The following is a 115,343-nucleotide window of genomic DNA, read 5'->3' as shown; positions in this document are numbered from 1 at the left end:
TCTCCGTTATCGGGCCATTCTCCCTTATTCCCCAATGTCCAGAACGCCGGCCACAGTCCTGAACGCGTATCAATCCTCGCTTTCATTTCAAAACGTCCGTACTGCCAGCTCTTCTTGCCTCGGGTAATGATACTGGCGGAAGTGTACTCGGCATACTCCTGGTTTTCTTTCCAGTTCGTGCTGCCTGCGACGTAATTCGGGTTTTTCTTCCTCTCTTTTTTTGCTTCAATGATCAGAAAACCACCTTTGCAATAAGCATTTTCGCCCTGAAACCATTGCGCTTCATGATTTCGGACAAAACCCTTTTCCGGCTGCCATACGGTAGGGTCAACGGCACCGTCTTTGTCAAATTCGTCGGCCCAGACCAACTTCCATTGTGCTTGCACTGTTGGTATAATATTTAGAGTCAGTAATAATGTAAATAGCCATTGTCTTGTTGAAAAGGAGATCATTATGATGGGTTTTGATAGGTTATTTGCGTGATTTTGTCCGGGTTACAAAGTAAATTATTAATATGCACAATGAAGCTAATGGCCGGGAGCTGATGTTAAATGCAGGAAATATGAATAAAATTTTTGAAACGGCGAAAAAATCAGGATTGGACGGTTTCATGCTCGCATTGATCGGAATGATCGTTTTGGCGTGGCTGTGGCCGTATCCGGGAATGAAAGAAAGTCCCGTTCCATTAGGTACGATTTCAACTTACGCGGTTTCCGTGATATTCTTTTTTTACGGATTGAGGCTCAGTCCTGAAAAGTTACGCGCGGGTCTCGTCAATTGGAAGCTGCACGTCATGGTGCATTTGTCGACATTCGTGTTATTCCCATTGATCGCACTGGCTTTCAGACCATTGTTCGTGTCCGATGAAAGTCAGACGTTGTGGCTGGCGATCTTTTTTCTTACGGCATTGCCTTCCACGGTGTCGTCTTCGGTTGTGATGGTTTCTATCGCGAAAGGAAACATTCCGGCCGCGATTTTCAATGCCAGCATTTCAAGTCTGATAGGGGTTTTCATTACGCCACTCTGGATGGGAGTGGTAATGGATGGAGGATCCGGTCATTTTGATCTGCTTTCGGTAGTCGGAAAGTTAGCATTGCAAGTATTACTTCCGGTATTTGCCGGTATTGTAATGAACAGGCGGTGGGGACATTTCGCCGAAAAGCATAAAAAATACATCCGCTATTTTGATCAGTCTTCCATTTTGCTGATCGTTTATACATCGTTTTGCGAATCTTTCGGCGAGCATTTGTTTAGTTCTTTGGGAATAAAAGAAATTGTATTTTTAGGGATAGGAATGCTGGCAATGTTTTTCGCTATTTACTTTTTGCTGACTTTCATCAGTGGCTTATTAAAATTTGATCGGGAAGATAGGGTGACAGCTGTATTTTGTGGTTCAAAAAAATCATTGGTACAAGGCGCGGTAATGTCAAAAGTGCTGTTTTCAGGGGCTCAGGCAGGGGTAATGTTGTTGCCCATCATGTTGTATCACGCATTACAGCTCATTGCCGCGAGTATCATTGCGCAACGTATGGCGCGGGAGGTGGAAGAGGAAGTTGCTTTAATTGAAAAATAATATGCGGTTGATATCGTGGTTGGTCAAGTTATTGGTTTTGATTTTTTTGTTGGCTGGGATCCAGTCATTATGGACTAATGTTCGTTCCGGCAACCTGATGCCCAGCTGGCTTAACGGGGAGGACAAAACCGAAACCATGCATACCATCGTTTTGCAGGAGATCACCGCTATGGGTAAGCTGGAACTGGTTAAATACAATTTCAAGGACGTGGTGGAGGAAGAGATCGTGAAAATGTGGCTTCCCAATGCCAAAGCGGTGCTTATCGTTCAGGGGGAGGCGATTGGATGTGTGGATTTAACCAAAATCGTGATTGCCGACATCAGTTCAGACGATGAAACATTGGTAGTACACATGCCTGACCCGGAGCTTTGTGTTTTTAAAATAGATCACAGTAAATCAAAGGTTTATAATACCGAATACGCTTTTAATGAAGAAGGTAAGCTGGTTCAGGAAGCGTACAAACAGGCTGAAAAGCAGATCCAGAAATCAGCATTGGATATGGGTATATTAGATCAAACCCGGGAAAATGCAAAGAAGATCCTGACACCGGTACTCGAAAAGGCATCCGGCAAAAAGGTGTTGCTGAAATTTCCAATGAATACCAAGATAGAAAAATTACGCTAACCTTAAATACTGTAAACTAACCCTTTCCGATGAGTAAAAAAGGATTCCTTACCCCAGAAGAACTTCAATCCAAAATAGGAGAGGGCCTGATAGAAACCATCGTGGTCGCTTTCACAGATCATTACGGGCGGTTGATGGGGAAACGGGTGGACGCTGATTATTTTATGGAATCGGTGCTAAAATCCGGTACCCATGGATGCAATTATTTGCTAACTACCGACATGGCCATGGAGCCGGTGCCCGGTTACGAATATGCCAACTGGGAGCTGGGTTACGGGGATTTCCATCTGGTACCAGACTTAAACACATTACGTACCGCCGACTGGCTGGAAAAAACTGCGCTCGTCATTTGCGACCTGCACAATGAGAAATCGCATAAACTGGAATCCATAGCGCCGAGGTCTATTCTTAAAAAGCAACTTGCTGTACTGGAAACTGGCGGAATGCAGTGCTTTGCAGCTTCCGAATTGGAATACTACTTGTTGGAAAACAGCTACAAGCAAGCATTTCAGCAGGGTTACCAGAATCTGACGCCCGCCGGGTATTACCTGGAAGACTATCACATTATGCAGGGAACGCGGAATGAAAAGTACACATCTGTAGTCCGCAGACATCTTAAAAATTCAGGCATACCGGTTGAAACTTCCAAAGGAGAGTGGGGCCTGGGGCAGCATGAATTGAATGTAAAATATTCGGAAGTGCTTCCAATGGCAGATAATCACATTGTTTACAAGCAATGTATGAAGGAAGTAGCCGACGCGATGGGGCTATCGGTAACATTCATGGCAAAATTCGCAACCGATCAGGCAGGTTCCAGCAGCCACATTCACATGAGTTTGTGGAAAGACGGCGAGAATGCTTTTGCGGGTGATCAGCAGTTTGGGCCGGTGAAAGGATCAGATCTTTTTCGCTGGTTTCTGGGAGGCTGGATCAAGCACGTTCCTGATGTCATGCCCTTTTACGCACCGACCGTGAATTCATACAAACGTTTCGTGGATGGTTCCTGGGCGCCTACGCGGCTGGCTTGGAGCTATGATAACCGTACGGCAGGTTTTCGGGTAGTAGGCAGTGGCGCGAGCCTAAGAATTGAATGCAGAATTCCGGGCGCCGACTGCAATCCTTACCTGGCATTTGCCGCGTCACTAGCGTCCGGTTTGGATGGTATTAAGAATAAAATTGAACCGCCGGAATGCTTTATCGGGGATATTTATGCCGCAGCACATTTGCCGAGAGTACCGTATACATTAGCTGAGGCAACTGCATTGTTTGAACATAGTGAATTTGCAAAAAATACATTCGGCAGCGAAGTAGTAGCACATTACACCCATTTTTTCAAAACCGAACAAAGAGCGTACGATACCACGGTGACGGATTGGGAGCGGAAACGGTATTTTGAACAGATATGAATGAGAAATTGGGGATATGTTAGAAACAGGAGGCCCCGCCGGGGCCGGAAAATTCCCAAAACATCCTGTGCTACAAACAGGTAGCTCCTCCGGAGCAAGGTAGTTGCCGCAGAGCGGCTCCCTGTTTGTAGAAATGGAGAATTGATTTATTCGTATTTGGCCCCGGAGGGGCCGCCTGTCTATTGCAATGCAGGATGTTACATAGCCCGACACCTGTTTATTAATGCGTTTTAAATAAATAATTTTGAAACGTTTAGGCTCGTTGTTTTAACCTAATTTCAATGTCACACACTAATCAGAAAATATGGCAGACACCTATTCGCAAATTTACCTTCAATTTGTTTTTTCGGTCAAAAACAGACAGAGTCTAATTCCAAAAGAACGTAAGGAAGAATTGCACAAATACATCACAGGCCTGGTTCAAAACCGGAAAGCGAAGATGCTGGCTGTCCATTGTATGCCAGATCATGTACACATTTTCGTCGGCTTTAAACCTGCGTACTCAATTTCAGAATTCATTAAACAAATTAAGGTTGAAAGCAATGAATTTATCAATGCAAAACAATGGACAAAGTATAAATTTGGATGGCAGGAAGGGTATGGCGTTTTTTCCTATTCCCATTCAGATATAGATTCAGTAGTCAAATACATTTTGAATCAGGAAGAGCATCACCGAAAGAGGAAGTTTCGAGAAGAATACATTGATTTTTTAGAGAAATTCGAGATTGAAATCGACGATAAATATTTGTTTGATTTTGTGGATGAACGTTAGGAGGCTCCTCCGGAGCCCAAAAATCGGGCAATGGATTGCTAGAAACAGGTTGCTCCTCCGGAGCAAAATGCTAGCCGCAGAGCGGCTCCCTGTTTCTAGGAATGTAGGGTTGATCTTTGCAAGTTTGGCCCCGGCGGGGCCACCTGTTTGTACAATGCGTATTAATTTGACAATGGGTGCGGAGCCGTCAGGTTTTACGATTTGTTTAATTTTTATTTCCAATAACACCGAAACTCAATTACTATAATTCATATAAACCGTTAATAAACAACCCAATGCGTTTAGAAAATAAAGTTGCCCTCATCACTGGTGGTAGCGGGGGAATTGGCCGCGAGACTGCACTTTTGTTTGCAAAAGAAGGAGCCAAAATCGTGGTGACTGATGTAAATGATGCCGCAGGCCAGGAAACAGCGGATGAAATCGTAAAAAATGGCGGAGAAGCATTTTTCCTGCATTCTGACGTTTCCAAAGCCGCTGATAATGAGGCGGCCGTGGCATTTGCAGAAGAGAAGTTCGGGAAGCTGAACATCATTTTCAACAATGCGGGCATTATGCACAGCGATGATGACAATGCCATGACCACCGAGGAGGCGATTTGGGACCTGACGATGAATATCAATGCGAAAGGGGTATTTCTGGGGTGCAAATATGGCATACCGGCATTGCAGCGTGCAGGCGGAGGCTCCATTATCAATACGGCTTCATTCGTAGCGATCCTGGGTGCGGCTACTCCGCAGGTAGCATATACCGCCAGCAAAGGTGCAGTACTCGCTCTTACACGTGAGCTCGCGATCATTCACGCACGTGAGAACATCCGTGTGAACGCATTATGCCCGGGCCCATTGCGCACGGAATTGCTGATGAAATTCTTGAATACCGAAGAAAAGAAACAACGCCGCCTCGTTCACATTCCAATGGGCAGGTTCGGTGAGGCAAAAGAAATGGCTTATGCAGCATTGTTTCTCGCTTCCGATGAGTCCTCATTCGTTACCGGAACGGACTTCTTGGTTGACGGAGGTATCACTTCCGCGTACGTAACACCACTTTAATTTAGAGCAGGAGGAAACCTTGTTTCTTCTCCCAAAAACTATGTCGACTCAAAAAACGATCAGTCCGATTGACGGTTCGGTGTACGTGGAACGTACGCTGGCTGATGCCGCAGCGGTTGAAACAGCATTAAATAAGGCAGTTTCTGCGCAAAAGGAATGGCGAAAAACTTCGCTGGCCGAGCGTGAGGCAGTATGTCGGAAAGCACTCGAATATTTTTTAACCAATGCCGATGAAATTGGCCTGGAACTGACCTGGCAAATGGGACGCCCGGTGCGCTACACGGCCAACGAAATTCGAAAGGGTTTTCAGGAACGTGCCAATTATATGATTTCCGTTGCCAGTAAGGCCTTGGCGGATGTTGAAGTGGCTGAAATTCCCGGTTTTAAAAGATTTATCCGCCGCGATCCTTTGGGAATAGTGTTCGTGGTAGCTCCCTGGAACTATCCTTATCTGACTTCCGTAAACTCGGTTATTCCGGCAATTATGTCGGGTAATGCGGTCATATTGAAACATGCCCAGCAAACGCCATTGTGTGCGGAACGGTATGCAGCGGCCTTTGAATACGCCGGTTTGCCGGAAGGGGTTTTTCAGTATCTGCATTTGAGTCACGACCAGGTAGCAGAGGTTATTGGTGACCAACGCATTGATTATGTAGCTTTTACCGGTTCAGTGGAAGGTGGTCACGCGGTGCAGAAGGCTATTAATGCAAGATTTATCATTGGTGGACTGGAACTTGGAGGGAAAGATCCTGCCTATGTCCGTGCGGATGCTAACCTGGCTGACGCTGTTGAAAATCTGGTGGATGGATCGTTCTTTAACTCCGGACAATCGTGCTGCGGAATTGAACGCATTTATGTGCATCAGGATGTATATGAGGAGTTTGTGAATGCATTTGCGGAGCTCACAAAAACTTACACATTAGGCGATCCCACCGATAGCGAAACGACATTAGGGCCTATGGTGAGGACATCAGCCGCCGCATTTGCCCAAAGGCAAATTGATGAAGCGATAGCACAAGGAGCGACTGCGCTCATTGATACTAAACTTTTTCCTTCTCACCAGGCGGGTACTCCCTATCTGGCCCCGCAGGTTTTGATCAATGTCAATCATTCGATGGAGGTGATGATGGAGGAAACTTTTGCGCCGGTAGTGGGTATCATGCCTGTAAGCGGTGACGAGGAGGCCATTCAATTGATGAATGACAGCCAGTACGGTCTTACAGCGTCCATTTGGACCACTGATATCGATGCTGCTTTGCTAATCGGTGAGCAGGTGGAAACGGGAACATGGTTTATGAACCGCTGTGATTACCTGGATCCTGCGCTGGCATGGACGGGTGTTAAGAACTCCGGGCGAGGCTGTACATTGTCAACAGTTGGATACGAAGCATTGACAAGGCCAAAATCATTTCACTTAAAAATCAACGCTTAATTCTGCATGAAAGTCGGACTGCTGGAATGTGACCATGTGAGAAGCGAATTATTGAATATTGCCGGAGACTATCGTGAGATGTTTCCGGCATTGTTTTCTGCCGTCGCGCCGGAGTGGGAATTTACCTTTTACGATGTTTGCAATGGACATTTTCCCTCATCTGTCAACGAATGTGATGTGTATATTTGTACGGGTTCAAAGTCCTCGGTATATGATGAGGATGACTGGATTTTCAGGTTGAAGGATTTTTTAAAACAAATTTACCAATCGAAAAAAGTCTATCTGGGTGTATGTTTTGGCCATCAGATGCTGGCAGAAGCACTGGGCGGAAAAGTGGAAAAATCGGATGTGGGCTGGTGTGTAGGTGTGCATACTTTTCAAATGTTACAACATCGTAAGTGGATGGTACCAGCATTGCCCGCTGTTAATCTGTTGATGATGTGCCAGGATCAGGTTATGAAGCTGCCTCCCGACAGTACATTGCTCGCATCGACTCCTGATTGCCCTGTTGCAATGTTCTCAGTTGGAGAGCGAATGGTCGGTGTACAGGCGCATCCCGAGTTTCCCAAAAAGTATGATCAGGCATTGATGGAGCTTCGGGTCGAACGCATAGGAGCTACCAAAGTGGCGCTAGGCATTGCGAGTCTTGAATTACCGACGCATGAAATTGTGATGGCAGAATGGTTGAAGAATTTTGCTGAGTCAATAGCGTAGAGATTCTATTCTTAATTTTATCTTTACCCTGATTTATTAACGAATGCATTCCATGACCGATAACAGCACTATTTTGCGGCGCCAGATACTCAGCTCTCATCAGACGGGCCAGAAAATTCGTCGTATCGCTTTTGAAATTTACGAACAGAATTTCGAGGAAACCGGTATCATTATCGCCGGCATTGCGGGAGAAGGTTATGCTTTTGCCCAAAGATTGGCCAGTGAACTGTTAGACATTTCGCCATTAGACGTTCAATTGGTGGAGCTGCGTTTTGATAAGAATGTACATTTCCAAAGCCCCATTCTGTTCGATAAAGAGGTTAATGTAGAAAATCAGGTCATTATCGTTGCCGATGATGTACTGAATACTGGCCGGACATTAGCATTTGCATTGGAGCCATTCCTGAAAGTGCGTATGAAAAAAGTTCAGGTAGCGGTGGTCGTGGATCGCAGCCATCACCTGTTTCCTGTCCACGCCGACTACGTAGGATATTCGCTCAGCACCACGCTGACGGAACACGTTCAGGTGGTACTCAGCAGGCCGGACGAAGAAGGGGTTTATTTGAAATAGTAAGTATGTTAGATACTTAGAGCAACGAACTGAAACGACTATGAGACTACAAGTCATACATGACAGCAAAGGAAAAACGACGGGAGTTTACATTCCGATTAATGAATGGAATGATTTAAAAAAGCAATACAAGGATTTGGAAGTTCTCGAATATGAGGACCCTTCCAAGGAGCAAATATTGTCTGAAATTAAAGAGGCACTTGTTCAATTGAAGATGGTTGAACAGGGAACGCTTAAAGCCCGGCCGGCCAAAGACCTCTTGAATGAGTTATAATATACTCTCCATTCCACTTTTTGACAAGCAATCTAAAAGACTTGCAAAGAAGTATCCTTCCCTGAAGAAAGACCTTGCCGATTTGATTTCACATCTGGAAATCAAACCTGATGAAGGCACACCATTGGGTAACAATTTTTACAAAATCCGCTGGGCGGTTTCGTCAAAAGGCAAAGGAAAATCAGGTGGGGTAAGAATCATTACTTATGTGAAAATCCTTCAAAATACTGTGTTCCTTTCGAGTATCTACGACAAATCGGAAAAGGAAAATATCACTGAGCGGGAGCTCGATGATATTTTCCGTCTAGTTTCGTAACATTAATCCACAGCCGTAATCTCAATAATAACACTAGTCCGCCTCGCACTAACAGCCGGATTGAAACCTGCTGTCATCAGAAATTCTCCGGAATAGGTCTGGTCTTCTTTGATTGGGGTTTTGGTTTCAGGGTAGAGATTCAGTTCCTTCACTTTGTATTGCTTGGCAGGATTCAGGCCTTGTAACCTGAAAGGAATGTCGGAACCTGCGCCATTCCGGTTTCCGGTGAGGTAAGAAAACAGGATCGCGCGGTCTTTGTTTTTGGTTGAGAACATTAATGAAGCAAAATCATTTTGCTTGGGATCCACCAGCCGGTAAAGGTCTCCATGCCATACCACATCTTTAATCGCATTGTAAGTGGAAACCGACTGCTGACTGAATTTGAGGTCTTTTTCATTCAAATGACTTACTACAATATCATATCCCAGTTTCCCCATCATAGCCACGTCCGTACGGAATTTGAGCGGCTGCTTTCCCCAGTCGGTAACGTGGGCGCTGTGTGTAATGGCCGGGTAGAAGTACGAGTACTCCCATTGCATGAATACCCTTTCCAATGGATCGGTGTTGTCGCTGGGCCAGAATTCGGTAAAATATTTCAATGCTTCATAATCCACACGACCGCCGCCGCCGGAGCAAAGCATCATCGGAACCTTCGGATATTTGGCCCGGAGCTTTTCCAAAACTTTATATAAGCCTTTCACATAATCCACATAAAGCTGCGATTGCTTCTGTTTGCTCTTTTCCAAATAGGCAGAATGCGCATTGAATGTGATCGCATTGCAGTCCCATTTGATATATGCGATCTCAGGATTTTCGGTAAAAAGTTTGTCCAGGATTCCGTAAACGAAGTTTTGCACTTCTGGATTAGAGAGATCCAGAGGCAGCTGGTTGCGCATATAATGCTCCGGTCGCTGCGGTTGTTTGATCACCCAGTCGGGATGCTTTTCGTACAATTCACTTTTAGGATTCACCATTTCAGGTTCCACCCAAATACCAAATTTGATCCCGGCATTCTTAGCTTCCTTCACCAGGTATCCAATGCCGTGCGGTAGTTTTTTGACGTTTTCCTGCCAATCGCCGAGCCCTGCGCCGTCGTTATTGCGGGGGTATTTGTTAGCAAACCAGCCATCGTCGAGCAGAAACAGGTCTACGCCTAGTTTTTTACCGTCTTTAAACAATCCCGCAAGCTTTTCTTCATTGAAATCAAAATAAGTGGCTTCCCAGTTGTTGAGCAAGGTAAGTCGCGACCCTTCTCCGTCCAGAATCCTGTATTTTCTGGCCCAGTTGTGCAGGTTGCGGCTGGCGTCGCCTTTGCCGTTTTCGGAGAATGTGTAAATGAATGACGGTGTCTTAAATTCTTGATTGGAACTGAGCGGATACTCGGATGCATAATTATTGATCCCGGCAATGAGACGCAGATTATGGTAAGAATCAACTTCGAAATCCATGCGGAAGTTACCGGACCATGCCAAAGTTCCCAACATTACTTTTCCTTCCGTTTCAGTAGCAGGTTTGTCAAATGACAACATGAAACTGGGCGGCTGGAAAAGATTGGCCCGTGTTCCTAATTTGGAATCCAAAACCCTGATCCCGGCAGTCAAATGCTCTTCTTCGGGATTCATTTCCTTAGCCCAGGTACCATTGTAATGGGTTAGGTAAAAATCTTTGGCAACAAAATAGAGATTAGCAGAAGCATATTTTTGCAACATGATCTGTCCTTTTTCCGAGCTTTTGATCTCACTCCATTGTTCCACTACATTTTCCTGGAAAAAAGTCCTGTAATTCAGCGTCACTTGAACCGCATAGATTGGATCTTTCAACAGGATGCTCGTCAATGTAGTATTTTCATTTTCTTTGACGGTTTTATGACTTACATAAATCAGGTCCAGCGATGGGTTACCGTCCGAATGAGTTATTTGCAGAGCTGGTTCGGACACATTCCAGGAGCCGGAAGGGGTATAGGCAGAGTTATAAATACCTGCATTGCCATCTCTCTGGCGGCTTTGAGAAGGAACCAATGCATAGTCCGACGCCTTACCAAGCTTTTTTCCAAAGTAAATAATACCGGGATGGTTATCCTTATCGGTTTGAATGACCAATGCATTTTCCCTCGTTTCAATGGGAATGGTGACTCCGTTTTGCGCGTATGCATTCAGGGAGGAAAGCAGCAGGAGAAATAATGGAGCGAGGGCAAATCGACGTTGGGAAATCATTATAAATGAGTTGATAGGACGTATTTAAAAACCAAAAGGATCAACAATTGCAATGTTACTTGACAATTTTGATCCTTTCAGGAAATAAGCGAAATCAGGAGAAAACCCTTCTCAGTTTGATATTTTCGACCGGACGAATGATCAGCGGTACTTTCTCGATTTTAACAGAACTGCTGTCCAATCCAAACCATTTGTCTTCCGGTGTCGTGAAGTCTTTGACGAAGAAATATGTTTTCATCACTAGTTGCTCCACAAACGGTAGATCATTTTCGAATGAAAGAAAGCGTTCCAGTACCACAAAACGGAAGTCCCCGGTAATGTTCTGGCGGCTCAGCGACTCGTAGCGACTGGTAATGTCCACTTCTTTGTTCATCACCATATCTTCCACCACCTTCCTGAAAAACATGTTGATCCGCTGATCCACCCGGAATCCTAGCCGGAAATTGATCTTGATCACGTTATCATTGTTATCATCGTCGGAAAGCACTTTATACTCCATTGTGTACGGGTCATCGGTAATGTCCACGTGGATAAACCAGTACACATCGGCACGTTTGGGCCGTTTTTGAAATATAGAATAAATGACTTTGGTCTCGATCTCAGTAGCACGCGATGCATTGGTCATGAACACCAGGTGAGTCGTATATTTTGGGATACTGATGTCCCGGCTGAGCTCATGCAATGCAGGTAGGTATTTTTCAAGTTTCGTATATTCGGTGAGACGTAGTTTGATGTAAAAGGCTTTCAACCAAACGGTCATTAACCCTGCTACCACCACGCCGATGAGGATGGTGAACCAGCCACCATGGGTGAATTTCAGCAAATTTGCACCCAGGAATAGTCCTTCAATCGACAGATACAGGAACATGAATGCAATGACAATCCACAAGTTAACCCTTTTGATATACAGGTAATATGACATCAAAATGGTCGTCATGATCATGGTTAACGTAATGGCCAAACCATAGGCGGCCTCCATATTGGCGGACTCTTTAAAATAAAGAACCACGGCTATACAACCTAACAATAACAACCAGTTGATACTGGGGACATATAGCTGTCCTTTTTGATCGCTTGGGTAGATGAGCCTTACTTTTGGCCAGAAATTGAGTCGTATGGCTTCTGATATGAGTGTAAATGAGCCCGAAATAAGTGCTTGGCTGGCAATAATGGCAGCCGAAGTTGCAATGATGATACCGGGAAGCAGCCACCATTCAGGCATGATCTCATAAAAAGGTTTGCGTCCACCGAGCAGATTTCCCACTTCCGATAAAAGCCAGGCACCTTGTCCAAAATAGTTGAGAACCAGACAGCTTTTGACAAAAATCCAGCTAATTCGGATATTTCCCCTCCCGCAATGTCCAAGATCCGTATACAAAGCCTCAGCGCCCGTCGTACATAAGAAAACAGCACCCAGCATCCAAAACCCTCCCGGATGTTCAGTAAGCAACTGATACCCATATACGGGACTAAGAGCCTTGAAAATGGCTGGATGCAGCATAATTTGGGAAAGCCCCAACACACCAAGCATTGTAAACCAGGTGACCATCAGAGGGCCGAAGGCTCTTCCAACAATTTTTGTCCCGAAACCCTGGATTAGGAAGATTGCAGTAAGAATCCCGATTACAATTGGAATGGTTTGTATATTGGGATAAAGCAATTTAAGACCTTCAACTGCCGAAGAAACGGAAATGGGAGGGGTGATAATGCCATCCGCCAGTAATGTGCTTCCCCCGAGAATAGCCGGAACAGTTAACCATTTTGCATGCTTTCTAACCAGCGCGTACAGGGCGAAAATACCTCCTTCACCACGGTTGTCAGCACGCAATATCAGGATCACGTATTTAACGGTCGTCTGTAACGTAAGTGTCCAGAAAATGCAGGACAATGCACCGTAAATAATTTCTTCTGTAATTTTTTCAGACCCAATAACGGCCTGCATTACATACAATGGCGAGGTGCCAATGTCTCCGTAAATGATACCGAATGCAACCAGTATGCCTGCGGCTGTTACCTTATCTAGATTATGCTTGGATTCCATTCACTTTTTGTCGAAAAAACGGCGAAAGTTAGGAAACCGCAGCAAAGAAGTTACCGCCACTGACAAATTTAATTTGTCAGCCAGCAAATTAGCGGTTGAAAGTGTTGAAAAGCAGGTAGCCATTCAGACAAATAATCGTCAAAGTGATCACCCAGCTTAACGCAGTTACCATTTTTGAATTCGCAAAACTGCCCATGATGCCCTTGTTTGAAGTAAAGAGTACAAGCGGGACTACTGCAAAGCTTAGTTGGAGCGATAATATAACCTGACTGAAAACCAGCAAATCAGCAGTGCCCTTTTCTCCATAAAAATAAGAGACAATCAAGGCAGGCACGATGGCAATTCCTCTGGTAATGAGGCGGCGCAGCCAGGGTTTCAGGCGAATGTTCAAAAATCCTTCCATGACGATCTGCCCGGCGAGCGTACCGGTCAGTGTGGAGCTTTGGCCGGAAGCGAGTAATGCGAGCGCGAAAAATATACCGGCAAGACTCACGCCTAAAATTGGGTCGAGCAAATGGTAGGCATCGGTAATGTCGGCAACTTCAAAGCGACCATTGGCATGGAAAGCGGTAGCTGCCAGTACCAGGATCGATCCATTAATGAAGAAAGCGAGTGCAAGCGATACGGTTGAATCTATGGTAGCAAACTTAATGGCCGTCTTTTTACCTTCTTCATCCCGTTTAAATGCACGGGTTTGCACGATACTGGAATGCAGGTACAAATTATGGGGCATCACCGTCGCACCCAGGATCCCGATCGCAATGTAGAGCATGCCTGGATTGGTGACGATTTCTTTCTTTGGCAGTAACCCACCCAGCATTCCAGAAACCGACGGTTGAGAAACAATCATTTCATATACAAAACTAAAGAGAATGATGGTCATCAGACCGGCTACGATACTTTCAATGATGCGAAAACCTTTTTGCTGAAAATAAAGTACAACGAGAACATCCAAAGCAGTTAACACAACCCCAACCGGCAGCGGCAGGCCAAATAACAGATTGAGCGCAATTGCCGAACCAATCACTTCGGCCAGGTCGGTGGCTGCAATGGCGATTTCAGAGAGTATCCAAAGAACAAAAGATACGGGACGTGAATAATAATCACGGCAGGCTTGTGCAAGATCACGGCCGGAAGCAATGCCGAGTTTGAGTGAAAGATGCTGCAAAAGCATCGCAAACAGGTTGGAAATCAGGATTACTGAAAGTAATGCGTATCCAAATCGTGAGCCTCCTTCAATGTCAGTAGCCCAGTTACCCGGATCGATATAACCTACTGATACCATCAGGCCGGGACCTGCGAAAGCCATCATTTTTTTCCAAAATCCTGCTCCCTCGGGCACAGGGATGGATGAATGCACTTCTGATAGGGAGGCCAGACGGTCGGTATCGTCTGATATCTTATTTCGCAATGATCTATTTTCTTTTAAATTGTCTATCATTTTTGTGAGCGTTCGAAATAAACAATTTCGTTTACCGAAAACAAAGATAAATAAATTCTTAAATATATTTTTAGGTTAGTCTAAATTTTTTATTTTATGATTTGTAAAGCGTACTTTTGCAATAATCAGACCAGGCAACCGATGCCGACTTGCAATGCAGAACTCCTTCACAGAAGAAAATTATCTTAAAATTATTCATTCGCTTTCCGGACGCGACGGTGCAGAGGTGAGTACCAATGCGCTTGCCGAGAGTACAGCGACCCGTGCTGCTTCCGTTACAGATATGTTACGTAAGCTGGCGGAAAAAGGATTAATCAATTACAAAAAATACCAGGGCGTCACGCTGACCGAGTTGGGTGAGAAAGTGGCGATCAAGGTAATCCGTAAACACAGGCTCTGGGAGGTGTTTTTAGTCGAAAAACTGGGTTTCGGATGGGACGAGGTGCACGACATCGCCGAGGAACTGGAACATATACCTTCGGAGATCCTTGTCGAAAGGCTCGACATTTTCCTGGAACACCCCAGGTTTGATCCGCACGGTGACCCTATTCCCGATTCAAAAGGAAACCTTACCGAGCCAGATTATCGTATCTTAACGGATGCGCAGGTCGGGGAGAAAGTGCTGATGATGGGTGTACTCGATCATGCGCCTTCATTTTTGCAACATCTGGACAGGTCTGGAATTACGTTAGGCGCTGTTTTGGAAATCAAAGAAATTAATGAATATGATAAATCTGCTTCTGTACAAATAAACGGCGGTCCGACGTTGTTTATCAGTCTCGAGGTATCTAAAAATTTATTGGTACAGCGCCGATGAGACAAACCCAGCCATGAGACTTAAAATTCTGGATCGCTATCTGATCAAAAATTTCCTGATAACCTATGTTTTCGTGGCATTCGTGATCGTACTGATCATTTGCATGATCGATTACACGGAAAAAGTAGATGACTTTCTGGATAAAAAGGCGCCTCTCAATGAAATCCTCGTTGATTATTACCTTAATCTCATCCCTTACTGGATCAATTACATCAGTCCCCTGATGGTATTCATTGCGACCGTATTTTTCACGTCACGCATTGCTGCCCGGACCGAAATTGTGGCGATGCTGAGTAGTGGGATCAGTTTTGGGCGCATGCTGCTACCCTATATGGTCGGCGCGGTGATCCTTGGTGCGGTTACATTTATCCAGGTAGGATGGGTACTGCCCAAAGCGAACAAGATCCGTAACAATTTTGAAAAAACTTACGTCAGGCAGGAGTTCTATTTCAGCGGACATAATGTGCATATAACCATCGCCCCGGACGTGTATGCCTATCTCGAAAGCTATAACACTGCCACCAAAACGGGGAATAAGTTTACAATGGAAACCATCAAAGGCACTCAGCTGGTTCAGAAATTCTACGCTGATAAAATTGTTTGGCAGCCGAAAAGGGGCAAATGGAATCTCCAAAATTACCAAATCAGAACGTTGGATAGTCTGGGCGAAAAACTGAGTAGCGGTATGGAAATTGACACGACGATCAACCTATCGCCCAAAGATTTTGAAAGCGATTACAACCTGTTCGAAACTTTCACCTTACCAGAGCTGAATGCATACATTGATTTGCTTAAAAGTCGGGGTGCGGATGGTCTGGAAGTATACCTCATCGAAAAATACATTCGTTTTACACAGCCTTTCGCCATTCTGATCCTCACGGCGATCGGAGTGATCGTGTCGGCCCGTAAAAGCAGGAGAGGGGTTGGGTGGCAGATCGCGCTCGGTTTCATGCTGGCCTTTATCTACATTCTATTTTTTCTCTTATCAAAAGGCGTCGCTGAGGCGGGTACGATCAATACTTTGTTTGCGGTATGGTTACCCAACATTGTTTTTTCACTGATCGGAGTGGTTTTATACAAAACATTACCGCGCTGATATGCTTTCACCTGCCAATCTGCGGTCATACCTGCATCTGCATTTCCTGGTCATGATCTGGGGTTTTACGGCTATTGTGGGGCTGATGGTCACTATTTCCCCCGTCGCATTGGTTTTTTACCGTACGCTTTTTGCAGCAGCAGGTTTGGGTCTCATTATTTTTTTCAAACAAAAACCATTTAAAACCGACAGCACGGACCTGTTCAGAATGCTGGCGGTAGGATTTGTGTTATCAGCGCACTGGATGCTTTTTTTCGCATCGGCACGGGTATCAACGGCCTCCGTTTGCCTCGCAGGTATGGCCACTACCTCACTCTGGACGAGCCTGATCGAACCTCTTGTCAGTAAAAAACCAATCCGGCCGCTGGAAGTTGGGCTGGGAATTCTGGCTTTTGCAGGTTTATATGTGGTATTCAGATTCGAATTTGACCATGCGTTGGGGCTCGCGCTGGCGCTAGCTTCGGCCTTGCTGGCAGCTGTTTTTACAGTAGCCAATAGCAAACTAGTCCAGCGGATTAGTGCCTACACCATTACCTTTTACGAAATGATCGGTGCGACCGTCTTTTCCTTTGTGTTTTTAGGAATTTCAGAATGGCAGGGCTGGACGGGCGGCGAACCTTTTATTCCCGCAGGTAAGGATTGGATCTGGATTTTGTTTCTCGCCCTGGTATGTACGGTTTATGCCAGCACGATGGCCACACAGCTCATGAAGCAGTTTTCCGCCTATCTTATCAATCTGACTATCAACCTCGAACCGGTATATGGTATAGCTCTGGCCTTTTTCTTTTTTGGCGAAAAAGAGCGGATGACACAGGAGTTTTACCTCGGTACATTACTGATTTTGCTTGCGGTTTTGCTTTACCCGCTGCTCATGAATACGGCTTTCGGAAAACACGACCGGAAAGTAATTGAAATGAAGAAATAGGCCTTATTGAGCAGGGCCGGATAAGGAAAAGGAGCATATTAACTTATTACTGCTATTTTTGTCGCTTCAATCAAAAGGATAAATATGAATCCAGCCCGTTTACTTTTAGTAATACCATGTTACAATGAGGAAGCGATATTGTATCTGACCTATTCTAAATTAAACACCTACTTCAACGGCATCAAACAACAAGGACTCATTGCTCAGGATAGCAGGATTTGTTTTGTGAACGACGGAAGCAGGGACCGGACCTGGAATATCATTGAAGATCTTTGCCACGAGGATCCTAATGTGATCGGGGTAGGCTTGTCCAGAAACTTCGGACACCAGAGCGCCATCATGGCCGGGCTTGAAAAACACATTGATCACTTCGATTGCTTTATTACCATTGATGCTGATTTACAAGACGATATCAACGCGATCACGTCCATGATAGAGAAACATCGGGACGGTGCAATGGTGGTGTATGGCGTGAGGGGCGACAGAAGTTCCGATTCCTGGTTTAAACGCTCGACTGCAGAAGGTTTTTATGTTTTAATGCAAAAAATGGGCGTTCCGGTTGTTTTCAACCATGCTGATTTCAGGCTGATGGATCGCCGTGTATTGCAGGAATTGGGTAATTATAAGGAAATTAATTTGTTTCTGAGGGGTGTCGTACCGCTGATCGGCTTCCGGAATGACAAGGTTTTCTACAACCGGCTGGAACGCGAGGCCGGGGAAACCAAATACCCGCTGAGCAAAATGGTGCTCTTCGCCTGGAACGGGATCACGTCCTTTTCCACATTTCCAATGCGGCTGGTGCTCTATTTCGGCGTGTTCAATTTTTTGATCGCCATGGCCATCGTCGTGTACATTCTGTTTTCATATTTGGTAGGCTATACCGTTCCCGGCTGGACGTCCACCATGTTGCCGATCACCTTTTTCAGCGGTTCCAATATGATGGCGCTGGGCCTGATCGGGGAATACATTGGTAAGATTTATGAAGAAGTCAAAGGCCGCCCACGTTACATTATTGAAAAAACTGTCAATGAATAGATTTTATAGGAAATACAGAAGTGTCGGCAACTACATCAACATGCTGTTGATGTTCGTCGTGCTTATACCGATGTTGGCGCTATCATACTATAATCACCCGTCGCCCGCAGATGACTACTGCTACATCGACACTGTTTTTAAATACGGATGGTTTGGGGCGATGAAACTTTATTACACCGGGTGGACAGGCCGCTATTTTGGTATTTTCCTGAATCACAGCAATCCGCTATTGTTTCATTCCATTGCAGGTTTTAAAGTGCTGCCCGTTCTGCTGATCGGGGCTACTATTTTTTCATTTTACAGCCTTTTCCGTCACCTTACGCCTACGCTTTCACGCATTGCTCACATAGGTTTTGCAGGAGTTGTTTTCTTTCTTTTTGTCGTTAAAATGGCAGGGACTTCGGAAGCATTTTATTGGATGGCGGGGTTTGTAACCTTTACCGTACCAAGCATATTGACCCTTTTCTGGATCGTGCTGGTGCTGCGATGGTATCGTCAGGACACGCAATCATCTAAAATTCTCGAAGGTATTCTAGCTGCTTTTCTGGTATTCGCATCAATTGGTTGCAGCGAGCCTAACTTGCTGACCATGGTACTTTTGATTGGCGCCTGGTGGGTTTACAGACTGTTATACCACCGGAAGGTTGATGGTTTTATGGTTTCCATGCTGGTCGTGGCGCTTCTTTCATGTTATATGTTTTTTGCTGCACCGGGAAATGATGCGAGGATCGGTACCAATCCATTGGGAGGAAATATTCCGTTTTCGATCATTTCATCGTTCAAAATGCTGGCCAAACTTAGTTATGACTGGTTGTTCAGAACACCGCTGTTGTTCTTTTCAGTAGCCTGGCTGGTCGTACTTTCCCGTGTTTCGGAAGGCTCGCGGATTTACTTTTCGATCCCGGTATGGTATGCATTGCTGATGGTGGTAGGTATATTGGCGGCCCAACTTTTCCCGAATTATTATGGAGTAGGGATCGACCCGTCACCACGGGTGATCAATTGCGTTTACTTCTTTTTCCTGATCGGGTGGTTCTATTTAATCGGAGTTGTTTTTCATTATTTCAAACAAAGAAAGATCGACTACTTCCATTTTACAGTAGTTCGTTATGGCGTACTTTATGCCATTCTGGCGATTTCAATTGCGCTGTCCTTTTATCGCAGCGCTAACGTTAATATGCTGTACAGAGATTGGTTAAAAGGAAAAGCAGCTGCATTTGACAAAGAAATGTATGCCCGTTACGCCATGCTGGAAAACGCAAAAGGAGACATTGTTGACCTGCCCCTGATACAGTCAAAACCGCTTTCCATTTTCGTGGACGATGACATTAAAACGGACTCAACGTCCTGGTGGAACAGATGTATGGCGGGTTATTATGGAAAAAAGGTGATCACTGTGAAAAGTACCGAAAGTGAACAAAAACAGTAATCTTCTTCGTATCGTTTCGATGCTGGTACCCGTCTTGCTTTGGGTATTTGTCATTTTATACTATTCCGTCAACCTTCCCTGGTACGACGATTTCGATCCTTTTCCGGATTTCCTGCACAAATGGATCACAGACGCGTCGCTATCTGACCGCCTCAACCTGCTGTTCCAGCCCAACAATGAGCATCGGATGGTGGTCGGGAAGCTGGTAACATTGATCTACTACTGGATTACCGGTCATCTTAATTTCACATTTCTGCACATTGCCGGGGCTTGCTTTACATTAGGTACGCTCGCTATTTTCTGGCGATCATTCAAAGAGAGCAAGCTTAGCTGGTGGTATTTTCTGCCGGTGCCTTTTTTGCTGTTTCAATTGCAGTATCATTTGGTCTTTCTTTGGGCAATTTGTAGTCTGCAACATCAGCCGGTGGTTTTCTTCGTATGCCTGTCGATGTTTTTATTATCAAAAAATCGTTTTGGATGGGCAGTGCTGGCGGCCGTTTGCGCTACTTATGCCATGAGTAACGGCATATTTGTGTGGCCTGCCGGCGTGGTCGTATTACTGCTTAGCTTTCGTTATAAGCATCTCGCGGTGTGGTGCGTGGCCGGAACATTGGCGGTGGGCTTCTATTTCTACGGATTATCGGCGCAGGGGAATGAATCCAGTCTGGCGTTTTTTGCCAAATATCCCCATTTATCGGTCTTGGGCTTTTTCGCTTTTCTGGGCGGATTATTTGACTTTTTTCCAGAGAAAACCATCGTCGTGCGTTCAGCATTGCCAGTACTGATGGGTTTTCTGGTGATGATATGGATTGTAATCTGGCTTCTCAGGCAGTTAACGCCCTGGCTAACCCAGACATTCGGTTGGCCACGCAAAGCGATCGGCTTATCGGCATCAACTATTGAAGCTTACATTGAAACCAAGGCATTCCAGAAGTTTTTATTGGGAATACTAACATTCTTGTTGGTTAATGCATTGATCATCGGGTTGTTGAGGCCCAGGTTTGGCTTTTTTGTGATGATCGTCAGCAATTACAAAATGTACCCCGCATTGTTCCTGACCATAGCCTACCTGACATTTATCGCTTCAACAAATCGTCAGGGTTTACAGAAAAAGGCATTTCAGCTCACCTTGGTAGTAAGTATAGCAATCTGGTGTATTTCCATTTACAGTTATTTGCCTGTGATCTCAGAAAGACATAAGTATTTGACTGTGAACGGCTACAATCAAGAGTATAATGGATTTGGGTTAGGACATGTGCCGTTCTCAAAAAGTGCGGGTTATGTTGATGATTTGATGAAGGACATGGTCAGTTTAGGAGTTTTCCAGTATCCCACGCAGGTTTCAGAACTAGCGACCCAGGTAGCCTCCATTCAGGGGAATGCTCCTTTTCAGAAAGAAATAGCCATTACTGACCGGGAAAAAGCATTCTATCTGGATGATTCTGTAAGTCCAATGTCCTATAATAGGTCAAGTGGGCAGTATGCTTTTGTCAGAAATAGCGGGCACCTTTATTTTTTCAAAATGGAGCCGCATAAGTACGCTGGCAGGAACGTTTTTCGGCAGTATGACAAAGGCTCGGATGTCGAAATTCCATTCACTTCACTGCTGCCAGGCACGTACGATCTGGGAGTAATCCGCGTTCAGAATGGACAAACAAGCGGCGGTATTCTTAGAAAAATTACAATACCTTAAATAAATGAATATTTCGATAATGCACTGAAAGGTGTATTTTTGCCGCCATAGGTCCAATTGAAAACAGTATCATATTGAAAACCCCTCAGATATCCATTGTTGCGCCGCTTTACAACGAGTCCGAGTCTTTCCCTCTGCTGGTGAAACGCATCAATGCATTGATGGATTCGAGTCCGCTGGCAATAGAAGTAGTGCTCATCGACGATGGTAGTAAGGATGATACTGCACTCAAAATCAGGCAACTGGCATTGACGGACGAGCGGTACCACGGTATATTTTTATCCAGAAACCACGGCCATCAGCTGGCATTAACGGCCGGTATTTCTGCTGCACGCGGCACCGAGGCTCTTTTTGTAATTGACGGAGACCTGCAAGACCCCCCCGAACTGCTTCCTGAATTCTATAAGTTGCTACAAGACGGCAACGATGTGATATATGCAGTCCGTAAAAAGCGGAAAGAAGGAATTATCAAGAAAGCTGGCTACCATTTATTCTATCGGATACTGCGTTCGATCTCATATGTAGAGATACCACTGGATAGCGGCGACTTTGCGATGATCAGCCGCAGGGTAGTGAATGTCCTTAATAAAATGCCGGAAGAAAGCCGCTATTTGCGGGGAATGCGTTCCTGGATCGGATTTAAGCAGGTTGGCTTCGAATATGAGAGAGACGCCCGGGCTGCCGGCGAATCCAAGTATTCATTCAAGCAGTTGTTTCAACTGGCATATAACGGTATTTTCAATTTTAGTGAATTTCCGGTGAAGTTTATGAGCCGGATTGGGATTACAGCTATCCTGATCTCGCTCGTGTATTTTTTGACTGTTGTCATCAAGAAAATGTTCTTCGCGCACGTGATTGAAGGTTTTACTTCTTTACTTTTTGTGATCATATTGTTTAGCGGTGTGCAGCTGCTGGCCCTCGGAATTATTGGCGAATATGTTCTGCGCATATTTTTCCAATCCAAAAACCGTCCTTTATTTATCATCAAGGAAGAAATAGTCGACCGCGAGTACATTTGAGCTAATGCTGTTTAACACGATCCAATTCATCATATTCTTTATTGTCGTTACGCTGGCTTATTTCAGTCTGTCGTGGCGCGGCCGCTGGATGCTTTTGCTAGTTACCAGCTGCTATTTTTACATGGTGTTCAAGCCTGTTTTTATACTGATACTCTTTGGAACTATCATTATAGATTATTATGCAGGCATCTGGATTGAGAAATCGAAGGACGCAAAGCAGAAAAAACTGCTCTTGGTTATCAGTTTAATTTCGAACATTGGTATCCTCGCTTTTTTTAAATATTACGACTTTTTGCAGGATTCGGTCAACCATGTCCTCGCCTTGATGGACTTTCGGTTTGCTATACCGCCGCTGACGAGAATTTTACCTGGTCCGATCGCAGAAATGATCACTGAGGCTGGTAAGGTCATATTGCCTATCGGGTTATCATTTCACACATTCCAGGCCATGAGCTACACCATTGAAGTGTATCGTGGGAACCAAGCTGCTGAAAAGCATTTCGGGATTTACGCTTTGTACGTGATGTTTTATCCCCAGTTAGTAGCTGGTCCGATCGAGCGGCCACAGAATATGCTGTTCCAGTTTCATTCGTATTTCAAATACGACTTTGAGCAGGTGAAGCAAGGATTAATGCAAATGGCTTTTGGACTTTTTAAGAAAATGGTCATCGCCGACAGACTTTCGATCATGGTCGATTACGCTTACGATCCCGCTTCGGACCACAATGGATTGACATTATTAACAGCTACCATATTTTATTCTTTCCAAATTTATTGCGATTTCTCCGGCTATTCCGACATGGCCATTGGAGCGGCCCGGGTCATGGGTTTTACTTTAATGGACAACTTCCGGTCACCGTATGAAGCCAGGTCCATCCCTGAATTTTGGGGACGATGGCACATCTCGCTTTCCACGTGGTTCAGGGATTATTTATACATTCCACTTGGGGGAAATCGAAAGGGTGAGCTAATGAAATATCGTAATCAGCTGATCGTCTTTATGGTAAGCGGGTTGTGGCATGGTACGAGTTGGAGTTTTGTCATTTGGGGCAGCCTCCATGGCATCTACCAGGTACTGGCGTCGGTTCGCGATAAATGGATAAAAAAAGCGAATATTCATGTACCGGACAATCTCTTTTTTAGATCAATTAATATCTTTCTGACCTTCATGTTAGTGACGCTTGCGTGGGTTTTCTTTCGGAATTCCATTGGTCGGTCGGTCATTATTTTGAAGGGCATCGCAAACCTGTCTTTATCAGACGAGATCATGACACCTTTAAATAGTGTGGAAATGTGGTTTTGCGTTTTCCTGATTGTTTTCCTGCTGATCAAGGAGCATTACTACGAAAAAATACCAACCCGGAACACTACATTATTCTTCATTCTGTTTCCGATCATCTCTTTTCTTACCTATTTCCTGGGCGTTCTCACTGAAAATCAGTTCATATACTTCCAGTTTTAAAAGGAAAGAGAAAGGGGCAAACATTTGCTATTAAATATTTGTTACCCTTGTTTAAAGGGTAATTTCATCCCTAGCTATCCAGATTAAAGTTTTCAATAAAATGTACGAAGTAACTTCTGACAACCGGTTAAAAAGTCTAATAGTAGTGGGTGACCGGGTATTGATCCGTCCCAAAAGCCCGAGTGACAGAACCAATAGTGGCTTGTATCTTCCGCCAACGGTTACGGAAAGAGAGCAGGTTCAAAGCGGATATGTGATCAAGGTAGGTCCGGGCTATCCCATTCCTGTGGCAGCAGAGGACGAGCCTTGGAAAGAGACCGAAGAAAAAGTAAAATACATGCCTTTGCAGTCCAAAGAGGGTGATTTAGCGATTTATTTGCAACGCAATGCCATCGATCTTGAATATGACGGTCAGAAATATGTGATCGTTCCGCAAGCCTCCATTCTCATGCTGGAACGTTCAGAAGATTTATTCGACTGATCTGAAATTAGGCCAGCCTATCATAAAAGTGTGAGCGGCGTGGTCATCGGAGCCAAAGTGCCGTATCTTTGGGCATGATAACTCCGGAAAACCACCCCGTTAATCTCGACGGGCTAGGCATTGCAGCACTGAATGCAATGCAAAATGAAGCAAATGATGCGATTCAGCAAAATAGTGAGGTAGTACTGCTTTCCCCCACAGGCTCAGGGAAAACACTGGCTTTCCTGCTACCGATTGCAGGTATTTTAAAGACTGACGTACAACTGGTACAATGTCTGATCGTGGTTCCTACCCGGGAGCTGGCCCTTCAGATCGAGCAGGTTTGGCGGAAAATGTCAACCGGCTTTAAAGTGACTTGCTGCTATGGCGGGCACGATATGCCCACGGAAATTCGCAGCCTGGTAGAGCCTCCTGCATTGATTATCGGTACACCGGGCCGCGTTCTGGATCACATTCAGCGACAATCTTTCACCGGAAAACAAATATCCACACTGGTACTCGACGAGTTTGACAAGTCTCTGGAAATGGGTTTTCAGGAAGAAATGACTGACATTATCCGCAATCTCCGTGGCCTTAAAAAACGAATTCTTGTTTCGGCTACTAACGCTAAAATCCCTTCATTCGCAGGACTGAAAGCGCCGGTAGTCATTGATTATGTGAATGAGAATAAGGAAAAAAGTGGCCTGACATTGGTTCAGGTAATATCGGAGAAAAAAGATAAGATTCCGGTACTGGTTAAGTTGTTAGGCGTCTTGGGAGCTGAATCGACCTTGATATTCTGTAATCAAAGAGATTCTGTGGAACGAATCAGCGCGATACTGAAAGAAGAAGGTATTGATTGCGCATTTTTTCATGGCAAGCTGGAACAGGAAGATCGTGAAAGAACATTGATCCGTTTTCGAAATGGATCCGTACAGTACCTGGCCGCAACGGACCTGGCCGCACGTGGACTCGACATCCCGGACGTGAAGCACGTGGTTCACTTTGAATTACCGATGAAGGCGGACGAGTTTACGCATCGTAATGGCCGCACAGCCCGTATGATGGCCGAGGGTACCGCCTACATGCTCACGCACCAGGACGAGCAACTTCCCGATTACATTCCAGGCAGACTCAAAGTACTTACGCTTCCTGCAAAATCATCGCTACCGCCGGTTTCTGAGTGGGTGACGGTGTATATCAGCGGAGGTAAGAAAAATAAGCTCAATAAAATGGATATTGTTGGGTTTCTGCTTCAAAAAGGGCAGATTGAAAAACAGGACCTGGGACTTATTGAGGTTAAAGACAACATTTCATTTGCGGCCGTCAAAAGAGATAAAGTAAAGGACATGCTGGCACTGATTGCCACAGAAAAGATGAAGGGAAAGAAATATAAAATAGAAGTAGCCAGATAGAATTCGCTCCGCAGGCCTTGCGGAGCCTTTCAATGCATATAGTCAAAAGACTTTTAAGGAAATGAGCAAGGCAAAATAAAAGTATGGACATAAAAAAAAGCATGCAGTACAGCATGCTTTCGAAATGTCTTTTATGCCTAAACTTAGATAACGCGAACGTTAACTGCATTCAGACCTTTTTTTCCATTTTCTACGTCGTAAGACACTTTGTCATTTTCACGGATGTCGTCTTGAAGACCTGAAACGTGAACGAAAATGTCCTTCTCACCAGTTGATGGTTGGATGAATCCAAATCCTTTGGAGTCATTGAAAAACTTTACTGTACCTTCTGCCATTAGTATTGATCTTATATTTTTTTAAAAACCAAATGTATATAGAAAAAATATAAAAACAAGAATAAAATTAAAAATCACTTAGAATTATTCTAGTTAATTAATTAAACTTTGTGGCATGCCCTTGATTGAAACCCTATCCAATATTTCCCCTTACTGGCTCCCAAACGGGCATTTTCAGAGTATTTACCCCGCACTTTTTCGCCGGGTAAGGGGTGTAAAATATTTCCGGGAAAGAATTGTAACCGATGATGAAGATTTTCTGGACCTCGACTGGTCTTACGGAAATAGCGCCGGATCGGGGCGGTTGGTTATACTCTCGCATGGCCTCGAAGGCAACAGTACGCGACAGTACATTCTGGGAATGGTGAAGCTTTTAAATGAAAAAGGATTTGACTGTCTGGCTTGGAACTTTCGCGGCTGCGGTGGGGAAATGAACAAGACGGCGCGGTTTTACCATAGCGGCGCCACAGAAGATCTTGATCTCGTTGTTAAACACGCCATTGGAAAAAATAAATACGACAGCATTCATCTGCTTGGTTTTAGTCTGGGGGGCAATCTTACACTCAAATACCTGGGCGAATCAGGAAGTAATCTGGATCCGAGTATCCGAAATGCATTGGTGTTTAGTGTTCCTATGGATCTTAAAGCTTGCAGTCTCGCCATTATTCAGCCTGAAAATGCAGTTTATATGCACCGTTTTTTAAGATCGCTGAGACCGAAGGTGAATGAGAAGGCGGTACATTTCCCGGATCGTATTAATGTAGCAGATCAAAAGCATGTGCGAACACTCTACGACTTCGACCATATTTTTACCGCACCGCTGCATGGGTTCAATAGTGCGGACCATTACTACGAGCAATGCAGCTCCAAATTCTTCATCAAGGATATTGCCATCCCGACAATGGTCATTAATGCAAAAAATGATCCGATCGTACCTTACGAGAGCTTGCCACTGAGCGAGTTGGCAGCACACGAGCTTGTTTGTCTGATCGCGACGCGGGACGGAGGACACTGCGGGTTTAGACCTGCGAAGCTTAATCATAACATTTACTGGTCGGAGCAAAGAGCTGTGGAGCTATTTTCAAAACAATAAAACTCATCCAGAGAATATTTTGTTAGCGTCATAGCTAACGGATTCGTAATTTTGCACCGTAATTGAAGAAACACCGGACCCTTAGAGATATAAATTACGTCAACTCGATTATTATTAAGTTATTTCCCGCTTCATGTCCACATTAACTCTCAATCCACCACCGTACATTATCATTGATTTCGACAGTACTTTTACGAAAGTGGAAGGACTGGACGAACTCGCTGCGATTGCCTTGAAAGGTCATCCGGAAAAAGATCTGATCGTTCAAAAGATATCGGACCTTACCAATAAGGGAATGAATGGCGAAATGTCATTTGCGGATGGTCTGCGTCAGCGAATTGCTTTGTTGAAAGCTAATCGTACCCACATTGATGATCTGGTTTCTTTTTTAAGGACCAAAATTTCGGATTCGTTTCAGCGGAACAAACAGTTTTTGACTGAAAATGCAGACCAGATTTTTATCGTTTCAAGTGGTTTTAAAGAGTTTATTGTTCCGATAGTGACAGAAATGGGGATCCACGCTGACCATGTGTATGCTAACGAATTCAGTTTTGACGAAGACGGTAACATTATCGGTGTTGACGAAGAAAACCAACTTTCAACCGATGGAGGGAAGATCAAGGTTCTTACTACCCTCAATCTGGCAGGTGAAGTTTATGCAATTGGAGATGGTTATACGGATTATGAACTGAAAGCTTCGGGGTTGGCCAATCGTTTTTATGCATTTACCGAAAATATAGAACGGCCGCGCGTGATGGCAGTTGCAGACCATATTGCGACTTCTTTTGATGACTTTTTGTATGATAACAAATTGAGCAGAAGCCAGTCTTATCCAAAAAGCCGTATCAAAGTGTTGTTGCTGGAAAATGTACACCCCGCAGCTTTGCGTGCCTTTGAAGAACAGGGCTTTAATGTGGAGTTTGTAAAAGGTGCATTGGACGAAGATGAGCTTTGCGAAAGGATTAAGGACGTATCCATTATAGGTATCCGTTCCAAAACAAATATTACCAAACGTGTGCTTGAAAATGCGAATCGTTTGATGGCTATCGGCGCTTTTTGCATTGGCACCAATCAAATTGACCTCGATGAAGCTGCTAAACGTGGTATTGCGGTTTTCAATGCCCCGTACAGTAACACCCGTTCTGTTGTGGAACTGGCTGTTGGTGAGATGATCCTGCTGATCCGTAATATCGTAGGTAAAAGCAATCAGCTGCACCAGGGAATCTGGGACAAATCTGCCAATGGTAGTTTCGAGGTTCGTGGCAAAAAATTGGGAATGGTAGGTTACGGAAGTATTGGTACGCAGCTTTCTGTGGTTGCCGAGGCGCTGGGTATGGAGGTGTATTTTTATGATGCCGTAGAAAAATTGTCAATCGGGAATGCTAGAAAAGTAAATTCACTGGAAGAGTTGCTGGCACTATCTGATGTGATCAGTATGCACGTGGATGGCCGGAAAGAAAATACCAATTTGATCGGAAAGCGCGAGTTTGACTTGATGAAGGACGGAGTGATATTCCTGAACTTGTCACGCGGGCACGTGGTGGACATTCAGGCATTGGCTGACGCAGTGAAGAGTGGAAAAGTAGCAGGCGCTGGTGTAGACGTGTTCCCGAAAGAGCCAAAAACCAATGACGAATTGTTTGAAAGCGAATTGCTGGGATTGCCTAATGTGATCCTGACACCGCACATTGGAGGAAGTACCGAAGAGGCGCAGGAAAATATCGGGCATTTTGTTCCTGCCAAGTTGCTGGAATATATGAACAACGGAAGTTCTTACGGAAGCGTGAATTTCCCGGAAGTGCAATTGCCGAAACTGAAAGATTCTCACCGCTTGCTGCATATCCATGCCAATGTACCGGGTGTGCTTGCGAAGCTGAACCATATTTTTGGGAAGAACAACATTAACATTACTGGCCAGTATCTCAAAACCAATGAGCATATCGGTTATGTAATCGTCGATATCGCAAAGGATTACACGGAGGAATTCATTCAGGAAGTAAAAGAGCTGGAAGGAACCATCCGGTTCAGAATGCTTTACTAAGCTTTGTTGAAATCAAAAAGTGAACCGGAAAAGGTTCACTTTTTTTGTCACCTATCATTCGATCACTATGTCATTCACATTTTTTACGCCAGGCCCCGCGCAGCTATATCCAACATTTGAAAAGCATTTACAAACTTTTGTAACTGACCAGCTCGGGTCGATCTCGCACAGAAGTCAGCAATATCGCGATATCCATAAATTCACTGTGGATCAGCTTCGGATACTTTTGAATGTTCCGGCTAGCCATGCTATTTTGTTTTTAGGTTCGGCTTCCGAGATTTGGGAGCGGATTTTGTTCAGTTGTGTGGAACTGGAAAGTTATCACCTGGTGAATGGATCGTTTTCAAAAAAGTTTTACGATTACTCCAACTCGCTGAATAAATATGCTCATTTGTTTGAAAAACCAATGGGTGAGAGTTTTGTAGCGTCAGAAGTCGTGGTACCTGAATATGCGGAACTGATCTGCACCACGCACAACGAAACGAGCTCGGGCGTTCAGATGCCGGTTTCGGAGATACATAAAATCAAACAAAAAAACCCGTCTAAGTTTATTGCCGTGGATATGGTTTCTTCTGCTCCATATCCGGAGCTTGATTACAGCCTGATCGATACTGCATTCTTTTCAGTTCAGAAAGCATTTGGATTACCGGCTGGACTTGGTGTTTGGATCGTGAGCGAAAAATGCCTTCAAAAAGCAGAGTATATCAAAAACCAGTATTCGATCGGGGCGCATAATGATCTGCCCACGCTTTGGAAAAACGCATTGAACAATGAAACACCTGCTACCCCTAATGTAATGGGGATTTATTTGTTGGGTAAAATCGCTGAAGATTTTAACAAGATCGGCGTGCAGAACATTAGAAAAGAAACCGAGCAGAAAGCGGCTCTGATCTATAAATTCATCGAAAAAACCACGGGATTTACACCATTTGTGAAGGATAAGGCCAATCGCTCTCAAACGGTGGTAGTCGCCAATACAGAGCTTGTTTCCACTGACATTATCAAGGCCGTAAAATCCCAGGGAATGGTAATCGGCAGCGGGTACGGGAAGTATAAATTGAACCAACTGCGCATCGCCAACTTCCCGGCAACTTCATTAGAAGATGTTGAGAAGCTAATTCATGTTTTGGGGAGAATATAATTTTTTGGTTTAAGAAAGTGACCAGCGAGGATGTCCGAACGTATCAATGTTCTGACATCCTCATTTTTTATGAAAAGAAACGACGTTTTATGGAAGTCCATTTTAGAAGATACTTTTGATGATTTTCTAAGATTCTTCTGCCCCGAAGCTGATCAAATATTCGATTTTTCAAGAAAGTTTGAATACCTGGACAAAGAACTGGATCAGCTATTCCAGCCGCAAGACGGTAGGTACGCTACCAAATTTGTTGATAAGTTAGTAAAGGTATTTACCCTGACTGGTGCCGAAGAATGGGTGCTCGTACATATCGAGGTACAAGGTTATCATGATCGCTTTTTCGAGGATAGAATGTTCACTTACTATTATCGGATTTGGGACAAATACAGAAAGCGGATCACAGCATTTGTTATCCTGACCGACGATAACGCGACATTCAGACCGACTTGTTTTGAGCAATCTTTTCTAGGTACGACATTGCGCTATCAATTCAATTCATTCAAAATCCTGGATCAATCGGAGTATGAGCTGGAAAAAAGTGATAACCCATTTGCACAGGTTATCCTGACAGTAAAAGCGGCATTGAAACGCAAGGCTTTGAAAGAGGAGGATCTGTTAAAGCTGAAACTTCAACTGGCAAGGCGTCTGCTTTCCAGGGATATACCCAAGCATAAGATTGACAAACTGCTAAATTTTTTAAAATTTTATGTTAGATTTGATAGGAAAGAATCGTCCAAAATATATGATTCAGAAATCGTCACACTTACATATAAGAGAAATCAGATCATGGGAATTGAAGAAGCAATAGCTGTAATGGCCGCGGAAGAATGCCTGGATGCAGGTCATCGAAATAGTAATATTACTGTCATTAGAAATCTTCTGACAGGCACAAGTTTTGACGATAAGAAAATAGCTCGTCTTGTAGGAGTCAGCACTGATTTTGTTGATGATGTCAGGAACAAAAAAGTAGATATTATCACGGATGTAGGCTCAGAATTCAAAATCTTCCGTTTTTTGGAATAGCTAATCGAATCTGGTTATCAAAAGACCAAAGGCATTCATTCGGATGCCTTTGGTCTTTTGATAAGCTAGGACTGATGATAAAATGGTACCAGAGAAACGCTAATTTCTTAAATAGTATTTTAAGAATAAATATTTAGCTTTATGCTTTGATATCAAAAACACAAACGCGGTGATCAATTTTGAGTCCTTAACCGGGGAGAAAACGGACCAGCAACTATGGCGGCGGATTCGTGCGGGAGACGAGCAGGCGTTCACCAACATTTTTGAACGATACCACCGGACCTTATACAACTACGGAAGCAAGCTGTCCACCAATTCCGCTATCGTAGAGGACGCGGTGCAGGACGTGTTTATTGATGTTTGGAGGCTAAGAAATAATCTCACCGAAAACGTCACCTCTGTAAAATTCTATCTTTACCGTGCCCTGAGAAGAAGGATCCACCTGGCTCAGGACAAATTTCCGGTCACCGAAGAAATCACACTACTGGGCGATCAGGAAATACCATCTAATCTTGTCAATTCCGAAACGATTCTGATAGACGATGAATCGTCGTCGATGCGTGCGCGAAGGATTCAGGAAATGCTTTCTCAACTTCCCGATCGCCAGATGGAAGCGCTGACTTTACGTTATTTCGACGATTTCAGCATGGAAGAAATTGCCGACATTATGGGCGTCAGCGAGAAATCTGTACGCAACTTCATTTACAAGGCCCTCACTTCCCTCCGTCAGAATCGCCAGACTCTGCTTATTTCTATGCTGATTCTCTGCCTGTTAGTTATTTTTTAGAATTTTTCTCCAAAAAAGTTTCATTTATAAGGGGTCATTCTCCGATTTCGTCGCTCTTTACTTTTGAAGACGATAAAAAGCATCCCGTTCACATGAAGCATGATCCCTATTCTCTGACAGAGCTAATCAGAAATGATGAGTTTATCGCATGGGTCATGCATCCGGATGCATTGAGCGACAGACGCTGGCAGCTTTTTTTGGAAAGGCACCCGGCTAAGAGACAAACTGTAGAGTCGGCCAGGGAGTACGTGATATTGTTGGCCAAGGATACCGGAAGGGACCAACCTACTAAAAACCAGAGCGATCGCATGTGGAGTGCGGTCGAGAGCCGGATGCATGAATCTGTACCTCCGGCGACGGAAAATGTGATGCCGCTTGTTCAGGCGAGAACGGTTTCGGGATGGAGATGGGTGAGGGTAGCAGCTTCGGCAGCCCTGATATTGAGCATTGGATCCGTGAGTTACTGGTTTTATTATAAGAATACGCAGGGTAGAGATCGTGTTTCAGCAGCGCAGGAAACATTACCGGTTGCAGGGGCCATTCAAAAGAACAATGATACGGACAAGCCGATGATGATACTCCTGAATGACGGAAGTTCGGTGGTTTTGCAGCCGGGTGGTCATTTGAGCTATTCAGAGGGTTCTAATACAAAGAGAAGAGAGGTAACCTTGACAGGAAAGGCATTTTTTGAAATTGTAAAAAACAAAGAGAGGCCGTTCCTGGTATATAGCTACGGGTTGGCGACCAAAGTACTCGGTACCAGCTTTATGATCGATGCTTCGGAGGAAAACAAAGATATTAAGGTAGAAGTGAGGACGGGTACTGTCGCGGTGTTCTCGATTAATAATCTGGACAAAGCAAAAGCAAGCGAAGAACTGGATAAGCCGGAGTTGCAGGGCGTAACATTAACCCACGACGAAATGATTGCTTTTTCACGCGAGAATGGAAAAATCGTCAAGCTTGCAGAACCGGTTAAAGTGCCTCAGTCCGATAAAGACATTTCGAAACAGCGATTTGTATTCGATGAAACACCGGTATCGGAAGTTTTCAGGATACTGGAATATGTTTACAACGTGAATATTATCTACGACAAAGATAAAATGGGCAGTTGTCCATTGAACGCAACCCTGGTAGGACAACCATTCCGGGAGAAACTTGAAGTGATCTGTAATGCGCTGGATGCCCAATATGACATTGTGGATAACCAGGTGACTATCCTTGGAAAAGGATGTAAATAGTTGAATCCTAAATAAGAAAAGTATTTAACCCAAACTGCTGCCTATGACGTAGAGCTATCCTGTATGCTATAAAAAAAGACCAGCCATGTTCCAGCATGACTGATCTCCGATTCCCCCAAAGTAACTGACATTACTGCACATTCATTTGACAATGAATGAACGGGGAAGATTTCGTTGAATAATCTCCTTAAACAACAAATTCATTCAAAAATATGAAAAAAGTTCGACGACTTGAAGACTTTCTCATTACGCTCATGCGAATAACATTAATTCAATGCATCCTGGCTGGCCTGTTTGTGGGCATTTCATGGGCACATGATAGTAGGGCTCAATCTGCATTGAGCCAGAAAGTAACGGTTGACATTCAAAATGAAGAAATTAAGACGATCCTTTCGCAGCTGGAAAAACAGACCAATGTAAAGTTTGTTTTTAGCTCAAAACTGATACAATCGGGCAGAAGAGCATCCATTAAGGCACAGAACAATGCACTGGCTGACGTATTGGATGCTTTGCTGAAACCCATGGAGCTGCATTTCAAGGTGAAAAATGACCTGATCGTCATCAAACCTGATCACGCGCCAGCGAAAGAAATCGTTGAAGCAACTGAAAAACCGGTTGTGAGCGAGTCCGTTTCGACGTTTGAAAAAACCATTGCAGGTACCGTTAAAGACGATACTGGCGTGGGGCTGCCTGGTGTGAGCGTTGTATTAAAAGGAACGCAAACAGGTACATTGACGGACGAAAAAGGAAAATATTCTATTACCGCTCCAAATGGCGAAACCTACCTGATCTTCTCATTTGTAGGGTTTTTGTCGCAAGAAGTATTGGTAACAAGCGCCCAAAGCTCCTTTGATATAACACTTAAAGTAGACGACAAAGCATTAGAAGAAGTGGTAGTAGTAGGTTACGGCACGCAGAAAAAGGAATCGCTGACCGGCGCTATCTCTACCGTAACCAGCAAAGACCTGGAACGCGTACACGGAGGATCAACAGTGAGTTCAGGGCTCGCAGGGAAAATCCCCGGCGTTACATTCCGTATGCCCGACGGTCGTCCGGGCGCAAGTGCTACTGTACAGATCAGGAATATGGGAAATCCACTGTTTGTAATCGATGGTATCCAGCAGGATGCCGGACAGTTTAACAATATTTCACCAAATGACGTTGAGAGTATCACAGTCCTAAAAGACGCTTCTGCGGCCATTTATGGGGTTAGAGCGGCTAATGGTGTAGTCGTAGTTACTACCAAAAGAGGCAAAAACGGTACCAAAAATACGGTGAACCTGGATGCTTATACTGGGTGGCAAAATTGGTCAAGGTTCCCGAATGTGGTCAATGATTCATACCAATGGATGCATGGAAAGGCGGAGGCGGAAATGAACCAGTATGGTAAAACATCTATTACCCAGGCTGAGCTCGACAAATACAAAACCGGTACGGAAATGGGTTACCAGAGCTTCAACTGGAAAGATTTTATCGTTAAAAAGAACTCGCCGCTGAATTCTGTCAATCTCAACATGACGGGTGGTTCGGATAAAATAACCTACTATATTTCCGGGACACATCTGAGCCAGAATTCAGTGCTGGGTCGGGAATTTACATTCAAGAGAAATAACCTTCAGAGTAATGTGGATGCTAAAATCACCGATGGCTTAAAAATCGGGATTCAGATCAACGGCCGGATCGAAACACGTGATCAGCCTGGTATTCCCGGTGGAGATGATTACTGGCTGCCACGCTTCGCGATCCTGCGTAATCGCCCTTTTGAGCGTCCCTATGCGAATGATAACCCATTGTATCTCAATGATATCAAGCATAATGAAACGAACTGGGCTTACAATAACAAGAAACTAGGCGGTTACCAGACGGATATCTGGCGGGTTTTGCAAACCAATATGAATGCAGAATACAAGATTCCGGGCCTGAAAGGTTTGGTGGCCAGGGGAATGTACTCCTACTACATTGCCGATCGCGTTTTGAACGGACATGAGTATACCTATCAGGCATATACCTTCAATCCGACCGACGATACCTATAAAGTGACCGGTGGAAGTACCAATCCATGGAGAGAGCGTCGCACGCAGAAAATCATGCGGAATGTTTACCAGGGGCAGTTGAATTATAATAATACTTTCGGCAAACATACAGTCGGCGCGACATTCGTGGCGGAACGGCAGGAAGAAAGAGACCAGGAACAGTGGGCGCACTCAGTACCCAAAACGAATGTGTTGCCGCTGATGTACTTTGCCACGATGGATACCTATGACGACAAGGATAATCAGCTTGCACGTATAGGGTATATCGGTAGGGTAAATTATGACTATGCCGGTAAGTATTATGTGGAGTTATCGGCTCGTCGTGATGCTTCCTGGAAGTTTGCGCCGGATAGGAGGGTTGGTTATTTTCCGTCTGCATCAGCCGGATGGAGAATTACGGAAGAAGAGTTCTTTAAGAAATTGGTAGGTACAAGAAGCATTCTGGACGATCTGAAAATACGCGGTTCCTATGGTATCCTGGGTGATGACGACATTGGCATTGGGCCTTACGATTATTTGCCCGGCTATAATTACAATCAGGGCAATGCAATCCTGAGCGGAACTGCTGTGGTTACTTCACGTGATAAAGGCCAGATCATTAATAACATTTCCTGGTTCAAAAGTAAGATCACCGATGTTGGAGCAGATTTCTCATTGCTAGGTACCAAACTGACCGGTTCTGTTGATTACTTTTATCGTCTTCGTACGGGATTGAGAGGCCGGAAATACGATTTGCTGGTACCTAGTGAACTGGGTTACAGTCTTCCAGACGAAAACGTAAACAGCGATTCGCAATCCGGATGGGAAGGTGCTTTGACCTACAACGGAAAATCGGGGGATATCAGCTACTCGGTGGGTGGCAATGTTTCTTTTTCGAGAAGTAAATTTATTTCGTCTTACAAACCGATTTTTAACAATTCACTGGATCAATACAGAGCCTCCATTGAAGACCGGTATAACAACATTTTCTGGGGTTACGAGTCAATCGGCCAGTTTCAGTCTCAGCAGGAAATTAACGAATATCCCGTCAACATTGATGGCCAGGGAAACCGCACATTGTTGCCGGGTGATTTGATTTACAAAGATATCAATGGTGATAATGTGATCAACGGAGCAGATGAAAGACCGATCGGCTACACTACCAGCGGGCAACCAAACATCAATTTCGGCCTCAATTTCGCGGTAAATTGGAAAGGGATTTCATTCAATGCGGACTTTTCCGGCGGTGGAATGTACTCCTGGAACCAGAACTGGGAACAAAGATGGGCCTACCAGAATGATGGAGCATTGAACAAAATATTCCTCGACAGATGGCACCGCGCAGATCCGTTTGACCTGAACAGTGAATGGATTCCCGGTAAATATCCTGCATTGCGTTACAATGATGGCGGACATAGCAACTATAACAAAAACTCAACTTTCTGGCTGCACAATGTGAAATACATCCGCGCCCGGACCATTGAGCTAGGTTATTCATTGCCTAAGACCCTGCTTGAAAAATTGAAACTGCAACGCGCCCGGGTTTATATCAATGGTTATAACCTGTTCTCTATCGATAACCTGAAAGAATTTGGAGTGGATCCTGAAATCGCTGATGACAACGGTTTACAATATCCACAGAACAAATTTGTCAACGTAGGGATTAGTCTTTCAATCTAATAATCAAAGAAGTCGAGATGAAAAAGATCATATATATACCAGTGTTTTTGATGTTGCTGCTAAGCTGGGGCTGTAATGATGACGAATTTTTGAACAGACCGCCAACGAATATTCTGACCGAAGAACAGGTTTGGGGCGATGAAGGCCAGGTTTTGTCGCTGCTGGGTAACTTGTATAACCGTTATTACGATATTGGTTCTGTTAAAGATTGGGGTTCATTATCAGGATTTAATGAAGCCTTTTGGTCAAATGCGGGAAGTTATGGTGATTTTCAAAACAGCGGATGGGCCAATAGTTCATGGTCTACCTGGGATTATGGTTATATCCGCGAGATCAATCTTTTTATTCAGAAATGTACAGCTGCCGAAAAACTGGCACCAGCTGTCCGCGACCGTTTTTTGGCAGAAGCTAAGTTTTTGAGAGCGTCCTATTATTTCGAGCTAGTTAAAAGAATGGGTGGTGTGCCGCTAATTCTGGAACCAATGACCTACGATTTCAGCGGAGATCCCACCTACTTGCAGCATCCGAGAGCCAAGGAATCCGAAGTTTATGATTTTATTATCAAAGAAGCGGAAGAGATCAAAGCTAATCTGCCAGCGAATGCGGGTGAAAAATCACGGGCTACGCAGGGAGCGGCGCTGGCTATGCAGGTACGTGCGGCATTATATGCGGGATCGATTGCAAAATATGGCGTGAATACGCCCCAGGTAGCATTGCCCGGCGGAGAAGCTGGAATCCCGGCTACATTGGCAACTGGCTATTACACCAAAGCATTGAGCGCAGCGAAAGAAATTATCAGCGGCAGTGCAGGAGCCTATGCATTATATACTAAAAAGCCTGATTTGTCGGAAAACTTTTCGAGCATTTTTTATGATAAAGCGAATAACCCGGAAGTGATCTTCGCTGAGGATTTTAAGCTCCAAAGTGGTAAAGTACACGGTTTTACGATTTCAAATCAGCCGCGTTACGGAGCTGAGGAAGAAGAAGGCGGCCGGATAAATCCGTCACTGAACCTGGTGGAGGCTTTTGAAAAACTGGATAATACCTTTGCTCCGATACCTGCCACAACCGCAGCCGGTGCACCGATTTATTACAATGAACAAACAGATATTTTTGCGGGAAGGGATGCGCGGCTGGCTGGAACGGTCATGTTGCCGGGTACCACATTCAAAGGCAGAACTGTCGATATCTGGGCAGGATATCAGCTGGCGAATGGTACCATTGTCAGTGGAGACGACCGTGGCGCTCAAAAAACACTGCCGGGCAAAACGGTACCAGAGCAGGTTGTGGGTTTTGACGGCCCTATTGACGGTTTCGAATTTACAGCACAAAGTGGTTTTTATTTACGCAAATATCTTGATCCCGTAGTCGGATCGGGGCAGCGGGGTGTGCAGAGCGAGGTTTGGTTTGTCCGCTACCGTTATGCAGAAGTACTGCTCAATGCAGCCGAGGCAGCATTTGAATTGGGACAAACTGCCAATGCAGCCACTTATATGAACCAGGTGCGGGCACGGGCAGGATTGGTAAATCCATTGTCAGTATCTCAAATTACATTCGACCGTATTGTTCACGAACGACGTGTGGAGCTGGCATTTGAAGGACATTATTTATATGATATGAAAAGATGGCGCATTGCCCACCTGATCATGGATGGTAATGCTATTTCAGCAGATGATTTATCCAAAGATCTTGGAAAAGCAACCAAAAGAAATACGCAACCCTGGGCATTATGGTCTTACAAAATATACCAGCCGGGATCAGCTAATAATGGGAAATGGATCTATAAACCTGTGAAATTGAGCCGCGTGACAGGAGCTGACCGTTTCCAGCTGGGGAATTACTATTCTGCCATCGGGGACGATATCATCAATAATAATCCAAAGATCATCCGGAATCCAAATCACTAGGCCATCACATTCAAAAGATAAGATATCATGAAAATAAGATTTCATTTTATACCGCTCATCGCATTGGCTGCCCTTTTTGCTTCCTGCGGGAAGGACAATTATACGGAGCCTAAGTCGACTTTATCGGGGCAAATCGTTTACAATGGCGAGCCGATTGGCGTTGAGTATAACCAGGTGAGGCTGCAATTGTGGCAACCTGGTTTTGGGAAACTTGCTGCGATAGACGCCAATGTGGATCAGGACGGATCGTATTCTGCCATTCTTTTCAATGGTAATTATAAAATGGTTGTTCCAAAAGGAAGAGGCCCTTTTAGAACATTAGAAAAAGACGCGACTGCGAAGGATACATTATTTGTCAAATTAGAAGGTAATCAGACAGTGGATGTGGAAGTGCTTCCATATTACATGATCCGCACGCCGCAGTTTAATGGCGGGGAAAGCAAAGTTTCTGTTGCGCTGAAACTCGAAAAAATAATCAAGGACCTCAACGCGAAAGATGTGGAAAGAGTAACGCTTTATGTCAATAAGACAGAATTTGTTTCCCGGTCGACCAACATTGCCACAGCCGAAATACCTGGTGGGGAAATCAAGGACCTGAATGCGATTAGCCTCATTGCCACTGTTCCGGCGCTGGTACCGACTCAAAACTATGTTTTTGCAAGGGTAGGTGTGAAAATAAAGGATGTGGAGGATATGGTTTTTTCATCGGTTCAAAAAGTGCAGTTGTAAAGAATTAAGCATCCTAAACTCTTAACAAGTTTTATTTAAAATTCAATTTAATGAGGAAGTACATTGCAATGTTGTTTGTCGGGTTAATTGCCCTGGCTTGTGCAAAAAACAGAATAAGTTCGTCGCGAGGAAAAACGGATGCAACAAAAGGTAGAAGAGCGGAAGTACTGTTCCTGGGCCATAATAGCAAACATCATGATTCCGGGAAATATGCTCCCTGGCTTTCGGTGAAATTATTCAGGAGCGGTATCAACATGTCTTACACTGTTGACCTGAATGATCTGAACCCTGAAAACCTGAAAAAGTACGACGGACTGATCATTTATGCCAACCACGATTCACTGTCGCCAAGCCAGGAAAGTGCCATGAAAGCTTTCGTGGAAGGAGGAAAGGGACTTATTCCACTTCATTCGGCTTCTGGCTGTTTTCGCAATTCGGCCTGGTACATCAAGACAATCGGCGGACAATTTGCTTCCCATAAAACAGGCAGCTTTAAAAATATAATACTAAAACCGGAACACCAGGTCATGAAGGGCATTACTGCCTTTCAGACCTGGGATGAAACTTACGTGCACAAAAACCTGAATCCCGACAAAACCGTGCTGGGCGAACGGGTGGAAGGTGACGTGCATGAACCCTATACCTGGGTGCGCAATGAAGGAAAAGGACGCGTTTTTTATACAGCTTACGGTCACGAGGACAGCACCTGGACTAACAATGGATTTTTGGATTTGGTAAGAAACGGCGTACTATGGGCAATGGGCGATAAAGTGAATGCTGAAATCGCCGCATTGAAATTGCCCGATGTGGATATTTATCAGTCGGATACTATTTCACATTATACCAAAAGACATTTGGTACCTAAAATCCAGGAATCACTTTCACCGTCGGAGTCCAATAAATTAACGCAGGTACCCGCCGATTTTGAAATCCAGCTTTTCGCTGCCGAGCCGGACATTACTAATCCGATCGCGATGGCCTGGGACGAACGAGGCCGATTATGGGTGGTGGAATCAGTGGATTATCCCAATACTTTTAAAGAAACCGACGGAGCTGCGAATGACCGCATCAAGATCTGCGAAGATACCAATGGCGATGGTAAAGCCGATAAATTCACGGTTTTTGCCGATAAGCTGAATATTCCGACCAGTATGGTTTTTTCAAATGGCGGGATCATCGTTTCCATGGCTCCGGATTTCCTGTTCATGAAAGATACCAATGGTGACGACGTAGCCGATGTTCGCGAGGTGATTATCACAGGCTGGGGTAAAAACGATACCCACGCCGGGCCATCCAATTTGCAATATGGTTTTGATAACAAAATTTGGGGAGTACTGGGCTATTCAGGGTTTAATGGTACGATTGACGGTAAGAAGTTTAATTTCTCGCAAGGAGTTTATCATTTCAAACCAGATGGGAAGGAGTTTGCGTACCTCGGAAACAGCAGCAATAATACCTGGGGGCTTGGCGTGACAGAGGATAATAATGTGTTCCTTTCCACGGCCAATAATACCCACAGCGCATTCTATTCCATGCCGGGCCAGTATTTACAACGTTCGCTCGGTGAAGACCAATCGTCCGTACAAGCTGTCCAGAAAATCGACGGACATTATGATGCACATTCAGTAACGCCCAATTTGCGGCAGGTAGATGTGGTTGGAGGCTTTACTTCCGCTGCCGGACATCACTTTTACACCGCCCGGAATTTTCCAAAAGAATACTGGAACCGCATCGCATTTGTATCCGAGCCAACGATCCGTTTGGTACACAAAGCCGTTCTGGAACCGGATGGTGCGGGTTTTAAAGAAAAAGACGGATGGAATTTCATGGCAAGTTCGGATGAATGGTTTGGCCCGGTGCAAGCAGAAACCGGACCTGACGGAGCTGTGTGGGTGGCCGACTGGTATAATTTCATTATTCAGCACAATGTGTTCGTTCCGGCGCAATCTCCCGCAGAATTTATCATTCCTTTCAAAGAACAGCCGCACGGCCCGGGCAATGCTTTCAGTAGCCCGATGCGTGACCTAAATCATGGCCGTATTTACAGGGTTATTTATAAAAATGGCAAAAAATCACCTGCATTAAAACTATCCAAAGATGATCTGCCGGGTTTGGTAGCAGCTTTGGAAAATGATAATATGTTCTGGCGCATGACCGCTCAGCGACTTTTAGTGGAATCCAAAAAACTTTCGGTAGTACCCGATCTTTACAAAATCGTCAACAATCCAAAAGTAGACGAAATTGGGTTGAATAGTCCTGCCGTACACGCATTGTGGACATTGCACGGCCTGGGCGCACTCGACGGTTCCAATGCAGAAGCTTTACAAGTTGTGAGTAAAGCATTGACACATCCGGCAGCGGGTGTTCGTAAAGCCGCGGCCAGTGTACTACCAAAAAATGAACAAAGCTTTGAAATGCTGCAAAAAGCATTGAAAGATCCCAATCTGAATACGCGTCTGAGTGTTTTTATCGCACTCGTAGAATTGCCAGCATCTGACAAAGTAGGAGAGGCGATTTACCTGGCGGCGCAGGACGAGCAAAATGCGAAAGATCCATGGTTGTCCAAAGCGATCTTGGCGGCGGCTATCAAACATGAAAAAGGATTCCTCGCAGCGTCATTGAAACAAACTTCGAAATCTGCATTCAGTGAACAAATTACGCAGGCATTGAGCAAAGAAACGTATCCTCTTGGAAGAAGAAATACATTGCAATTCCCGCCGGATGTGACGGGCAAGGAAATTACGATCCGCGCCAGTGTTACTAAATCCAAGGACAAACCATTGCAAGGTTTTATCGCCGGACAGGGCGGTAAGGACGGAGGTTATGCACTCTACATTCAGGATGGAAAAGTGGTGATGGCTGTAAAACAGCATGGAATGATAAGCCAGGCCGCTACTACTGAGCCACTTCCGGAGAAATTTGATGTGGTAGCCAAATTGGCTAAAACCGGAGATATCAGCATTGAAATAGATGGAAAAGAAGCTGCAAAAGGAAAAGCGCATATGTTGTTTGCCACCCCGTTAAGTACCTCAGTTCGTACCGGTGAGGATGTGGAAGGTGAGGATAAACTAGGTTCTTATGAAGGCAGGTTTGGATTCGTAGGTAATTTTCAGAAAGCCTCATTGGAACTCAATAAACCTTCGGAAGGAAACAATGTAGAAACTGCCACTGCGCCGAAAGCTACAACAACTGCTTCACCATCCAATGCGGTGGTCATTGAACTGAAAGTGGAAAAGGAAATTATGCAGTATGACAAAAAGCTGATTACTGTGAAAGCAGGCCAAAAAGTGGTGATCAATCTTGAAAACCCTGACGGTATGCAGCATAACCTTTTAATCATTAAACCAGGCTCTTTGCCGAAGGTCGGAAAAGCGGCTGATGAGCTGCTGAGCAATCCGAAAGCCGCTGAAATGCAGTATGTTCCCAAGATCGCAGAAGTGCTTTATGCAACTAAGCTTGTGAACTCGGGAGAGACTGTGACATTGGAATTTACCGTCCCCAATGAACCCGGCGACTATCCTTATGTATGTACGTTCCCCGGCCACTGGCGCGGTATGAATGGAATTCTGCGGGTAGTTAAGTGAGTGAAAGTGCCTTTTGAAGAAGAATACGCCAGAATTTTAAACTTATAACCAGTCGTAATTTCAATGATCAATTCATTTTTTAAAACAGTGCTGACTCTGCTGCTTGTGGTATTTGGAGTGGCTGCTACCCATGCTAATCCTGAAAATCCAGACAAGAAAAAAGCGATCCGCGTTCTGCTGGTGGGGGGAGGAGCTTCCCACGATTTTGATAAGTGGTACAAGCAGGAAGATGTTCAGACTTTGCAGAAAGACGGTCTGGCGACGGTGGAATACACCAGCGATCCGACAGCGATTTTGTCCAAACTGAAAGACATTGACGTGCTATACCTGAGTAACAACCAGCCGATAGCTGACCCAGCGACCCGGAAAGCGATTTTCGACTTTGTGGATGCAGGAAAAGGCCTGGTACTGGCGCATCCTGCATTATGGTACAATTGGGCAGACTGGCCTGAATACAACCAAAAACTGGTAGGCGGTGGCTCAAAAGGGCATAACAAGTACGGCCCATTCGACGTGACCATTACCAAAAAACACCCGGTGACCAAAGGTGTACCAGAGCATTTCAACTTGAAAGACGAGCTATACTATTACATTCCTGATACTTCGGGTACGCCGATTGAGGTACTGGCAACGGCCAAAGCAGCGGATTCAGACAAAGTTTTCCCAAGCATATTCATCGTAAAATACCCGAAAACTAGGATCGTAGGCATTGCACTGGGGCACGACGCCGAGTCACACACGATAGCACCCTACCAAACCATCCTGAGAAACGCCGTCGAGTGGGCGGCGGGAGGGAAGTAGCCCCAGAGCTCTAACCCAGGGTTTAAACCCTGGGTTAGAGCTCTGACAGGACCATAGACACAAACAAATCAGTATCCATTAACCCAGGACTTCAGTCCTGGGATCTAACAAAAAACAAAATGAGTCAGAAGCAAATCACAGTCGTAATAGTAGGAATGGGATTCGGAAAGGAGTTTATTCCCATCTATCAAAGTCACCCGAACATTAAAGCCGTAGGAATTTGTACCCGCAGCAAGGAAACCCGTGATGAACTGACTGCCAAATTCAATCTGGACCCAAATCTGGTTTTCGAGCATTTTGAGGATGTTCCCAAAAGAGAGGATGTTGACGCGATCCACGTGGTAACGCCAGTTCCCGAGCACGCCAAAATGACCCTCGCCTCATTGAATGCAGGAAAACATACTGCCTGCACCATACCGATGGCGATGACCGTTGAAGATTGCACGGCGATTGTAGAAGCAAAACGTCGCGTCAATAAAGTGTATATGATGATGGAAACGGCGCTATACACACGCGAATTCTTGTACGGATTGAAACTGGCTGAAACCGGTGAATTGGGACGTATTCAGTTTGTTCGTGGCTCACACATTCAGGATATGAGCATGGAAGGCTGGGGAGAATATTGGAAAGGTTACCCGCCGATGCTGAATGGAACGCACGCGATTTCGCCACTTTTGAAAATCAATAATACCATTGCTGAAACAGTGGTTTGCCATGGTTCTGGCAGACTGAGTGAAGATCTGGCGAGCCGTTACGGATCTCCATTTGCAGTTGAAACGGCCACTTTTACATTGAAAAATAGTGACGTAGTAGCTGAGGCAACGCGTTCGCTGTTTGATGTGGTACGCCAGTATCGTGAAAGTTATGATGTGTATGGTACCAAAATGTCGTTTGAATGGGAGCAATTGCAGGACGAAAGCCACATCATTTTTGACGGCGGTGAAAATGCAAAACGCATTGATGTGCCTGATACTGACGAGCTGCTGATCGAGCCGATCAAGCATTTTACCAAACGTGAAAAAATCGACGACCCTAACCACGTTTCCTTCCTGCAGGGAGCTGGCCACGGCGGTTCGCACCCGCATTTGGTACAGGAATTTGTCGCTGCGATCATTGAAGAAAGAGATTCCGCAGTAGACGCCGCATTGGCAGCCAACTATACTTGCGCTGGTATCTGCGCGCACGAGTCGGCTATGAATGGCGGCATTCGTGTGAATGTTCCAAGTTTTGAATAACGCGTAAAAAACACATCATGCTATTCGGAGCCAGCACCTTTATATGGGTATCGCCATTTTCCACGGCGAACATTGACCTTCTTACCAAAGTAAAAAACATGGGCTATGACATTATCGAAATAGCCGTCGAAGACACCAGCATTATTGATTGGACGCTGATCAAAAGCATTGCAGCCGACCTTGATTTGAAAATTACGGTGAGCGGCGCTTTTGGCTTGGAAAGAGATATTTCCAGTACCGAGCCTGAATTTCGCGAACTGGGAAAGCAGTATATTATCGATTGTATAAAAATTGCCCAGGATGTTGGAAGCCCCATTTTCGGCGGCCCGGTTTATTCTGCGGTAGGTAAAACACGCATTGTTTCGGAAGAGCAAAAAAAGCAGGAGCGTGCCTGGTGTGTGGAAACATTAATCGAGATTGGTCAAATCGCCGGAGAGCATGGTGTAGTAGTGGGTTTGGAGCCGCTCAACCGTTTTGAAACCGATATGGTTAATACTGTTGATCAGGCACTGTCCATTGTGCAGGAAGTTTCCAGTCCCAATCTCAAAATCGTCCTGGATACTTTTCATTCCAACATTGAAGAAAAAGACATTCCCGCTTCCATCAGGAAAATCGGGAAGGAATTGCTTTGTCATGTTCAAGGTAATGAAAGCGACCGTGGTACCCCCGGAACAGGACATCTGGAATGGGAAGGGATCCGGGATGCTTTGTTCGAAATTGGGTATGACGGAGCGGTAGTGATCGAAACTTTCGGGCAGCCTTCCAAAGAATTGGCGAGGGCGGCTTGTATCTGGCGTCCGCTGGCTAATAGTGCCGACGAGCTGGCGACGGAAGGTCTCGCTTTTTATAAGAAAATGTTTTCCCAAACTTAAACTGAACCGGATGCGTCATTTTGCATTGCTATTTTTCCTGCTGTTTTCCGCGTCACTTCTGGCGCAGGTACCTGTTGATTTGAAAGGATTTGATAAGAAAAAAGGGGCCGCTGCAACTGTTGAAGGTAATATGTTGCGTGTCGAGTGGCCGGTGGGCAATTCAGAAGTGGGCAGGGTTTCTGTTGATTTAATTAAAAATCAGCCGCTAATCGGCAGCCTGCAAATCGGGACAAATGCTAAATTTAAAACCATAGCCGACCACCTCGATCCGGCTATTATTTTGACCGTCGGAAAGAGAGACCTTGTTTCACAAAACGGCTGGAATATTTTCTTCGATAAAACTGCGTATCTACCCTACAAAAGCTATCCGGTCACACTGGAAAAAAGCGGCGTAAGAGTGGTAACGTCAGGTTCTCAAACAGAGATCATTGTTTCGGGAGCTACCGCAGGATCATTTACAGGATCAATTAACCTGACTCTTTTTAATGGCAGCCCGCTGATGAACATTGCGGCGGTAATGACCACGACGGTTGATTCGCTGGCGGTTATTTATGATGCAGGGCTGGTGAGCAAACAAAAACCTTGGGAAAAGCTATTCTGGTCTGATACTGACAATTATATCAGAAATACCAATGTTGTGAAAATGGATACTGTTGAAATGATGGCTGTCAAGTACCGTACCATTATCGGACAGAGTAAGGAAGCCAGTCTGGCTGTTTTCCCTGCACCGCATCAGTATTTTTATCCGCTGGATAATTGCTATAACCTCGAACACATCTGGTATGGTGAAAATTACAGAAACCTCATTACCGGTTTTGGAATAGGAATTCGTCACGATTTACTCGGTGACCGGCGGTGGGTACCGTGGTTCAATGCTCCGCCGAAAACGCAGCAACGCTATAATTTCTTTTGTTTACTGAGTGGAGAAAAGGATGGCAAAGTGTTGGGAAAAGTAAAGGAATTTACACATAGCGACACTTATGAGCCGCTCCCCGGTTACTATACCATGTCGAGCCACTTTCATCAGGAGCATGTCGACGATGTTTTGACCAAAAAACCACTTCCGGATATGCCGGGTTTTGTGAAAGCTTTTCGCAATACGGGGGTCAACATTGTGCATTTGGGAGAATTTCATGGCCCGGGCAGCCCGCGGGGACCGGAGGCCAAACGCTGGCCAGAATTGAAGACCATGTTCAGTGAATGTGCCCGGCTTTCGGGTGGGAATTTTTTGCTTTTACCGGGAGAAGAACCTAATAATTTCTTTGGAGGACATTGGATGAATATTTTTCCAAAACCCGTTTACTGGTTGATGTCGCGCGAAAAAGACCAACCTTTTGTAGAGGAAAGTAAGGAGTATGGCAAGCTTTATCGCATTGGCAATAAGGAGGAAATGCTGAAACTGCTGGAACTTGAAAAAGGTCTCGCATGGACGGCGCACGCCAGAACCAAAGGTTCGACCGGTTTTCCTGATAAATACAAGGAAGAAGCATTTTACAAGTCAGACCGCTTTTTGGGAGCTGCCTGGAAAGCAATGCCAGCGGATCTTTCCCAACCCAAGCTGGGCAAACGTGTGCTGGATTTAATGGACGATATGGCTAATTGGGGACAGAAAAAATACGTCATCGCTGAGGCTGACTTGTTTCGAATTGAACCCAATTATGAGCTATATGGACATTTGAATGTCAATTATTTACAACTAAACGAAATGCCGCGGTTCGAAGATGGCTGGCAGCCGGTGTTGGATGTGATGGAGAAAGGGAAGTTTTTTGTCAGTACTGGCGAAATCCTTCTGCCAACATTCAAAGTGAATAATGTGGGCTCTGGTGAAACGACCAAGGTGGATGCGAAAGGCAATGTGGAAATTAGTATGGACATTAAATGGACGTTTCCGCTGAACCGGGCCGAAATTATTTCTGGTGATGGCAAAGACGTATTTCATGAGGTGATTAACTTGAATGATACCGAGGCTTTTGGACAGAAAAATTTCAAGTTTACCCAAAATCTTAAAAACAGAAAATGGGTACGTGTAGAGGTTTGGGATGCTGCGGCCAATGGCGCGTTTACCCAGATTGTCTGGCTCGAATAACTCACATTAAAGAATTTGAACGGTATGATTAAAACACTTTTATCGCTACTTGTTTCGCTTGTAGCCATCGGCACCGGCGCCTGCAAAACGGCTCCTGACTCCACGAACATTGAAAAACAAGATTCCACCAAATACAAAAATCCCGTTTTTGAACCTATACTGGCCGATCCGACCGTAGTGAAGGCGGATGATGGCTGGTTTTATGCGTATGGCACGATGGACGATTGGGGTGACGGAAAGGGATCGCACCTTGTGCCGGTAGTCCGTTCCAAAGACCTGGTGCATTGGACTTATTTTAAGGACGCATTTCTCAGCAAACCTGCCTGGAAGGAAAAAGGAGGCATATGGGCACCTGATGTTGTAAAAGTGAACGGCAAGTATCATATGTACTACGCTTATTCCACCTGGGGCGATCCAAATCCGGGTGTGGGACTAGCGATTGCGGATGCTCCTGCCGGGCCGTTTACGGATAATGGCAAGCTTTTCCTGAGTGCGGAGGCGAATGTGCCGAATTCAATTGATCCTTTTTATCTCGAAGAAAATGGCAAAAAATACGTTTTCTGGGGGAGTTACAGCAATGCACCGACACAAGGAACTTACGGCGTGGAACTATCCGCTGACGGGAAATCAGTACCTGATCTTTCCAAAAAGTTCAAAGTAGCAGCCGGTGATTTTGAGGCGGTAATGATCCAGAAAAAGGGTGATTATTATTACTTTTTGGGGTCAAAAGAAAACTGTTGCGAGGGTGCAAAAAGCAGATATAATGTTCGCATTGGTCGTTCCAAAAACATTAGAGGTCCTTTTTTGGATAAAGACGGAAAAGATCTGAAAGAACGTGGAACAGGTTCGGTTTTGATTCAACCTAATGCAACTTATGCGGGTACCGGGCATAATGCGAGGTGGATTACCGATAAAGCGGGCACCGACTGGCTTTTGTATCATGCCATCGACAGAACAAAACCTAATGTTTCAACGGGTGCAAACAGGCGGGTTTTAATGCTTGATAAAATCACCTGGAAAAACGGCTGGCCGGAAATTTTAAATGCCGAACCCAGCATAGAAAACACCACTGCACCTCTTTTTAAATAGCAAACAAATAATCCTTAACGAATGAAATTTTTAAAAACGACTGTATGGGCACTGGTGATTTGCCTTTCGTTCCAGCAATGCGCGAAAAAGACAGAAGAGCAAAAAGAGGAAACTCCGGCTGGGGAAGCTGCGGCTTCCCGTGAAATCTGGACGAAAGAGCAAGCCAAAGAATGGTACGCTAAGCAGGGCTGGCTCGTTGGCGCTGATTTCTTGCCAAGTACGGCGATAAACCAGCTTGAAATGTTCCAGGAAGCTTCTTTTGACACGGCTACCATTGATAAGGAACTGGGCTGGGCGCAGGAAATTGGCATGAATACGATGCGCGTTTATCTGCACGATCTGTTGTTTCAGCAGGATTCAGCAGGTTTTGTGAAGCGCCTGGACGTGTTTTTGAACATTGCTCAAAAACATAAGATCAAGCCATTATTTGTATTGTTTGACTCCTGCTGGGACCCGTTTCCAAAATTGGGCACACAGCGTGCGCCAAAGCCGGGCGTTCATAATTCTGGCTGGGTGCAAAGTCCTGGTTTTGATGCATTGAAAGACAGTACGCAATATCCGCGTTTGGAAAGATATGTAAAAGGTACTGTAGCTGCGTTCGCCAATGACAACCGCGTACTGGCATGGGACGTTTGGAATGAGCCGGATAATACCAATAACAGCTCTTACGGAAAGGTGGAACTGCCTAACAAAGTGGATTATGTATTACCGATGATGACCAAAGCATTTGAATGGGCGCGGTCTATGAATCCAAGCCAGCCATTGACTGCCGGCGTTTGGGCGGGAGACTGGACATCGCACGAGACTTTGAAACCCATTGAAAAAGTAATGATCGATCAATCTGATGTCGTAACCTTTCACAACTATGAAGATGCTGCTGATTTTGAAAAACGCATCAAGCAATTGCAGCAATACGACCGTCCGATCATTTGTACGGAATATATGTCCCGCGGTAACGGAAGCTTCTTCTCAGGCTCACTGCCCATCGCGAAGAAATACAATGTTGGTGCGATCAACTGGGGTTTGGTAGATGGCAAATCACAAACGATTTATCCATGGGATAGCTGGAAGAAAACCTATACCAAGGAACCTGATCTATGGTTTCATGACATTTTCAGAAAAGACGGATCGCCGTACAAGAAGGACGAAACGGACCTGATCAAGAAGTTGACTGCTGCGAAGTAGTATTGATATTGAAAGCAAAAATCCCGCCAGATCTGATCTGACGGGATTTTTTAATGGAGTTTATGTCTTTCACTTGCTTGTATTTCTTTTTTCGGGAAAAATGATCTGATCTTTGAAACGATCCAAAAGAACAAGTAAGTCTGCATATTTGGTCATAACGGCTTCTTCAAGGTTGTTAAACCCTAAATGGTTCTCAGGCACCTTCGCTGAAATTTTGCTTTTGACAGATTTAGTAGTGGGTGTCATATCTTTAAGTTTTATGCAATAATAGGTTTTTTTATTGAGATCAAAAAGCCGATGTAGTTGTTACACGGATCAAAACTTCGATACTGGATTCTGTAATTCCCTGCACTAAATAACTATTTTGCAATTGATGTAGTTCCTTGGAAATGACCATTTTATAAAGTCTCGTGCGTGCGGGCGTGCTCCCGGAGAACATCACAGTATGATCAGGATGTATATTCAGAAACACACCTATGGAGCGTATTACGGTTGCTAAAATCTTATTTCTGTCGCCATTATCATTAATAGTCAAAACATCCAATACTCCATTGGGAAGCGGGTTACCCATTGATAAAGTGACTAGGTAAGGGTCTGTTGTTTTAAAATAAACGATCGATTTAACAATGTTTATTGGTCCTTTGCTGACAAAGTCAAAACGATGTGCTTCTTTGAGTACGGTGAATTCGTACGAGGATTCGTTCATGGATTTGATAATGTGTGTGCAGCAATATTAGAGCTTATATTCTTTCTTCCCAAAAGATGAATATAAAGTGCCGGTAAGTGTCTTTATTCTATATCGTTACCGTAGCGCAATGTTTGATCTGAACAAGAATGGACCGAATCCGAAACCTCTTCCTGCTACTCGTTTCGCTTTTTGCCTTCACCGCATGCGCAAACCTCGGTAATGCGCCTTCTTCCGAAGAACTGGTCGATTTCAATTTTGAAGTAAGACCTGTACTCGTCCAGAAATGTTTTTTGTGTCACGGCCCCGACCCCAGCAGCCGGAAAGCGAACTTACGGTTTGATACATACGAAGGCGCAACCGCATTATTGAAAGAGGGAAGACGGGCGATCGTGCCGGGACATCCGGATAGCAGCGGAATGGTTAAACGGATTTTGTCAAAAGACCCGGATTTTATAATGCCCACGCCGGAGTCGCACCTTACATTAACCGAAGCTGAAAAAGAGACATTGGTTAAATGGATCGAGCAGGGTGCGAAGTACAAACCGCATTGGGCTTTCATCCAGCCAAAAGCACCGGATCACATTGAAATCCCGGAATCGGGTAACGAAATCGATTTTTTTATTAATCAAAAACTGGACAAACTGGGGCTGGAAACTTCGCCGATGGCCAGTAAAAATGTATTGATCAGAAGGGTTTCATATCTGCTGACAGGCTTGCCTCCGACGCCAGCCGCAGTCGGGGAATTTGTAGCCGATCAAAGTCCTGATGCCTATGATAAAATGGTGGATGGTTATCTCAATTCACAACATTTTGGCGAACGCTGGGCCAGACATTGGATGGATGTGGTGCGATATGCCGAAACCAAAGGCCACGAATTTGACTATACCATTTCCGGCGCCTGGCGATACCGCGACTATCTGATCCGCGCATTCAATAGTGATGTTCCTTATGATCAATTAGTTAAAGAGCATTTAGCTGGAGATTTGCTGCCACTTCCCAGACGAGACTATGCGACCGGTTCAAATGAGTCGAGGATCGCTACCACTTTTTATGCTTTTGGGGAGGGAACGCATAGTCCGGTTGATGTGAGAAAGGATGAGGCCGACCGTATAGATAATATGGTGGATGTTACTACTAAAACTTTCCAAAGCCTCACTGTGGCCTGCGCCCGTTGTCACGATCATAAATTTGATCCGATCACGACCAAAGATTATTACGCACTTTACGGCGTGATGGAAAGTACGCGGTTTTCTCCCGTACCGGCTGGTCTGACAACCCGGAAAGAGCAGGACATTCAAAAACTGGATGAGCTGAAAACTTATATCAGGAAAACCGTGGCGGAGGAATGGGGCAGGGAAAATAAGAAGGAATCTTTGCCAATTGTGAATGCAACGCTGAGGAAAGATTTACCATCAAAAGAAGGTGATTATCAACTGATCGGGGATTTTCGTGGGGCGGATTTGCAGGGTTGGAAAAGTGATGGCCGTGCATTTGGGCAGGGTACTACATTAGGTAAACCGGTTTTTGATCCAAAAAAGAAGGAAATCATCGCGCTGGAAGAAGGTATGGCATCCAGCCGGATATTGAGTACCGGCGTTTTCGGGGCTTTGCGGTCGCCTAATTTTGTGATTTCCAACGATTTTATCGGTGTGCAGGCGAGAGGTAAAAATGCGTCAATCCGTATCATTATCGATAATTTCCAGCTGATCAGCTACCCGATTTATGGAGAAATGGATCAGAAAGTAAACACCGAAAGCTGGAACAATTTCAAATTCAATGTGGGGAGCTGGAAAGGGCATAAAGCTTATGTCGAGATCATGCCCGGGGTTTATGAAAACCATGTTTACAAGCTTCCCGCCGATGCTTATGTCGATGTTCGGTATGCGGTAGGTTTTGATAAAAACTGGACTGAACCTGTTCCTACTGCTGACCTGACGACATTTACCATTGGAGAAGCCGTGGACGATTGGGCTGCTGGAAATGCAAGTGCCGGGCAAGTCCGGGAAATCAATGTTTTGTTGAAAAAGAGAAAATTCCGGAAACAATTCCCTCAATTGATCGATTTGCTTGACCGTAGTAATGAATTGGCCAAAAACCTTGCGGATACTACGTTTTACAATGCTATATATGAAGGTTTCGGTATAAACAGTCCGGTTTTTAAAAGAGGAAGTCATCTGGAACCTTCCGTTGCCCAGGTTCCGAGAGGTTTTATTTCGGCGGTTCCGGTCGGTAATAATGCTTTCAAATCTCCCGGAAGTGGCAGAATGGAACTCGCTGCGGCGATTGTTAACCCCAAAAATCCGATTACCTCGCGTGTGATGGTGAACCGCATCTGGCATCATTTGTTCGGCAAAGGAATTGTGGAGACTGTGGATAACTTCGGGTTACAAGGCAAGTTGCCAACAAATCCTGCATTGCTTGATTATCTGGCGATCAGGTACCAGCAGGAAGGTTGGTCTACTAAAAAGTTGATCCGGTTGATTGTCAGCTCAGACGCGTTCAAAAGGGCTGTTAGTTCGACCAAAGAGGTTGAAAAAAATGACCCTGAAAACCTTTGGCTGGCCCGTTTTCCACGAAGGAGGCTTGAAGCCGAGGATATTCGCGACGCAATGTTGGCATCCGCCGGTAACCTGAACCCGCTCATGTACGGCGCACCGGTACCTGTATATGTAACGCAGTTTATGCAGGGACGTGGAAAGCCTTCCAAGTCCGGGCCGCTGGATGGAAATGGACGTAGGAGCATTTACCAGGAGATAAGGCGCAATTTTATGCAGCCAATGATGCTGACTTTTGACCAGCCAGCGCCGTTTTCCACATTTGGTAACAGGAATGTGACGAATGTGCCAGCGCAGTCATTGATCCTGATGAATGATCCTTTTGTGATCAAACAGGCGGAAATCATGGCGAATACGCTTTTGTCAAACCAAAATCTGGATATGAACGGGAGGCTGCAATGGATTTACAATCGTACACTTTCAAGGAATGCTACCGAGGCTGAATTGAAAAAGGGAAAGGATTTTATCCATAAACTGGCTTTGTTACAAAAGGTACCAGCTAATAAAATCATGACTGATCCCCGCGTGTGGCGGGACTATTGCCATTCGATTTTCAATCTGAAAGAATTTATTTACCTGATCTGACCAGCCGTATGGGTGCGTGTAAGCATCATCAACACAGGCCATTGAGCCGTAGGGAAATGCTGAATCTCTGCAAAGGGGGTTTCGGTACGCTAGCATTTATGAGCTTGTTTGGAAGCTTGCCGGGCTGCTCCACTTCGACAGATCCTGCTTCTCAATTGAAAGGATTGGGCCAGTTGCCGAACTTTGTTCCGAAAGCACGGAATGTTATTTTCCTATATATGGACGGCGGTGTCTCGCAGGTAGACTCTTTTGACCCTAAGCCCAGGTTGGAAAAGGAGAATGGCGAAGACCCGAATAAGAAATTTAAAGTAGATGATACCCAGTTCAATAATGTAGGCAAAATCCTGAAAAGCCCGTGGAAGTTTAAACAATATGGTGAATGCGGCATGCCGGTGAGTGAATTATTTCCGCACATTGCTACCTGCGTGGACGACATTGCATTGATTCGCTCTATGACCTCGAACTTTCCGGAACATACCAATGCCAACTACTTCCTGCACACCGGAAGCGGGCTGCAGGGGAGGCCAAGTATGGGTGCGTGGGTGAATTACGGGCTGGGCAGCGAGAATCATAATTTGCCTGGCTATGTCGTACTGGACGGCGGTTTGATTCCCCCCGGCGGGCTTGATAACTTCAAAAATGGCTTTTTGCCGGCCACTTTTCAGGCCTCAATGCTACGGACGGGCAGCGAGCCGGTAGCGAACATTAAGCCATTGGAAAAACAAGAGCTGCAAAATCAAAAGCTGGCATTTATCAAACAAATGGACAACAGCCTGGTGACCGACCTGGGTCATGCCGATGAGGTGGAAGCTGCGATCAATAATTATGAGCTGGCTTATAAAATGCAGTCGTCCATTCCCGAGCTGACACAGTTTGCGGAGGAGTCGGTGGCGACGCAGAATTTATATGGAATTTTCTCCGATGACCCCTATACACGCAGCTATGGGGCGCAATGTCTGCTGGCGAGGCGGCTCATCGAAAGGGGCGTGCGATTTATCGAGTTGACCTGCCCGAAAGTAGGTGGCAATGCCGACCGCTGGGACCAGCACAGCGGACTCAAACGCGGCCATGAGGATAATGCACATGCAGTGGATCAGCCGATCGCTGGGTTACTCAAAGATCTGAAAGTAAGGGGTTTACTGGATCAGACATTGGTGGTTTGGACAGGGGAATTTGGCCGGACGCCATTTGCGCAGGGAACCGATGGCCGCGATCATAATCCGTCTGCATTTAGTATGTGGATGGCTGGTGCGGGCATCAAAGGCGGGACTATTTTTGGGCAAACCGACGAGTACGGGTATCGCGTTGTGGAAAACAAAGTGACGATCCACGATTTGCACGCTACGATGCTGCATTTGCTTGGCGTAGACCATACTACATTAACTTTCCCGTTCAGCGGGCGCAATTTCAGGCTGACTGATGTGCACGGAAATGTGATCAAAGAAATCCTATCCTGATATGAATTTTACAAAAATAGTAACCCTTATTGCGTTCATTTTATGTGGTTTTGTTTTTATTAATAAAACCCAAAGTCAGGATAATGCTGTAACACATTCGTTTTTTATAGCCGGGCCGGATTTTACCGGTATTATCGGGGAAGACGGTAAAGAGGTTTGGAATTCAGGGAAGCCTGGCGCGCGCGATGGATTTGTACTTCCGAATAGTAATATCCTCATTTGCTGGGCTGATGAAGTTTTGGAATTTGATCAAAATAAAAAAGTGATTTTTACTTTCAAACGTGAACTGGCGGAAAACGAGCTTGGTACCGCAGTACGTTTGAAAAATGGAAACACATTGATTACTGAATCCGGTAAAAACCCAAGCCTGCTGGAAGTAAATAATGCGGGGAAAATCATTAAAACGGTACCATTACTTCCCGAAACAGATAATGTGCATATGCAGACCAGAATGGCCCGGAAGCTTGACAATGGCAATTATCTGGTACCGCACCTGCTGGCTTTTGCGGTGAAGGAATATGATCCGGCGGGCAAAGTTGTGAAGACATTTAAGACAGATCTGGAAACATTAGGTGGTACCAAAGCCGAAAACTGGCCATTTACCGCCATTGTTCTGGACAATGGAAATACGTTGGTAAGCCTCACGCACGGTAATAAAGTAGTAGAGTTTGACCCAAAAGGGAATGTAGTATGGCAGGTTTCTAATGATGATTTTACTGAAAAACCCTTTCAGGATCCTTGTGGCATTCAGCGACTTGCGAATGGAAATACGGTGATCGCCAGTTATGGTGCGCAGAAAGGGATCAAGATTTTTGAAGTAACCCCCGATAAAAAGATCGTTTGGACTTACCTGGACCATCGGGCGCATGAACTTCAAATTTTGACTACGAATGGAAAACCATTGACTGGTAAACTTCTTAAATGACCGGTCTGCGGAAACCTTTAATCAATATCTTCGCGATCGCATTATCCTAAACCATTTTATGAAAAGTAAGTACTTCCAATTCCTGACCTGCATTTTAGTCGCAGTTCTTTGTATGCCGGCCATTGTTTTGGGTCAAAAAAAGCAGAAACCCAATGTCATTTTTATCTATGCCGATGACGTTGGTTATGGCGATCTGAGTTCTTATGGCGCTACCAAAATCAGTACGCCGAACATTGACAGGCTGGCTAAGGAAGGTATCCGATTTACCAATGCACATGCCACTTCTGCAACCTGCACGCCATCCCGGTTTGCATTGATGACAGGCAAGTATCCATGGCGCCAGAAAGGTACGGGCGTGTTGCCGGGCGACGCCTCACTCATTATCCCGACGGAGAATCTGACATTGCCCCGCGTTTTTCAAAATGCCGGGTACAAAACTGCTTCCGTTGGTAAATGGCACTTGGGATTAGGTGAGAATAACAAACAGATCAATTGGAATAAGCCTATTACCAAAGGGCCTAATGAGACTGGCTTTGACTACGCCTTTTTCTTCCCCGCCACTTCCGACCGCGTACCTACGGTTTTTATTGAAAATCATGAGGTTCAGGGACTCGATAGCGAAGACCCTATTGAGGTAGATTACTCTAAAAAGATTGGTAATGAACCAACTGGGAAGGAAAATCCGGAGCTTCTGAAATTACCGGCATCACTCAATCATGGCCATAACAACACCATTGTCAACGGAATAGGCCGCATAGGCTGGATGACGGGCGGCAAGCAGGCGCGCTGGACTGACGAGGAGATCGCTCACGTATTTTTGAGTAAAGCGGAGCAGTTTATCGAACAAAATAGCAAGAATCCATTCTTCCTTTATTTTTCTCTGAATGATATCCACGTGCCCAGGATGCCCAGCACGCAGTTTAAAGGAAAAAGCAGCATGGGATTGCGTGGTGACGTGATCCTGCAAATGGACTGGACGGTAGGTGAGATCCTGAAAAAACTGGATGAGCTAAAAATTGCAGATAACACCCTGATCATTTTTTCCAGCGACAATGGTCCGGTGATCGATGATGGCTATGCCGACAAAGCGGTGGAGCTTTCAAAAGGTCACAAAGCTGCGGGCGCATTGAGAGGAGGGAAATACAGTGCATTCGAGGGCGGAAGCCGGGTACCGTGGCTGGCACGCTGGCCGCAGGCGATCAAGCCGGGAACAGAATCCGACGCACTGATCTGCCAGATTGATTTGATGGCGTCTTTTTCTCACTTTTTTCAACAAAAAACGGAGAGTAATGATGGCGTTGACAGCTATAATGTAATGGATGCAATGTTGGGCAAATCTAAAACCGGCCGCGCATTCCTCGTGAAGCAGGGAGGTGCATTATCATTGACGCAAGGAACCTGGAAGTACATCGAACCCCGCGAAGGAAAAGCCGTGCAGGAACTCACCAATACCGAAACCGGCAACAATCCCAAGCCCCAACTCTTCGACCTCAGCAAAGATCTGGGAGAAAAAACCAACCTGGCGGACAAGTATCCTGCAAAAGTGAAGACAATGTCGGCGGAGCTGGAGCGGATTCGGGAGGCTGGCAGAAGTAGATAGCCTAATTGGAAAGTGAATTCAAAGATTTACTCCGAAATAGTATTTCAAATTTATTTCCAAAGTAAAGTGACCATTACAAAGTTGTAACGTCTAAGCATAAACCACTATTTGTTTATGCTTAGACGTTACATTTTCATTTTAGCTAAATTCAGGGCTGTTGCGTTGCTAGCGCTGATTTCTCAGATCAGTTTGGCCCAGGTTACTTATTTTCATCAGGATTTTGCTCAAAGTCGTTCTTTTGTGAATGCGACGCCTGATACCGGGCAGTTTAGCCATATAATTCAGACGGTACCGGCGCTTTCTTATTCCAAATTCTATAAAGGGCACATGGACCTCGTCCGTACCCAGCAGGATTCTGCTACAGGCGGCATTATCAGGGCTTTGCGTGCTACTCCTTTCAGTCCCAATCCTGAAACGCTGTTCATCCAGATCCGGATGAGCGCGGAATTGATTCAGTCTTCATCCGTTAATGCCTTGTATTTGTATGCGGGAGAGAATTTTGACCCGGAACATAATTCGTTTCCGGGCAATGCATTGATGTTTGCCAAATGTGCCATTAATTTCCAGGGGTCTTCTTTCGCATTGAAAGATTTGGGCACGCTGGCGACCAGTAAGGAAATTGAAGCCAAAAAGACCGTTACATTGACCTGGGTTCTCAACAATTCGGAGCAGCCGCATACTTACAAGTTGTTTCCTGCGGATCAGAATGAGTACATTACCTTGCCGGGAAGCTACGATCTGTGGGTGGATCATGAGCCGGTGAGCCGCAATAGTAAGGCGTATCCTGGGAATTCAATGTTCTCAAAAACAAAGCTTTCCAACTTTGAGATCCGGTTTCGGAATGGTATCGGCAAGATCCGCATTGATGAAATGCTGATCCGGGAAGCTGCTTCTCACCTGAAACCCGGGGAAGTGATGGTTACCCCAAATCCCATTACCGATAATGTAATCAGGCTGAAATCACTGGAAGTAGATCCTCTGACGCTCCAACTGTTCCATTTGAACGGCAGGCGAATTCCAATAAAAAGGCAAGTAGTATCATTGGACAACATGATGATTTATCCTCAGACTCCTATGGGGTCGGGCATGTATATTTTGTCTTTTCGTAACAAGCTGGGAAGGCGGAAATCGGTGCGAGTTATGGTAGAGTAAAACGTATAGGATGAAAATCGGATTAAATTAAACTAATCTTGTAAAATAAGTTGGGTTTGCCGCTAAGTTTGATTTATTTAGATTTCCCTTTCAGTATAATATGAAATTACCTTCTCATTTCTCAGGAGCTTCGGATGATAAGTTGGTATGGCAGAAATTTCTGACCGGTGATGTGGAAGCTTTTGAATATCTCATGTCAAGCCAGTTTCGGGCACTTTTTCAGTACGGAAGCAAATTCTCGAAAGACAAGGAATTTATCAAAGACAGCATTCAGGACCTGTTTCTGGTGCTATGGGAAAAGCGTGAAAACCTGAGGTCCGACGCGACTGTCAAGCCGTATTTGATGGCCTCGCTGCGCAGGTTAATGCACAGGAACATTGCTGCCAAATCGTGGGTCGGGAGTGAGTCTTTGGAAGAAAAAGAAGGCTCATTTGTACTGGAATTTTCGGTAGAGCAGGAATACATTGACCAGGAATCGACGCTGGTAAGGACCCGTCAGCTCGAAAAATTATTGAAAGAATTGCCACGCAGGCAAAAGGAGGTCGTTTATCTCAAATATTTCCAGGAGCTCAACCGCGAGCAGATCTCGGAGATCATGGCTATCTCCCCACAGACCGTTTCGAACCTACTCCAGATCGCCATCGGACAGCTGAAAAAACATTGGAAAGCAGAATTCCTTACGTTTTTTCTGATCCATTTATTCATGTAAAGTCGGGTTATAATCCCATCCCTTACAGCACTTTATTCTTTTTTTTAGAAATAATTTAAAATTTATTGGTATCCCGCAAATGTTTATGTCTATCCTACCATAGACGCAAATATCTTGTATGGATCGCTATATTGATTTTACGGTTGAGGATTTTGTCTGGGACACATTCTTTCGCCAATGGGTTTTATCGCCTACCCGGGAAACGGACACGATTTGGAACGATTGGACTGAGAGCAATCCTGAAATCCTTGACAGAATTCATCAGGCACAGACCATTGTGCTTTCGCTTCGTCTGCAAGAAGCCGAAATTAGTGATGATGAGATTAGCCAGGTCGTCAAACAAACCATTACGAAAATCGGCCAGCCGCTAGCGGAGACCGATCAATCCAGATATAAGCTGCCCGTTTTCTCGATTCCCTGGCTGCAATTTGCCGCCTCGGTGGCACTCATCCTTTTGCTGGGCTGGGTTGCTTACGCATTCCTGATCAAAAAAGAAACCCGGCAGCAGGCAGCTACGGAGAGTCCAATGATCCTGAACGAAGATGCATTGACCGAGCAGATCAATACCACCGACAAAGCGATGGCGATCAACCTGGAAGATGGCAGCCACATTACACTCGCACCCAAAGGCAAGATCAGGTACGCTGGTAAATTCGCGGAGGCTCGCAGGGAAGTTTATCTGGAAGGGGAAGCATTTTTTGAAATAGCAAAAGATCCGAACCGCCCTTTTTTAGTTTATTCCAATGGTTTGATCACCAAGGTTTTGGGTACCAGTTTCAGGATCAAAGCCTATGATTTTTCGGATGAGGTAACGGTAGAGGTAAAAACAGGAAGGGTTTCCGTATTTGCACAATCCGATCCGAATGTAAAGGAAAAAGCCTCTAACCGCGAGCTGGAAGGAGTGGTACTGAACCCAAACCAGAAAATTATCTATGCGAGGGATGAAGTGAGAATGGTGAAAACGTTGGTTGAGAAACCTGAAATAGTAGTTTCCAAGGCAGAAACGCCTCAGTTTCAGTTCGAAGATACACCGGCTAGTGAGGTTTTTACAACCATCGGAAAGGCTTATGGAATCGATATTCTGTTCGATGAGGAATTATTAAAAGGCTGCCCGCTGACCGCAACATTGGATAATCAGACACTTCATGAAAAGCTATCGATCATCTGCAAAGCGGTGGAAGCTAACTATGAAATTCTGGATGGACAGATCGTGGTACACAGCAAAGGCTGCCGAAACTGACATACAAACGCTTAACAAAGTATACCAATTGTTGACTCTAACCCTCTGAAAACGAAACAGAAAGAATGATTAAAAAAAATGAGCCGGCAATGTTCCCGCATTACCGACTCGGTTTGTCCCTTTTGGTTGTCGCCATTTTTCCTCCGTGATGGAGGCAGGGATCGTTTTGCCAATTTTCAACTTAACAAAACAATCAAATCTATGAAAAAACCCTTTAAATACCACCAGGTATTAATTTGGACAATGCGAATAACAGCTATACAATTGATGCTTGCGGTCTGGTTTATCGGGACCGGTTATGCCCATGAAAGCAATGCGCAGTCATTGCTTTCACAGAAAATAACGATTGTTGCCCATGGCAGCGAGGTGAAGAAGGTGCTTAATCAGGTCGAAAAGCAGGTGGATGTCCGCTTTGTTTTTAGTTCAAAAATTATAAAGTCAGCACGGAAGGTAACGGTTTCGTCGTACAACAAACCTTTGTATGAAGTACTTGACGAAGTGCTGACGCCGCTAGGGCTGGAATATGAGGTTTCTGGAAAAATCATCATTTTAAGAAGATCAGAAACTGCTCCCCAGGTCGCTCCGCCAGGAGAAACCGTCCCGGCTGGTACTGCACCCAAACGAAAATTGACAGGTAAGGTCCTGGACGAAACAGGCGGCGGCCTGCCGGGTGTCAGCATTGTGCTGAAAGGAACACAGACTGGTACCACAACGAATCCGGAAGGCGAATTTCAGCTGGAAATGGCTGAGGACCTGGCTCCGAACTCGGTACTGGTATTCAGTTTTGTAGGGTATCAGTCGCAGGAAATCGTATTGGGTAATCAAACCAGCCTGATCATTAATATGGTGCTGGAAGATAAATCTTTACAGGAAATTGTCGTGATCGGTTACGGCCAGGTGAAGAAAAGTGACCTTACGGGTTCTGTGGCATCCATTAAAGCTGCGGATGTGAATGCTTATCCGGCTACCAATCTCGTGCAGTCGCTTGCAGGAAGGGCGGCGGGTGTGTACGTATCGCAAAATACAGGCGCTCCCGGAAGTCCGATCAGTGTGCGGGTGAGGGGAACGAATTCGATCCAGGGAAGCAATGAGCCATTGTATGTAGTCGACGGATTTCCTTATTCCGGCAACCCTACCTTGCTCAATAATTCAGACATTGAGTCGATTGAAGTTTTGAAAGATGCTTCTGCCACGGCGATTTACGGTTCGAGAGGAGCCAATGGTGTGGTGCTGATCACTACCAAACGAGGAAAAGCGGGCCGTGTAAGCGTTACTTATGACGGATATTATGGTACGCAGACGTTGCGTAAGAAACTGGATTTAATGAATGCGACCGAGTATGCCAACTTCTACAATGAGCAAGCCGCTAATGACGGTTTAGCGCCGCATTTTACACAGGATCAGATCAATGGTTTTGGAGAAGGCACCGACTGGCAGGATCTTACTTTCCAAAAAGCGCCGGTTCAAAATCATGCTATCACTGTCAGCGGCGGTACGGATAAAACCAGATTTTCGCTTTCAGGAAGCAACTTTAATCAGGACGGTATCATCATCGGAAGCAATTATGTCCGCAATGCATTGCGCTTCAACCTGAGTACTGACATTGGCAAGAAATTTAAATTCGATCTGAGTTCGGTATTGAGCCGCCTTGACTCTGACCGCAAGAATTCGGATAGAGGAAACAGGGGAGGAACGTTGATTTCGGCCATGTTAGCCGGCTATCCGACGATTGCCCCAACATTAGCTGATGGCTCTTACTCGAAATTGGCGGAAGCATATGCCTGGGGATCGAATGTGATCACCAACCCATTGAACTTCCTCAATCAGCAAACGGACCACATTCGCTCCAACAAGATCCTTACGAATGGTGCGTTGACATTTGAGCCAATAAAGGGATTGACGATCAAGACATTGGCAGGTATTGAAAGTACTGACGACCGTACCGACGCTTACACAACTACCAGGTTTGTCAATTCAAAAGGGGCAGCCAGCATTGCTACTGCAAGGATCAGCAGCATTCTGAGCGAAAACACAGTGAACTACAATAAAGAAGTAGGCAAGCACAGCATTTCGGCTGTTGCAGGTTTTACCTATCAGGATTATATCGCTACCTCTTTGAATGCTTCTGGAAGTGGTTTTATCAGTGATAATCAGGAAACTTACGATATCGGTGCCGCTACTACACAGAGTGTTCCGAGTTCGTCTTACCAAAAATGGGTACTGCTCTCGTATCTGGCGCGGGTTAACTACTCATTCAACAGCAAAATCCTGGCTACCGTAAGTTTCCGTACGGATGGTTCTTCACGATACAGTGAAGGACAGAAATGGGGTTACTTTCCGTCGGCTGCGCTGGCCTGGCGTTTATCGGAAGAGGATTTTATCAAAAGAATCCCGTTCATTTCCGATTTAAAAATCAGGGCTGGATATGGTGAAACGGGCAATACTTCCATTAACCCTTATTTTACATTGAATCAGCTCAGCTCCGGGCAGGTAGTTTTCGGCGATGCCCTCAATACATACTATGCGCCCGGAACGCGCCTAGCCGGATCATTGAAATGGGAAACGACGGCTCAGTCGGATATTGGAATTGATGTGGGGTTACTCAGCAATCGTATCAATGTAACGGCTGACTATTATATCAAAAATACCCGTAATCTCCTTAATAACGTTGCATTGCCATCCTCTTTGGGTTACATTTTTACCGTTCAGAATATCGGAAAAATTCAGAACAAGGGTTTCGAATTCTCGGTTAATGCAACCGTTCTGGAAGGTGCTTTTAAATGGAATGTAGGTACCAACTTGTCGATCAACAAAAACAAGGTGGTGAAATTGTATGGCGGAAATGATATCCTGGGCCAGACTATCGGAGCTGCTGTGAATGATAATGTTAACATCCTGAGAGAAGGTTATCCGCTGGGTTCTTTTTACGGCTATGTTGAAAAAGGATACGATGAAAAAGGTCTCATTGCTTACGAGGATTTCAATGGCAATGGAAGCCGCGATGCGGGAGATAAAAGGATCATCGGAAATCCAAATCCTAAATTTACCTACGGTTTCAACTCGACCATGTCGTTCAAAAATTTCGAGTTGACATTCTTCATCCAGGGTTCCAAGGGCAATGATATCTTCAATCTGAGTGCACAGGGGCAGGGTTATGACTACGGGCAGGCATTAAACATGCCGAGAGAAGTATACCTGAATCACTGGACTCCGCAGAATACCAATGCCAAATATCCGATTATCAAAACTTCGTCCCAGGCGCAAATGTCCAATCGTTTCGTGGAGGATGGATCTTTTCTGCGTTTCAAAAACATTCAGCTCGCTTACAATCTTCCGGTTACCAAGTTGCATATCAAATGGTTGACGCAAGCGCAGTTGTATGTAAGCGGGCAAAACCTGATCACACTCACCAAGTACTCATGGTATGATCCGGAAGTCAATTCCTATGGGGGTGGTAACTCATTTGTCCAGGGTGTAGACCACTATGTGTATCCGACGGCGAAAACGACCACTGTAGGACTTAGAGTAGGATTTTAAGGAAGGTTTTAACAACTGGTTAAAGAGATATAAATATGAATAAGATATTCACTTGCTTGTTTTTGGCAATGATTTCAACGGCTTGCTCCGATGTGCTCGATGAGAAGCCGAAGTCACTAGCCTCAGAGAATTTTTACAACACTGCCGCAGAAGCGAAGGCCGCAGTCAATGCTATTTATGGCCCAATGCGCGGTGATAATGGCCTTTCTACCAATTATCCGGCACAGCTGGAGGGGTTAGCAGATTACGGTAATTCCAGAGGAACGCAAACACCTGTCAGTCTTTATCAAGGGCTCGACAATACCAACATTAACCGGGTTGGGGTGATCTGGGACAATTTTTACCAATCCATTCGAAATGCGAACCTAGTAATCAGCAATGTTCCGAAAGGGACGAGTATGACGGATGCTGAAAAAACGCTGTATGTGGCAGAAGCCAAATACCTCAGGTCATTGATTTACTTCGCAATGGTGCGTAACTGGGCAGGCGTGCCGCTGCGTACGGAAGCAAATATGACCGTCGCCGATGTTCCAAGATCCAGTGTGGAAGACGTTTACAAACTGATTTTGAGCGATGCATTGGAAGCTGAAAAGGGACTTCCCGACGCGCCTACTGAAATTGGAAGACCAACCATTTGGGCTGCTAAAACATTGCTTTCCGAGATTTATCTGTATCAGGAAAATTGGGAGCTGTCCAGCGCGAAGGCAAAAGAAGTTGTTGACTCCAAAAAATACTCGCTTGTAGAAGTAGCCACTTCGGAAGATTTTCAGAAAATATATGGCCCAGAGGTAGTTAACACGACGGAAGAGGTGTTTTATTTCAAGTACTCGCGTCAGCAAGGTTTCGGTCTGGTCAGTTACGCGCACCGCAAAACGGCGCAGTATGCATATTTCGGGCCAGGCGGGGTTTACGCTCAGTATACTGATTCGGTTTCCAATTCTGTGATCAAAAACTGGGACTTCAAAGACCTTCGTAAAAAGCACATTCTCTATAATGTGGACATTGGTCTGGGCGCAACATCTTGCCTTTTCAGAAAATACCGTGATCCGGCTGCAACGGCGGGGGCAGGGAACGACTATCCGTGGTATAGGTTTGCAGACGTGCTGTTATTTCACGCAGAAGCAGATGCGCGTGCAAAAGGTGCACCCACCGCGGCTGCGATCGAAAGTCTGAACAAGGTACATCGTCGTGCGTATGGTTTGCCTTCTGGCGCGGTGTCAGCTGTGGATTTCAAAGCTGCTGATTTTACGCTCAAAACTTTTATAGACAAAGTGGTGCAGGAAAGAGGTTACGAAACGATGTATGAAGGCAAACGCTGGAATGACCTGAAGAGGCTGGGAATAGCCAAGCAACGGATTTTAGAAGTAAAGAATATAGTCATTGCGGACAAACATATGCTGTGGCCCATTCCCAATTCCGAGATCCTGTACAACAAGGCGCTGACAGTCAAAGATCAGAATCCAGGCTACTAGTACCCACTTATCTGATCGACTTAAACCAATAGAGTATGAGCAAAATATTAGTACAGGTCGCCTGTTTCATCGCATTCCTTTTATCCGGGTTTCGGCCCGGTACACCGCCTCCCGAGCAAGTGGATATTTGTATTTATGGAGCCACTTCCGCCGGTGTGATCGCTGCTTTTACTGCTAAGAAAATGGGTAAATCAGTGTTGTTGATTGAGCCGGGTAACCATCTTGGCGGTATGACTTCCGGTGGTTTGGGTTATACCGACATTGGCAATAAATATGCGATTAACGGTCTGTCAAGAGACTTTTATCGTAGGATTGGCAAGCATTACGGGAAGTTCGAGCAATGGACTTTTGAGCCGCACATTGCCAAAAAGTATTTGCAGCAGTATCTCGATGAGGCGGGAATCCGTGTGGTTTATCACAGCAGAATTAAAGATCTGACGAAATCAGGGACGGATATCAAATCGATTGTACTCGAAAACAGCATTAAACCGGAGGCCAAAACGAACCGTGTTGTTTCGGCAAAAGTCTTTATGGATTGTACCTATGAAGGCGATCTGATGGCGAAGGCTAATGTGAAATATGCAGTAGGCCGTGAAGCCAATGCGGATTACAATGAGACGATTAATGGTGTGCAGTTGATGACCGGTCACCAGATCCCAGATGGCATTGATCCGTACAAAACCGTTGGCAAGCCGGAAAGTGGTTTGCTTTGGGGAGTTTCCAGCGGAAAACTGGATGAAACCGGCTCCGGCGACAAGAAAGTCCAGGCGTACAATTACCGCATTTGCCTTTCTTCGGACCCAAACAACATGGTTACCATTACCAAACCAGAAGGCTACGATCCTGCTCACTATGAGCTTCTTGCAAGACTTATTCAGGCGCATCCCGAGAAGAAGAAGCTCACTGACTATTTTATATGGAGCAAAATGCCCAACAGTAAAACGGACATTAATAACAAAGGCGGGTTTTCGACGGATATGATCGGTATGAATTACGACTACCCGGACGGGAATTATGAAACGCGGGAAAAGATCATTAAAGCGCACGAAACGTACACAAAAGGGCTGCTTTACTTCTTCGGCCGCGATCCCCGGGTACCCGCAGAAATTCAGGAGGCAATGCTGAAATGGGGCTATCCGAAGGACGAGTATACCGACACGGGCAACTGGTCGCCGCAACTATATGTACGTGAGGCGAGACGAATGATTGGGAATTACGTGATGACGCAGGCCAATTGTGAAGGTAAGGAAGTGGTGAAAGATGGTGTTGGAATGGCTGCTTATACGATGGATTCCCATAACATTCAGCGCATTGTGGTGAAGGGAATGGCGAAAAATGAAGGTAATGTTGAAATCGGAGGATTTGGCCCATATCCGATCGCTTACGGTTCGCTTGTTCCGAAAGAAAAGGAATGTACTAATCTGCTGGTGCCTGTTTGCTTGTCTGCCACGCACATTGCCTACGGGTCGATCCGCATGGAGCCAGTGTTTATGGTACTCGCGCAGTCGGCGGCTGTGGCTGCGGTGATGGCTATTGATTCAAAAGTAGCTGTACAAAAGGTCAATATTGCTCAGTTACAAGCGAAATTGAAGGCCGATCCCCTCGTGAATGGCGGAACACCTGAGATTTTGGTGGATAATGAGGATACCGGTCACGTTACGGTGAAAGGTGGCTGGTCAACTGTAAAAAAAGGAGGTTATGGCCCTTCGTTCCTTTCTACCAAGGATGGTGATACCAATCCAGGCACAGTCACTTTTACGCCTGATATACCGGTTTCCAAAGCTTACAATGTATATGTTTATTTTCCAAAGGTTGCGAAACTGGCCCCGGAGATGAAGCTATCCGTAACTTATGGCAAGGAAGTGAAGAACATTACAGTCAAAGAAAGCGATATTGTCGTGGAAGGGCAGACTTCGGGAGAATGGTATAATCTTGGGAAATATAATCTTCCAAAAGGCAGCAATTCGCAGGTTAGTATTTCATCGGAAGGTGAAAAAGGTGCTGTCGTTGCAGATGCCATTCTGTTTGTTCCTGATTCAAAATAATTTCTAAATCCTAATATGATCCATTAATGAGAAAATTACTTTTTCTGTTTACGTTAACCGCATTGTTTTGGTTTACTAATGCTATAAATGGTTTTGCCCAAAATAAATCTGACGCTGAAACTTATGAGGCCGACGTCATCGTCTACGGCGGGACTTCCGGTGCCGTGACTGCCGCCGTGCAGGTGATCAAGGAAGGCAAGTCGGTGATCGTTGTATCGCCGGACAAGCATCTTGGCGGGCTGTCGGCAGGAGGCCTCGGTTTCACGGACACAGGTGATAAGTCCGTGATCGGCGGGCTTGCCCGGGAGTTCTACCATCGCGTGTTCATGCATTATGACAAACCCGATGCCTGGAAATGGCAGAAAAAAGAGGAATATGGTAACAAAGGACAAGGCACACCCGCCATGGACGGTGCCGACCGGACCATGTGGATATTTGAACCAAGTGTTGCTGAGAAGGTTTTTGAAGATTTTGTGAAAGAAAACAATGTGAAGATCTACCGCGATGAATGGTTGGACAGAGGTAAAGGTTTGGTGAAAATGAATGGCCGAATCGTTTCTTTCAAAACGCTGAGCGGAAAGACATTCAAAGGTAAAATGTTTATCGACGCTACCTATGAAGGTGATTTGATGGCTTCTGCCGGAGTAAAATACCATGTAGGCAGAGAGGCAAACAGTGTGTATAATGAAGAATGGAATGGTGTGCAGGCGGAAGTTTTTCAGCATGGCCATTACTTCAAAAATAACATTAGTCCTTACAAAGTGGAGGGAGATCCCAAAAGCGGTTTGCTACCCTATGTTTCTGCTGAAAAAATAGCCAGGAATGGCAGCGGTGACAACAAAATACAGGCTTACTGCTTCCGAATGTGCCTTTCATCAAACCCTGATAACCGCATTCCGTTCCCTAAACCGGAAGGCTACGATGCCGCCAAGTACGAGCTGCTGGCCAGGGTTTACAAAGCAGGCTGGACAGAAACATTCAACAAATACGACCCTATCCCCAACAAAAAGACCGATACCAACAACCACGGACCTTTCAGCACGGATTACATTGGGATGAATTACGACTACCCGGACGCGACTTATGAAAGAAGAAAAGAGATTATCCGCGATCATGAGCTTTATCAGAAAGGATTAATGTATTTCCTGGCTAATGATCCAAGGGTTCCTGCGGATGTGCAGACTGAGATGAAAAAATGGGGGTTACCAAAAGATGAATTCAAGGATAACGGTGGCTGGCCACACCAGATCTACGTTCGTGAAGCGCGGCGTATGATCGGGTTGGGCGTGATGACAGAAAATGAAACGCTTGGCAAGACGCCCGTTTCTCAGTCCATTGGAATGGGATCTTACTCATTGGACGCACATAATGCGCAGCGATACGTGAAAGCCGATGGGTTTGTGCAGAATGAAGGTGACATTGGCGTGCATCCCAAGAAGCCTTACAGCATTTCTTATGCCTCGATTGTTCCGAAAAAAGAGGAATGCCAAAATCTGTTCGCGCCACTTTGCCTGTCCAGCTCACACATTGCATTCGGTTCGATACGCATGGAACCGGTGTTCATGATCCTGGGCCAAAGCGCAGCGTCCGCAGCGGTACAGGCGATCAATCGCAAGGTGTCGGTACAGGACGTAGATTACGCCAAACTGAAAGAACAGCTTTTGAAAGACAAGCAGAAACTGGAATTGTAAAAGTCATGATTGTATTGTCTTTAAACACAACTTTCTCTTTAAATTTTAGAAATTAACGAACAAATAGCCGGTCTTATGTCCGGCTATTTGCATAATATTGCACTAATTCCGATGAAACCCATACAAACAGAAATGACGACCCTTTCAGCACCTCGTTCAGATGCTTCTCACCTTTTTAGTGCGCCGGTTATAGTTGCAGCCCTAGGTTACTTTGTTGACATATATGATCTGCTGCTGTTCGGCATTGTCCGGTTACCCAGTCTCGCCTCGCTCGGGCTTTCGGAATCGGAAATTTCCCTTACCGGCGCCAGCATTCTCAACTGGCAGATGACCGGTTTGTTGCTCGGAGGGATACTCTGGGGTGTTTTGGGTGATAAAAAAGGCAGGTTGTCAGTTTTATTTGGCTCCATCATCACTTATTCACTGGCCAACATTGCCTGCGGATTTGTGCAGGACCCTGATGTTTACAAACTACTTCGTTTCGTTGCCGGAATCGGGCTGGCGGGAGAGCTCGGGGCCGGTATCACCCTGGTTTCAGAAATCCTTCCCAAAGAGTTGCGTGCCATCGGTACGTCGCTTGTGGCCGGAATTGGCCTGCTGGGAGCGGTGGTGGCCTATTTTACCGTGGAGTTTTTTGACTGGCGTTATGCATACTTCATCGGAGGTGGTTTGGGGATTTCTCTGTTGCTGTTACGTATCGGTGTGTTTGAGTCAGGGATATTCAAAGATCTGAAAAACCAGAAACACGTTCAGAAAGGTAACTTCTTTGCGCTTTTTACCAATAAAGACAGGCTGTTCAGGTATTTGAAATGCATTGGTATCGGCTTGCCTACCTGGTTTGTGATCGGTATCCTGGCCACTTTTAGTAATGAGTTTGGAAAAGCCCTGGGACTTACGGAAGCGGTGAAACCCGGACTTTCGATCATGTGGTGCTATGTGGGGCTTTCCATGGGCGACCTGGCGAGCGGGTTCCTGAGTCACTGGCTCGAATCGCGTAAGAAAGCTGTACTTTATCTGATGCTTTTTACGTTGGTATGGAGCGGTGTTTATCTGTTTGCGGGAATCAAGACAGTTAGTCATTTATATACGGTCGCAGCCTTATTGGGCTTCGGGATCGGTTACTGGGCGATGTTCGTAACCATTGGTGCTGAGCAGTTTGGAACTAATTTACGTGCTACGGCGGCTACTACCGTCCCGAATATGGTGAGAGGAACTGTTGTGTTAATGACAACTTTATTCGCTACTTTTAAAGAGTCATTTTCAGTGATTAATTCCGGCGCATTAGTAGGATTGATCTGTTTTGTGATTGGTATTTTTTGCATCATCACCATACCTGAAACGCACGGACGCGACCTGGATTTTCTGGAAGAGTAGCGCTGAAGGCATCATGTAAATGGTCAGATGGTAGTCATGAAATGGTCATGTGTTGTCATGATAAAAGTAGGGACGGTGCATTACGACAAATGACAATGCATGACAGAAAATTTAACTTAACATTAAAAGATAAAAGAAATGGAAAGACGCGTAGCGCTTCAAAGTATGGCAGTTGCCATCGGCGCAATGACGGGTTTGCCTGCCTGGGCATCCGGATGGAGCAAAGGATCGTTGCCGAAAGGAAGATTGCTTTCTGCGGATCAGTCGAAAAACCTGGCGGCAATGGTGGAAGCGATTATTCCTAAAACCGATACGCCGGGAGCAGGAGAGCTGGGTGTGGGTGATTTTGTCCAAAAAATGGTGAAAGACTGCTATGACAGCAAAGCCCAGGCCAGTCTGGCCAGCGGTGTTTCTAACCTCGACGAGCAGAGTATCCAGCGTTTTGGTAAATCTTACGCGGATGCCGGGAAGGATCAGAAATTGCAGCTTTTGCAGGATATCGAAAAAGGTAGTGACGCAAGCCAGAAAGCGTTTTTGGGCTTGGTCAAAAACCTGACGATACAGGGTTATATGACATCTGAATATGTCATGACGAATATTACGCATTACGAGATGGTTCCGGCACGTTACCATGGCTGTGTACCCATTAAAAAAGGATAATGGGCCTCAAATCCCATTCTCCTCATTTCTTCTAAGATTAATTATGGCGAATTTCAATATTGATAGTAAAAAAGCCCGCACGTATGATGCCATTGTCATTGGCTCAGGAATCAGCGGCGGCTGGTCGGCTAAGGAACTGACTGAAAAAGGACTTAAAACCCTGGTACTGGAACGTGGCCGCGATGTGCAGCACATTAAGGATTACCCCACCACCAACATGATGCCGTGGGAGTTTGAACACCGCGAGCGTCTACCCAAAGAAGTCACCGACGCAAATCCGATTGCCAGCAGATGTTATAATTTCAAAGAGTCATCTGCCCATTTCTTCGCAAAGGATAATGAGCACCCTTACGTACAGGAAAAGCCATTTGACTGGATACGGGGGTATCAGGTAGGAGGTAAGTCGCTGCTATGGGCGCGTCAGACACAGCGCTGGAGTAAGTACGACTTTGAAGGGCCAGCCCGTGATAAATTTGCAGTGGAATGGCCGATCGGTTACGACGACATTGCGCCCTGGTACAGCCACGTGGAGAAATTCGCAGGTATTACCGGTAATAAAGACGGCATTGACACATTACCTGACGGCGAGTTCCTGGCGCCGCACGATCTGAACTGCGTTGAAAAATATTTCAAGGAGCAGGTTGGGAAACAATATAAGGACCGCCATATCATCATTGGCCGTGCAGCGCATATCACCGATCCGCAGCAGATCCACCTCGATCAGGGGCGTGCTAAATGCCAGCACAGGATCATGTGCGAACGTGGCTGTCCGTTTGGAGGCTATTTTAGCAGTAATTCGTCTACCATTCCCTGGGCGATGAAAACCGGGAATTTGACAATGCGCCCGCATTCGGTTGTGCATTCGATTATTTACGACGACAAAAAGCAAAAAGCGACGGGTGTACGTGTGATTGACGCTACCACGAAGCAAATGATGGAGTTTTATGCAGACATAATTTTTGTCAATGCAGCTGCATTGAATTCAAATCTGGTGTTGCTCAATTCAACATCTTCGCGTTTCCCCAACGGACTGGGAAATGACAGCGGCGTACTGGGTAAGTATGTGGCATTCCACAACTACCGAGCGAGCGTTTCCGGTGAGTATGAAGGCTTCCTGGACTCTACTACCGACGGCAAACGTCCGAATAGCGGCTACATTCCAAGGTTCCGTAATGTGTACAAGCAGGAAACAGACTTTCTGAGAGGTTATGCAGCGGGTTTTGGAGCTAACAGAAATACATATTCGGATCGTAACGGACTTGGAGAATCATTAAAAGCGAGCCTTCAAGAGACTAAATATGGCAATTGGAGTGTAGGATCGCACATGATGGGCGAGACTATTCCAAAGGAAAGCAACTACGTAGCATTGGACAAAGACCTGAAAGATCCTTTCGGCATTGCCCAGCTCAAAATCTCGGTGGGTTACGATGATAACGACGAGAAGATGATCAAGGACTATGTGGAGCAGGTGAGCGAAATGTTTACCAATGCTGGTTTCAAGAATGTAAAATCGCATGACGGACATAGAAACCCTGGTAACGACATTCACGAAATGGGCGGCGTAAGAATGGGGAAAGACCCGAAAACGTCGATGCTGAACCAATGGAACCAGTTGCATGCTTGCAAGAACGTATTTGTAACGGATGGTGCTTGTATGACTTCCACATCCACACAAAACCCATCGCTGACCTATATGGCGCTTTCGGCCAGAGCGGTGGATTATGCGGTGAAGCAAATGAAGGCGAAGAACTTGTAGCGTCTATATTTTTATTAATGGGCTGTCATTTTCAGAATGGCAGCCTTTTTGCTGTGAGAGGTGTTATCCTGATATAATAAAAAAATGTTTTAGTTTTTTTAAAACAAGAGTAAGGGGATTCAAGTACAAAAAAGTCTTTCTATTATTACATAAATAAAGACTCAATGCAAGATCCTTTGCTTAACACCGAAACGAAGCGTTCAAGTCCATTTGTGTCACCTTTACATGAAAATAAGGTTGGTGCAAATGAAATTGATTCGGCTGTATTTTTAAAGACGACGTTCGAGCAAAACCCTTCGAAAGGCCTGGAATTGCTATTCAGGCGTTTTTATAACCCGCTATGCAGCCACGCGGTGCGATTTGTATATTCCAAACAAATTGCGGAGGATCTGGTGAGTGAAGTTTTCTTCCAATTTTACCGCACCAAAGCTTACGAGAACATTAACTCTTCCTATACGAGCTACCTGTTCAGGTCCGTGCGTAACGAATGCTATACGTATATGCGTCGAGAGTTCGGAAAAATGGACACGCTTGACATCACTAACGAATACACCATTTGTACCTACCACCAGCAACCTGACGCGGAGATTCACTACAATAATCTCTTTCTGAAGGTCAATGAAGTCATTGCCCGGCTGCCTACGCAATGCCAGAAAGTCTTTCTGCTCAGCCGGTTTGAAAATAAAAAATACCACGAAATAGCGGATGAGCTGCACATATCACCCAAAACGGTAGAGGTGCATATATCCAAAGCATTGAAACACCTAAGATCCGCTCTGAACGGCGAATGGATGATCTCCATTGGTCTGACCCTTCTGAGCGGCATCATCGAAATCTGAAAATAGCTTGTAACGGCCTGTGTTGTACCTGGATTGAAAGCAAAATGAAAACAATAATATCGAAGTATACTCTTTTTGAGTATTTGGCGGGGCGAGCCAATCCGCTGGAAAGGCAGCAAGTGGAGGATTGGATCGTCGAAAAGGAGAATTCCGAAGTATTCCATCAATGGTTAATGGAATACGAGACCAAATGTCCCCAGTTTATTCCCGACCAGGACGTAGCGATTGAGCACCTGCTCCATCGCCTGGATTCTGACATCAGCACGGTGCAACAGCGACTTGCTGACGAACCGAAACCTACGATGTTCATGCCAAACCGGGGTAGCCGCCTTTGGCTGATCGCCGCCTCCGTGACATTACTGGTGAGCTGCGGCTGGTGGTTTCGTGAACCGATCCAGTACAAATCCTATCAGACTGCCTATGGACAAACGACCGACGTGTACCTGGAAGACGGCAGCAAAGTAGCGCTGAACTCCAATTCCAAGTTGAAAATCCCCCGTTTAGGTTTCGACAATGATGTGAGGGAAGTGATACTGGAAGGCGAGGCAGAATTTTCGGTGAGCCATACCATTGATAACAAGCGGTTTGTGGTGAAAACATCGGAGCAGTTTCAGGTGGAAGTACTGGGTACTACTTTCTCGGTCTTTGCCCGGCCAAGAGGTACCAAAGTGGCCCTGAAATGTGGAAGCGTGCGGATTGATTATTCGCAAAATAACGAACGGAAGGAAGTAATGATGAAGCCGGGTGACCTGGCATTCCTGGACCAAAGCGGGGCTGTACAACTCGAAAGGCAACAGGATATCAAAACTTTCGCAGCCTGGAAGGAACAGCGCTACGTGTTTAATGCTACTGCGGTACACGAGATCATTGCGATGATCGAAGAGAATTTTGGCCAGAAAGTGGTGCTTTCTGATTCCAATGTAGCCAACAGGACCATCACGGGGAATTTCAAAACCAAAAATGCCGACGAACTTTTGAAAACCATTTCAGAAGTGCTGGACATGAAGGTTGAGCAAAACGGAAATACTACTCTTTTAATGAATAACTAATATCCATAAACCACTTAACTATGAATCTAACGCTATCAGCTAAGCAATGGGTGGGAATAGGGCTTGTGCTCATGACGCAATGTCCACAAGTCGCCCGCTCTCAGGTTATTGCCTTCGCATCTATGCCGCCAAGCCAGCATAGCACTGTCAGACAAGAAATGAAGCTCAAAAATGTACTGCTTGATCTTCAAAAGCATTACGGCGTTGAAATCGTTTTTGAGGACCGACTGGTGGGTTCCATGAATGTCATGGCCAGCGTGCTTGACCTGACCCAGCCCATTGAAAAGAATCTGGACATTGTATTGGGACGTAATGGCCTGAAATATAAAAAGACGCGAAAAAATACTTTCGTAGTAACAGAAGACAAAGTAAAGGAAGTCGCCCCGGTTAAAGAAGAAAGTAAAGAATCGGGGGCTTTACCAGATCAGACATTGACCAACGAAAGTCCCGTCACGCAGACTATGCCCCAGCAAATGGTGGACAGAACAGTGAAAGGGGTGATTTCGGATGAATCGGGAAGCGGCTTGCCAGGTGTGAGCGTGGTACTCAAAGGAACACAGCGGGGCACTTCTTCCGGGGCAGGTGGCGATTTTACATTGGAGATCCCGGACGGCAGCCAGCATGTGCTTGTGTTCAGTTTCGTAGGATATAAGTCGCAGGAAGTCAATGTGGGAAACCAGTCTGACATTAAAGTGAGTCTGGCACCTGACGAAAACGCGCTGGACGAGATCGTGGTCGTGGGTTACGGTAGCGTAAGAAAATCAGATCTTACCGGGGCTGTGGGTACCATTAAGGGAGACGTGTTGCAGGAACGCCCGGCTTCTTCGCTGAACCAGGGACTTTCGGGCCGTATTGCCGGGGTTAACGTTTCTTCCAACTCGGGTCGTCCGGGTGGTCGTGCGAATATCCGTATCCGTGGAGCGAGCTCGATCAGTGTGTCAAATAATCCTTTGTATGTGATTGACGGGGTGATTTTGAATGCTGTGGAACTAGGAAACGGAAGTACGCCCATTGATTACATTAACCCGAATGACATTGCATCCATTGAAGTACTTAAAGATGCTTCATCCACAGCCATTTATGGTGCGCGTGGTGCGAATGGTGTTATCTTGGTGACGACCAAACGCGGAACTGCAGCGGGTGGAAAAGTTACTTATGATAGCGATTTTAGTGTAGGTGTGGTTCCCAAGAAATTGCCTGTATTGAATTCAAAGGAATTTTTGCAGGTTGAGGAAACGATTTATGCCAATGCGGCAAAATACGATCCTGTGGGCTGGGCAACCGGAACAAAATACACAGATCCTAAATTGAAGCGGACCAATCCGTTGTTGTTTGATTCAAGTGGTAACCCACTTTACGATACCGATTGGCAGGATGAAACATTCCAAAAAGCATTTACCCAAAACCATCAGCTTGGTTTGACAGGTGGAAGTGAAAAAGGCAGCTACGGCGCTTTTTTAAATTACCGTAATGAAAATGGAATTGCCCGCGAATCGTGGCAGAAACGTTTTGCAGGTCGTTTTGTCTTCGATAGCCAAATCAAAAGCTGGCTGAAAGTGGGTGGAACATTGGGTTATACAGACCAGAACGAAAAGCAAATTGACCAGCTTGGAGGCGGTGGAATTACAGCAATGCGCCAGGTTTTGGAAGCATTGCCTATCATCCCAGTAAAATATCCAGACGGAAAATGGGCCAGTAACCGAGATTATCCGGGAATGGAAGGTGGCGACAGCCCACTGCGGGTAGTAGCAGAACGCCTTTTCTATCTGCGTACACAAACCATGCTTGGAAACATGTTCGCAAGCATCAGACTTGCAGACGGGCTTGATTTCAGGTCAACGGTAGGAACGAATGTGATCAATCAGCGTGAAGATTATTTCGCAGCAGCAGGTCTTCAATACATTTCAAATAATGGCGACGCTTCGGTGACCAGCAGACGTTTCAATTCATGGCAGTTTGAAAATTACCTGACCTATTCCAAGCAATTTGCTAAAATACACTCTGTGAATGCCATGCTCGGTTTGTCGTGGCAGCACGTGGATCGTTTCGATAATGCAGCAAGAAGCCAGAATTTCACTGATACGTATTTTCAGTATAATAACCTGGGAGCAGGAGCCACAGCACTTGCTCCGTCTTCCAATGCAACTGCTTACGGGCTTAATTCTTATTTCGCGAGGCTTAATTATAGCTTACTGGACAAGTATCTCGTAACATTCACCGGTCGTATCGATGGATCTTCCAAATTCGGGGATGCCAACCGTTACGCGTTCTTCCCTTCCGCAGCCGTTGCATGGCGGGTTAGCGAAGAGGAATTCCTCAAAAATGTGCCTACTATCTCAAACTTGAAAATCCGGGCGAGCTATGGAGCAACCGGAAACTCGGAAATTCCTGCTTACCGCGCTTTGGCTGGTATGGGAAGCTATGACGTGATTTTCGGCGGTGTTCGTAACATTGGAACTGGGGTAGGACGTATGTCAAACTCAAACTTGCAATGGGAAAAAACACAGCAGGTTGACTTCGGTATAGAACTGGGATTGTTTTCAAACAGACTTAGTTTTGAACTAGATCTTTACAGAAGAAAAGTGAACGAAATGTTGCTGGATGCACCATTGCCACTGAGCAGCGGTTACGGAAGCATTTTTACTAACATCGGAAGCATGGAGAACAAGGGAGTTGAATTTGCACTGAATTCCACCAACATTAAAGCAGGCGACTTTTCGTGGAGCACAACATTCAATATTTCTATCAATAAAAACAAAGTGCTTGCGCTCTCTGGAGGCAGTGACATTTTCTCCGGAAACACGATTGTGAGGGTAGGAGAGCCGGTAGGCGCATTCTTTGGACGTGTTCATGAAGGAACATGGTCTACTGCAGAAGTGGAACAGGCTAAAAAGTACAACATGCTGCCTGGTGATGTGAAATACAAAGACCTTAACGAAGACGGAACGATCAATGATAATGACCGTGCGATCATTGGAAAAGGTATTCCTGATGGCTTTGGAACATTCTTAAACACATTCCAGTACAAAGCATTGTCTTTGACAGTTGATTTGCAATATATGTACGGCAATGATGTCCTTGACAGAAGTATCCACTCAGCGGAAGACAGACAAGGCATCGCGAACAGCTACAAAACGGTGCTGAACGCCTGGACAGAAACCAACCAGAACACGCCTATCGCGCAGGTCCGCCCGATCAATGCATATTATACAACCAACAATGATAGCCACAAGGTTACCGATGCGTCCTTTATCCGTGGCAGGAATCTGCTGCTTGCCTACACATTCCCTGCTTCAATCGTTTCCAAGCTTAAACTGGATCGGTTAAGGGTTTATGGTTCGGTTCAAAACTTCTTTGTGATGACAAAATACAAAGGTTATGACCCGGAAGTTTCTAACTCAGGATCTCCATTTGACCAGGGATTTGGCTTGTACGATTATCCAAAGCCACGCGTATTCATGCTCGGTTTGAACATTGGCTTATAAAATCCTTACAGACTCTTACTTGAAGTAAAATGAATAAAATATCAACAAAAATCGGTCTGCTCACAACTCTTCTGAGCATATTCTGGGCAACAGGATGCAGTGACTTCCTGGACGAATCCGACCCCAGTAACTTTACGGTAGAAAACTATTTTACGCAACCTGCACACGGGAGAAGCTCGGTGAGCGCGATCTACGCGCCAATGCGTGACCCGCTCGGCAGTGGATTTGGTGGCGGTCCCTGGATGATGACCGAGTTTGCGACCGGTCTTGCTGCGACAGATTTGGGTCAGGCTGTGAACAGCTATTTTATTAAGGACCTGCGTAATACATCCGATAATGGATACGGTCAAACCTACTGGGCGTCTTATTACAGAGGGATCGCGGGCGCCAATCTTTCGATAGAAAAAGTGCCAACGATTCCAGCAATGAATCCGGCAGAGGTGAAAAAGCTGCTTGGGGAAGCCTATTTTCTCAGGGCCTGGTATTATTTCAACCTCGTTCGCATGTTTGGAAACATTCCGCTGGTGACCAAAGCCGTGGATCTTACATCGGATCAATTGAAGCCAGCTGCTGCGCCGGTTGAGGAAGTTTACAACCTGATTGTAGCCGATTTGAAATTAGCGGAAGAATCCGGCTTGCCATGGGTGGACGCGACGGGGAAAGTGAGCCTGGGTGCTGTGAAATCATTGTTGTCGCAGGTTTATCTTACTATGGCTGGTTTTCCATTGCAAAAAGGTGCTTCACATTACACGCTGGCTGCAGCAAAAGCGGCCGAGGTGATTGATTCAAAACAATTCAAACTTTTTGCTACTTACGATGATCTGCACAACCCTGTTAAAAAGAATGTGGAGGAAAATATCTTTATGATCCAGTTCCGTACTCAGCTCCTTCCTTCCAACTGGCAGGTGTCGATCATTCCTTACAACAAGAACATTTCGCAATATTCGGATGAGACGGGCGGAATTTACTCGACAGCTGATTTTGTAAAATCGTACGATGCGGCTGATCTGCGGATTAAGGAGAAGCAGTTTTTCTATACCAAATTCACTAATGAGACAGATCGTACCAAAGAAGTGGATCTCGGAGGATATTTTATCTACAAACATTTTGATAACGTGGCCCAAACCAGTACTGCAAACAGTGACCTGAACTGGTCGGTGATCAGATATGCAGATGTTTTACTGACCTACGCGGAGGCTGCCAATGAAGTTGAGGGTCCTTCCGCCAAAGTATTGGAAGCTGTTAACGCAATCAGAACGCGCGCCCAGCTACCGGCATTAGCAGGTCTCGCCAAAGACAAATTGCGCGAGGCGATCTGGACAGAACGCTGGCACGAGCTGTGTTTCGAGAACATTACCTGGTTTGATATGGCCAGGTTGCGCAAAGCATACAATGTTAAAACCAAGGCTTTTGAAAATTATGTTGGACACAAGTTTACTTACGGTCCTACCATAACAGAACGTGAATTACTATTCCCGATCCCGACTTCGGAAATCAGGAATAATACGAGTCTGAAACAAAATGCCGGGTATTAAACCGTTGAAAAGTAAGTGACTATGTGGTCAGATTTAAACGAGAAAAGCCAGCCTGAGCGAAGTCGAAGGCTGGCTTTTCTCGTTTAACATTGTCCTAGATAAACTTATTGATCAGGTTTTCAAGATATTCCTGTCTGCCGGAAGTAGTTGCCGGTTCGCCTTTGCTGGCTGCCAGTTCGAACAGATCTTCCAGTTTCAATGCGCCTTTTTCGAAGTCAGCGCCTTTACCGCCATCAAAGCTGGCGTAACGGTTTGTACGGATATTGTCGTATTCGCCATTCTGAATGATTTTGTCAGCCACGATCAATGCTCTTGCAACCGTGTCGATACCACCAATGTGTGCGTGGAATACATCCTCAACATCGGTCGAGTTACGACGGCGTTTTGCATCAAAGTTGATACCACCACCTTGCAATCCGCCACCTTTCAGGATAACGAGCAATGCTTTTGTCCATTCTGCGATGTCGTTAGGGAACTGGTCTGTATCCCATCCGTTTTGATAATCTCCACGGTTTGCATCGATAGAGCCCAAAATACCAGCGTCAACAGCCACTTGCAGTTCGTGCTCGAATGTATGTCCAGCCAATGTAGCGTGGTTCACTTCCAGGTTCAATGCAAAGTCACCCAATAAGTCGTGCTGACGAAGGAAACCGATAACGGTTGCTGCATCATAGTCGTACTGGTGTTTGGTAGGCTCACAAGGCTTAGGTTCGATGAAGAACTTACCTTTGAAACCATTGGCACGGGCATAGGCTACCGACATTTTAAGCATTTGTGCAAAATGCTCCTGCTCACGCTTCATATCCGTGTTCAGCAACGTCATATACCCTTCACGACCACCCCAGAACACGTAGTTTTCGCCACCTAATGCAATAGTAGCATCCAGTGCCATTTTTACCTGTGCTCCTGCATGTGAAACCACATCAAAGTCAGGGTTGGTAGAGGCTCCGTTCATATAACGATGGTGACTGAACAAATTTGCAGTTCCCCAAAGCAATTTCACGCCGGAAGCTTTTTGTTTTTCCCCCAAATAAGCTGTTAATGCCTGCAAACGTTTTTCGTTGGTGCGGACATCGTCAGCATAGTCAACCACATCTACGTCGTGGAAGCAATAATAAGGTGTACCTAGTTTTGTAATCAATTCAAATGCAGCGTCAGCCTTGTCTTTCGCACGGTCAACAGCATCCGCTTTTTTGTCCCATGGGTAAAAAAGAGTCTGACCTCCGAAAGGATCATTTCCTGATCCGCAGAAAGTGTGCCAGTAGGCAATAGCAAAACGAAGATGTTCCTTCATGCTTTTGCCTGCTACGATACGGTTTTCATCATAGAACCGGTAAGCCAGGGGGTTATCCGTTTCAGGGCCTTCAAAACCAATTTTTCCGATTCCTTTAAAGTACTCCTGTTCTCCGAGTAGAATGCTCATTGTGTTTTAGTTAATCGTTCTGTAATTTTTCAAAGAAATTTCAATCTTATTCTGTCAAAATGTCCCTTACTGATTATTAAGTGTATTATTGACATTTTATACTGCAATACTATTACTTTTTTTTGAAAATATTGCAGTGTAAATAAAAAGAGGAGCAGAAATGAATTCTGCTCCTCTTTCTCAAATATTTTTTATGCCTGATCAAAAGAACTTAGCACGGCGGTCTTCGATTTTCGCATGCTCACGAATCGCTTCATTCACCAGGTACGACATACGGCTTTCCAATGATTGGGTAAGCTGCGTTTTGTATTGCGTAAAGTCAGCGATTTTAGGAGCGTCTGTTTTGTTGATGAGTTCCATGATGAAAACACCATTCTCGCCGGTGAATACACCTGACTTCTGGCCAGGTTTCAAGCCGAATGCTTTTCCTAATGCGATCGGATCAAAACCAGCGCTGGTAAGGAAGCCGGTAGCCAGTGAAATATCAGTAGCTGATTCAACCAAGGCACCTGCACCGTATTTCTTCGCAATGCTTTCCAGGTCTCCTGTCGCGCCTTTCAGCTTGGCAGTGATTTGATCAGACTTGATCTGGTTACGTACTTTGGTAGTCAGCTCGTCGCGGAAATCTTCTACTTTTACATCTTTCGCATCTGATTTGCCAACCAGTACCGCGACAATGTATTGCTCTTCGGTTTCGAAAACCTGGGAAACGGAGTTGATTTTCGAGTCATCCTTGAACGCCCATCTTACGATATCACGGCCATTCTGGATTGCATTAATGTTCGTCGCAGACTCAGGAATGCGATTGGCATTAGCTACTACCAACGCTTTGTTCTTTTTAACTGCTTCGTCGAACTGTTCTTTGGTTTTGACAGTGTTAGCAAATTCGTCTGCCTTTCTGTAAGCTTCGTCGCGGGTAGCCTGGCTTGGAGCGATCGTTTTGCCGATTGCTGCGACGCGGTATAATGTATTCGATTTTGGATCAGTTACTTTGATAATGTGGAAACCAAACTGGCTTTCGATCAATCTTGGGATCAGGCCGGGAGCAGTTGCCGAGAAAACAGCTTCTTCAAATGGCTTAACCATTGCGCCGTTATTCTGGAAATAGCCTACATCACCACCACGCTGGGCAGATCCCTGATCTGAGCTGGAAGTAGCAGCCAATGCTTCAAAATTAGCACCAGCACGAATCTGTGCCAGAATGCCTTCAGCTTTCGTACGGGCAGCAGCTTTGGCTGAGTCCGACTGATTTTCGGCACCTATCAAAATGTGGCTTGCTTTTGCAGAAGAAATGGTATCTACTTTGGTGCCGCCATATTTGTAAATGTAATAAGTGTTACCCTCGCGGTAAGGGCCATACACGCCGCCAGGAACGAAGGTTTTTACAGCTTCTTTCAATTGGTCACTCATGTTGGCCAATGACCTGTTAACCGGCAATGGAATGTCTGAATTCATGCTTGCGAAAGCCGAATCGTTGGTAGCTGTTGCAAGACCACGAGCCAATTCTTTGATCTCGGTGTACAATGCTGCACTATCGTCTTTGGCAGGTTGGATCGGGAAGGTTACGTACTCGATTGAACGGGTATCGGTTCCTTTATATTCTTTACGGTGCGCACTCAGGAATGATTCAAGTTGAGAGTCCGTTACTTTAATAGTAGTATCAACAACCGAGAAATAAGGTACATATAGATAACGCAAAGTGGCTTTCGAGTTCTGCGCTACATATTCTTTCTCAGACTGTGCTTTCGGGATATAGGTTGAAAGCTTCAGAAGGTTTTCATATTTGGCACGGGTGCGTTCTTCACGCAGACTTTTCTCAAAGTTTTCCCATGATTTTTGTTGTTCAACGGGTAGGGTTTTGAGGTTTTTCAGATAGTTGATCACCGCCGTCTTATCGAAACGTCCGGTGGTAGGATCTGAAAAAGCCTGAAGAATCGAAGGGCTGATGTGATTTCCCTGAACCATGTCAACAAGTTCCTGATCTGTAACGGTAAGTCCAAGACCATCAAACTGTTTTTTGTAAGCGATATCTACTACAAACTGGTTCCAGGCCTGGTCTCTCAAAGAAGCAAGTTCATTGTCATTCAGGCTACGGCCCGACTGTGCTTCATAATTTTGACGAAAGCCATCCACGCGGCTTTGAAAATCCTTGATGTTAATTTCTTTTCCGGCAATTTCTCCAACTACCTGATTGTTGCCGCCTCCTAGAATGGAATTAGGGCCTAAAAGGTCGCCACCGACCATAAAAAGAATTAAACTGACAGCAATCACCGTCACAGCGATCCCCGATTTTTCTCTGATTTTGTTAATTAAAGCCATTATCTCGATTCAAATTAGTCCGCAAAATAAAATCTTTTCTTCATGGAATGCAAGACCTTATAATTCAATTTGCAATAATTGACAAGAGAAGCAGCGAAAGAGCGTGCAATAATGTGGCCCAAAAAGGCTTACTGCATGTGTTTCAGATTGAAAGCGTACATAATAATCATAAAAATGCTTAGAAACACGCCAGCCATCGCAGTGATAACGCCCAGCCAGCCGCCTATCATGATCAATGGTGCCAGAAAAGCGACCGCCATACCTCCCAAATAAAGATAAAAACCCTTTTTTTCGAGGTTCCACATCAGATAGGCAGCATATAGGGAAAGAGATTCGAAGATGAGCATGATGATCGCCCCTGTCTTAATGGAATCAGCGGTAGTTTGTTCAATAACCGCTTCAAACATGGCATCCATCGTCTTGGTATCTGCGGTAGGAGATTGCTGGTCCAGTTTTTCGCGAACACCTTCAAAGGTTTCTCTGGTTTTGTCGGCCATGACTCCTGGGTTCCATAACCTTTCGGATTGGGTCCAAAGTCCTGAAACGGCGCTCATAAAAGTAAGGAAACACAATATGGTAAGAAACGTTGGGCGATTCACGGGTGCACTCATTTGCTAAAAAATAACTCAGCAGATTTTTCTGATGAAGGATGTAAAATTTGTGGTTTTAGATGAAAACACCAAAGGCATTTGAATATTCTTGTAAGGGGACATACATTTGTCATTTTAGTCCAAAAATCAGAACAACGTAAAAAACGGTAATACTATGAGCCTTCAAATCCTGACTGACCGCATTAAAAATATACTAGGCACCGATAGCGGCCTGGGCGCAACCGCCAAATTTAAGACGGAAGAAGGCAGTGTCTTTGTAGACGGAAAAACCGTGCCAAATTCTGTTTCCAATGAAGATGTAGAAGCGGATTGCACCTTCGAAGTATCCACTAAAAATGCATTAAAACTGCTTGACGGCGACCTGAATGCCATGATGGCCCTGATGACTGGAAAATTGAAAATAGACGGTGATATGGGTGTGGCCATGAAAATCGCTGAAACTTTTGGGGGCAAATAGTAGTCTTTGAAAATGGCCGTCTTTTCCTGGTGAACCGGTTAAACTTTCACCAACGAATTTTGCAACCACATGGAAAATCAGGAAGAGGTTTCTAGTAAGGATATCAAACGCAGGGATTTTATAAAAGCGGGGGCATTGGCCGCGAGCAGCTTTATGATCGTGCCCCGTCACGTGCTGGGCAAAGGGTTTATACCGCCCAGCGATAAGCTGAACATTGCGGCAGTAGGCTGTGGTGGCAAGGCTGATACGAATATCCGAATGGCTTATAACAATGGTGCCGAGAACTTTGTAGCGTTATGCGACGTGGACGACCGGCAGTCTGAGAAATATAGAAAGCAGTTTCCTAATTCGCCCTATTATAAGGATTACAGGAAGATGTTTGAAAAGGAGGCCAAAAATATAGATGCGGTGTTTGTCACCACGCCGGATCATATGCATTTTCCCATTGCCATGGCAGCCATTGAACTCGGCAAGCATGTATATGTCGAAAAGCCGCTGACGAAGGACATTTGGGAAGCGAGAAATTTGACATTGGCCGCCAAAAAGTACAAGGTAGTGACCCAAATGGGTAACCAGGGCAGCAGCAGCGATGGTACCCGGCAAACAGAAGCATTAGTTCAGTCCGGTGTAATCGGCGATGTTCATACGATTGAAGTGTGGACGGACCGCCCGGTTTGGCCGCAAGGTGTGAAATCACCCAAAGATAAAGGAGAATCGCAGCCAATTCCTGCCGGTGTGGATTGGGATTTATGGCTTGGTACCGCTCCCAAACGCGACTATCATGAGGCGTATATGCCTTTCAGATGGCGCGGTTACTGGGATTTTGGCACCGGGGCGCTGGGGGATATGGGTTGCCATTTTATAGATGTGCCGTTCCGGGCGATGAAATTGGGATATCCTACTTCGGTTGAATGTAGCGTAGGGTCAGTTTACGCTGACTTTTTTCAGCAAGCGTTTTTCGATGATGTATGCCCGCCTTCTGCCAACATACATTTAAAGTTCGCCTCCAAAACTCCGGGAAAAGAAATAAGTTTTAATTGGTACGACGGAGGCATGCGTCCGCAATTGCCCGACGGCTGTGATTATAAAAGGGTGTTTGGCAAGGTGGACGGCGGAATGCTTTTTATTGGTACCAAGGGAATACTGAGTGCTGAGATGTTTGGTGAAAACCCAACATTGTGGCCTGAGAAGAAATTTGAAACAGTAAGAATAGCTACGAAGCCCCGCGCACTGGTACCGGGAAGTTGGGAAGGTCACCAACAGCAATTTGTTCAGGCTTGTAAAAAAGGTTACGGCGCTTACACGAGTTCGTCTTTCGACCAATCGGGGCCATTAACTGAAATTGTACTGATGGGTAATCTGGCGGTGAGATCCTATTTGTACCGAGAGAGTAAGGCTGATGGGAAAGGTGTGAATTTTCCTGGGAGACAAAAATTGATTTGGGATGGGGCTAATATGAAGATTACTAATTTTGATATGGCCAATCAATTTGTTAAAAGGGAATACCGGACAGGGTGGTAACAAAACGAGGAAGACTTGCCAAGTCTTTAAGACTTGGCAAGTCTTCCTTCTTCCGTCTTACTACAACTCCAGTTCCCTCAAATACATCTGAATCGTATTCTCCAAACCAAGGTACAAGGCATCAGAGATCAATGCATGCCCGATCGAAACCTCATCCATCCAGGGGATGCTTTGTTTCAAAAAATGAAGGTTATCCAGGCTCAGGTCGTGGCCGGCATTTAAACCCAGTCCAACTTCTTTTGCCTTTTCGGCGGCACGGATAAAGGGTAGTACGGCCTTTTGTCTATTATCAAAGTAACCAGCCGCGTAAGGTTCCGTATAAAGTTCGACGCGATCAGCGCCGCATACTTTCGCTCCTTCCACCATATTTTCATCTGGATCTACGAAAACCGAAACCCGGATACCAGCAGATTTGAATATTTGTACAAGATCAATAAGCTCACTCCTGTTTTTGACCGTATCCCACCCCGCATTGGAAGTGATCGCATGCAATGCATCCGGTACCAATGTTACCTGTTCGGGTTTGTTGGCCAAAACCAGTTCGACAAACTTTTTTTCGGAAGGATTACCCTCAATGTTAAACTCGGTAGTAACCACTTCTTTGAGATCAAACACATCCTGGTAGCGAATGTGCCGCTCGTCGGGGCGTGGATGTACCGTAATTCCTTGGGCTCCAAACCGCTCGCAATCCAGCGCCACTTTCAAAACATTGGGATTGTCGCCTCCGCGTGAATTCCTGAGCGTGGCGATTTTGTTGATGTTAACGCTAAGACGGGTCATTTTTTAATTTTGAATGAGTGAATGACTGAATGATTGAATGATTGAATGTGCGGGTGCTGCTGCGCTGAGTATTTGAAAGAATGATTGAATGGCTTAATAGGCACAATTTATGAGGATTCATCTAACTTTGCAGCCCGAATGGTAAATTTAAAATTCTCAATACAAAATTTAGCCATTCACTCATTCAGTCATCGCACCGGCGACCCGGTCAAAATTCAAAATTAAAAACATATGTCACTAAAAACCCAAGTCGAATCAGGCATTAAAGATGCTATGCGGGCCAAAGATCAGGATACATTACGTGCATTGCGCGCTATCAAATCACTCATACTGCTGGACGAAACAAAAGGCGGCGGAACCGGCGAACTGACTGCGGATGACGAACTTAAACTGTTGACCAAAGCTGCCAAACAACGCCGGGAATCTGCTGATATCTACAAAGCTCAAAATCGTCCGGACCTTTTGGAAAAAGAAGAAGCAGAGCTAACTGTGATCGAACAATTCCTTCCAAAACAATTGACCGAAGACGAGGTGAAAGCCAAGTTACAGGAAATTATTGCGCGCGTGGGAGCGACCGGACCCGGAGACATGGGCAAAGTAATGGGCGTTGCCACCAAAGAATTAGCAGGACAGGCCGACGGCAGAGTGGTTTCCACATTAGTGAAGGGATTATTGGCATGAAGTTATTGGATGTACTCATCCTCATTCCCCTGCTTTGGGGAGCATTACATGGTTACCGCAAAGGCCTATTGATTGAAATCATTGGTATTGCGGGTCTTGTGGTAGCCATGATATTAGGTTTCAAGTTTCTGGGATTGGGTATGGAAATCCTGACCCCTTATTTCAGTGATGGTACGGCCAGGAAAATCCTTCCTTACATCGGATTTTCTGCGATATTCTTCCCTACGATTTTTCTGCTGAACCAATTTGGCTACATGATCCGAAGATCGCTGCGATATTCGATTTTGGGCACATTCGATAGTTTTGCCGGCGCAATGGTCGGCATATTTACCTGGGTTTTCGGGATCAGTGTTTTTTTCTGGCTGGTAAATGCGATCGGGGTGAAGATCCCGGCTCACCGAACAGATGATACCTATCTTTATCCATTGGTCGTGCCCATCGCCCCCAATGTCATTACCAAAGCATTGTCGCTCATGCCGGACGGTACCGAGTTGATCCGCGAGTGGAAAAGGGATTATCTGGACAAATGAACTTTCAAAATCCGCACACGGTTAAGCTTTCATTGTTGAGTTTCAGTACCTTTGCGAATAGATCGGTTGAATACCAGGCGTATTTGACATATAAAAGAAAAAATGACGGAATTACAGAATAAGCAGGACATTCGGAAATTAAGCATCGAGCAGATCAAAACCTGGATGACTAACCACGGAGAGAAGGCTTTCAGGGCAAAACAGATTCACGAATGGATCTGGAAAAAATCCGCCCATTCATTTGATGAAATGACCAACTTGTCGCTGGCCACACGCCAGTTGATGAACGATAACTTCCTGATTCATTCAATGGGCGTCGCCAAGCAACAGCAAAGCAACGACGGTACCATTAAGTCAGCATTCAAACTTTTCGACGGAAATCTGGTAGAAGGCGTTCTAATTCCTGCTACCGACCGGATGACAGCCTGTGTCAGCAGCCAGGTAGGATGCTCGCTCACCTGCAAATTCTGCGCGACGGGCTATATGGACCGCAAACGCAACCTGGAAGCAGGGGAGATTTACGATCAGGTAGTGGCCATCGCACGTCAGGCCGAGGCTAGTTTCAGTGCACCATTGACCAATATCGTTTACATGGGAATGGGCGAGCCGTTGCTCAATTATGCGAATGTGCTGCAATCCATTGAACACATTACTTCACCCGAGGGATTGAATATGTCGCCCAAGCGTATCACGGTTTCCACTGCCGGTATCGCCAAAATGATCAAAAAACTGGGTGACGACGAGGTTCGGTTTCGTCTAGCGCTCTCTTTGCACGCCGCTAATGATGAGAAAAGGAACCAGATCATGCCCATCAATGAGTCCAACACACTGGACAACCTGGCCGAGGCCCTGAATTATTTTTACAAAAAGACAGGCAACCGCATTACCTTCGAATACATTGTTTTCAATAATTTCAATGATACTTTGCAGGATGCGAAAGAGCTTTGGGAATTCACCAAACGCGTTCCAGCCCGGGTCAACATCATTGAGTACAATCCTATCGCAGAAGCCGATTTTAAAAATACGGAGGCTGATCGTCTTGATAAATTTGCTGCATATCTGGAAGACAGAGGGGTTTCAGTGCACGTGCGCCGCAGCAGAGGTAAGGATATCGATGCGGCTTGTGGCCAGTTGGCGAACAAAGAAACTGCATAAAAGTCATCATGGCTTAACAATTTGTTAATATTGCAACGATGAAGAATAAGTAGTTTTGCGAAGCTTTTTTAATAAACTTATATACTCCTTTTATGTTTGGTCTTGAAACCGACATTTTTCTCCTCCTCGCTTTCAGTATTTTAGCGGCCTGTGCATTCGAATTTGTAAATGGTTTTCACGATACCGCCAATGCAGTTGCCACAGTAATTTATACCAATTCATTAAAACCAAATGTGGCTGTGATCTGGTCAGGTTTTATGAACTTCTGTGGTGTGTTTTTGGGTGGTATCGCCGTTGCAATGGGTATTGTTAACCTTTTACCCGTAGAGTTGCTCATTGATCAGAATGTTTACCATAGTGCGGCTATGGTGTTTTCATTGCTTTTTAGCGCGATTATCTGGAACCTGGGAACCTGGTATTTCGGACTTCCCAGTTCAAGTTCACATACATTGATTGGCTCCATTCTGGGAGTAGGGCTGGCATTTACATTCATGCCCGAAAATTCACAAGGTGCCGGTGTTAACTGGGCCAAAGCGCAGGAACTGTTCACCTCGCTGCTTACTTCCCCGATTTTTGGTTTTGCACTGGCGATCATCATCATGTTTATCCTTCGCAGGATGCTTTCGAAACCATTGCGTGAAATTGTTTTCAGCGAGCCAAAGAAAAATACAGCACCTCCGATCTGGATCAGAGCCATTCTCATTACAACTTGTACGCTGGTAAGTTTCTTCCACGGTTCTAATGATGGTCAAAAAGGAGTAGGGCTTGTTATGCTCATCCTGATCGGAATTGTGCCGGCACATTTTGCATTGGATAACAGTATCAATCCGGCGGACATGAAATCTGACCTGATCGGCATAGAAACAGCGGTCAACAGCATTGACTCAAGCAGACTATCGGTATCGGACAGGCAACATTTGTATACAATTAAAACTGAAATAGATACACTGGATGCTCAGATCAGCAAACCTCTGGTAGATAAAAAGCTTCCATTGGAAGACAGAATGAACGCACGTCGCTCATTGCTACTGATCAGCCGTAACCTCAAAACGATACTGGATAACGGACAGGCCAACCTGAATGTTACCGATAAAGCATTTTTGAAAGAACAATCTTCCAGCGAAAAGGGCATTCGGAGATATACCGATTATGCTCCTGACTGGGTTATTTTAATGATCTCACTTTCGCTGGGCCTTGGTACCATGGTAGGTTGGAAAAGGATTGTGGTGACGATCGGTGAAAAAATTGGTAAGCAACACCTTACTTACGCCCAAGGTGCTTCTGCTGAATTGGTTGCAGCCAGTACCATTGGTGTTTCATCCTATCTGGGACTTCCTGTAAGTACTACCCACGTACTTTCCTCCGGTATCGCAGGCTCAATGGTAGCGAGCAAAGGCGTTAAAAACTTGCAGGGCGGTACCATCCGGAACATTGTGATTGCCTGGATATTGACATTGCCTGTTACGATGGTACTGTCAGGTACACTTTACGTATTCTTCCGCTGGATTTTATAATTATTAGAATATCAAATTGCTCAAAGCCGCAGGGATTATTCTCTGCGGCTTTTGATTTATAGCTGCGTGCCGCACTTTCTTTGCTTTTCATTGGTTTAATATCGTAATTCGGCACGGATTTTTATGACTAACTAAAAGCCAATATTCACCAGAATGACAACTATTGAAGAGCAGGTAAACCGTTACGGATATGTAACTGAAACGATCGCTGAGGATATTGATCTAATTGCCGAAATAAATCGGTTAAAGAAAGAAAAGAATGCAGTGATTCTCGCCCATTACTATGTGAACGAGCAAATTCAGGACCTGGCGGATTACATTGGTGACAGTCTAGGGCTTTCGCAGCAAGCTGCCGCGACTGAGGCGGATATGATCATTTTTTGCGGGGTGCATTTTATGGGGGAAACGGCAAAGATCCTTAGTCCCAATAAAAAAGTGATTATTCCGGACCTTAATGCAGGTTGTTCCCTAGCTGATTCAGCTCCTGCGGATAAATTTGCTGCATTCAAAGCCCAGTATCCCGATCATATTGTAATCAGCTACATTAACTGTTCGGCTGAAATCAAAGCATTGACGGACATCGTTTGTACTTCATCCAATGCATTGCAGATCGTTGATAGTCTTCCCAAAGATCAGAAGATCATTTTCGCACCTGACGCCAATCTGGGTAGGTATGTGGCGCATAAAACCGGACGAGAAATGGTGCTATGGGACGGCGCTTGTATCGTCCACATTGATATATCAAGAGAAAAACTGAAACAATTGCGCGAAGAAAACCCGGACGCATTGCTCATTGCACACCCGGAATGCAAAGAGGATATCCTGATGCAGTCGGATTTCGTAAGTTCTACTACCGGTCTTTTGAAGTTTGTAAAAGAATCGGAACACCAAAAATTCATTGTAGCGACGGAGGCCGGTATTCTGCATAAAATGAAGCAGTCGGTTCCTCACAAAAAGCTGATCCCAGCGCCTGGTTCTGACAACAATACCTGTGCTTGTTCCGAATGTCCGTACATGAAAATGAACACGCTCGAAAAAGTGTACAATGCGCTTTATTATGAGCAGCCAGAGATATTTGTCCCTGAGGATATCAGACTAAAAGCATACGAATCAGTCGCAAGAATGCTGGAACTGAGCAAAGGAATATAGTTAAGCGTCTAAAATCGACACCGCCCCAAAAGCTGACAGCCGAGTGCCGATGTCAATAAATATAAATAAAATGCCCCAATTTGATTTTCTGATTATTGGTTCCGGGATTGCCGGACTTAGCTACGCTGCTAAACTGGCCCGGCACTTTGATGAATTGAAGCAGGAGATTTCCATTGCTGTCATCACCAAAGTACAAGCCGATGAAACCAACACCAAGTATGCCCAGGGTGGTATAGCGGTAGTTTGGGCAGAATCAGATTCATTTGAAAAGCATATCCAGGATACGATGGATGCGGGCGACGAGGTCAACAAGCGCAATATCGTGGAGATAGTCGTGCGGGAAGCCCCCCAGCGCATTCAGGAACTAATCGATTACGGCACTCGATTTGACAAAGAGAAGGGAGGAGAATATGATCTGGCGAAAGAAGGCGGGCATTCTGATCACCGCATTTTACATTTCAAAGACATTACCGGGGCCGAGATCGAGCGGGCATTGCTCGAAGAGGTCAACAGACACAAAAGCATTCAGATCTTTACGCATTACTACGCAGTTGAACTGATCACGCAACACCATTTGGGGCAAACAGTTTATCGCTACCAGGAGGATATCAAGTGTTTTGGCGCTTATGTGCTGAACAGGCAAACCGGAGAAGTAGAGAAATTTCTTGCCAAAACGACCATGCTCGCAACCGGAGGCATTGGGAATATTTACCAAAGTACCACCAATCCTACCATTGCAACCGGTGATGGTATCGCAATGGCTTATCGTGCCAAAGGGATCTGTGATAATATGGAGTTCATTCAATTCCATCCCACCAGTTTCTACCAGCCAGGGCAAAAGCCTTCATTCCTGATCTCGGAAGCTGTAAGAGGTTTCGGAGGAGTTTTGAAAAGGGCCGATGGAAGTACATTCATGGAAAACTACGATGATAGGCTGTCGCTGGCCCCCCGCGATATCGTTGCCAGGGCGATTGACTCAGAAATGAAGAAAAACGGGGTCGACCACGTATACCTGGACGTTCGCCATTGTGATTATGAAAAATTCCTGGAACACTTTCCTAACATTACCGAGTACTGCCTGCAACAGGGAATTGATGTGCGAAAGGATATGATTCCCGTCGTGCCTGCGCAACATTATATGTGCGGGGGTGTGAGGGTCAATGAATGGGGGAAAACCAACATTAACTTCCTGTACGCGGTAGGGGAATGTTCCTGTACCGGCCTGCACGGGTCGAACCGCCTGGCGTCGAATTCGCTGCTGGAAGCTGTTGTTTTCGGACATCGCGCCTATGAAAGTACGATCGCCGATTTTGAAGCATCCCGGACACCCGAGAACATTCCTGAATGGGATGATTCCGGTACTACACACCCGGAAGAGCAAGTACTGGTGACGGAAATGACGCGCGAGCTCAATAGCATCATGTCCAATTACGTAGGTATCGTTCGTACCGATCGAAGGATGAAAAGAGCGTACGATCGTTTGGAATTGCTGCATGACGAGCATGAGCAGCTTTACCGGGAATCGAAAGTGTCGGTGGCTATTTGTGAGCTGCGGAATATGATTTCAGTATCTTACCTGATCATTAAAATGGCAATGGCCCGTCGCGAAAACATTGGGCTGCATTACAATTCGGATCACGTTTAATTTTGGGCGACGGTGTTCCTGTTTTTTCGGGTTACCGCTCGTTTCCAGACATTTTCTCCGATTTTCTCTCCGAGATAGGTCCCTTCTTCCACACCATCACGGTAGTGAATGCCACCGTATACACGGCTGATGGAGGCGTCCCAGTAAGCCTCTTTAAATGATTTAAATGATTTCACACCCCGGCCGTATTTCTTTTCGGTCGTGTCTGTGAAAGCCACATTAGATCCGATCAGGTGGGTGAGCACGGTTCCGCAAGCCGCGGATATGGAACTATGCCCGCTCACATATTCTGGAAATGCGGGTGTTTCAAGGAATGGACGCCAGTTGGGATCCCAGTTATTATTAATGACCGTTTCAGGGCGGATACGCACAGTCCTGTATTTTTCGTCCCAGCAAGCGACAAATGCATCAAAAATAGACAACGCACCCAGTGTATACGCTTCCGTTGCCTGCATCAGGTTCAGTTTCTTATCGGTAGTAACCGTTCTGATGATCGCTAGCCAGTGACCGGCGGGTGTCATTTTTTTGTTGGCAAACATAGCATGACCGACTACATTGGTCACGAAAGCATTGTCGTCCCAGAAATATGCGGTGGCCTTTTGCTCATCAGTTAGTTTATTGCCAATGTTGTATACTTCCATAGCCAGCTGCATAAACTTGCTATCCTTGTTGAGGTCATATTTGGCTGGCGGAGGGCAGCGGAATTGCGTAACAGAATCCAATGCGAATGTCCGCACGGTGTTCCACATAGGTTCACAAGCATCCGCGTAGGCGGGTGGCGTGGGTACCCAGGTACCAGGCGAATTTGTAACCGTATAGCGATAACCGCGTATCTCTTTATAATGATCTTTTGAAGCATAAGCGAGTACATGTTTTGCCACTGAATCACCGTATGCTATCGAACGGTTATAAACGTCTTCCGGAATGCCCATATCCTGGTACTTCTCAAATAAGCCTTTCTCGTAGCTATCCCACATGTTACCTGAAAAGGTAAGCGTTCTGCCTACGACACTGAACGCCTTGATGCTGGCCAATGGAAAGCAATACGCCAACGACGAGTCGGGCTTGAGGGGAGCTTTGAATTTTACAAGTTGTCCTCCAAGTGACTGGTATTCAGGATAAGCGGGTATTAATGCTTCGTATGCTGCAAGGAAGGAATATCCATAAATCCTGCTGGCTACGGGTGGCTTAAAGATATCATGTATAATGACATCCGTCAGCTGGGTTGTGGTCTCGTGAAAGAGCTTTGGATCGGCGGCTTTGGCATTATATTCCTCGGGGGATACATTTTTCTTGCATCCATAAAGAGTAATAAGCACTATCAAGGAGAGTAATTGGAATTTCATTCGGTAGGTAAAGTCAAAACGCTTTGGATAATAGTGACGAAGATAAGGAAGAAATAGAATTAGCCCCAAATATGCATAAAAGAATGATTTATTGTAACTTATATATTACATAAAACACTGATTATGCATTGATTAACATTATTTATTGTTATTTTTTTAGAATGCATGTGGAAAAACCGTGAATCCTTTTTTTTGTAAAATATTTAATATCTTTTTGTACAATCAAGCGAGTATATCAGTAGATTTAGTACTTATCGTTCAAAACTCTGTAAATTTTAAATGTAATTGTGTACAATTTACACGGTTTACCCTGCTCGATCATTTGTTCAAAAATCACCTAACAATTAAAATTTATATGTAAAAACTTTCCGAACGACTCCTTATTTATCGCTCGACGGATTTCCTCTATGGGAATCAATGGTTGACTCTACGTTCCGTGCTTATACGGTTAAGCAAATCATCTTACTACCATTAATTTAATTTAACTTTTAATCTATGAGATTTTCTACTGGATGGATACCTCGTGCATCGTCACGAAGTGTTTTTTCTCTTTTTCTGATCCTTGCAACAGCTATGGGCGCATTCGCACAGAATGCTATCAAGGGGAAGATCAAAGATGAACAAGGACAGTCGCTGCCTGGCGTTAGCGTTGTCGTAAAAGGTACAACTGCAGGTACGGTTTCGGATAATGAAGGAAATTATTCCGTTACCGCTGACAGAAACTCTACGCTTGTATTTTCATTTATCGGTTACCTGACTCAGGAAATTGCAATAGGAAGCAAAAACAGTCTGGACGTAAAACTTTCTGCTGACACGAAGGCTTTGGAAGAAGTTGTCGTGGTGGGTTACGGTACTGCTAAAAAAGCTACCCTGACGGGAGCGGTAACAGCAGTAAAAGGTGCTGAACTTCAAAAAGCGCCAGCGGCCAACCTTTCCAACACATTGGGTGGACGTCTTCCGGGTGTATCGGCTGTACAATCCAGCGGAGAGCCTGGATATGATGGTTCTGCCATTCGTATCCGTGGTACCAACTCTTTGGGTAACAGCAATGCACTGATCGTTGTGGATGGTGTTCCTAACCGTAGTGGTGGTTTGGATCGTATTAATCCTGCCGATATCGAAAGTATCTCAGTTTTGAAAGATGCTGCGGCTGCGATTTACGGTTCCCGCGCTGGTAACGGGGTTATCCTCATTACTACCAAGCGTGGTAAAACTGGTAAACCACAATTATCATACGACATGAACTTCGGGTTGTCACAACCAACCCGTACGCCTGAAATGTCAAATGCATCGGAGTATGCTACAATCCGTAACGAATTGCAGATCTATGACAACCTTCCGGTTGGTGAATGGCAAGGTGCATTAACGGGCTTCAACACAACAGGTTCTTATAAAAGATTAGATAACGGAAACGTGATCAATGCGGTGTTCAACCCGGACGATATGAAGAAATTCGCTGATGGATCCGACCCCTATCTTCATCCAAATACAGATTGGTATGGCTCTGTTCTTAGAAAATGGGCTCCTCAGCAACGTCACAATGTACAGTTGACGGGTGGCAGTGAGAACATTAAATACCTTGCTTCATTGGGTCACATCAATCAGGACGGTTACTATATCAATTCTGCAACAGGTTACAAGCAGTACGATATGCGTATCAACCTTGATACTAAGATCAACAAGTATGTAACTGCCAACCTTGGCCTTACATTACGTGAAGAGTTCCGTCACTTCCCTAGCGGTGGTAACGGCGCAGGAGCGATTTTCCGGATGTTAATGCGTGGTAAGCCTACTGAAATGGCTATCTGGCCAGACGGTCGTCCAGGCCCGGATATTGAAAATGGGCAGAACCCAGCGGTTATTACAACGAATACAACTGGTTACAACAACGACAAAAGAGATTATATCCAAACCAACGGAGGTCTTGAAATCCAGATTCCCGGCGTATCAGGGTTGAAAGTGAACGTAATGGCTGCTTTGGATAAGCAAATGCGTCGTCAGAAAAACTTCGAGACGCCATGGACATTGTATTTCTGGGATAAAAAGACATACGAGCCTGATGGAAAAACTCCATTCCTGACCGGAACTGTGAGATCTACATTCAACGATCCACGTTTGACAGAAAGCTCTTCACAAGAATTATCTGTTCAGCTGACTGGTCAGGTTTCTTATGAAAAAACTTTCGGAGGCCATAATTTTAATGTAATGGCTGGTGTTCAACGCGAGAAAGTGGATGGAGACGGTTTCTTCGCATTCCGTCGCTACTTCATCTCTCCGGTTGTGGATCAACTTTTTGCCGGTGGAACTGCTGAACAGAACATCAACAACTTTGATTTATTCAGACGCGCCCGGTTGAGTTACTTCGGACGTGCAGGCTACAATTTCAAAGAGAAATACCTTGCTGAATTCCTTTGGAGGGTAGATGGTTCTTACGTATTCCCAAAACAAGGACGTTTCGGTTTCTTCCCAGGGGTATCTGCGGGATGGAGAATTTCCGAAGAGGATTTCTGGAAAAACGGCGTTTCTCGTTACGTGAACAATGTGAAAATCCGTGGTTCTTGGGGACAAATGGGTGCTGAGCCTTACTTCCTTGGAACAGAGAATTTGGCAGAATACCAATACTTGTCAACAATGGGCTTTGGTAGCTTCGTTATCAATGACCAGGTTGCAAAAACATTGCTAGAATCACGTGTGGCCAACAGCCAGTTTACATGGGAGGTTGCTAACAACTCTAACTTCGGTATCGAAGGAACATTGCTGAACGATAAGCTGTCATTTGAATTTGACTACTTTGTTAACAACCGTTCTAACATTCTGATCCCGAAAGTGGGTTCAACACCTTCAAGTGCTGGTATTGACGGAAAACTTCCTCCTCAAAACCTTGGTAAACTGCAAAACAAAGGATGGGAATTCAAAGTTAGCTACGACAACAGCATCGACGACTTTACCTATTCTGTTAGCGTAAATGGTGGTTATGCTAAAAATAAGATCAAGTTCTGGGACGAAACTCCGGGAGCACCTTCTTATCAGCGTTCAACCGGGATGCCTTATGGTTCTTTCCTGGTTTACCAATTCGATGGTGTATTTAAAGATCAGGGCGAAATTGATGCTAACAAAATTGATTATAGCCCGATTACTGGTAACCTGAGACCTGGTGATATGAAATTCCAGGATATAAATGGTGATGGTAAAATCAGTGCTGATGACCGTATCCGTTCGGAAAAAGTACAACGTCCATGGTTCACTGGTGGTGCGTCGATCAATCTGGGTTACAAAGCATTCGATTTGTCAATTTTGATGCAAGGAGCATTAGGTGGCTTGCAGCTAGTTGGTTTGACTGAATCAGGTGACATTGGAAACTATCTGAAGTATGACTTCGATCACCGTTGGACTATTGATAACCCAACCAATGAATATCCACGCTTGACGAACCGTAACAACAGGTACTATACCAATACAGGTCAGGCTGGTTTCAACAATTACTTCCTGAAAAGCAACAACTATCTCCGTGTTAAAAACATCGAATTGGGATACAACCTGCCTTCGGAAATAGGTTCTAAAATCGGTTTAGGTAGTTTCAGAGTTTACGTAAACGGTCTTAACCTGTTGACCTTCGATAAAATCAAGGTTTGGGATCCCGAGGCGACTACTACCAGTGGTCAATACTATCCGCAGTCAAGAGTTATCAACGCAGGTATCCGTGTAGCATTTTAACGAAAAAGAAATATGAAATTGAAATATAAAAGTTTATTAGTTGTTGCCCTGATGGCGGCCGGTGGCTTATCATCATGCGATACTGATTTTCTGGATGTAACTCCGCCAACAGAAATTCCAAGCGACGCAGTCTGGGGAGACGGAGCGTTGGCAGAAGGTTTCGTAACCGGGATTTATGCAGGACTTCAGCAGGGCGGGTTCAGCGAGCAAATGCTTGCTTCACTTACTGATGAAGCCGTGTTCACCCATACAGGAAGAAACATTAACACCATTAATGAAGGTAGTTTGAGCCCTTCAAATCTTGGGTGGGTGGATGATACCTACGGATGGGGACCTATGTATACGAGGATCCGTGCAGCTAACCTTGCTATTCAGAATCTTGGTACAGCTACTTTTACAAATGAATCCCTGAAAGCACGTTTGAAAGGGGAAGCGTATTTTTTGCGCGCTTACTACTATCAGCAGCTGGTGCGCTACTATGGGGGTGTGCCTTTGATCAAGAAAGTATACGCGTTGAACGAGGATTATTCTGTGGCACGTAATACATTTGACGAATGCGTTAAATCGATCGTAAGTGACCTTGACAGTGCCGCTTTATTGATGGACGGAAAAACGTTGGTGAAGGGACGGGCTACCAAAGTAGCTGCTTTGGCATTGAAATCACGTATCCTGCTTTACGCAGCCAGTGATCTTCACGACATTCCGACGGCGAAAGCGAAATCCACAGTCATTTCCGGCTTCCCAAATCCAGAATTCCTGGGTTACGTGTCAGGGGATCGCGTAGCGCGCTGGACGGCCGCCCAGGCAGCTGCGAAAGCAGCGCTGGACGCAAGTAATGGTGGTTATAAACTGAATCTGACTGCCCCGGAAACGAAAGACCAGGGCAAACTGAACTACATCTCCGTAGCAATGGCAGGGGCAAGTGCCGACAAAACCCTTGATCCTACCGGCGCAAACGATATCATCTTCGGACGTTATTTTACGCCAAGTTTCGGTGAAGGTGCCCGTCAGACAGGTTTGAACAATGGACCTAACGGTTACCATAACTGGGCTGGAAACACACCAATCGGTTTGTTAGTGGATGATTATGAAATGATGGACGGAACACCATTCGCGTGGACTAACCCAGTGCATAAAGCAAGCCCTTATACAAACCGTGATCCACGTTTCTACGCAACGGTAATGTATGATGGTGCTAACTGGAAACCACGTCCTTCCGACGCAAAAGACCCTGCTAACCAGATCCAGACAGGTGCTTACGACCTTTTGGACGACAAAGGAGCATTGGTTAACCGCAAAGGACTGGATACCCGCAGCAGCTCGATCGAAGACTGGAATGGTAGCCGTACTGGTTACTACATGCGGAAATTTATTGATCCAAACCCTTCATTGTACGATAATACCGACCGTCAGAACATTCCATGGCCATTTATCCGTGTGACTGAACTTGCTTTCAATTACATTGAAGCAAGCATTGAATTGGGTCAGGAAGCTGAGGCACTTGCCTGGTTGAACAAGATCCGTTTCCGTGCCGGTATGCCAGCAGTGAAAGCAGCTGGTGCAGCCCTGAAAGAAGCTTATCGTCGTGAAAAACGCATTGAAATGGCTTACGAGGAACAACGTTACCACGATGCACGTCGCTGGATGGTAGCTCCGACAACCCTCGGAAGGCCGTTGCAGTATATCAATGTGTTGGGCAAATTCAAAGCTGGAAAATCGATGAAGGAGCCATACCATTATGATACGACCGTTTACGATTATACTTATACCCCGGTAGAAGAGAAATCGCACGAAAACCGTACTTGGGTTGATAAAATGTATTTCCGTCCGTTTAGTCGCGACGAAATCAACAGAAATGCCAAACTGGTTCAAAATCCAGGTTATGACAAATAACTAGTTATTTCTTTAATGACTAATTTTACAGAAACTATGTCTTCGCGTGGAAGGCATAGTTTCTTTTTTCTATTCCATTCTACTATTCGTGCCGCTATGAAGCGAATGAAATCCTGGTTAACAGGAAGCCTAATTCTGATCAGTACCATCCTGTTTGTTGGCTGCAAAAAGTCCTCCCAGTCGGAAGAAACCAAAGAAGGTGTCAGCGGGCCACCGCTTTTTACGCTTTTAGCGCCTGAGAATACCAAAATTGATTTTGCCAATACATTGACTGAGGGCTTGAATACCAATGTGTTGATGTATGAATATTTTTACAATGGCGGTGGTGTAGCAGTAGGTGATGTCAGCGGCGACGGGCTGGACGACATTTACTTTACAGGAAATATGGTCTCCAATAAACTGTATCTCAATAAAGGGAAAATGGTTTTTGAAGACGTTACTGCTACTGCCGGCGTAGGAGGCAGGGAACGGCCCTGGAAAACAGGCGTGACCATGGCGGACGTCAATGGTGACGGCAAACTGGATATTTATGTTTGCTACTCGGGTAATGTCTCTCCCGAAAGTCTGAAAAATCAGCTGTTTCTTAATAAAGGAAATAACAGCGGCGGAATCCCGCAGTTTGAAGAAGTAGCAGAAAAATACGGACTGGCAGATCCGAGCAACAGCACACAAGCAGCATTTTTTGATTTTGATAAAGACGGAGACCTGGATATGTTCTTGCTGAATCACAATCCGAAGGCATTGCCCATTTTGGATGAAGCCAGCACCGCCGATCTGCTTTCGAAAGATGACCGCGTCACCGGCGTGAGGCTTTTCAAGAATGAAATGAAGGGTTCGGGTGATCCTGTTTTTACAGATATTACCAGAAAAGCAGGGATTCATAGTTCACCATTGACCTATGGACTGGGAATTGGTATCGCCGATGTGAACCAGGATGGCTGGCAGGACATGTATATTTCCAATGACTATTCCATTCCTGATTTTCTATACATTAATAACCAGAACGGCACTTTTACCGATGCGCTTGATGCGGGAATGGGGCACACTTCCCACTTTTCGATGGGTAATGACATTGCAGACTTTAATAACGATGGTTTACCGGACATTTTCACATTGGATATGTTGCCGGAAGACAATCGTCGGCAAAAATTATTGGCCGGACTTGATAATTATGAATTATTCGAGTTTAACATAAAAGTGGGCTTTCACCACCAGTATGCCCGGAATATGCTCCAACTAAATGAGGGAATAGGTAGAGGATCGAAAACACCGGTTTTCTCTGAAATTGGTCAGCTTGCAGGTGTTTCCAATACAGACTGGAGTTGGGCAACGCTCTTTGCGGATTATGATAATGATGGCTGGAAAGACCTGTTTATTACCAACGGCAACCTTCGGGATTATACGAACCTGGATTTTGTCAAATTCATGGGAGATCATTTGAAAAGGATCGAAGGACAGGTGAAGCGGGAAGATGTACTCAATCTGGTCTATCAGATGCCCTCTTCCAATATGAAAAATTACCTCTTTCAAAATAAAAAGGACTTGACCTTTACCAATGTCGCTGATGGCTGGGGGCTGGGAGAAGTGTCCAACAGTGGAGGCGCAGCCTATGCCGACCTGGACAATGATGGTGACCTGGACTTAGTGGTGAATAATATTAATAAACCCGCTTTCATTTATCAGAACGATGGAGAGAAACTTTTGAAGAATAATTTCCTAAAAGTAAAACTGGAAGGTGAGGGCAAAAATACATTGGGTGTAGGTGCAAAGATCACCATTTACCAAAAAGGCCAGAAACAATATCTCGAACAAATGCCGACAAGAGGTTACCAGTCCAGTGTTTCGCCGGTGCTTCATTTTGGATTGGGCAAGGAGAATTCAATTGATTCATTGTCAATTGTGTGGCTGAATGGTAAAATTCAGAAAATTGCCAATCCCAAGACCAACCAATTATTGGTACTATCGGAAAAGAATGCGGCTGCCGGTAAAATCACTGGAGATAATAATGTACCTGCTTATGTGGCAATTCAATCGCCGGTAAGCTTCAAAAGTCCGGCTATTAAAACCAATGATTTCAAACGCCAACCATTGCTCATCAACCCCATTTCCTTTTCGGGACCTTGTTTGAAAAAAGGGGACATTAATGGTGATGGACTGGAAGATATTTTCGCAGGCGGAGGCTCTGGCGAGGCAGCCAGGCTCTACATCCAGCAAAAAAATGGCTCGTTTACTAACAAACCAGTCGTGGCTTTTGAAGCAGATAAGCAAAGTGATGACACGGATGCGCTGTTTTTTGACGCAAATGGCGATGGTTTCCAGGACCTGTTTGTCACCAGTGGTGGCTATGCCAGTTTTATGCCAGAAGATCCACTGTTGCAAAGCAGGCTGTATTTGAATGACGGCAAAGGTAATTTGACCAAAAGCATAGGCTCTTTGCCTAAAATGATCACCAGTAGCAGCTGTGTGCGCGCGGCTGATGTGAATGGTGACGGTAAGCCCGACCTTTTTGTGGGCGGCCGAGTCATTCCTGGCAGATATCCCGAGACACCCAGAAGCTACATTCTGATTAATGACGGCAAGGGTAAGTTTGCGGACCAAACATTAACATTTGCGTCCGAGATTGATAGCCTCGGACTGGTTACGGATGCTGCCTGGGCAGATCTCAATGGAGATAAAAAGCCCGACCTCATCGTGGTAGGAGAGTGGATGCCGGTGACCGTTTTTATTCATTCAAATGGGAAGCTGGAAAACAAAACGACTGAGTATTTCAGCAAGCCGTACAGCGGCTGGTGGAATAAAATTCTGGTGGAGGATTTCAATGGTGACGGGAAGCAGGACCTGATCATTGGCAATATGGGGCTGAATACGCAATGCAAAGCGAGTGACGAGCAGCCAGTGGAAATGATCTATAAAGACTTTGATGATAATGGTTCTGTGGATCCGATCATGAGTTTCTACATTCAAGGCAAAAGCTATCCTTATGTGACGAGGGACGAAATGCTGGATCAGATGAGCATCATGCGAACCCGTTTTCAGGATTACAAAAGCTATGCGGATGCAACTACAAAGGAGATTTTTACTGCTGATGAATTGAAAGGTGTAAAAGAATTAAAGTCCAATTATCTCAAAACGGCTTATTTTGAAAGTACTGCGACAGGTAAATTTTCAGAAAAAGCGTTGCCTTTGGAAGTACAGGTTTCGCCGGTTTACACCATTACCTCTCTGGATTATGACTCGGACGGGAAAAAGGACCTTCTGCTGTGCGGTAACGTCAGCAAAGCCAGGCTGCGATTTGGGAAGTATGACGCTAACTATGGGATTTTACTCAAAGGCGACGGTAGAGGTAAATTTGAATACGTTCGCCAAAGCAGATCCGGGTTTGCATTGAAAGGCGATGTAAGAAGCGTACTTCCGATCGGAAACAAATTGTTATTCGGAATTAATCAACAGGAAATTAAAGCTTATCAAATTGGTACAGTTCAGTAAAGAGCTACTCATCGTCGCATTCGTTTGCATGCTCGCGGGGTGCAGAAAAAGTGAAAGTAAGACAGAAATCAATCCGGCTGTGATTGGGCAGGTAACATTGCAAATGACGGACGTAATGGTTCATGATGTCACTAATCCGCCACTAAGTGCCCGCTTTTTTGCCTATACCTGCCTGGCTGGATACGAAGTAGTAGCTCAGAATGATACGGCTTATAAATCTATGCACGGGGTTCTGAACGATTTTCCCGAGATTGCTAAGCCGGCATTGAAGGAGTACAGCTACCAGCTGGCGTCAGTGATTGCAATGCTGGAAACTGCCAAAAAAATGCAGCCTTCGGGTGCACTTTTGCAGAAATTCCAGGACAAGCTGATCGATTCGTGCAGGATGGCTGGTTTTACAGATGAAGTAATTGCAGGATCGCAGGAATATGGGTTGGCGGTCAGTAAGCAAATCCTGAAACATGCCAAATCTGACAAATACAACATGATCAGTAATTTCCCAAGGTATGAGCCTACCGGTAAGACAGGTGACTGGTACCCAACGCCTCCCGGCTATTTTCCGCCTGTGGAGCCTTATTTCAAGACCATAAGATCATTCACACTCGATTCATCGTCACAGTTTCGACCAGAGGCACCCGTTGCTTTTTCTGAGGACAAGAGCTCGGCATTCTTTAAGCTGATGAAGCAGAATTATGACGAACATAAGGAGCCGGAACACAAAGTAGTCGCGGCATTTTGGGATTGCAATCCATTTGCGCTGGAAAACAAGGGCCATTTAATGGTTGGAATGAAGAAAATATCTCCGGGCGCACACTGGATGGGGATTACCGACATTGCCTGCAAACAAGGCAAGACCAATTTTTCCAAAACGTTACTTATCAACACCTCTGTGGCGATCGGATTAATGGACGGTTTTATGACTTGCTGGGATGAAAAGTACCGTAGTAACCGCATCCGGCCCGAAACCGCTATCCGGAAGTACATTGACCCCACCTGGAAACCGTTTCTGCAAACACCTCCTTTCCCCGAATACCTGAGTGGGCATTCGGTTATTTCGACGGCTTCGGCAGTGATATTAACCCATTATTTCGGAGACAATTATGCTTACACCGATACAGTGGAGGAGCGTTTTAACCTGAAAGCAAGAAAATTCAGTTCCTTCCTGGCAGCCGCACAAGAGTGTGGAATGTCTCGTTTTTACGGCGGTATACACTTCATGGATGCCATTGACAACGGCCAGAAGCAAGGTGCGCAGGTTGGAGAATGGGTTATTAAGACTTTGAATGAATGATTTTGATTATAGATTAATCAACTCTTCTTCCAGGAATTGGATAAGACTAGTTATCACAACGCCATGGCTTGTTTGATAAGTATCTGAGGATGGCGTAATGATGTATTTTTTAGGCGATTCCAGGTCTTCTGCGCTGATGATGAATCCCTTTGACACAGTAGGCGTATTGCTCAATTTAATTTCAATGCATGCGACCGGCGTGATTCCCCTTACTAATACCAAGTCACATTCAGCACCCGCCTGTGTTCTGTAATAAAACAGGTCAATTGAATTGGGAGCGTGCTGAGATATTTGCTCTATCACGTAACCTTCCCATGATCCGCCCGCACCGGGATGACCATATAGATCTTCAAGATTTGCTATATTGAGCAGACGGTGCAGAATCCCGGTATCCCTGATGTAAATTTTGGGAGATTTGACAAGGCGTTTTTTTGCGTTTACAAACCACGGTTGAAGACGTTTGATCATATAACCGCCTTCGAGATAGCCGGCATAACGGAGTACAGTCGGAGCACTTATACCTAAGGAACGTGCGAAAACTTCTGCATTCCATACATTCCCGCTCGAATGGGCCAGCATACTCCAAAAGTTACGTAATGTGGAAGGTGCAAGCTCAACGCCGAATAAATGGGCCAAATCTCTTTCCGCATAACTTTTAATGAAGTCGTCCAGCCAGGCTTTTGTGTTCGACAGGCTAGTCGCCAGCAGTGCTTCCGGAAATCCGCCTCTCACCCAATGATCCGTTTGTGTAATCTCAGCAGGGATTTCCTGGCGGCCGATCGGTGTAAGTTCGATATACGATATTCTTCCCGCTAAGGATTCGGAAACACCTTTAACCAGCGCGGGAGATGCGGATCCCAGTAATATAAACCTACCGGGTGTACGGTCTTCATCGATCAACGGGCGTAGTAACGAGAATAATTCAGGCATCAACTGAATTTCATCTATGATCACGCAGGTTGATCTGATGTTGTCCAGGTAAGTGTAAGCATCACGAAGCTTTGCCAGATCTCTTGGGTTTTCAATGTCAAGATAGGTATAGGATCGCGGATCTGATTTTGCAATAAGTTTCGCCAAAGTCGTTTTACCTACCTGACGAGGGCCAAGAATGGCCACTGATGGTGAGCGCTGTAAACTTTCTTCGATTTTTCTCTGAATTATCCGATTAATCATACCCAAAGATATTAACTAACCTAGTAAATCCAAAGTCTAACTTTGGATTTACTAGGTTAGTTATCTAAAATTTCATGGTTTTTAAGCAAGTTCTTCGTAAACCGATACCCGGTTTCAAACAATTCCCTTGCCTTCCGGAAATCGAAAATGCTGAAACGGCTTAGTTCTGGCGGTTCGATGAGGAGGTCGCATTTGCTGAAACGTTCTTTGGTTTTGGCGTGCATCGCGAGAATCAGACTGCGGTATACGATTTCTGTGGTTCTTTTTAGTGGTTTATCCAGGCCGAATGGATTGCAATGGCTGCCGATAATGTAACTCGCTTCACTACGAACGGCTTCAACAGGCAGATTGTTGAGCACGCCTCCGTCCACCAAATCCCGTCCGTCAATCCTGATCGGACTAAATAGCCCCGGAATGCAGGACGACGCAAGAATGGGCAATGCGAGTTCTCCGGTGCGAAACTGTACTTCGGTACCTGCGATGATGTCGGTAGCCGTTACTACCAAAGGCATTTTGAGCGATTCGAAAGTATTTTCGGGGATATAGTTGCGTAGGAGGGTTTCCATTCGCTGCATTTGCAGAAGACCGGTTGCCCCGAATCCCAATCTTAAATACGGATAAAAACGGGTTTCAATGATTCGTTTGATGATCTCGTCGGGCGTATAGCCATATGCGAGCATTGCGCCTACGAATGCGCCGGAGCTGGTGGCACTGATGATTTCTGGTTCGATATGCCTTTCCAGTAATGCCTTGGCGACGCCAATATGTGCAATACCACGTGCGCCACCTCCCGACAAAACCAGACCGATTTTCATAGCCAAAACCCTAAATAAATTCGCTTAATCCGGCCCGATGTTTAATTCTGATACCCTTATCCGTTTGCTCCACGACGGCCGCCTCATAAAGCGGATCATGCTCGAACAGTAGAATGCAATCTTCATTCACAGCCATTTGCAGTACCTGGATCTTTTCTTCCATCGTAACCAGCGGACGCATATCGTAGCTCATTACCCACGGAATGGGCACGTGAAAAGAGGAGGGGAAAAGGTCCGCAGCGTAAATTATTTTTTTGTTCTGATAATGAATCACCGGAAGCATCATTTGCTCTGTATGTCCGTCAACATTAATAAAATCGATAGCCGGGAAGGGAGAGCTGCCTTTTTCGATGAATTGTAACTGACCCGATTCTTGCAGCGGAATAATGTTCTCTTTCAAAAAAGATGCTTTTTCACGCGGATTAGGTTCTGTGGCCCATTGCCAATGCGCTTCATTGGACCAATAGGTCGCATTTGAAAAAGTAGGGATCAGCTTGGAATAGTCGCTATTGTAGCCCACAGCACCACCCACGTGATCGAAATGCAGGTGGGTAAGAACTACGTCGGTGATATCTTCCGGAGCATAACCCTTTTCCTTGATCGAGGAAAGCAATGTAGCATCGCCGTGCAGGTCGTAATGGCCGAAGAATTTGGCATCCTGCTTGGTACCCATTCCGGTGTCTATCAAAATCAGTTTGCCGCCGTCTTCAATGAGCAGGCAACGCATTGCCCAGCTGCAAAGGTTCTTTTCGTCGGCCGGATTATGCTTGTTCCAGAGCGTTTTAGGTACCACGCCAAACATCGCTCCGCCGTCCAATTTGAAATAGCCGGTATCAATGATATTTACTCTCATAAGGGAATAGCTGTTTTTGCTCGTCTTAACATTCAGGATAGCAACATTATCCCTCCGAACATACCATTATTTTTTCGATCTTCCGACATTATTAATAAACAAGCCTGACACATGCATTTGCAATTTCCAAGACACGTTTTACTCATTTCCGCCATCCTGTTTACTAGTGAAAATTCCTTTGCCCAAAAAACACCCATTCAATATGTAGAAACCAGAATTGGAACTGCTCCATCTACAACCGAGAGCGCCAGATCGCATAGTGAGGCGGGTAGCGAGCTGAAAGGGCAGACCATTCCGGCGGTAGGTGTACCCAATGGAATGACGCAATGGACGGCGCAAACGAGGTCTACGGAAACCAAATGCATTGCACCTTATTACTACACGGACAATAAGTTTCAGGGATTTCGTGGTACACATTGGCTGAACGGTTCCTGCGTACAGGACTACGGTACGCTCACGATCATGCCCATGTCCGGAGAATTGATCACGAATCCGGAACTGAGAGGGTCGACATTCGCGCATGAAAAAGAGAAAACGTCACCAGATTACTACGGGATTTGGCTCGACGATCAAAAGATCAATGCGGAAGTTACTGCATCGGCAAGAGCGGCGGTGATGCGTTTTGGTTTTGAAAGTGGTGAAGAATCATTCATAGTCATAGAACCCAATAGTGACGAAGGACAGGGATTTGTGGAGGTTTTTCCTGAAAAAGGAGAGGTAGTAGGGTACAATCCGGTGCATAGGATTTACCAGGGTTCGGGGCAGCCAGCGGGTTTTAGCGGGTATTTTGTTTTGAAATTTGATAAAAAAATCACCCAGTCCGGCACTTTCCTGGGCGACACCATTTCTCCTATGAGCCGAATGCTCACCGGAAAGGGAAAACGTGAAAAGCTGGGTGCTTATATAGGTTTTGGTGAGGAAAGACAAACGGTTACGGTCCAAATCGGGACGTCATTTACCAGCGTGGAAGGGGCGCGGTTGAACCTGGAAAGGGAAATTGGTACCAGTGATTTTGAAACGGTCAGAAAGACGGCGGAAAAGATCTGGAACCAGGCATTAGGCAAAATCGTGGTGAAGGGAAGTGAAAAGGACAAAACACTTTTTTACAGTGCATTGTACCGTACCAAACTTTCCCCGCGCCTTTTTTCTGATGTAAATGGCCAGTACCCCTCGTTCGCAGGAGGCACACCTTTGCAAAAAGCAGACGGTTTTGACTACTACTGCGATTTCAGCATGTGGGATACATTCAGGGCGGCAATGCCGCTGGAAATATTGACGGAGCCGAAAAAAGCGGGGGATATGGTACAGTCTTTGGTTAAAAAGGCCGAACAGGGAGGCTGGATGCCTATTTTCCCGTGTTGGAACCATTATACAGCCGCCATGGTAGGCGACCACGTGATGTCGGTGATGGCGGATGCTTATGTCAAGCATGTCCGAAATTTTGATGTCAAATCAGGATATGAATATTTGAGAAAAAATGCATTTGAAGTCAATGCGGACCCTACAAGCTATGAAGCTGGCAAAGGACGTCGGGCATTGAAATCTTATCTTCAATACGGTTATGTGCCCTTGGAGGATAGTGTATGGCAGGCTTTTCACAAGCGGGAACAAGTGTCGCGGACCCTGGAATATGCGTATGATGACTTCTGCCTTTCAGTACTAGCGACAGGTTTGGGAAAAAGCGACGATGCGGCAAAGCTTCAAAAAAGAGCCCTGAATTATCAGAATGTGATTGATCCCGGGACAGGTTATGCGCGTGGCCGGTATGCCGACGGACGCTGGATCTCTTCTTTTGACCCTTTCGCCAAACGTTCGAGTTTCATTACCGAAGGCTCTCCGGCTCAGTACACGTGGTTTGTTCCACAAGACGTTGCAGGTTTGGAAAAATTAATTGGCGGAAATAAAGCCTTTTTAAACAAACTGGATACCCTTTTTGAACAAGGGCATTATTGGCACGGCAATGAACCTAATCACCAGATCGCATACTTGTATCCTTTCGCGGGGCAACCCTGGAAAACACAGCAATGGACGAGGAAGATCATTCGCGATGAGTATGATACCGGGCCTGGCGGATTGAGTGGTAACGAGGACGGGGGGCAAATGTCGGCTTGGCTTGCATTCAGCATGGCGGGTTTTTATCCGGTAACTCCCGGAACGCCGCAGTATGTGCTGGGCAGCCCGGTTTTTGAAGAAATGACCATACTCGGCGATAAGGGCAAAAAATTTGTGATTGAGGCAAAAGGTGTTTCCGATGATGCTCCCTATATCCAGTCAGGTACATTGAATGGAAAAACTTTTACCAGAACTTACCTGACACACGACGAAATTGTAAACGGCGGAAAACTGATCTTACAAATGGGTAGGACGCCGAACAAAAGCTGGGGAACCACATCAGCGGATGTGCCATTCTCCCTCTCGAAAACTAATAGGAAGTGAAAACGATAATGATATAGGTAATATTGGTATAATACAGGGTATTAATTGGATTTAATGATATAAATAAAAATATTGTTTTGATAAAAAAGTTTATAGCCATACAAAATTTGTAAACTCTAATGTTCCTGACTAATTTTCGATTGTCCAAATTCTTACTCCCAGCCAATCCAGATGAATCGTAGAAACTTTTTTGAGAAGGCAGTACCGGCCAGTTTTGCATTGGGTGCAATAGCCACTTCATGTGTACCCAAAACGCAACTGCAATATCCTGACAAGCATTTTCATATTAATCGTGGGTACCATCAGATACCCAAGTTGCGGTTGTCTATGGACCGGATCGTGAAGGAAACGGTTGGTCTGCGTCCGTTTCGGGCGTCGGGGCCGCGTCTGGATGTGGAGCAGCTGGGAAATAAGACCATTGTTCATAACTACGGCCACGGGGGTAGCGGATGGTCGCTTTCGTGGGGTACTGGTAACGTTACCAGGAACAAGGTACTGGCTACGGGAGAAAGGAAAATTGCTTTGCTGGGCTGTGGAACGGTAGGCATTGCCACCGCCCGCTTGTTACAGGAAAGTGGTTGCGAGGTGACCATTTACACCAAAGATGTTCCTCCGAATATCACCAGCAACCTGGCCACCGGTACTTGGTCGCCGGCGTCACGGGTATGTGACGTAAAAGTTGCCAAGCCTGAGTTTAAAGCGATTTGGGAGGATGCTACCAAGTTCTCTTTCAGGAGGTTTCAGTTTTTACTGGGTATGAATGACATTGCCTGCTGGGCTGAGGAATATGGCGTGTTCAAGCAAGCGCCGGTTTACATTCCAGGTGCAGGAGGGGAAGATTTCGAAATTGAAGGGCTACTGCCAGAACGGGTAAGGTTGACGGAAAAGGAGCATCCCTTCAAAGCGGACCATGTTACCAGGCGGTCCAACATCATGTTCAACATTCCTGCTTACTTGCGACACCACCTTACGGACTTCATGATGTTTGGCGGAAAAGTGAAAATACAGGAGATCAAAAAGCTGGAAGACATTGACGCATTGCCTGAAAAAGTGGTCGTAAACTGCATGGGCCTGGGTGCCAAACCCGTTTTCAATGATCAGGAACTAACACCGGTTTCGGGGCAACTATCCTGCCTGATCCCACAGAGTGATATTAATTACAAACTTTATACGCAGGGAGCCAATTTTATCTCCCGCAAAGACGGAATTTACATCGGAAGCAATGGTATTGTGGGAAACTGGGATACGACACCGAGCAAGGAGCAAACCGAAAAAACGGTCGGCATCTTAATGAAGTTAATGGAAGAAATGAAGGGATGAGACTTGGCAAGTCTTCAAGACTTGCCAAGTCTTTTTCCTACCTATCAGCTCAGGTGGTACCGTCTTCGTATTTCGTTGATCAGGAACTTTTTATGCGCTGTAAAGCTTTCGGGGTGCATGGTTTTAAACAAGGACTCCCACTCTTCAAACCGGGAATGATCTGCCTTTTTGAAAGCATCCGCATCTATTTTTTTCAGTATTAAGTATTCCTGGAATTCCATTGCGTTAATTTTGTCTGCAATATATCAGTTTAAAATAAATGAAAATAGACTTACGCAGTGATACCGTTACCAAACCGACGCCTGAAATGCAGCAGGCCATGTGGCAGGCAGAGGTAGGGGATGATGTGCTGGGTGACGATCCGACGGTCAATGCGTTACAGGAAAAGGCGGCTGCCCTCTTTGGAATGGAGGCGGCCATTTTTTGCCCGTCGGGTACAATGACGAACCAACTTGCGATAAGGGTGCATACCCAACCGGGAAGCGATGTCATTTGCGACAAGTACTCTCACATTTATCTGTACGAAGGCGGAGGGATTATGCTTAATTCACTTTCGTCCGTCAAGTTGCTGGATGGGGATCGCGGGAGACTTTCTGCCCGGCAGGTTTCGGAGGCCATCAGTCCTGAAAACGACATTCATTCTACATTAACCCGACTGGTTTCCCTTGAAAACACAATGAATAAAGGCGGCGGTTGCTACTATGATTTTGAGGAGATCAAAGCGATCCGGAAAGTGTGCTCGGACCGGAACATTCCGCTGCATCTGGATGGTGCGCGTTTGTTTAATGCATTGGTAGAAACCGGGGAAACGCCATTGCAGTATGGTGAGACATTCGATAGCATTAGTATCTGCCTTTCCAAAGGCCTTGGCTGTCCGGTAGGATCATTGCTGCTCGGCACGACGGCGCTGGTGCAGAAAGCCAAAAGATTCCGTAAAGTAATGGGTGGCGGATGGCGGCAGGCTGGGTTTCTGGCTGCGGCAGGCATTTATGCGCTCGATCATCATGTGGAACGGCTGAAAGAAGATCACGGACGAGCAAGGGCGGTAGGGGCTATGTTTGCGCAAAAAGCCGAAATTGAAGAGGTCTTTCGGGTTGATACTAATATTGTGATCATCAGGCTTGCCAGTGATCTTTCGGAAGTGGATTATGTAAAAAAGTTGGCGGCGGCCGGAATTTTGGCAGTGACCTTTGGTAAAAACCTGGTCCGCTTTGTGACACATTTGGATTTCACGGATACGCACCTCGAAGAAATGGAGAAGCGAATCACCTCATTATAAGTACATTCCCGAACTATATTTCTGGAATGATTTCTTCGTATTCGTACTCAGAATTAGGTCCCTGATAAATCACTTTCATCCCCGAAAGGTCCGCCACGTAAGTGTGTATGCCCGCGCCCCCGATCTCTCTCAAAAAAGTAGGGTAGTCAGTAATTCCTTCCTGTGTTCTCCTGATTGCAGCTTTTACGGATTCCAACTCAAAAGTCTCTGCGCATTCGAATTCGGGCAAATCACCGGCAATGATTAATTTTTCACCAGTAACGGAGGTATAAGTACGTTTGTGATTTTTAACTTTCACTTCGTAATTGTCCACACCGATCGCTTTCAGGTTTTTGATAAAATAGGGGTATGGCTGTCCGGAAGACCGTTTTTCTGCGGATTGAATAAGTTCTTCGGTAAGTTCGATCAGTTCCATGGTCAGTTGCTTTTGTTGATGCTTTGTTATACTAAATACCCGTGCCAGAGCGAAATTAGGCCGTTTTTATGTCGAAACCTATTACCGAAAGTCAAAAGCCAGGCCCTTAATTTCACGCTCTCCTTTGATATCTTCCTCAGGCTGTTCAACGTTGTACAATTTAAACCTCGTTCTCTGTCCAAATTTAACGGCATATACAACTGAACTGTCTTTGGCATTCGAAAAAGTAATGTTGTTGGATACAGGCGATACTTCCCCCACGCAATCCCCGCTGAAACATAGCTCATAGTTTGTGAAATCAGCAAGGCCTTCAACCTGACCGTTGGGACTCAGCGTAACCTGTGACTTTGTCGGCATTTCGCCATCAAACAACGTATAGCTGCCAGCGATCAGCATTTTGTTCAGTTCGGTAACAAAGCTCCATTTTGCATTCGCAGGTGGATTCGATTTGGTGAAGATGGAGTTTACATTAGACCGCGTCCAGGAGCTGTCTTCGAGAACCAGATGGTGGTATCGATCGATAGAAAATGGCATATCCTTATCTCTGAGGCCATTTTTGATCAAATATTT

The 115,343-nt window shown here is 45.3% G+C and carries 87 protein-coding genes (1 of these 87 running past the window's edge); 69 read left to right on the top strand and 18 right to left on the bottom strand.

What is annotated here, in order from left to right; all coding sequences use genetic code 11:
* Positions 1–452 carry the 5' portion of a glycoside hydrolase family 16 protein gene (locus tag ABIO93_RS02130; protein ID WP_348063920.1) on the bottom strand. Its footprint begins 382 nt before the window's first position, so 452 of the gene's 834 nt are visible here — the first part of the coding sequence; its start codon is at positions 450–452; the stop codon falls past the left edge of the window.
* Positions 453–562: 110 nt separating this feature from the next.
* Between ABIO93_RS02130 and ABIO93_RS02125 the strand changes: the two genes are divergently transcribed.
* The 10 genes from ABIO93_RS02125 (at position 563) to ABIO93_RS02080 (ending at position 8,732) form a co-directional block, all read left to right on the top strand.
* A complete protein-coding gene (locus tag ABIO93_RS02125; protein ID WP_348063918.1) occupies positions 563–1,573 on the top strand; it encodes a bile acid:sodium symporter family protein in 1,011 nt (336 codons plus the stop codon).
* Between the two features lies 1 nt (position 1,574).
* Positions 1,575–2,198 carry a DUF4230 domain-containing protein gene (locus ABIO93_RS02120; RefSeq protein WP_348063916.1) on the top strand — a complete coding sequence of 208 codons (624 nt, stop codon included), beginning with the start codon at positions 1,575–1,577 and terminating at the stop codon, positions 2,196–2,198.
* Between the two features lie 29 nt (positions 2,199–2,227).
* Positions 2,228–3,604 carry a glutamine synthetase family protein gene (locus ABIO93_RS02115; RefSeq protein WP_348063914.1) on the top strand — a complete coding sequence of 459 codons (1,377 nt, stop codon included), beginning with the start codon at positions 2,228–2,230 and terminating at the stop codon, positions 3,602–3,604.
* A 304-nt stretch (positions 3,605–3,908) separates the two neighbouring features.
* Entirely contained in the window at positions 3,909–4,376 is a 468-nt protein-coding gene (gene tnpA / locus ABIO93_RS02110; RefSeq protein ID WP_348063912.1) for an IS200/IS605 family transposase, read from the top strand.
* A 275-nt stretch (positions 4,377–4,651) separates the two neighbouring features.
* Complete coding sequence (locus ABIO93_RS02105; RefSeq protein WP_244822139.1) at positions 4,652–5,425, top strand: glucose 1-dehydrogenase; 774 nt, start codon at positions 4,652–4,654, stop codon at positions 5,423–5,425.
* Between the two features lie 40 nt (positions 5,426–5,465).
* Positions 5,466–6,857, top strand: coding sequence for an aldehyde dehydrogenase family protein (locus ABIO93_RS02100; protein ID WP_348063909.1), 1,392 nt, complete (start codon positions 5,466–5,468; stop codon positions 6,855–6,857).
* 6 nt (positions 6,858–6,863) lie between these two features.
* Positions 6,864–7,571, top strand: a complete 708-nt coding sequence (locus tag ABIO93_RS02095; protein WP_348063907.1) for an amidotransferase — start codon at positions 6,864–6,866, stop codon at positions 7,569–7,571.
* 52 nt (positions 7,572–7,623) lie between these two features.
* Complete coding sequence (locus ABIO93_RS02090; RefSeq protein WP_348063905.1) at positions 7,624–8,142, top strand: phosphoribosyltransferase family protein; 519 nt, start codon at positions 7,624–7,626, stop codon at positions 8,140–8,142.
* 40 nt (positions 8,143–8,182) lie between these two features.
* Positions 8,183–8,416, top strand: coding sequence for a hypothetical protein (locus ABIO93_RS02085; protein WP_348063903.1), 234 nt, complete (start codon positions 8,183–8,185; stop codon positions 8,414–8,416).
* Positions 8,406–8,732 carry a type II toxin-antitoxin system RelE/ParE family toxin gene (locus ABIO93_RS02080; protein WP_348063901.1) on the top strand — a complete coding sequence of 109 codons (327 nt, stop codon included), beginning with the start codon at positions 8,406–8,408 and terminating at the stop codon, positions 8,730–8,732. The genes ABIO93_RS02085 and ABIO93_RS02080 overlap by 11 nt, the downstream gene beginning before the upstream one ends.
* Positions 8,733–8,734: 2 nt before the next feature.
* Here the strand turns inward: ABIO93_RS02080 and ABIO93_RS02075 are convergent, their stop codons facing one another.
* The 3 genes from ABIO93_RS02075 to ABIO93_RS02065 all read right to left on the bottom strand — a co-directional run bounded on the left by ABIO93_RS02075 (position 8,735) and on the right by ABIO93_RS02065 (position 14,427).
* Positions 8,735–10,945, bottom strand: coding sequence for an alpha-galactosidase (locus ABIO93_RS02075; protein WP_348063899.1), 2,211 nt, complete (start codon positions 10,943–10,945; stop codon positions 8,735–8,737).
* A gap of 94 nt (positions 10,946–11,039) precedes the next feature.
* A complete protein-coding gene (locus ABIO93_RS02070; protein WP_348063897.1) occupies positions 11,040–12,986 on the bottom strand; it encodes a KUP/HAK/KT family potassium transporter in 1,947 nt (648 codons plus the stop codon).
* Positions 12,987–13,074: 88 nt separating this feature from the next.
* Positions 13,075–14,427 carry an Nramp family divalent metal transporter gene (locus ABIO93_RS02065; protein ID WP_348063895.1) on the bottom strand — a complete coding sequence of 451 codons (1,353 nt, stop codon included), beginning with the start codon at positions 14,425–14,427 and terminating at the stop codon, positions 13,075–13,077.
* 154 nt (positions 14,428–14,581) lie between these two features.
* Between ABIO93_RS02065 and ABIO93_RS02060 the strand changes: the two genes are divergently transcribed.
* From ABIO93_RS02060 to ABIO93_RS02015, 10 genes are all read left to right on the top strand, one after another.
* On the top strand, positions 14,582–15,244 hold the full coding sequence (locus ABIO93_RS02060) for a metal-dependent transcriptional regulator (RefSeq protein WP_348063893.1): 663 nt from the start codon (positions 14,582–14,584) through the stop codon (positions 15,242–15,244).
* A gap of 13 nt (positions 15,245–15,257) precedes the next feature.
* The gene (locus ABIO93_RS02055; protein ID WP_348063891.1) at positions 15,258–16,340 is read left to right on the top strand and encodes an LptF/LptG family permease; all 1,083 of its coding nucleotides are present in this window, start codon (positions 15,258–15,260) and stop codon (positions 16,338–16,340) included.
* Between the two features lies 1 nt (position 16,341).
* Positions 16,342–17,265: a DMT family transporter gene (locus tag ABIO93_RS02050; protein WP_348063889.1), complete on the top strand. Its 924-nt coding sequence runs from the start codon at positions 16,342–16,344 to the stop codon at positions 17,263–17,265.
* A gap of 84 nt (positions 17,266–17,349) precedes the next feature.
* On the top strand, positions 17,350–18,300 hold the full coding sequence (locus ABIO93_RS02045) for a glycosyltransferase family 2 protein (protein WP_348063887.1): 951 nt from the start codon (positions 17,350–17,352) through the stop codon (positions 18,298–18,300).
* Complete coding sequence (locus ABIO93_RS02040; RefSeq protein WP_348063885.1) at positions 18,293–19,729, top strand: DUF6056 family protein; 1,437 nt, start codon at positions 18,293–18,295, stop codon at positions 19,727–19,729. Before ABIO93_RS02045 ends, ABIO93_RS02040 begins: the two co-directional genes overlap by 8 nt.
* Positions 19,713–21,422, top strand: a complete 1,710-nt coding sequence (locus ABIO93_RS02035) for a hypothetical protein (RefSeq protein WP_348063883.1) — start codon at positions 19,713–19,715, stop codon at positions 21,420–21,422. The genes ABIO93_RS02040 and ABIO93_RS02035 overlap by 17 nt, the downstream gene beginning before the upstream one ends.
* 74 nt (positions 21,423–21,496) lie before the next feature.
* Positions 21,497–22,441: a glycosyltransferase family 2 protein gene (locus ABIO93_RS02030; RefSeq protein WP_348063881.1), complete on the top strand. Its 945-nt coding sequence runs from the start codon at positions 21,497–21,499 to the stop codon at positions 22,439–22,441.
* 4 nt (positions 22,442–22,445) lie between these two features.
* The gene (locus ABIO93_RS02025; RefSeq protein WP_348063879.1) at positions 22,446–23,903 is read left to right on the top strand and encodes an MBOAT family O-acyltransferase; all 1,458 of its coding nucleotides are present in this window, start codon (positions 22,446–22,448) and stop codon (positions 23,901–23,903) included.
* A gap of 100 nt (positions 23,904–24,003) precedes the next feature.
* Positions 24,004–24,384 carry a co-chaperone GroES family protein gene (locus tag ABIO93_RS02020; RefSeq protein ID WP_348063877.1) on the top strand — a complete coding sequence of 127 codons (381 nt, stop codon included), beginning with the start codon at positions 24,004–24,006 and terminating at the stop codon, positions 24,382–24,384.
* A gap of 74 nt (positions 24,385–24,458) precedes the next feature.
* Positions 24,459–25,778, top strand: a complete 1,320-nt coding sequence (locus ABIO93_RS02015) for a DEAD/DEAH box helicase (protein WP_348063875.1) — start codon at positions 24,459–24,461, stop codon at positions 25,776–25,778.
* 143 nt (positions 25,779–25,921) lie between these two features.
* Here ABIO93_RS02015 and ABIO93_RS02010 read toward each other — a convergent pair whose 3' ends face one another.
* Positions 25,922–26,113 carry a cold-shock protein gene (locus tag ABIO93_RS02010; RefSeq protein WP_026630672.1) on the bottom strand — a complete coding sequence of 64 codons (192 nt, stop codon included), beginning with the start codon at positions 26,111–26,113 and terminating at the stop codon, positions 25,922–25,924.
* Between the two features lie 115 nt (positions 26,114–26,228).
* Between ABIO93_RS02010 and ABIO93_RS02005 the strand changes: the two genes are divergently transcribed.
* The 16 genes from ABIO93_RS02005 (at position 26,229) to ABIO93_RS01930 (ending at position 50,613) form a co-directional block, all read left to right on the top strand.
* Complete coding sequence (locus ABIO93_RS02005; protein ID WP_348063872.1) at positions 26,229–27,206, top strand: alpha/beta fold hydrolase; 978 nt, start codon at positions 26,229–26,231, stop codon at positions 27,204–27,206.
* A 133-nt stretch (positions 27,207–27,339) separates the two neighbouring features.
* Positions 27,340–29,247: a phosphoglycerate dehydrogenase gene (gene serA / locus ABIO93_RS02000; protein ID WP_348063870.1), complete on the top strand. Its 1,908-nt coding sequence runs from the start codon at positions 27,340–27,342 to the stop codon at positions 29,245–29,247.
* A 67-nt stretch (positions 29,248–29,314) separates the two neighbouring features.
* Positions 29,315–30,388, top strand: coding sequence for an aminotransferase class V-fold PLP-dependent enzyme (locus ABIO93_RS01995; protein ID WP_348063868.1), 1,074 nt, complete (start codon positions 29,315–29,317; stop codon positions 30,386–30,388).
* Positions 30,389–30,457: 69 nt separating this feature from the next.
* A complete protein-coding gene (locus tag ABIO93_RS01990) occupies positions 30,458–31,408 on the top strand; it encodes a hypothetical protein (protein WP_348063866.1) in 951 nt (316 codons plus the stop codon).
* Between the two features lie 169 nt (positions 31,409–31,577).
* The gene (locus ABIO93_RS01985; RefSeq protein ID WP_348063864.1) at positions 31,578–32,195 is read left to right on the top strand and encodes an RNA polymerase sigma factor; all 618 of its coding nucleotides are present in this window, start codon (positions 31,578–31,580) and stop codon (positions 32,193–32,195) included.
* A 92-nt stretch (positions 32,196–32,287) separates the two neighbouring features.
* Complete coding sequence (locus ABIO93_RS01980) at positions 32,288–33,433, top strand: FecR family protein (protein ID WP_348063862.1); 1,146 nt, start codon at positions 32,288–32,290, stop codon at positions 33,431–33,433.
* A gap of 212 nt (positions 33,434–33,645) precedes the next feature.
* Entirely contained in the window at positions 33,646–37,125 is a 3,480-nt protein-coding gene (locus ABIO93_RS01975) for a TonB-dependent receptor (RefSeq protein WP_348063860.1), read from the top strand.
* 17 nt (positions 37,126–37,142) lie between these two features.
* Positions 37,143–39,032 (top strand): RagB/SusD family nutrient uptake outer membrane protein, encoded by a 1,890-nt coding sequence (locus ABIO93_RS01970; protein WP_348063858.1) that lies wholly within the window; start codon positions 37,143–37,145, stop codon positions 39,030–39,032.
* Positions 39,033–39,059: 27 nt separating this feature from the next.
* Positions 39,060–39,761: a DUF3823 domain-containing protein gene (locus ABIO93_RS01965; protein WP_348063856.1), complete on the top strand. Its 702-nt coding sequence runs from the start codon at positions 39,060–39,062 to the stop codon at positions 39,759–39,761.
* A 50-nt stretch (positions 39,762–39,811) separates the two neighbouring features.
* Complete coding sequence (locus tag ABIO93_RS01960; protein ID WP_348063854.1) at positions 39,812–43,345, top strand: PVC-type heme-binding CxxCH protein; 3,534 nt, start codon at positions 39,812–39,814, stop codon at positions 43,343–43,345.
* A gap of 63 nt (positions 43,346–43,408) precedes the next feature.
* Positions 43,409–44,146, top strand: coding sequence for a ThuA domain-containing protein (locus tag ABIO93_RS01955; RefSeq protein ID WP_348063852.1), 738 nt, complete (start codon positions 43,409–43,411; stop codon positions 44,144–44,146).
* Between the two features lie 119 nt (positions 44,147–44,265).
* Positions 44,266–45,381: a Gfo/Idh/MocA family oxidoreductase gene (locus ABIO93_RS01950; protein ID WP_348063850.1), complete on the top strand. Its 1,116-nt coding sequence runs from the start codon at positions 44,266–44,268 to the stop codon at positions 45,379–45,381.
* Positions 45,382–45,398: 17 nt separating this feature from the next.
* Complete coding sequence (locus tag ABIO93_RS01945) at positions 45,399–46,253, top strand: sugar phosphate isomerase/epimerase family protein (protein ID WP_348063848.1); 855 nt, start codon at positions 45,399–45,401, stop codon at positions 46,251–46,253.
* A gap of 10 nt (positions 46,254–46,263) precedes the next feature.
* Positions 46,264–48,339, top strand: coding sequence for a hypothetical protein (locus ABIO93_RS01940; RefSeq protein ID WP_348063846.1), 2,076 nt, complete (start codon positions 46,264–46,266; stop codon positions 48,337–48,339).
* Between the two features lie 24 nt (positions 48,340–48,363).
* Positions 48,364–49,428 carry a family 43 glycosylhydrolase gene (locus tag ABIO93_RS01935; RefSeq protein WP_348063844.1) on the top strand — a complete coding sequence of 355 codons (1,065 nt, stop codon included), beginning with the start codon at positions 48,364–48,366 and terminating at the stop codon, positions 49,426–49,428.
* Between the two features lie 21 nt (positions 49,429–49,449).
* Positions 49,450–50,613: a cellulase family glycosylhydrolase gene (locus tag ABIO93_RS01930; protein ID WP_348063842.1), complete on the top strand. Its 1,164-nt coding sequence runs from the start codon at positions 49,450–49,452 to the stop codon at positions 50,611–50,613.
* A gap of 69 nt (positions 50,614–50,682) precedes the next feature.
* Here the strand turns inward: ABIO93_RS01930 and ABIO93_RS01925 are convergent, their stop codons facing one another.
* Together ABIO93_RS01925 and ABIO93_RS01920 are read right to left on the bottom strand one after the other, a co-directional pair.
* Entirely contained in the window at positions 50,683–50,859 is a 177-nt protein-coding gene (locus ABIO93_RS01925) for a hypothetical protein (protein WP_348063840.1), read from the bottom strand.
* 40 nt (positions 50,860–50,899) lie between these two features.
* Positions 50,900–51,319: a hypothetical protein gene (locus tag ABIO93_RS01920; protein WP_348063838.1), complete on the bottom strand. Its 420-nt coding sequence runs from the start codon at positions 51,317–51,319 to the stop codon at positions 50,900–50,902.
* Positions 51,320–51,447: 128 nt separating this feature from the next.
* Here ABIO93_RS01920 and ABIO93_RS01915 point away from each other — a divergent pair, with 128 nt between their 5' ends.
* The 18 genes from ABIO93_RS01915 to ABIO93_RS01830 all read left to right on the top strand — a co-directional run bounded on the left by ABIO93_RS01915 (position 51,448) and on the right by ABIO93_RS01830 (position 80,967).
* Positions 51,448–54,441 (top strand): PSD1 and planctomycete cytochrome C domain-containing protein, encoded by a 2,994-nt coding sequence (locus ABIO93_RS01915; RefSeq protein ID WP_348063836.1) that lies wholly within the window; start codon positions 51,448–51,450, stop codon positions 54,439–54,441.
* Positions 54,442–54,482: 41 nt separating this feature from the next.
* Positions 54,483–55,898, top strand: a complete 1,416-nt coding sequence (locus tag ABIO93_RS01910) for a DUF1501 domain-containing protein (protein ID WP_348063834.1) — start codon at positions 54,483–54,485, stop codon at positions 55,896–55,898.
* A gap of 1 nt (position 55,899) precedes the next feature.
* Positions 55,900–56,823 carry a hypothetical protein gene (locus tag ABIO93_RS01905; protein WP_348063832.1) on the top strand — a complete coding sequence of 308 codons (924 nt, stop codon included), beginning with the start codon at positions 55,900–55,902 and terminating at the stop codon, positions 56,821–56,823.
* A gap of 58 nt (positions 56,824–56,881) precedes the next feature.
* Positions 56,882–58,423 carry an arylsulfatase gene (locus ABIO93_RS01900; RefSeq protein ID WP_348063830.1) on the top strand — a complete coding sequence of 514 codons (1,542 nt, stop codon included), beginning with the start codon at positions 56,882–56,884 and terminating at the stop codon, positions 58,421–58,423.
* 114 nt (positions 58,424–58,537) lie between these two features.
* Entirely contained in the window at positions 58,538–59,575 is a 1,038-nt protein-coding gene (locus tag ABIO93_RS01895; RefSeq protein ID WP_348063828.1) for a T9SS type A sorting domain-containing protein, read from the top strand.
* A gap of 100 nt (positions 59,576–59,675) precedes the next feature.
* A complete protein-coding gene (locus tag ABIO93_RS01890) occupies positions 59,676–60,284 on the top strand; it encodes a sigma-70 family RNA polymerase sigma factor (protein ID WP_348063826.1) in 609 nt (202 codons plus the stop codon).
* A 118-nt stretch (positions 60,285–60,402) separates the two neighbouring features.
* Complete coding sequence (locus tag ABIO93_RS01885) at positions 60,403–61,524, top strand: FecR domain-containing protein (RefSeq protein ID WP_348063824.1); 1,122 nt, start codon at positions 60,403–60,405, stop codon at positions 61,522–61,524.
* 201 nt (positions 61,525–61,725) lie between these two features.
* Entirely contained in the window at positions 61,726–65,061 is a 3,336-nt protein-coding gene (locus ABIO93_RS01880) for a TonB-dependent receptor (protein WP_348063822.1), read from the top strand.
* A gap of 35 nt (positions 65,062–65,096) precedes the next feature.
* Positions 65,097–66,533, top strand: coding sequence for a RagB/SusD family nutrient uptake outer membrane protein (locus tag ABIO93_RS01875; protein WP_348063820.1), 1,437 nt, complete (start codon positions 65,097–65,099; stop codon positions 66,531–66,533).
* A gap of 35 nt (positions 66,534–66,568) precedes the next feature.
* The gene (locus ABIO93_RS01870) at positions 66,569–68,578 is read left to right on the top strand and encodes an FAD-dependent oxidoreductase (RefSeq protein WP_348063818.1); all 2,010 of its coding nucleotides are present in this window, start codon (positions 66,569–66,571) and stop codon (positions 68,576–68,578) included.
* 26 nt (positions 68,579–68,604) lie between these two features.
* The gene (locus ABIO93_RS01865; protein WP_348063816.1) at positions 68,605–70,269 is read left to right on the top strand and encodes an FAD-dependent oxidoreductase; all 1,665 of its coding nucleotides are present in this window, start codon (positions 68,605–68,607) and stop codon (positions 70,267–70,269) included.
* Between the two features lie 111 nt (positions 70,270–70,380).
* Entirely contained in the window at positions 70,381–71,643 is a 1,263-nt protein-coding gene (locus ABIO93_RS01860; RefSeq protein ID WP_348063814.1) for an MFS transporter, read from the top strand.
* A 138-nt stretch (positions 71,644–71,781) separates the two neighbouring features.
* Positions 71,782–72,303: a gluconate 2-dehydrogenase subunit 3 family protein gene (locus ABIO93_RS01855; RefSeq protein ID WP_348063812.1), complete on the top strand. Its 522-nt coding sequence runs from the start codon at positions 71,782–71,784 to the stop codon at positions 72,301–72,303.
* A 43-nt stretch (positions 72,304–72,346) separates the two neighbouring features.
* A complete protein-coding gene (locus ABIO93_RS01850; protein WP_348063810.1) occupies positions 72,347–74,059 on the top strand; it encodes a GMC family oxidoreductase in 1,713 nt (570 codons plus the stop codon).
* 164 nt (positions 74,060–74,223) lie between these two features.
* The gene (locus ABIO93_RS01845) at positions 74,224–74,898 is read left to right on the top strand and encodes an RNA polymerase sigma-70 factor (RefSeq protein WP_348063808.1); all 675 of its coding nucleotides are present in this window, start codon (positions 74,224–74,226) and stop codon (positions 74,896–74,898) included.
* 44 nt (positions 74,899–74,942) lie between these two features.
* A complete protein-coding gene (locus tag ABIO93_RS01840; RefSeq protein ID WP_348063806.1) occupies positions 74,943–75,947 on the top strand; it encodes a FecR domain-containing protein in 1,005 nt (334 codons plus the stop codon).
* A gap of 20 nt (positions 75,948–75,967) precedes the next feature.
* Positions 75,968–79,432: a SusC/RagA family TonB-linked outer membrane protein gene (locus ABIO93_RS01835; RefSeq protein WP_348063804.1), complete on the top strand. Its 3,465-nt coding sequence runs from the start codon at positions 75,968–75,970 to the stop codon at positions 79,430–79,432.
* Between the two features lie 29 nt (positions 79,433–79,461).
* Entirely contained in the window at positions 79,462–80,967 is a 1,506-nt protein-coding gene (locus tag ABIO93_RS01830) for a RagB/SusD family nutrient uptake outer membrane protein (RefSeq protein WP_348063802.1), read from the top strand.
* Between the two features lie 94 nt (positions 80,968–81,061).
* Here the strand turns inward: ABIO93_RS01830 and xylA are convergent, their stop codons facing one another.
* The 3 genes from xylA to ABIO93_RS01815 form a co-directional block, all read right to left on the bottom strand.
* The gene (gene xylA, locus ABIO93_RS01825) at positions 81,062–82,390 is read right to left on the bottom strand and encodes a xylose isomerase (RefSeq protein WP_348063800.1); all 1,329 of its coding nucleotides are present in this window, start codon (positions 82,388–82,390) and stop codon (positions 81,062–81,064) included.
* A 201-nt stretch (positions 82,391–82,591) separates the two neighbouring features.
* The gene (locus ABIO93_RS01820) at positions 82,592–84,709 is read right to left on the bottom strand and encodes a SurA N-terminal domain-containing protein (RefSeq protein ID WP_348063798.1); all 2,118 of its coding nucleotides are present in this window, start codon (positions 84,707–84,709) and stop codon (positions 82,592–82,594) included.
* A gap of 128 nt (positions 84,710–84,837) precedes the next feature.
* On the bottom strand, positions 84,838–85,263 hold the full coding sequence (locus ABIO93_RS01815) for a hypothetical protein (RefSeq protein WP_348063796.1): 426 nt from the start codon (positions 85,261–85,263) through the stop codon (positions 84,838–84,840).
* 211 nt (positions 85,264–85,474) lie between these two features.
* Between ABIO93_RS01815 and ABIO93_RS01810 the strand changes: the two genes are divergently transcribed.
* Together ABIO93_RS01810 and ABIO93_RS01805 are read left to right on the top strand one after the other, a co-directional pair.
* Complete coding sequence (locus tag ABIO93_RS01810; protein WP_348063794.1) at positions 85,475–85,777, top strand: SCP2 sterol-binding domain-containing protein; 303 nt, start codon at positions 85,475–85,477, stop codon at positions 85,775–85,777.
* A gap of 69 nt (positions 85,778–85,846) precedes the next feature.
* Entirely contained in the window at positions 85,847–87,298 is a 1,452-nt protein-coding gene (locus ABIO93_RS01805) for a Gfo/Idh/MocA family oxidoreductase (RefSeq protein WP_348063792.1), read from the top strand.
* 60 nt (positions 87,299–87,358) lie between these two features.
* Here ABIO93_RS01805 and ABIO93_RS01800 read toward each other — a convergent pair whose 3' ends face one another.
* Positions 87,359–88,078 carry a pyridoxine 5'-phosphate synthase gene (locus tag ABIO93_RS01800; RefSeq protein WP_348063790.1) on the bottom strand — a complete coding sequence of 240 codons (720 nt, stop codon included), beginning with the start codon at positions 88,076–88,078 and terminating at the stop codon, positions 87,359–87,361.
* A gap of 231 nt (positions 88,079–88,309) precedes the next feature.
* Between ABIO93_RS01800 and ABIO93_RS01795 the strand changes: the two genes are divergently transcribed.
* The 6 genes from ABIO93_RS01795 to nadB all read left to right on the top strand — a co-directional run bounded on the left by ABIO93_RS01795 (position 88,310) and on the right by nadB (position 94,752).
* Entirely contained in the window at positions 88,310–88,759 is a 450-nt protein-coding gene (locus ABIO93_RS01795) for a GatB/YqeY domain-containing protein (RefSeq protein ID WP_348063788.1), read from the top strand.
* Positions 88,756–89,289 (top strand): CvpA family protein, encoded by a 534-nt coding sequence (locus ABIO93_RS01790; RefSeq protein ID WP_348063786.1) that lies wholly within the window; start codon positions 88,756–88,758, stop codon positions 89,287–89,289. The genes ABIO93_RS01795 and ABIO93_RS01790 overlap by 4 nt, the downstream gene beginning before the upstream one ends.
* A 102-nt stretch (positions 89,290–89,391) precedes the next feature.
* The gene (gene rlmN, locus ABIO93_RS01785) at positions 89,392–90,444 is read left to right on the top strand and encodes a 23S rRNA (adenine(2503)-C(2))-methyltransferase RlmN (RefSeq protein ID WP_348063784.1); all 1,053 of its coding nucleotides are present in this window, start codon (positions 89,392–89,394) and stop codon (positions 90,442–90,444) included.
* A gap of 92 nt (positions 90,445–90,536) precedes the next feature.
* Positions 90,537–91,958: an inorganic phosphate transporter gene (locus ABIO93_RS01780; RefSeq protein ID WP_348063782.1), complete on the top strand. Its 1,422-nt coding sequence runs from the start codon at positions 90,537–90,539 to the stop codon at positions 91,956–91,958.
* A 153-nt stretch (positions 91,959–92,111) separates the two neighbouring features.
* Positions 92,112–93,107, top strand: a complete 996-nt coding sequence (nadA, locus tag ABIO93_RS01775) for a quinolinate synthase NadA (RefSeq protein WP_348063780.1) — start codon at positions 92,112–92,114, stop codon at positions 93,105–93,107.
* Positions 93,108–93,177: 70 nt separating this feature from the next.
* Positions 93,178–94,752, top strand: coding sequence for an L-aspartate oxidase (gene nadB, locus ABIO93_RS01770; protein WP_348063778.1), 1,575 nt, complete (start codon positions 93,178–93,180; stop codon positions 94,750–94,752).
* Here the strand turns inward: nadB and ABIO93_RS01765 are convergent.
* The gene (locus ABIO93_RS01765) at positions 94,749–96,098 is read right to left on the bottom strand and encodes a vanadium-dependent haloperoxidase (protein WP_348063774.1); all 1,350 of its coding nucleotides are present in this window, start codon (positions 96,096–96,098) and stop codon (positions 94,749–94,751) included. The two genes, nadB and ABIO93_RS01765, sit on opposite strands and share 4 nt — an antisense overlap.
* Before the next feature lie 573 nt (positions 96,099–96,671).
* Between ABIO93_RS01765 and ABIO93_RS01760 the strand changes: the two genes are divergently transcribed.
* The 4 genes from ABIO93_RS01760 to ABIO93_RS01745 all read left to right on the top strand — a co-directional run bounded on the left by ABIO93_RS01760 (position 96,672) and on the right by ABIO93_RS01745 (position 106,482).
* The gene (locus tag ABIO93_RS01760) at positions 96,672–99,812 is read left to right on the top strand and encodes a TonB-dependent receptor (RefSeq protein WP_348063928.1); all 3,141 of its coding nucleotides are present in this window, start codon (positions 96,672–96,674) and stop codon (positions 99,810–99,812) included.
* Positions 99,813–99,824: 12 nt separating this feature from the next.
* The gene (locus tag ABIO93_RS01755) at positions 99,825–101,705 is read left to right on the top strand and encodes a RagB/SusD family nutrient uptake outer membrane protein (RefSeq protein ID WP_348063772.1); all 1,881 of its coding nucleotides are present in this window, start codon (positions 99,825–99,827) and stop codon (positions 101,703–101,705) included.
* A 96-nt stretch (positions 101,706–101,801) separates the two neighbouring features.
* Complete coding sequence (locus ABIO93_RS01750; RefSeq protein ID WP_348063770.1) at positions 101,802–105,191, top strand: VCBS repeat-containing protein; 3,390 nt, start codon at positions 101,802–101,804, stop codon at positions 105,189–105,191.
* Positions 105,175–106,482: a vanadium-dependent haloperoxidase gene (locus ABIO93_RS01745; RefSeq protein WP_348063768.1), complete on the top strand. Its 1,308-nt coding sequence runs from the start codon at positions 105,175–105,177 to the stop codon at positions 106,480–106,482. The genes ABIO93_RS01750 and ABIO93_RS01745 overlap by 17 nt, the downstream gene beginning before the upstream one ends.
* Before the next feature lie 6 nt (positions 106,483–106,488).
* Here ABIO93_RS01745 and ABIO93_RS01740 read toward each other — a convergent pair whose 3' ends face one another.
* Genes ABIO93_RS01740 through ABIO93_RS01730 form a run of 3 tightly spaced genes read right to left on the bottom strand, consistent with a single transcriptional unit; the run spans position 106,489 to position 109,323 of the window.
* Complete coding sequence (locus ABIO93_RS01740) at positions 106,489–107,655, bottom strand: ATP-binding protein (protein WP_348063766.1); 1,167 nt, start codon at positions 107,653–107,655, stop codon at positions 106,489–106,491.
* A 56-nt stretch (positions 107,656–107,711) separates the two neighbouring features.
* On the bottom strand, positions 107,712–108,470 hold the full coding sequence (locus ABIO93_RS01735; protein WP_348063764.1) for a patatin-like phospholipase family protein: 759 nt from the start codon (positions 108,468–108,470) through the stop codon (positions 107,712–107,714).
* A 10-nt stretch (positions 108,471–108,480) separates the two neighbouring features.
* Positions 108,481–109,323 carry an MBL fold metallo-hydrolase gene (locus tag ABIO93_RS01730; RefSeq protein WP_348063762.1) on the bottom strand — a complete coding sequence of 281 codons (843 nt, stop codon included), beginning with the start codon at positions 109,321–109,323 and terminating at the stop codon, positions 108,481–108,483.
* A gap of 111 nt (positions 109,324–109,434) precedes the next feature.
* Here ABIO93_RS01730 and ABIO93_RS01725 point away from each other — a divergent pair, with 111 nt between their 5' ends.
* Both ABIO93_RS01725 and ABIO93_RS01720 read left to right on the top strand, forming a co-directional pair.
* Complete coding sequence (locus ABIO93_RS01725) at positions 109,435–111,759, top strand: GH92 family glycosyl hydrolase (protein ID WP_348063760.1); 2,325 nt, start codon at positions 109,435–109,437, stop codon at positions 111,757–111,759.
* A 171-nt stretch (positions 111,760–111,930) separates the two neighbouring features.
* Positions 111,931–113,079: an FAD-dependent oxidoreductase gene (locus ABIO93_RS01720; protein WP_348063758.1), complete on the top strand. Its 1,149-nt coding sequence runs from the start codon at positions 111,931–111,933 to the stop codon at positions 113,077–113,079.
* 44 nt (positions 113,080–113,123) lie between these two features.
* Here ABIO93_RS01720 and ABIO93_RS01715 read toward each other — a convergent pair whose 3' ends face one another.
* Entirely contained in the window at positions 113,124–113,300 is a 177-nt protein-coding gene (locus ABIO93_RS01715) for a hypothetical protein (protein ID WP_348063756.1), read from the bottom strand.
* A gap of 38 nt (positions 113,301–113,338) precedes the next feature.
* On the opposite strand from ABIO93_RS01715, the gene ABIO93_RS01710 reads away from it, so the two are divergent.
* Positions 113,339–114,358 carry a GntG family PLP-dependent aldolase gene (locus tag ABIO93_RS01710; RefSeq protein WP_348063754.1) on the top strand — a complete coding sequence of 340 codons (1,020 nt, stop codon included), beginning with the start codon at positions 113,339–113,341 and terminating at the stop codon, positions 114,356–114,358.
* A gap of 13 nt (positions 114,359–114,371) precedes the next feature.
* Here the strand turns inward: ABIO93_RS01710 and ABIO93_RS01705 are convergent, their stop codons facing one another.
* Positions 114,372–114,773: a DUF1398 family protein gene (locus tag ABIO93_RS01705; RefSeq protein WP_348063752.1), complete on the bottom strand. Its 402-nt coding sequence runs from the start codon at positions 114,771–114,773 to the stop codon at positions 114,372–114,374.
* Positions 114,774–114,854: 81 nt separating this feature from the next.
* Positions 114,855–115,343, bottom strand: a 489-nt coding sequence (locus tag ABIO93_RS01700) for a hypothetical protein (protein ID WP_348063750.1), incomplete at its 5' end; no start/stop codon positions are given.

It is taken from the genome of Dyadobacter sp. (assembly GCF_039919315.1).
In the GTDB taxonomy this organism is placed as follows: Bacteria; Bacteroidota; Bacteroidia; order Cytophagales; family Spirosomataceae; genus Dyadobacter.
Note: the sequence above shows the minus strand (reverse complement) of the source record. Positions and strands in the feature narration are given on the sequence as shown.

Bases quoted from the DNA above. Each gene is read 5' to 3' on its own strand.
- ABIO93_RS01990 (WP_348063866.1), top strand. From the start codon at position 30,458: ATGAAAAGAAACGACGTTTTATGGAAGTCCATTTTAGAAGATACTTTT.
- ABIO93_RS02085 (WP_348063903.1), top strand. From the start codon at position 8,183: ATGAGACTACAAGTCATACATGACAGCAAAGGAAAAACGACGGGAGTT.
- ABIO93_RS01760 (WP_348063928.1), top strand. From the start codon at position 96,672: ATGGGCGCATTCGCACAGAATGCTATCAAGGGGAAGATCAAAGATGAA.
- ABIO93_RS02055 (WP_348063891.1), top strand. From the start codon at position 15,258: ATGAGACTTAAAATTCTGGATCGCTATCTGATCAAAAATTTCCTGATA.
- ABIO93_RS01930 (WP_348063842.1), top strand. From the start codon at position 49,450: ATGAAATTTTTAAAAACGACTGTATGGGCACTGGTGATTTGCCTTTCG.
- ABIO93_RS01965 (WP_348063856.1), top strand. From the start codon at position 39,060: ATGAAAATAAGATTTCATTTTATACCGCTCATCGCATTGGCTGCCCTT.
- ABIO93_RS01795 (WP_348063788.1), top strand. From the start codon at position 88,310: ATGTCACTAAAAACCCAAGTCGAATCAGGCATTAAAGATGCTATGCGG.
- ABIO93_RS01740 (WP_348063766.1), bottom strand. From the start codon at position 107,655: ATGATTAATCGGATAATTCAGAGAAAAATCGAAGAAAGTTTACAGCGC.
- ABIO93_RS01865 (WP_348063816.1), top strand. From the start codon at position 68,605: ATGAGAAAATTACTTTTTCTGTTTACGTTAACCGCATTGTTTTGGTTT.
- ABIO93_RS01735 (WP_348063764.1), bottom strand. From the start codon at position 108,470: ATGAAAATCGGTCTGGTTTTGTCGGGAGGTGGCGCACGTGGTATTGCA.
- ABIO93_RS01810 (WP_348063794.1), top strand. From the start codon at position 85,475: ATGAGCCTTCAAATCCTGACTGACCGCATTAAAAATATACTAGGCACC.
- ABIO93_RS01710 (WP_348063754.1), top strand. From the start codon at position 113,339: ATGAAAATAGACTTACGCAGTGATACCGTTACCAAACCGACGCCTGAA.
- ABIO93_RS01720 (WP_348063758.1), top strand. From the start codon at position 111,931: ATGAATCGTAGAAACTTTTTTGAGAAGGCAGTACCGGCCAGTTTTGCA.
- ABIO93_RS01970 (WP_348063858.1), top strand. From the start codon at position 37,143: ATGAAAAAGATCATATATATACCAGTGTTTTTGATGTTGCTGCTAAGC.
- ABIO93_RS01960 (WP_348063854.1), top strand. From the start codon at position 39,812: ATGAGGAAGTACATTGCAATGTTGTTTGTCGGGTTAATTGCCCTGGCT.
- ABIO93_RS01905 (WP_348063832.1), top strand. From the start codon at position 55,900: ATGAATTTTACAAAAATAGTAACCCTTATTGCGTTCATTTTATGTGGT.
- ABIO93_RS01940 (WP_348063846.1), top strand. From the start codon at position 46,264: ATGCGTCATTTTGCATTGCTATTTTTCCTGCTGTTTTCCGCGTCACTT.
- xylA (WP_348063800.1), bottom strand. From the start codon at position 82,390: ATGAGCATTCTACTCGGAGAACAGGAGTACTTTAAAGGAATCGGAAAA.
- ABIO93_RS02010 (WP_026630672.1), bottom strand. From the start codon at position 26,113: ATGGCAGAAGGTACAGTAAAGTTTTTCAATGACTCCAAAGGATTTGGA.
- ABIO93_RS01855 (WP_348063812.1), top strand. From the start codon at position 71,782: ATGGAAAGACGCGTAGCGCTTCAAAGTATGGCAGTTGCCATCGGCGCA.
- ABIO93_RS01845 (WP_348063808.1), top strand. From the start codon at position 74,224: ATGCAAGATCCTTTGCTTAACACCGAAACGAAGCGTTCAAGTCCATTT.
- rlmN (WP_348063784.1), top strand. From the start codon at position 89,392: ATGACGGAATTACAGAATAAGCAGGACATTCGGAAATTAAGCATCGAG.
- ABIO93_RS02045 (WP_348063887.1), top strand. From the start codon at position 17,350: ATGAATCCAGCCCGTTTACTTTTAGTAATACCATGTTACAATGAGGAA.
- tnpA (WP_348063912.1), top strand. From the start codon at position 3,909: ATGGCAGACACCTATTCGCAAATTTACCTTCAATTTGTTTTTTCGGTC.
- ABIO93_RS02005 (WP_348063872.1), top strand. From the start codon at position 26,229: ATGCCCTTGATTGAAACCCTATCCAATATTTCCCCTTACTGGCTCCCA.
- ABIO93_RS01715 (WP_348063756.1), bottom strand. From the start codon at position 113,300: ATGGAATTCCAGGAATACTTAATACTGAAAAAAATAGATGCGGATGCT.
- ABIO93_RS01730 (WP_348063762.1), bottom strand. From the start codon at position 109,323: ATGAGAGTAAATATCATTGATACCGGCTATTTCAAATTGGACGGCGGA.
- ABIO93_RS01950 (WP_348063850.1), top strand. From the start codon at position 44,266: ATGAGTCAGAAGCAAATCACAGTCGTAATAGTAGGAATGGGATTCGGA.
- ABIO93_RS01750 (WP_348063770.1), top strand. From the start codon at position 101,802: ATGAAGCGAATGAAATCCTGGTTAACAGGAAGCCTAATTCTGATCAGT.
- ABIO93_RS02120 (WP_348063916.1), top strand. From the start codon at position 1,575: ATGCGGTTGATATCGTGGTTGGTCAAGTTATTGGTTTTGATTTTTTTG.
- ABIO93_RS01790 (WP_348063786.1), top strand. From the start codon at position 88,756: ATGAAGTTATTGGATGTACTCATCCTCATTCCCCTGCTTTGGGGAGCA.
- ABIO93_RS01900 (WP_348063830.1), top strand. From the start codon at position 56,882: ATGAAAAGTAAGTACTTCCAATTCCTGACCTGCATTTTAGTCGCAGTT.
- ABIO93_RS02115 (WP_348063914.1), top strand. From the start codon at position 2,228: ATGAGTAAAAAAGGATTCCTTACCCCAGAAGAACTTCAATCCAAAATA.
- ABIO93_RS02090 (WP_348063905.1), top strand. From the start codon at position 7,624: ATGACCGATAACAGCACTATTTTGCGGCGCCAGATACTCAGCTCTCAT.
- ABIO93_RS01705 (WP_348063752.1), bottom strand. From the start codon at position 114,773: ATGGAACTGATCGAACTTACCGAAGAACTTATTCAATCCGCAGAAAAA.
- ABIO93_RS01800 (WP_348063790.1), bottom strand. From the start codon at position 88,078: ATGACCCGTCTTAGCGTTAACATCAACAAAATCGCCACGCTCAGGAAT.
- ABIO93_RS01815 (WP_348063796.1), bottom strand. From the start codon at position 85,263: ATGAGCGCCGTTTCAGGACTTTGGACCCAATCCGAAAGGTTATGGAAC.
- ABIO93_RS01830 (WP_348063802.1), top strand. From the start codon at position 79,462: ATGAATAAAATATCAACAAAAATCGGTCTGCTCACAACTCTTCTGAGC.
- ABIO93_RS01850 (WP_348063810.1), top strand. From the start codon at position 72,347: ATGGCGAATTTCAATATTGATAGTAAAAAAGCCCGCACGTATGATGCC.
- nadB (WP_348063778.1), top strand. From the start codon at position 93,178: ATGCCCCAATTTGATTTTCTGATTATTGGTTCCGGGATTGCCGGACTT.
- ABIO93_RS01840 (WP_348063806.1), top strand. From the start codon at position 74,943: ATGAAAACAATAATATCGAAGTATACTCTTTTTGAGTATTTGGCGGGG.
- ABIO93_RS02015 (WP_348063875.1), top strand. From the start codon at position 24,459: ATGATAACTCCGGAAAACCACCCCGTTAATCTCGACGGGCTAGGCATT.
- ABIO93_RS02065 (WP_348063895.1), bottom strand. From the start codon at position 14,427: ATGATAGACAATTTAAAAGAAAATAGATCATTGCGAAATAAGATATCA.
- ABIO93_RS01820 (WP_348063798.1), bottom strand. From the start codon at position 84,709: ATGGCTTTAATTAACAAAATCAGAGAAAAATCGGGGATCGCTGTGACG.
- ABIO93_RS01755 (WP_348063772.1), top strand. From the start codon at position 99,825: ATGAAATTGAAATATAAAAGTTTATTAGTTGTTGCCCTGATGGCGGCC.
- ABIO93_RS01995 (WP_348063868.1), top strand. From the start codon at position 29,315: ATGTCATTCACATTTTTTACGCCAGGCCCCGCGCAGCTATATCCAACA.
- ABIO93_RS02080 (WP_348063901.1), top strand. From the start codon at position 8,406: ATGAGTTATAATATACTCTCCATTCCACTTTTTGACAAGCAATCTAAA.
- ABIO93_RS02105 (WP_244822139.1), top strand. From the start codon at position 4,652: ATGCGTTTAGAAAATAAAGTTGCCCTCATCACTGGTGGTAGCGGGGGA.
- ABIO93_RS01870 (WP_348063818.1), top strand. From the start codon at position 66,569: ATGAGCAAAATATTAGTACAGGTCGCCTGTTTCATCGCATTCCTTTTA.
- ABIO93_RS01880 (WP_348063822.1), top strand. From the start codon at position 61,726: ATGAAAAAACCCTTTAAATACCACCAGGTATTAATTTGGACAATGCGA.
- ABIO93_RS01725 (WP_348063760.1), top strand. From the start codon at position 109,435: ATGCATTTGCAATTTCCAAGACACGTTTTACTCATTTCCGCCATCCTG.
- serA (WP_348063870.1), top strand. From the start codon at position 27,340: ATGTCCACATTAACTCTCAATCCACCACCGTACATTATCATTGATTTC.
- ABIO93_RS01980 (WP_348063862.1), top strand. From the start codon at position 32,288: ATGAAGCATGATCCCTATTCTCTGACAGAGCTAATCAGAAATGATGAG.
- ABIO93_RS01780 (WP_348063782.1), top strand. From the start codon at position 90,537: ATGTTTGGTCTTGAAACCGACATTTTTCTCCTCCTCGCTTTCAGTATT.
- ABIO93_RS01860 (WP_348063814.1), top strand. From the start codon at position 70,381: ATGAAACCCATACAAACAGAAATGACGACCCTTTCAGCACCTCGTTCA.
- ABIO93_RS02070 (WP_348063897.1), bottom strand. From the start codon at position 12,986: ATGGAATCCAAGCATAATCTAGATAAGGTAACAGCCGCAGGCATACTG.
- ABIO93_RS01915 (WP_348063836.1), top strand. From the start codon at position 51,448: ATGGACCGAATCCGAAACCTCTTCCTGCTACTCGTTTCGCTTTTTGCC.
- ABIO93_RS02125 (WP_348063918.1), top strand. From the start codon at position 563: ATGAATAAAATTTTTGAAACGGCGAAAAAATCAGGATTGGACGGTTTC.
- ABIO93_RS02060 (WP_348063893.1), top strand. From the start codon at position 14,582: ATGCAGAACTCCTTCACAGAAGAAAATTATCTTAAAATTATTCATTCG.
- ABIO93_RS01945 (WP_348063848.1), top strand. From the start codon at position 45,399: ATGCTATTCGGAGCCAGCACCTTTATATGGGTATCGCCATTTTCCACG.
- ABIO93_RS01765 (WP_348063774.1), bottom strand. From the start codon at position 96,098: ATGAAATTCCAATTACTCTCCTTGATAGTGCTTATTACTCTTTATGGA.
- ABIO93_RS02020 (WP_348063877.1), top strand. From the start codon at position 24,004: ATGTACGAAGTAACTTCTGACAACCGGTTAAAAAGTCTAATAGTAGTG.
- ABIO93_RS02040 (WP_348063885.1), top strand. From the start codon at position 18,293: ATGAATAGATTTTATAGGAAATACAGAAGTGTCGGCAACTACATCAAC.
- ABIO93_RS02095 (WP_348063907.1), top strand. From the start codon at position 6,864: ATGAAAGTCGGACTGCTGGAATGTGACCATGTGAGAAGCGAATTATTG.
- ABIO93_RS01835 (WP_348063804.1), top strand. From the start codon at position 75,968: ATGAATCTAACGCTATCAGCTAAGCAATGGGTGGGAATAGGGCTTGTG.
- ABIO93_RS01920 (WP_348063838.1), bottom strand. From the start codon at position 51,319: ATGAACGAATCCTCGTACGAATTCACCGTACTCAAAGAAGCACATCGT.
- nadA (WP_348063780.1), top strand. From the start codon at position 92,112: ATGACAACTATTGAAGAGCAGGTAAACCGTTACGGATATGTAACTGAA.
- ABIO93_RS01805 (WP_348063792.1), top strand. From the start codon at position 85,847: ATGGAAAATCAGGAAGAGGTTTCTAGTAAGGATATCAAACGCAGGGAT.
- ABIO93_RS02050 (WP_348063889.1), top strand. From the start codon at position 16,342: ATGCTTTCACCTGCCAATCTGCGGTCATACCTGCATCTGCATTTCCTG.
- ABIO93_RS01890 (WP_348063826.1), top strand. From the start codon at position 59,676: ATGAAATTACCTTCTCATTTCTCAGGAGCTTCGGATGATAAGTTGGTA.
- ABIO93_RS02075 (WP_348063899.1), bottom strand. From the start codon at position 10,945: ATGATTTCCCAACGTCGATTTGCCCTCGCTCCATTATTTCTCCTGCTG.
- ABIO93_RS02100 (WP_348063909.1), top strand. From the start codon at position 5,466: ATGTCGACTCAAAAAACGATCAGTCCGATTGACGGTTCGGTGTACGTG.
- ABIO93_RS01955 (WP_348063852.1), top strand. From the start codon at position 43,409: ATGATCAATTCATTTTTTAAAACAGTGCTGACTCTGCTGCTTGTGGTA.
- ABIO93_RS01895 (WP_348063828.1), top strand. From the start codon at position 58,538: ATGCTTAGACGTTACATTTTCATTTTAGCTAAATTCAGGGCTGTTGCG.
- ABIO93_RS01885 (WP_348063824.1), top strand. From the start codon at position 60,403: ATGGATCGCTATATTGATTTTACGGTTGAGGATTTTGTCTGGGACACA.
- ABIO93_RS01875 (WP_348063820.1), top strand. From the start codon at position 65,097: ATGAATAAGATATTCACTTGCTTGTTTTTGGCAATGATTTCAACGGCT.
- ABIO93_RS01925 (WP_348063840.1), bottom strand. From the start codon at position 50,859: ATGACACCCACTACTAAATCTGTCAAAAGCAAAATTTCAGCGAAGGTG.
- ABIO93_RS01935 (WP_348063844.1), top strand. From the start codon at position 48,364: ATGATTAAAACACTTTTATCGCTACTTGTTTCGCTTGTAGCCATCGGC.
- ABIO93_RS02025 (WP_348063879.1), top strand. From the start codon at position 22,446: ATGCTGTTTAACACGATCCAATTCATCATATTCTTTATTGTCGTTACG.
- ABIO93_RS01975 (WP_348063860.1), top strand. From the start codon at position 33,646: ATGAAAAAAGTTCGACGACTTGAAGACTTTCTCATTACGCTCATGCGA.